Source organism: Priestia koreensis, from assembly GCF_001274935.1.
In the GTDB taxonomy this organism is placed as follows: Bacteria; Bacillota; Bacilli; order Bacillales; family Bacillaceae_H; genus Bacillus_AG; species Bacillus_AG koreensis.
Window position 1 is genome coordinate 1 of sequence record NZ_LILC01000002.1, and the last position, 115,343, is coordinate 115,343.

General features: G+C 40.5%; 103 protein-coding genes and 2 riboswitches (1 of these 105 running past the window's edge). Of the genes, 73 read left to right on the forward strand and 30 right to left on the reverse strand.

Annotated elements, in window-relative coordinates; all coding sequences use genetic code 11:
* Positions 1 to 317: 317 nt before the first annotated feature.
* Positions 318 to 662, forward strand: a complete 345-nt coding sequence (locus tag AMD01_RS00095) for a DUF1878 family protein (RefSeq protein WP_053399356.1) — start codon at positions 318 to 320, stop codon at positions 660 to 662.
* On the opposite strand, the gene AMD01_RS00100 is transcribed toward AMD01_RS00095, so the two are convergent.
* Positions 652 to 1,254, reverse strand: coding sequence for an HTH-type transcriptional regulator Hpr (locus AMD01_RS00100; protein WP_053399357.1), 603 nt, complete (start codon positions 1,252 to 1,254; stop codon positions 652 to 654). The genes AMD01_RS00095 and AMD01_RS00100 overlap by 11 nt on opposite strands.
* Before the next feature lie 142 nt (positions 1,255 to 1,396).
* Positions 1,397 to 1,768, reverse strand: a complete 372-nt coding sequence (locus AMD01_RS00105) for a YtxH domain-containing protein (RefSeq protein WP_053399358.1) — start codon at positions 1,766 to 1,768, stop codon at positions 1,397 to 1,399.
* Between the two features lie 223 nt (positions 1,769 to 1,991).
* Here AMD01_RS00105 and yhzF point away from each other — a divergent pair, with 223 nt between their 5' ends.
* Positions 1,992 to 2,186 carry a membrane protein YhzF gene (yhzF, locus tag AMD01_RS00110; RefSeq protein WP_053399359.1) on the forward strand — a complete coding sequence of 65 codons (195 nt, stop codon included), beginning with the start codon at positions 1,992 to 1,994 and terminating at the stop codon, positions 2,184 to 2,186.
* A gap of 40 nt (positions 2,187 to 2,226) precedes the next feature.
* Here yhzF and AMD01_RS00115 read toward each other — a convergent pair whose 3' ends face one another.
* The 4 genes from AMD01_RS00115 to AMD01_RS00130 form a co-directional block, all read right to left on the reverse strand.
* Positions 2,227 to 2,748 (reverse strand): tryptophan transporter, encoded by a 522-nt coding sequence (locus AMD01_RS00115; RefSeq protein WP_053399360.1) that lies wholly within the window; start codon positions 2,746 to 2,748, stop codon positions 2,227 to 2,229.
* Positions 2,749 to 2,876: 128 nt separating this feature from the next.
* Positions 2,877 to 3,965 carry a 3-phosphoserine/phosphohydroxythreonine transaminase gene (serC, locus tag AMD01_RS00120; RefSeq protein ID WP_053399361.1) on the reverse strand — a complete coding sequence of 363 codons (1,089 nt, stop codon included), beginning with the start codon at positions 3,963 to 3,965 and terminating at the stop codon, positions 2,877 to 2,879.
* 140 nt (positions 3,966 to 4,105) lie between these two features.
* Positions 4,106 to 4,756 (reverse strand): pentapeptide repeat-containing protein, encoded by a 651-nt coding sequence (locus AMD01_RS00125; RefSeq protein ID WP_245638853.1) that lies wholly within the window; start codon positions 4,754 to 4,756, stop codon positions 4,106 to 4,108.
* A 148-nt stretch (positions 4,757 to 4,904) separates the two neighbouring features.
* Positions 4,905 to 5,336 (reverse strand): HIT family protein, encoded by a 432-nt coding sequence (locus AMD01_RS00130; protein WP_245638854.1) that lies wholly within the window; start codon positions 5,334 to 5,336, stop codon positions 4,905 to 4,907.
* Between the two features lie 675 nt (positions 5,337 to 6,011).
* Between AMD01_RS00130 and AMD01_RS00135 the strand changes: the two genes are divergently transcribed.
* From AMD01_RS00135 to AMD01_RS00145, 3 genes are read left to right on the forward strand one after another with little or no spacing between them, the layout of a single operon-like run.
* A complete protein-coding gene (locus AMD01_RS00135; protein WP_053399364.1) occupies positions 6,012 to 6,755 on the forward strand; it encodes an ABC transporter ATP-binding protein in 744 nt (247 codons plus the stop codon).
* Positions 6,748 to 7,959, forward strand: a complete 1,212-nt coding sequence (locus AMD01_RS00140; RefSeq protein WP_053399365.1) for an ABC transporter permease — start codon at positions 6,748 to 6,750, stop codon at positions 7,957 to 7,959. Before AMD01_RS00135 ends, AMD01_RS00140 begins: the two co-directional genes overlap by 8 nt.
* Before the next feature lie 21 nt (positions 7,960 to 7,980).
* The gene (locus AMD01_RS00145) at positions 7,981 to 8,691 is read left to right on the forward strand and encodes an EcsC family protein (protein WP_053399366.1); all 711 of its coding nucleotides are present in this window, start codon (positions 7,981 to 7,983) and stop codon (positions 8,689 to 8,691) included.
* A gap of 159 nt (positions 8,692 to 8,850) precedes the next feature.
* Here AMD01_RS00145 and AMD01_RS00150 read toward each other — a convergent pair whose 3' ends face one another.
* On the reverse strand, positions 8,851 to 10,056 hold the full coding sequence (locus AMD01_RS00150; RefSeq protein WP_053399367.1) for a M20 family metallopeptidase: 1,206 nt from the start codon (positions 10,054 to 10,056) through the stop codon (positions 8,851 to 8,853).
* 244 nt (positions 10,057 to 10,300) lie between these two features.
* Positions 10,301 to 10,385: riboswitch (cyclic di-GMP riboswitch) on the forward strand.
* Between the two features lie 184 nt (positions 10,386 to 10,569).
* Between AMD01_RS00150 and AMD01_RS00155 the strand changes: the two genes are divergently transcribed.
* Entirely contained in the window at positions 10,570 to 11,712 is a 1,143-nt protein-coding gene (locus tag AMD01_RS00155) for an ATP-grasp domain-containing protein (protein ID WP_245638855.1), read from the forward strand.
* Complete coding sequence (locus AMD01_RS00160) at positions 11,709 to 13,415, forward strand: methyl-accepting chemotaxis protein (protein ID WP_053399369.1); 1,707 nt, start codon at positions 11,709 to 11,711, stop codon at positions 13,413 to 13,415. The genes AMD01_RS00155 and AMD01_RS00160 overlap by 4 nt, the downstream gene beginning before the upstream one ends.
* Positions 13,416 to 13,447: 32 nt before the next feature.
* On the opposite strand, the gene AMD01_RS00165 is transcribed toward AMD01_RS00160, so the two are convergent.
* The gene (locus AMD01_RS00165; RefSeq protein ID WP_053399370.1) at positions 13,448 to 14,833 is read right to left on the reverse strand and encodes a hypothetical protein; all 1,386 of its coding nucleotides are present in this window, start codon (positions 14,831 to 14,833) and stop codon (positions 13,448 to 13,450) included.
* A 91-nt stretch (positions 14,834 to 14,924) separates the two neighbouring features.
* Positions 14,925 to 15,431 carry an antibiotic biosynthesis monooxygenase family protein gene (locus AMD01_RS00170; RefSeq protein WP_053399371.1) on the reverse strand — a complete coding sequence of 169 codons (507 nt, stop codon included), beginning with the start codon at positions 15,429 to 15,431 and terminating at the stop codon, positions 14,925 to 14,927.
* 186 nt (positions 15,432 to 15,617) lie between these two features.
* On the opposite strand from AMD01_RS00170, the gene AMD01_RS00175 reads away from it, so the two are divergent.
* The 10 genes from AMD01_RS00175 (at position 15,618) to AMD01_RS00220 (ending at position 31,478) form a co-directional block, all read left to right on the forward strand.
* Positions 15,618 to 17,747, forward strand: a complete 2,130-nt coding sequence (locus AMD01_RS00175) for a transglycosylase domain-containing protein (RefSeq protein ID WP_053399372.1) — start codon at positions 15,618 to 15,620, stop codon at positions 17,745 to 17,747.
* 243 nt (positions 17,748 to 17,990) lie between these two features.
* On the forward strand, positions 17,991 to 19,034 hold the full coding sequence (gene hemE, locus AMD01_RS00180) for a uroporphyrinogen decarboxylase (protein ID WP_053399373.1): 1,044 nt from the start codon (positions 17,991 to 17,993) through the stop codon (positions 19,032 to 19,034).
* Positions 19,035 to 19,145: 111 nt separating this feature from the next.
* Positions 19,146 to 20,084 carry a ferrochelatase gene (gene hemH / locus AMD01_RS00185; RefSeq protein WP_053400072.1) on the forward strand — a complete coding sequence of 313 codons (939 nt, stop codon included), beginning with the start codon at positions 19,146 to 19,148 and terminating at the stop codon, positions 20,082 to 20,084.
* A 176-nt stretch (positions 20,085 to 20,260) separates the two neighbouring features.
* Positions 20,261 to 20,833: a TetR/AcrR family transcriptional regulator gene (locus AMD01_RS00190; protein WP_053399374.1), complete on the forward strand. Its 573-nt coding sequence runs from the start codon at positions 20,261 to 20,263 to the stop codon at positions 20,831 to 20,833.
* Positions 20,834 to 20,917: 84 nt separating this feature from the next.
* Complete coding sequence (locus tag AMD01_RS00195) at positions 20,918 to 23,944, forward strand: YhgE/Pip family protein (protein WP_053399375.1); 3,027 nt, start codon at positions 20,918 to 20,920, stop codon at positions 23,942 to 23,944.
* Positions 23,945 to 24,112: 168 nt separating this feature from the next.
* Positions 24,113 to 24,994, forward strand: coding sequence for a carbohydrate ABC transporter permease (locus tag AMD01_RS00200; protein ID WP_053399376.1), 882 nt, complete (start codon positions 24,113 to 24,115; stop codon positions 24,992 to 24,994).
* Positions 24,994 to 25,821, forward strand: coding sequence for a carbohydrate ABC transporter permease (locus AMD01_RS00205; RefSeq protein ID WP_053399377.1), 828 nt, complete (start codon positions 24,994 to 24,996; stop codon positions 25,819 to 25,821). Before AMD01_RS00200 ends, AMD01_RS00205 begins: the two co-directional genes overlap by 1 nt.
* Positions 25,822 to 26,024: 203 nt before the next feature.
* A complete protein-coding gene (locus tag AMD01_RS00210; protein WP_053399378.1) occupies positions 26,025 to 27,317 on the forward strand; it encodes an ABC transporter substrate-binding protein in 1,293 nt (430 codons plus the stop codon).
* Positions 27,318 to 28,074: 757 nt separating this feature from the next.
* Positions 28,075 to 29,883: a sensor histidine kinase gene (locus AMD01_RS00215; RefSeq protein ID WP_053399379.1), complete on the forward strand. Its 1,809-nt coding sequence runs from the start codon at positions 28,075 to 28,077 to the stop codon at positions 29,881 to 29,883.
* Positions 29,880 to 31,478, forward strand: a complete 1,599-nt coding sequence (locus tag AMD01_RS00220; protein ID WP_053399380.1) for a response regulator — start codon at positions 29,880 to 29,882, stop codon at positions 31,476 to 31,478. The genes AMD01_RS00215 and AMD01_RS00220 overlap by 4 nt, the downstream gene beginning before the upstream one ends.
* A 28-nt stretch (positions 31,479 to 31,506) precedes the next feature.
* On the opposite strand, the gene AMD01_RS23245 is transcribed toward AMD01_RS00220, so the two are convergent.
* Both AMD01_RS23245 and AMD01_RS00225 read right to left on the reverse strand, forming a co-directional pair.
* Positions 31,507 to 31,659: a YpzG family protein gene (locus AMD01_RS23245; protein ID WP_083446350.1), complete on the reverse strand. Its 153-nt coding sequence runs from the start codon at positions 31,657 to 31,659 to the stop codon at positions 31,507 to 31,509.
* 119 nt (positions 31,660 to 31,778) lie between these two features.
* Positions 31,779 to 32,015 carry a hypothetical protein gene (locus AMD01_RS00225; protein ID WP_053399381.1) on the reverse strand — a complete coding sequence of 79 codons (237 nt, stop codon included), beginning with the start codon at positions 32,013 to 32,015 and terminating at the stop codon, positions 31,779 to 31,781.
* Positions 32,016 to 32,173: 158 nt separating this feature from the next.
* Between AMD01_RS00225 and AMD01_RS00230 the strand changes: the two genes are divergently transcribed.
* Both AMD01_RS00230 and AMD01_RS00235 read left to right on the forward strand, forming a co-directional pair.
* Entirely contained in the window at positions 32,174 to 32,800 is a 627-nt protein-coding gene (locus AMD01_RS00230) for a LysE family translocator (RefSeq protein WP_053400073.1), read from the forward strand.
* A 62-nt stretch (positions 32,801 to 32,862) separates the two neighbouring features.
* Positions 32,863 to 34,206 carry an amino acid permease gene (locus tag AMD01_RS00235; protein ID WP_053399382.1) on the forward strand — a complete coding sequence of 448 codons (1,344 nt, stop codon included), beginning with the start codon at positions 32,863 to 32,865 and terminating at the stop codon, positions 34,204 to 34,206.
* Positions 34,207 to 34,410: 204 nt separating this feature from the next.
* Here the strand turns inward: AMD01_RS00235 and yhfH are convergent, their stop codons facing one another.
* Entirely contained in the window at positions 34,411 to 34,539 is a 129-nt protein-coding gene (yhfH, locus tag AMD01_RS23250; protein WP_083446351.1) for a protein YhfH, read from the reverse strand.
* A gap of 180 nt (positions 34,540 to 34,719) precedes the next feature.
* On the opposite strand from yhfH, the gene AMD01_RS00240 reads away from it, so the two are divergent.
* The 7 genes from AMD01_RS00240 to aceA all read left to right on the forward strand — a co-directional run bounded on the left by AMD01_RS00240 (position 34,720) and on the right by aceA (position 43,472).
* On the forward strand, positions 34,720 to 35,454 hold the full coding sequence (locus AMD01_RS00240) for an MBL fold metallo-hydrolase (protein ID WP_053399383.1): 735 nt from the start codon (positions 34,720 to 34,722) through the stop codon (positions 35,452 to 35,454).
* A 19-nt stretch (positions 35,455 to 35,473) separates the two neighbouring features.
* Positions 35,474 to 36,463 carry a lipoate--protein ligase gene (gene lplA / locus AMD01_RS00245; RefSeq protein WP_053399384.1) on the forward strand — a complete coding sequence of 330 codons (990 nt, stop codon included), beginning with the start codon at positions 35,474 to 35,476 and terminating at the stop codon, positions 36,461 to 36,463.
* Between the two features lie 193 nt (positions 36,464 to 36,656).
* Positions 36,657 to 38,192 carry a fatty acid--CoA ligase family protein gene (locus tag AMD01_RS00250; protein ID WP_053399385.1) on the forward strand — a complete coding sequence of 512 codons (1,536 nt, stop codon included), beginning with the start codon at positions 36,657 to 36,659 and terminating at the stop codon, positions 38,190 to 38,192.
* A gap of 30 nt (positions 38,193 to 38,222) precedes the next feature.
* Complete coding sequence (locus AMD01_RS00255; RefSeq protein ID WP_053399386.1) at positions 38,223 to 38,999, forward strand: enoyl-CoA hydratase-related protein; 777 nt, start codon at positions 38,223 to 38,225, stop codon at positions 38,997 to 38,999.
* Positions 39,000 to 39,150: 151 nt separating this feature from the next.
* A complete protein-coding gene (locus tag AMD01_RS00260) occupies positions 39,151 to 40,398 on the forward strand; it encodes a M48 family metallopeptidase (RefSeq protein WP_053399387.1) in 1,248 nt (415 codons plus the stop codon).
* A gap of 122 nt (positions 40,399 to 40,520) precedes the next feature.
* Positions 40,521 to 42,113, forward strand: coding sequence for a malate synthase A (aceB, locus tag AMD01_RS00265; protein ID WP_053399388.1), 1,593 nt, complete (start codon positions 40,521 to 40,523; stop codon positions 42,111 to 42,113).
* A 78-nt stretch (positions 42,114 to 42,191) separates the two neighbouring features.
* Positions 42,192 to 43,472 carry an isocitrate lyase gene (aceA, locus tag AMD01_RS00270; RefSeq protein ID WP_053399389.1) on the forward strand — a complete coding sequence of 427 codons (1,281 nt, stop codon included), beginning with the start codon at positions 42,192 to 42,194 and terminating at the stop codon, positions 43,470 to 43,472.
* A gap of 49 nt (positions 43,473 to 43,521) precedes the next feature.
* On the opposite strand, the gene AMD01_RS00275 is transcribed toward aceA, so the two are convergent.
* On the reverse strand, positions 43,522 to 43,758 hold the full coding sequence (locus tag AMD01_RS00275; protein WP_053399390.1) for an IDEAL domain-containing protein: 237 nt from the start codon (positions 43,756 to 43,758) through the stop codon (positions 43,522 to 43,524).
* An 867-nt stretch (positions 43,759 to 44,625) separates the two neighbouring features.
* Between AMD01_RS00275 and AMD01_RS00280 the strand changes: the two genes are divergently transcribed.
* The 9 genes from AMD01_RS00280 (at position 44,626) to AMD01_RS24370 (ending at position 61,714) form a co-directional block, all read left to right on the forward strand.
* Complete coding sequence (locus tag AMD01_RS00280) at positions 44,626 to 46,617, forward strand: S9 family peptidase (RefSeq protein ID WP_053399391.1); 1,992 nt, start codon at positions 44,626 to 44,628, stop codon at positions 46,615 to 46,617.
* Positions 46,618 to 46,693: 76 nt separating this feature from the next.
* Positions 46,694 to 47,314, forward strand: a complete 621-nt coding sequence (locus tag AMD01_RS00285) for a TVP38/TMEM64 family protein (RefSeq protein WP_053399392.1) — start codon at positions 46,694 to 46,696, stop codon at positions 47,312 to 47,314.
* 290 nt (positions 47,315 to 47,604) lie between these two features.
* Entirely contained in the window at positions 47,605 to 48,528 is a 924-nt protein-coding gene (gene phaZ, locus AMD01_RS00290; protein ID WP_053399393.1) for an intracellular short-chain-length polyhydroxyalkanoate depolymerase, read from the forward strand.
* The gene (gene fabG, locus AMD01_RS00295) at positions 48,512 to 49,252 is read left to right on the forward strand and encodes a 3-oxoacyl-ACP reductase FabG (RefSeq protein ID WP_053399394.1); all 741 of its coding nucleotides are present in this window, start codon (positions 48,512 to 48,514) and stop codon (positions 49,250 to 49,252) included. Before phaZ ends, fabG begins: the two co-directional genes overlap by 17 nt.
* Positions 49,253 to 49,516: 264 nt before the next feature.
* Positions 49,517 to 53,020: a helicase-exonuclease AddAB subunit AddB gene (gene addB / locus AMD01_RS00300; RefSeq protein WP_053399395.1), complete on the forward strand. Its 3,504-nt coding sequence runs from the start codon at positions 49,517 to 49,519 to the stop codon at positions 53,018 to 53,020.
* On the forward strand, positions 53,013 to 56,762 hold the full coding sequence (addA, locus tag AMD01_RS00305; RefSeq protein WP_053399396.1) for a helicase-exonuclease AddAB subunit AddA: 3,750 nt from the start codon (positions 53,013 to 53,015) through the stop codon (positions 56,760 to 56,762). The genes addB and addA overlap by 8 nt, the downstream gene beginning before the upstream one ends.
* Before the next feature lie 65 nt (positions 56,763 to 56,827).
* A complete protein-coding gene (locus AMD01_RS00310) occupies positions 56,828 to 58,006 on the forward strand; it encodes an exonuclease SbcCD subunit D (RefSeq protein ID WP_053399397.1) in 1,179 nt (392 codons plus the stop codon).
* Positions 58,003 to 61,386, forward strand: coding sequence for an SbcC/MukB-like Walker B domain-containing protein (locus tag AMD01_RS00315; RefSeq protein ID WP_053399398.1), 3,384 nt, complete (start codon positions 58,003 to 58,005; stop codon positions 61,384 to 61,386). Before AMD01_RS00310 ends, AMD01_RS00315 begins: the two co-directional genes overlap by 4 nt.
* Before the next feature lie 22 nt (positions 61,387 to 61,408).
* Positions 61,409 to 61,714: an HNH endonuclease gene (locus AMD01_RS24370; RefSeq protein WP_083446352.1), complete on the forward strand. Its 306-nt coding sequence runs from the start codon at positions 61,409 to 61,411 to the stop codon at positions 61,712 to 61,714.
* A gap of 472 nt (positions 61,715 to 62,186) precedes the next feature.
* On the opposite strand, the gene AMD01_RS00320 is transcribed toward AMD01_RS24370, so the two are convergent.
* From AMD01_RS00320 to AMD01_RS00345, 6 genes are read right to left on the reverse strand one after another with little or no spacing between them, the layout of a single operon-like run.
* Positions 62,187 to 62,405 carry a spore germination protein gene (locus AMD01_RS00320; RefSeq protein ID WP_053399399.1) on the reverse strand — a complete coding sequence of 73 codons (219 nt, stop codon included), beginning with the start codon at positions 62,403 to 62,405 and terminating at the stop codon, positions 62,187 to 62,189.
* A 42-nt stretch (positions 62,406 to 62,447) separates the two neighbouring features.
* Positions 62,448 to 62,987, reverse strand: a complete 540-nt coding sequence (locus AMD01_RS00325; protein ID WP_083446353.1) for a spore germination protein GerPE — start codon at positions 62,985 to 62,987, stop codon at positions 62,448 to 62,450.
* Positions 62,988 to 63,000: 13 nt separating this feature from the next.
* The gene (locus AMD01_RS00330) at positions 63,001 to 63,177 is read right to left on the reverse strand and encodes a spore gernimation protein GerPD (protein ID WP_053399400.1); all 177 of its coding nucleotides are present in this window, start codon (positions 63,175 to 63,177) and stop codon (positions 63,001 to 63,003) included.
* Positions 63,174 to 63,845, reverse strand: a complete 672-nt coding sequence (gene gerPC, locus AMD01_RS00335) for a spore germination protein GerPC (protein WP_053399401.1) — start codon at positions 63,843 to 63,845, stop codon at positions 63,174 to 63,176. Before gerPC ends, AMD01_RS00330 begins: the two co-directional genes overlap by 4 nt.
* Before the next feature lie 35 nt (positions 63,846 to 63,880).
* Positions 63,881 to 64,141 (reverse strand): spore germination protein GerPB, encoded by a 261-nt coding sequence (locus AMD01_RS00340; protein WP_053399402.1) that lies wholly within the window; start codon positions 64,139 to 64,141, stop codon positions 63,881 to 63,883.
* A gap of 27 nt (positions 64,142 to 64,168) precedes the next feature.
* On the reverse strand, positions 64,169 to 64,390 hold the full coding sequence (locus AMD01_RS00345; protein WP_053399403.1) for a spore germination protein: 222 nt from the start codon (positions 64,388 to 64,390) through the stop codon (positions 64,169 to 64,171).
* Positions 64,391 to 64,641: 251 nt separating this feature from the next.
* Between AMD01_RS00345 and AMD01_RS00350 the strand changes: the two genes are divergently transcribed.
* Both AMD01_RS00350 and AMD01_RS00355 read left to right on the forward strand, forming a co-directional pair.
* Positions 64,642 to 65,796 carry a DUF418 domain-containing protein gene (locus tag AMD01_RS00350; protein ID WP_157052564.1) on the forward strand — a complete coding sequence of 385 codons (1,155 nt, stop codon included), beginning with the start codon at positions 64,642 to 64,644 and terminating at the stop codon, positions 65,794 to 65,796.
* Between the two features lie 130 nt (positions 65,797 to 65,926).
* A riboswitch (cyclic di-GMP riboswitch) is annotated at positions 65,927 to 66,016 on the forward strand.
* A gap of 397 nt (positions 66,017 to 66,413) precedes the next feature.
* Entirely contained in the window at positions 66,414 to 66,770 is a 357-nt protein-coding gene (locus AMD01_RS00355; RefSeq protein ID WP_053399405.1) for a DUF1516 family protein, read from the forward strand.
* Positions 66,771 to 66,792: 22 nt separating this feature from the next.
* Here AMD01_RS00355 and AMD01_RS00360 read toward each other — a convergent pair whose 3' ends face one another.
* The gene (locus AMD01_RS00360; RefSeq protein WP_053399406.1) at positions 66,793 to 67,350 is read right to left on the reverse strand and encodes a DUF2777 family protein; all 558 of its coding nucleotides are present in this window, start codon (positions 67,348 to 67,350) and stop codon (positions 66,793 to 66,795) included.
* 169 nt (positions 67,351 to 67,519) lie between these two features.
* Between AMD01_RS00360 and asnB the strand changes: the two genes are divergently transcribed.
* The 5 genes from asnB to AMD01_RS00385 all read left to right on the forward strand — a co-directional run bounded on the left by asnB (position 67,520) and on the right by AMD01_RS00385 (position 75,425).
* Complete coding sequence (gene asnB, locus AMD01_RS00365) at positions 67,520 to 69,367, forward strand: asparagine synthase (glutamine-hydrolyzing) (protein ID WP_053399407.1); 1,848 nt, start codon at positions 67,520 to 67,522, stop codon at positions 69,365 to 69,367.
* A 321-nt stretch (positions 69,368 to 69,688) separates the two neighbouring features.
* Entirely contained in the window at positions 69,689 to 71,212 is a 1,524-nt protein-coding gene (locus tag AMD01_RS00370; RefSeq protein WP_053399408.1) for a phytoene desaturase family protein, read from the forward strand.
* Positions 71,209 to 72,699, forward strand: coding sequence for a phytoene desaturase family protein (locus AMD01_RS00375; RefSeq protein ID WP_053399409.1), 1,491 nt, complete (start codon positions 71,209 to 71,211; stop codon positions 72,697 to 72,699). The genes AMD01_RS00370 and AMD01_RS00375 overlap by 4 nt, the downstream gene beginning before the upstream one ends.
* Positions 72,665 to 73,495: a phytoene/squalene synthase family protein gene (locus tag AMD01_RS00380; RefSeq protein ID WP_053399410.1), complete on the forward strand. Its 831-nt coding sequence runs from the start codon at positions 72,665 to 72,667 to the stop codon at positions 73,493 to 73,495. Before AMD01_RS00375 ends, AMD01_RS00380 begins: the two co-directional genes overlap by 35 nt.
* A 259-nt stretch (positions 73,496 to 73,754) precedes the next feature.
* Entirely contained in the window at positions 73,755 to 75,425 is a 1,671-nt protein-coding gene (locus AMD01_RS00385) for an outer membrane protein assembly factor BamB family protein (protein ID WP_053399411.1), read from the forward strand.
* Between the two features lie 93 nt (positions 75,426 to 75,518).
* On the opposite strand, the gene AMD01_RS00390 is transcribed toward AMD01_RS00385, so the two are convergent.
* A complete protein-coding gene (locus AMD01_RS00390) occupies positions 75,519 to 75,815 on the reverse strand; it encodes a DUF6199 family natural product biosynthesis protein (protein WP_053399412.1) in 297 nt (98 codons plus the stop codon).
* Positions 75,816 to 75,957: 142 nt separating this feature from the next.
* Positions 75,958 to 77,307: an MATE family efflux transporter gene (locus AMD01_RS00395; RefSeq protein ID WP_053399413.1), complete on the reverse strand. Its 1,350-nt coding sequence runs from the start codon at positions 77,305 to 77,307 to the stop codon at positions 75,958 to 75,960.
* A 118-nt stretch (positions 77,308 to 77,425) separates the two neighbouring features.
* Here AMD01_RS00395 and AMD01_RS00400 point away from each other — a divergent pair, with 118 nt between their 5' ends.
* The 3 genes from AMD01_RS00400 (at position 77,426) to AMD01_RS00410 (ending at position 81,168) form a co-directional block, all read left to right on the forward strand.
* Positions 77,426 to 78,298, forward strand: a complete 873-nt coding sequence (locus AMD01_RS00400) for a helix-turn-helix domain-containing protein (protein ID WP_053399414.1) — start codon at positions 77,426 to 77,428, stop codon at positions 78,296 to 78,298.
* Between the two features lie 291 nt (positions 78,299 to 78,589).
* Positions 78,590 to 80,068 (forward strand): alpha-amylase family glycosyl hydrolase, encoded by a 1,479-nt coding sequence (locus AMD01_RS00405; protein ID WP_053400074.1) that lies wholly within the window; start codon positions 78,590 to 78,592, stop codon positions 80,066 to 80,068.
* A gap of 71 nt (positions 80,069 to 80,139) precedes the next feature.
* On the forward strand, positions 80,140 to 81,168 hold the full coding sequence (locus tag AMD01_RS00410) for a LacI family DNA-binding transcriptional regulator (RefSeq protein ID WP_053399415.1): 1,029 nt from the start codon (positions 80,140 to 80,142) through the stop codon (positions 81,166 to 81,168).
* A gap of 59 nt (positions 81,169 to 81,227) precedes the next feature.
* Here the strand turns inward: AMD01_RS00410 and AMD01_RS00415 are convergent, their stop codons facing one another.
* Together AMD01_RS00415 and AMD01_RS00420 are read right to left on the reverse strand one after the other, a co-directional pair.
* Positions 81,228 to 82,094, reverse strand: coding sequence for an SDR family oxidoreductase (locus tag AMD01_RS00415; RefSeq protein ID WP_053399416.1), 867 nt, complete (start codon positions 82,092 to 82,094; stop codon positions 81,228 to 81,230).
* Between the two features lie 130 nt (positions 82,095 to 82,224).
* Positions 82,225 to 82,716 carry a YajQ family cyclic di-GMP-binding protein gene (locus AMD01_RS00420; RefSeq protein ID WP_053400075.1) on the reverse strand — a complete coding sequence of 164 codons (492 nt, stop codon included), beginning with the start codon at positions 82,714 to 82,716 and terminating at the stop codon, positions 82,225 to 82,227.
* 241 nt (positions 82,717 to 82,957) lie between these two features.
* Between AMD01_RS00420 and AMD01_RS00425 the strand changes: the two genes are divergently transcribed.
* The gene (locus AMD01_RS00425; protein WP_053400076.1) at positions 82,958 to 83,821 is read left to right on the forward strand and encodes a CvfB family protein; all 864 of its coding nucleotides are present in this window, start codon (positions 82,958 to 82,960) and stop codon (positions 83,819 to 83,821) included.
* A gap of 39 nt (positions 83,822 to 83,860) precedes the next feature.
* Here AMD01_RS00425 and AMD01_RS23260 read toward each other — a convergent pair whose 3' ends face one another.
* Both AMD01_RS23260 and AMD01_RS00430 read right to left on the reverse strand, forming a co-directional pair.
* On the reverse strand, positions 83,861 to 83,998 hold the full coding sequence (locus AMD01_RS23260) for a DUF3941 domain-containing protein (protein WP_083446355.1): 138 nt from the start codon (positions 83,996 to 83,998) through the stop codon (positions 83,861 to 83,863).
* A 63-nt stretch (positions 83,999 to 84,061) separates the two neighbouring features.
* Positions 84,062 to 84,919, reverse strand: coding sequence for a DegV family protein (locus AMD01_RS00430; RefSeq protein WP_053399417.1), 858 nt, complete (start codon positions 84,917 to 84,919; stop codon positions 84,062 to 84,064).
* A gap of 136 nt (positions 84,920 to 85,055) precedes the next feature.
* Between AMD01_RS00430 and AMD01_RS00435 the strand changes: the two genes are divergently transcribed.
* Positions 85,056 to 85,898 carry a YitT family protein gene (locus AMD01_RS00435; protein ID WP_053399418.1) on the forward strand — a complete coding sequence of 281 codons (843 nt, stop codon included), beginning with the start codon at positions 85,056 to 85,058 and terminating at the stop codon, positions 85,896 to 85,898.
* A gap of 42 nt (positions 85,899 to 85,940) precedes the next feature.
* Here AMD01_RS00435 and AMD01_RS00440 read toward each other — a convergent pair whose 3' ends face one another.
* The 3 genes from AMD01_RS00440 to AMD01_RS00445 form a co-directional block, all read right to left on the reverse strand.
* Positions 85,941 to 86,459: a hypothetical protein gene (locus tag AMD01_RS00440; RefSeq protein WP_053399419.1), complete on the reverse strand. Its 519-nt coding sequence runs from the start codon at positions 86,457 to 86,459 to the stop codon at positions 85,941 to 85,943.
* Positions 86,459 to 86,614 carry a hypothetical protein gene (locus tag AMD01_RS24375; RefSeq protein ID WP_169775912.1) on the reverse strand — a complete coding sequence of 52 codons (156 nt, stop codon included), beginning with the start codon at positions 86,612 to 86,614 and terminating at the stop codon, positions 86,459 to 86,461. The genes AMD01_RS00440 and AMD01_RS24375 overlap by 1 nt, the downstream gene beginning before the upstream one ends.
* A gap of 110 nt (positions 86,615 to 86,724) precedes the next feature.
* Positions 86,725 to 87,534, reverse strand: coding sequence for a Cof-type HAD-IIB family hydrolase (locus tag AMD01_RS00445; protein WP_053399420.1), 810 nt, complete (start codon positions 87,532 to 87,534; stop codon positions 86,725 to 86,727).
* A gap of 165 nt (positions 87,535 to 87,699) precedes the next feature.
* Here AMD01_RS00445 and AMD01_RS00450 point away from each other — a divergent pair, with 165 nt between their 5' ends.
* The 15 genes from AMD01_RS00450 to clpB all read left to right on the forward strand — a co-directional run bounded on the left by AMD01_RS00450 (position 87,700) and on the right by clpB (position 104,033).
* Positions 87,700 to 88,008, forward strand: a complete 309-nt coding sequence (locus tag AMD01_RS00450) for a metal-sulfur cluster assembly factor (protein ID WP_053399421.1) — start codon at positions 87,700 to 87,702, stop codon at positions 88,006 to 88,008.
* A 119-nt stretch (positions 88,009 to 88,127) separates the two neighbouring features.
* Positions 88,128 to 89,384, forward strand: a complete 1,257-nt coding sequence (locus tag AMD01_RS00455; RefSeq protein ID WP_053400077.1) for a molybdopterin molybdotransferase MoeA — start codon at positions 88,128 to 88,130, stop codon at positions 89,382 to 89,384.
* A 1-nt stretch (position 89,385) separates the two neighbouring features.
* A complete protein-coding gene (gene mobB, locus AMD01_RS00460) occupies positions 89,386 to 89,877 on the forward strand; it encodes a molybdopterin-guanine dinucleotide biosynthesis protein B (protein ID WP_053399422.1) in 492 nt (163 codons plus the stop codon).
* Entirely contained in the window at positions 89,867 to 90,340 is a 474-nt protein-coding gene (locus AMD01_RS00465; protein WP_053399423.1) for a molybdenum cofactor biosynthesis protein MoaE, read from the forward strand. The genes mobB and AMD01_RS00465 overlap by 11 nt, the downstream gene beginning before the upstream one ends.
* Positions 90,333 to 90,566 carry a molybdopterin converting factor subunit 1 gene (gene moaD / locus AMD01_RS00470; protein ID WP_053399424.1) on the forward strand — a complete coding sequence of 78 codons (234 nt, stop codon included), beginning with the start codon at positions 90,333 to 90,335 and terminating at the stop codon, positions 90,564 to 90,566. The genes AMD01_RS00465 and moaD overlap by 8 nt, the downstream gene beginning before the upstream one ends.
* A 200-nt stretch (positions 90,567 to 90,766) precedes the next feature.
* Complete coding sequence (argC, locus tag AMD01_RS00475; RefSeq protein WP_053400078.1) at positions 90,767 to 91,801, forward strand: N-acetyl-gamma-glutamyl-phosphate reductase; 1,035 nt, start codon at positions 90,767 to 90,769, stop codon at positions 91,799 to 91,801.
* Positions 91,802 to 91,826: 25 nt separating this feature from the next.
* The gene (gene argJ, locus AMD01_RS00480; protein WP_053399425.1) at positions 91,827 to 93,053 is read left to right on the forward strand and encodes a bifunctional ornithine acetyltransferase/N-acetylglutamate synthase; all 1,227 of its coding nucleotides are present in this window, start codon (positions 91,827 to 91,829) and stop codon (positions 93,051 to 93,053) included.
* A 30-nt stretch (positions 93,054 to 93,083) separates the two neighbouring features.
* Positions 93,084 to 93,860, forward strand: coding sequence for an acetylglutamate kinase (gene argB / locus AMD01_RS00485; protein ID WP_053400079.1), 777 nt, complete (start codon positions 93,084 to 93,086; stop codon positions 93,858 to 93,860).
* Positions 93,857 to 95,011, forward strand: a complete 1,155-nt coding sequence (locus AMD01_RS00490) for an acetylornithine transaminase (protein ID WP_053399426.1) — start codon at positions 93,857 to 93,859, stop codon at positions 95,009 to 95,011. The genes argB and AMD01_RS00490 overlap by 4 nt, the downstream gene beginning before the upstream one ends.
* Before the next feature lie 72 nt (positions 95,012 to 95,083).
* On the forward strand, positions 95,084 to 96,163 hold the full coding sequence (locus AMD01_RS00495) for a carbamoyl phosphate synthase small subunit (protein ID WP_053399427.1): 1,080 nt from the start codon (positions 95,084 to 95,086) through the stop codon (positions 96,161 to 96,163).
* The gene (locus AMD01_RS00500) at positions 96,156 to 99,281 is read left to right on the forward strand and encodes a carbamoyl-phosphate synthase (glutamine-hydrolyzing) large subunit (protein WP_053399428.1); all 3,126 of its coding nucleotides are present in this window, start codon (positions 96,156 to 96,158) and stop codon (positions 99,279 to 99,281) included. Before AMD01_RS00495 ends, AMD01_RS00500 begins: the two co-directional genes overlap by 8 nt.
* Positions 99,278 to 100,237, forward strand: a complete 960-nt coding sequence (argF, locus tag AMD01_RS00505; RefSeq protein ID WP_053400080.1) for an ornithine carbamoyltransferase — start codon at positions 99,278 to 99,280, stop codon at positions 100,235 to 100,237. The genes AMD01_RS00500 and argF overlap by 4 nt, the downstream gene beginning before the upstream one ends.
* A gap of 159 nt (positions 100,238 to 100,396) precedes the next feature.
* Positions 100,397 to 101,041 carry an SDR family oxidoreductase gene (locus AMD01_RS00510; RefSeq protein ID WP_053399429.1) on the forward strand — a complete coding sequence of 215 codons (645 nt, stop codon included), beginning with the start codon at positions 100,397 to 100,399 and terminating at the stop codon, positions 101,039 to 101,041.
* Between the two features lie 85 nt (positions 101,042 to 101,126).
* Positions 101,127 to 101,306 carry a YjzC family protein gene (locus tag AMD01_RS00515; protein ID WP_053399430.1) on the forward strand — a complete coding sequence of 60 codons (180 nt, stop codon included), beginning with the start codon at positions 101,127 to 101,129 and terminating at the stop codon, positions 101,304 to 101,306.
* 126 nt (positions 101,307 to 101,432) lie between these two features.
* Positions 101,433 to 104,033: an ATP-dependent chaperone ClpB gene (clpB, locus tag AMD01_RS00520; RefSeq protein ID WP_053399431.1), complete on the forward strand. Its 2,601-nt coding sequence runs from the start codon at positions 101,433 to 101,435 to the stop codon at positions 104,031 to 104,033.
* 37 nt (positions 104,034 to 104,070) lie between these two features.
* Here the strand turns inward: clpB and AMD01_RS00525 are convergent, their stop codons facing one another.
* Positions 104,071 to 104,304 (reverse strand): YjzD family protein, encoded by a 234-nt coding sequence (locus tag AMD01_RS00525; RefSeq protein WP_285846669.1) that lies wholly within the window; start codon positions 104,302 to 104,304, stop codon positions 104,071 to 104,073.
* Between the two features lie 241 nt (positions 104,305 to 104,545).
* Here AMD01_RS00525 and AMD01_RS00530 point away from each other — a divergent pair, with 241 nt between their 5' ends.
* The 11 genes from AMD01_RS00530 to AMD01_RS00580 form a co-directional block, all read left to right on the forward strand.
* On the forward strand, positions 104,546 to 105,283 hold the full coding sequence (locus AMD01_RS00530) for an alpha/beta hydrolase family protein (RefSeq protein ID WP_053399432.1): 738 nt from the start codon (positions 104,546 to 104,548) through the stop codon (positions 105,281 to 105,283).
* A 73-nt stretch (positions 105,284 to 105,356) separates the two neighbouring features.
* On the forward strand, positions 105,357 to 106,250 hold the full coding sequence (locus AMD01_RS00535) for an NAD-dependent epimerase/dehydratase family protein (RefSeq protein WP_053399433.1): 894 nt from the start codon (positions 105,357 to 105,359) through the stop codon (positions 106,248 to 106,250).
* A gap of 111 nt (positions 106,251 to 106,361) precedes the next feature.
* Positions 106,362 to 107,324: a BMP family ABC transporter substrate-binding protein gene (locus AMD01_RS00540; RefSeq protein ID WP_053399434.1), complete on the forward strand. Its 963-nt coding sequence runs from the start codon at positions 106,362 to 106,364 to the stop codon at positions 107,322 to 107,324.
* Between the two features lie 10 nt (positions 107,325 to 107,334).
* Complete coding sequence (locus AMD01_RS00545) at positions 107,335 to 107,529, forward strand: ComZ family protein (RefSeq protein ID WP_053399435.1); 195 nt, start codon at positions 107,335 to 107,337, stop codon at positions 107,527 to 107,529.
* 227 nt (positions 107,530 to 107,756) lie between these two features.
* Complete coding sequence (locus AMD01_RS00550; RefSeq protein ID WP_053399436.1) at positions 107,757 to 108,689, forward strand: beta-ketoacyl-ACP synthase III; 933 nt, start codon at positions 107,757 to 107,759, stop codon at positions 108,687 to 108,689.
* Positions 108,690 to 108,732: 43 nt separating this feature from the next.
* Positions 108,733 to 109,971 (forward strand): beta-ketoacyl-ACP synthase II, encoded by a 1,239-nt coding sequence (gene fabF / locus AMD01_RS00555; RefSeq protein WP_053399437.1) that lies wholly within the window; start codon positions 108,733 to 108,735, stop codon positions 109,969 to 109,971.
* A 122-nt stretch (positions 109,972 to 110,093) separates the two neighbouring features.
* Positions 110,094 to 110,882: a DUF2268 domain-containing putative Zn-dependent protease gene (locus tag AMD01_RS00560; protein ID WP_053399438.1), complete on the forward strand. Its 789-nt coding sequence runs from the start codon at positions 110,094 to 110,096 to the stop codon at positions 110,880 to 110,882.
* Between the two features lie 145 nt (positions 110,883 to 111,027).
* Positions 111,028 to 112,053: an ABC transporter ATP-binding protein gene (locus tag AMD01_RS00565; RefSeq protein WP_157052565.1), complete on the forward strand. Its 1,026-nt coding sequence runs from the start codon at positions 111,028 to 111,030 to the stop codon at positions 112,051 to 112,053.
* Entirely contained in the window at positions 112,053 to 113,027 is a 975-nt protein-coding gene (locus tag AMD01_RS00570) for an ABC transporter ATP-binding protein (protein ID WP_053399439.1), read from the forward strand. Before AMD01_RS00565 ends, AMD01_RS00570 begins: the two co-directional genes overlap by 1 nt.
* Before the next feature lie 84 nt (positions 113,028 to 113,111).
* Positions 113,112 to 114,833: an oligopeptide ABC transporter substrate-binding protein gene (gene opp4A / locus AMD01_RS00575; protein ID WP_053399440.1), complete on the forward strand. Its 1,722-nt coding sequence runs from the start codon at positions 113,112 to 113,114 to the stop codon at positions 114,831 to 114,833.
* 110 nt (positions 114,834 to 114,943) lie between these two features.
* Positions 114,944 to 115,343: the 5' portion of a YjbA family protein gene (locus AMD01_RS00580; protein WP_053399441.1), read on the forward strand. It continues 350 nt past the right edge of the window; only the first 400 of its 750 coding nucleotides appear in the window; its start codon is at positions 114,944 to 114,946; the stop codon falls past the right edge of the window.

Consider the following 115,343-nt stretch of genomic DNA (forward strand, 5'->3'; position numbering starts at 1 on the left):
CCCCCTAATGAAAAGGGATGTTTGGGGTGATACGAGAAGTATGAGGGTCGGTCGCCTGTCTTTGCAGGCTTCCTTCCCCCGCGTATGAATCCCTATTTTTAGATCCACTTTTCATAGTTCCCCCAACGGAAGGGCTGTTAGGGGAATTATGAGAAGCATAAGCGTCGGCGTACATGTGAAGAAGTTTTATCCACTCCTTGCATATTACCCTTAATGGCTTAATGGAAAGCTTTAATTTAGGAGTGTTATAAGTTGGAAGAAACGTAGGATATACGCTAGAATAGAGGGTAGACATATTGAAGGAGTAGGGAAAGTGGATGGAACCATTAGAAGCTCGCGTTAGGCGTTTAGAATATTATATTGAATTGGCATTGGATGCAAATGGCGTACATAAGAAGCCTTTTTTTGAGATGGTGATTCAGCACGAGTTGGAAAAGGAAGAGGTAGCAGCTATTTATAAGTTGTGTGAAGAGGTTTATGAGCGATATGTACAGCAAAAAAAAGAAGGGCTTGTGAATTATATGCCGCTTCTTACACATTTTGTTGGAATGTTGAACATAAAGTTACCCCCGCATCAAACCATTCAAGCTCTTTGGGAGCAAGGAATGTATACTGATTTGATGAAGGAGTTATTTATGCTGTCATCTCAGGTTAGAGGTTAGGTGTAATTTCTTCTGTTTCAGTTTCTTGTTTGTCTTTTTTGATCAGTGTTCCATCTCGCTCTTCAAATTCATTTTCAATGTTGGTGAATGACGTTTCAAAAATATTCATGAAATCGTCACCGTATATTTTTCTGATAATTGACATTAATTCAATAAATTCTGGAAATTTTCCGTATAAAGATTTCAATGGAAGGGCGCCGCTGAAGATAGCGTTCTCTTTTGGATCATAGCTTTCCATTAAGGCGAGCAAAATTTCTTCGCCAGGCGGTGTTAGTTCAATGTAGGTGTTTCGTTTGTCGCTTTCTTTCTTTGAAAATTTGAGAAGGCCGCGTTCTTCAAGTTTCTTTGAAAAATTGAATGCTGTTGAAACGTGCATCACGCCAAATTTGGCAATTTCAGAAATTGACGCACCTCTTAAGTGATAGGCAATCCACAGAATATGATGCTCATTAATGTTCAAGTCATATGGTTTGATCCAATTTTGCCAATCCTTTTCTACCGTTTTCCATAAGGCTTTACTTAATTGCGTAATCTTTTGGCTGAAAATTAGTGCTTCTCTTAAACTAAATTCTTGATCGTTTTTCCTCATCATTTCACCTGCTTTATTGTACTCTCATTTTTTTATATTGTTATCTTCTATTATGCCAATAAAATAAAAATTTATAAAGATATAAATTTACAAAATTTTTAAATTAAAAAGAAAGAAGACAAAATATCTTCTTTCTTTACGGTTTTTATTCACTTTTTTGTGGTGAAGGAAGTTCATTTTCAAGGGATGTAAGCGATTTTTCAATTTCCGTTATATGTTCCTGGATCGATTCCTGATGAGGCTGAATTTCTTTCTGCCAATTTTGTACGGATTTTGAAACATCTTTTGCAACATTTTTCACTATAGTATTTCCTTCCTTCACAGCTGTTGCAACGGAATTTTTGACATCCACCGCTTGATTTTTAATGTCTTTTGCTACGGTTGCAGCCGCATTTTTTTGCGTTTGAATGTTAAGTCTCGCTTCTTTTCCTGAGCGAGGAGCTGACAAGAGAGCACTTACTGCTCCAGCAACTCCACCAGCGACCATTCCAATTGTAAATAACTTTACTCTACTCATCTCATCACAGCTCCTAATTATAGTTTGAATATGCGCTAGCTATGTATACTCTTGTACATATCTATGTAACTTACGCATAAAGTTTATAAAGTAGTATTTCAGTGGCCAAGCGGCCTGTTCATAGTTATTTTAATGAAAAAAGCACGTTCCTTCTATATATATATGTAACCATTCATGACTTTGAATAAACAGTTTTACTGAAAAGAAGGTAGGGGAGAGTATTATGAATACATTTACGTTATTTTTATTTGTACTCGGCGTTGGTCTCGTTTTAGGTTCATTTCAGTCGTTTGTTTTAATGAAAAAGAGTGCTTCTTTTCCTCCAAAGCACGTGTTAAAGAAGAGAGTGTCTACCTTTGGTGTAAGCGGTGTGTCTGTTCTTCTTGTTGCCATCATTATTCACTATACCGTTGGGTAAAAAAGAAAGGCAAACACGTGGGTGTTTGCCTTAGTTTGTTTTACATTGCTGTTGTAACCATTTTTGTGCGTTTTACAATTGATGTAACGATTGGATAAATTACGATCATGACAATGACATTTACAACCGCAGTAGGTAATACCACTGCAAGAATTAATGCCATAAATCCTCCAGGTAGTCCTGCGAATGCAAGAGCCGTTCCTAGGAAAAGTCCACCAGAAATGATGGTACCAATGGCCGTTAGAATGCTAGCCTTTACAACAGAGTTGCGCATTTTGCGTACAGCTACTACCATTGCTAAAAAGACAAAAGCTGTAATTGGTTTTTCAATTACGTTTGCTACTTGGCCCCCAGGGAAGCTTGTTGTTAAAGCAGAAATAATACCTGTCGTAATTCCAACTAGTAAAACGCTTTTTGCGTTAGGAAATAGCAAAATACCTACAAACATCATTGTTAATAACAAGTCTGGCTTCATTCCTAACAGTAGTGGTGGCATAATTGAATGCAGCACCGCACCAATCCCTACTAACAATGATAATGTAACTAATTCTTTTGCTCTCATAACTCATCTCTCCTCTTCTAAGCTACTCTCTTTTATTCACCAATGGTGCTCCTATGCCCATTGCGTAAATAGTTAATTTGTATTATAGCATATCCTCTTTTAAAGTAAAGAAGGGGATATTTGTAACATTATAAAAATCGTTTTCGGAACGTTTCCATAAAATGAGCAAGCGCCTGACACGCTTCTAATGGGACAGCGTTATACGCTGATGCACGGCATCCTCCAATTGAGCGGTGTCCATTTAACCCGACAAAGCCAGCTTCTTTTGCTTGTGATAAAAACTCCTGTGTCAGTTCTTCAGACGGAAGAGTGAACGTAATGTTCATAAGGGAACGGCTCTCTTTTTCTGCATGAGGTCGATAAAAATCAGGATAAGCGTCCATTTGGTTATAAATTAACGCTGCTTTTTCATGGTTTTTTTGCTCGATGCCCTCAAGACCACCTTGTGTTTTTACCCATTCTAGTACGAGTGAGAGCATATAAATGCCGAACGTTGGTGGCGTATTGTACAGGGAGTTGCTTTTCACGTGGGTACGGTAATCAAGCATTGTTGGAAGCTGATCAGGAATACGGTCTAGCAGTTCTTTCTTTAAAATAACAAGCGTGACGCCAGAAGGACCTAAGTTTTTCTGTGCACCGGCGTAAATCATGGAAAATTTACTCACATCAATCTTTTTACTTAAAATATCACTCGACATATCAGCGATTAAATCAATACCGTCAAGTTCTGGATATTGATGCCACTGTGTGCCAAAGATCGTATTGTTTGATGTGATATGTAGATAGGAAAGGGTGTCTTTAGGTAAAATGATTTCATTTTGTTTCGGAATGGAACGATACTTATTTTCATCTGTAGTAGCAATAACCGCTGTTTTTCCCATTTTCTTCGCTTCTTTTAGTGCTTTTTCAGACCAGCTGCCTGTTAAAACGTAGCCAGCTGTCTGATCGGCTGCTAAAAAGTTCATCGGAATCATAGAAAATTGCAGGCTCGCTCCGCCCTGAAGAAAGAGGATTTCGTAATTTTCAGGAATATCAAGAAGTTCACGAAGATTTTGTTGTGCATTTAACAGAATTCCTTCAAATTCGTTGCTTCGGTGAGACAGTTCCATCACAGACATACCTGTCTCGTTGTAATTAATAAATTCTTTCTGAGCTTTCTCAAGTACTTCTAGGGGAAGGGCGGATGGACCGGCATTAAAATTGTACGTTCGTTGCATGCAAAATGAACCTCCTAAAGTAAAAAAAGAATATCTCTATACTACCACGTAAAAAAAAAATTCCAAGTATGTTTTTGGAATTTTCGAAATAACTAGAATTTATTTTCGGTCCATAAAAATATCGGGTATATGGCCGGGGTTCATTCGATTATTTGCAGTCCAAGAAGCCGTGCAAAGCCAATGGCCTGATGAGGTGAAACTTGGCATCCCTTTAAGTTCTCAATAGAGACGTGAAGCTGTTCAAACGTACAAGTGCTAATGTCAATTCCATTTAGCTTCGTTTCAGAAAAATCGGCATCGTCTAGATCACTTTGATAGAACGTTACTTTTTTTAAGAGACAGTCAAAGAAATTTGCGCTTCTGAGCATAGACGTCATAAAATTTACCTGCTTCACACTAGCATCAGTGAACGTACTTAGCTTTAAATCGCAGTTTTCAAATACAACGTTACCTAAACTCCCTTTAGAGAAATCAACGCCCAAAAGCTTGCAGTCCTTGAATGCAACTCGGTGAATAATTCCTTCCGTTAGCGTAGAGTTGGATAAGTTGCAGTTTTCAAAAATCACGTCTGTTAAATCAATTTTGTGAAAATCACAATTTAAAAACGAAACGTTTTTGAAGATAATTTTTGAAAAAATAGCACGTTCGAACACCTCGTTGTTAAGTTCAACATCTGATATAAGGCCGTTAATGAGCTGATAGTCCTCTTCATAATACATATCGTGGAAATTGAGTTTTTCAAGATTTGCTGAAATTTTAGGGGACTCTACCTTTTGAATCGTTTTCATCATATATGACTCCTTTTTAAAGCGATCTTACTTATACTGTATCGAAAATAAAGTTCTCTTATAAGACTTTATTTCTAAAAAAAAGTATGTACAAGCAATGTCACGAAGGCATAAAAAAAGAAGCGCAGGTGCTGCGCTTCTTTTGTATACATTATAGGTTTGCGGCAATACCATCTGCAATTTCTTTTAATTGCTCAGGTGTATACTCGCTTGTATTGGTTTTCCATACAGCACCAAAACCGTCTCCTTCACCGTAGCGAGGAATGAGGTGCATATGATAATGGAAGACAGATTGTCCCGCTTTTTCACCGTTGTTATTAAGGGTGTTCAGACCAATTGGATTATACGTCTTTTTAATGGCTTTAGCAATGGAGGGAACGACTTCAAATACGTTACGCGCCATTTCTGGAGTAAGCTCGTATACGTCTTGTTTATGTATTTTAGGAATAACAAGGGTGTGTCCCTTTGTTACTTGGCTAATATCTAAAAAGGCAATTACGTGTTCATTTTCAAACACTTTAGAAGCAGGAATGTCTCCGTTAATAATTTTGCAGAAAATGCAATTTTCATCATGAGTACTCATTATATTCATCCTTTCTACGATTCAAATTATGTTTATTTTACCATAATGTCGTAGAGATAAGAAAATAGAAAAGCGGAGTGCGATCGTAGGACGCACCCCGCTTTGGAAAAGAAGAAGGGAAGAAAAAGTTAGTTGTCAACACTCAACGTTGCTTTTAGGAACACCTCATTTGCAATTTAACATGCTTTCATAAATGTTATGTGTTATCAACAAATTGTCTTTAACAAGCACCTCATTTAACAGCAATATTTAAATGCCGTAATACTGAAACAATAGGACCTCGATATTTGCATATACTGGTCTTTAACAAACACCTCATTTAATTATAAAATGATTTACAGTTTGTATACGCTACAGTTCAATGACTACGTTCATGATTACCATCCCCTTAATACAATCGTGGGCAAACTTTTTATTAAAGGTATCTGCATCAAAGGATGCAAACGTGTTTAACAAAAGTGACTGCTCGTTAACACTGTTTTGTCATCCCCTCTTCACTATATAGAATGTCCGCTTTAGTCAAAGATTATATATGGTAAAATAATGAAATTTTAGTACACTAAGATAAACATGGATTGTTCACGATATGTGACGCGATGTCGATGTATGAAATGAACTTTGCATCGAAGACATGATAAAATACGTATAACATGTTGTGTGGAAAAGGAGACAGATATGAATAAGTTATTACAAGTAACGAACTTAACCGGGGGATATACGAAAAACCCTGTACTAAAAGATGTATCGTTTGAAGTAAACGGCGGAGAGCTTGTTGGATTAATTGGACTCAACGGAGCTGGAAAAAGTACGTCCATCAAGCACATTATTGGGCTAATGGAACCGAAAAAGGGCCAAATCGCCATTAACGGAAAAACATTTCAACAAGATCCAACGGCTTACCGATCACAATTTACATACATTCCAGAAACGCCGATTTTATATGATGAACTAACTCTTCAGGAGCATTTGGATTTAACGGCTATGGCGTACAACGTCGATCGTAGCGTCATGAAAGAGCGCTTGCCGAAGCTATTGAAAGAATTTCGAATGGATAAAAAGCTAAAATGGTTTCCGGCTCATTTTTCCAAAGGAATGAAACAAAAGGTAATGATTATGTGTGCTTTTTTAGTGGAGCCTTCTCTTTACATTATTGACGAGCCGTTTCTAGGACTTGATCCACTAGGGATTCAATCACTGTTAGACTTGATGACGGATATGAAGCGTCAGGGAGCCGGCATTTTAATGTCGACGCATATTTTGGCAACGGCCGAGCGTTATTGTGATAAATTTATTATTTTGCATAACGGAGAAGTGCGTGCCAAAGGAACGTTAGGTGATTTGCAGCGAGAATTTAATCTTCCCAACGCCACGTTAGATGAAATTTACATCGAGTTGACAAAGGAAGAAGCGTATGAATAATGTAAACGAACTTTGGAGCAAACGATTTAAAGAATATAACAACGAAACGAAGCGCTATTTAAAATATATGCTTAATGATCACTTAAAGTTTGTGCTTATTTTCGCTATTGGTGGAGGAGCGTATTATTACCAGCAGTGGCTCGCTACGCTTTCAAGCAGCTTCCGCGGAGAGTGGATTATTGCTTTGTTGCTTGGTTTGATTGTGACTAGAAGCCCAATCGCAACATTTTTTAAACAACCAGACCTGGTATTTTTATTGCCAATGGAAGAAAAATTACAGCCGTATTTTCGTAAATCGGCTGCAACGAGCTTTGTTTTGCAGCTATATAGCATTATTATCGGCGTAGCGGTCCTTTCGCCTCTTTATATGAAAATGACGGGCAATTCCTTTAGCGCAATTCTTTTATTATGTGTGCTGCTGTTGGTCATAAAAGCATTAAATATGTCCATGCAGTGGAGCAGTAATTATTTTCAAGAGCCTTCAAGTAGATGGGTAGATCTCATTGTCCGCTTTTTGCTAAACATGGCGTTCGTGTATTTATTTGTATTAAACGCATATCCGCTGTTTATTGTGGCGGTTGGGGTATTGCTTGTAGCGTTAACTGCTTATTACCGAGCGCTAACAAAGAAAAAGCCACTGCCGTGGGAACAGCTGATTGAGCTTGAAGAACGCCGCGTGCGCTTTTTCTATCGAATGGCAAATATGTTCACTGATGTACCTCACGTAAAAGAACGAGTAAAAAGACGGCAATATCTTGATATGTTTTTATCAAATATTCCGTTTGCTGCATCGGCTTCATATCGTTATTTGTATACGCGCTCTTTTCTTCGTGCCGGAGACTATTTAGGCTTGTTTCTTCGTCTGAGCGTCATTGGCATTGCGCTTGGTTGGTTCATTCCGTTTCTATATGGAAAGATTATCGTGACGATTTTATTTGTTTATCTCACAGGCTTTCAGCTTATGACCATGTGGAAACAGTATGATTTAAAGCTGTGGACAAGATTGTATCCAGTGAGTAGTGACGTTCGTCTTCGATCGTTTCTACAATTATTAAAGGGAATCTTACTTCTTCAAACGATTGTTTTATCACTGGTTCTTTTATTTACGAACGTAATAGCTGCAATCATTACCTTAGTGATTGGCGTTTTATTTAGCATCGTATTCGTCAATACTTACGTAAAAAGAAGAGTTCAGTTTAAGTGATCTCATAAAGGAGTGGGAAAGATGCTTTCATATGAACAGCGCGCACTAAAGGATGCTGAGAATTGGCAGGATCAATGGCTGAAGCGAGCCTCTATCACGCAGCGCATGGCTAAAAAAGTACAAGATCAAATTAATAACCGAATTCCGGTTAAAGTTCATCAAGTCGTCACCGAAAGCATTAAAAAGATGGTCGAAGCCACTGTTATGGGTTCAAACTTCACGACTAAGCAAAAAGATGTTCATGACTTAAGCTTCGAGGCAAAGGAAGAGCTGGTCGTGAAGGTGATGGATAAGTATAAAAAAATAGCGGCCGTTGAAGGGGCAGGCACAGGTGCTGGTGGCATCGTATGGGGGCTTGCAGATTTTCCACTGCTATTATCCATTAAAATGAAATGTTTGTTTGAAATCGCGAACCTTTACGGGATGGATATTAAGCGCACAGAAGAGCGGGTATTTTTACTTTATATTTTTCATCTCGCTTTTTGCAGTCACGATGAGCGTGAAAAAATTATGAACACACTCGAAACCTTTGAACATCATAAAAAAGAAATGGCAACAATTGATTGGCGAACGTTTCAGCAGGAATATCGTGACTATATTGATCTTGTCAAACTTCTTCAGCTCGTGCCAGGGATTGGTGCGGCTGTCGGTGCCTATGCGAATTATAATCTTCTTGATCATCTAGGTGAAGTGGCGATGAACGTTTATCGATTACGATTATTGAAAAAGTAGTGATGTTAGTTAAGGGTTAGCTCCTAGTAGCTAGCTCTTTTTGTATGTCCAAGGAAGAAGAGAGGATGGATGCCGTTCATAAATATACCAATTGATAGAGAAGCATATGTTAGAATTCAAAAAAATCCCGACCATGAGAGGCCGGGATTTTTGTTTTGGTTACTTTGTTACTTTTTCACTCACCGTCTTTTCGTTTTTTAAATATTCACATGTTGCTTTTCCTAAAACCTTTGCCGCAATGAGCATCGCATTTTCATCAAAATCAAATTTTGGGTGATGATGTGGATAAGCATATTCAGTTTCAGGTGCTTTTGCTCCCGTGAAGAAGAATGCTCCTTTTACATTTTCAAGGTAGTATGCAAAGTCTTCAGCACCCATTTCAGGGTCAATTTCTTCCACAGTTGTTACCTCGGCTACGCTTTTCGCTGTGTCAACGACAAACTGCATTTCCTGCTCGTGATTAACGACCGGAGGGTACCCGCGGTGGAACGTATAATCGTAGTCGACGTCAGAAGCGAGCGTTACCCCTTTAATAATACGTTCAATATCTTCGGCGATCGTTTGACGAACGCTTTCTTTGAAGGTGCGAACGGTTCCTTTTAGAGCAGCTTGGTCAGCGATTACATTGAAGGCATTATCTGAAACGAAAGAACCAATGGATAAAACCGCCGCATCAATTGGATTTACGTGGCGACTTACAATTTGCTGAAGGTTCGTCACGAGCTGAGAAGCAACTAAAATTGAATCTTTACATTTATGAGGCTGTGCACCGTGACCGCCTGCTCCTTTGATCGTTAGTTCAAAACGATCCGCTGCAGCCATAAATGGACCAACACGATACTGAATAGTTCCCGTTGGTGCCGTTGCCCACAGGTGAGTACCGAAAATAACGTCCACGCCATCTAGACAACCGTCTTCGATCATCGGTTTTGCACCACCGGGTGTGAGCTCTTCAGCATGTTGATGAATTAGTACAACGTTTCCATGAAGCGAATCACGCATCTCATGTAACACCTTTCCAAGTACCAATAAAGTAGCCGTATGTCCATCATGACCACAGGCATGCATAACGCCAGGGACCGTTGATTTGTAAGGAAGATCGTTGTCTTCATGAATTTGCAGGGCATCAAAATCGGCTCGTAGCGCCACAGTTTCACCAGGGTGCGCGCCTTTAATGGTAGCGACAATACCATTTCCACCCACATTTGTACGAATATCTACGCCTAACTCTTCGTAAAAAGCGGCAATATAAGCAGTTGTTTTATGTTCATGAAAGGATAATTCGGGATGTTGATGAAGGTAGCGGCGAATGTCCACCATCTCAGGATAAGCAGACTCTAACTTAGCAAATAGTTGTTCAATCATTTTTATAACTCCCTTTCTTCGTATGTATAAAATTATTTGATATTTCTAACTATTATAACATTTAAATGTGATGATCGTTAACACCTTGATTTTAGGAATTTAGTAGGTCTTAATAACTATACTGAAAATTCTTTTAATGAAAAAAACCTAGAAAATATCCAAGTTCTGTCGATAAAGTGTTTGTGAACCAAAAATGGAAAGACAAAAGGTGGAAACACCTCGTATAAATATTGTAGAAAAATCAAATCGAAAAAGGCAAACTTATTGAAAAATAGGGACGCAAAGCTACGGGCCTAATGTTTAAAAACGATGGTAGCCGAGTTACCGAAAGGACTTTCTGAAAAGTTGGATCGTGTGCGCAGATGACAGCACTTTTTAATGAACAACAGCCGTTTATTAAAAAGCGTATGGTTTTCTGCTGGCTTTGAGTCCCGTTGTCTTTTACCTCGTTACTTTCTACAAAAGTAGCTTCGTAAATGAGTGTTAAAAGAAAGGGAGTATCTCATGATTATTATGAATGAAAAAATTGTTTCTCCATTATTAACAGAAACAATTAATGATTTAAATCTAACCGTTGTCAAAGAAGGAAAGGATGCACAATCGTTCTTCTCAGCGGAGATGAACGAAACCAAAATGCTGACCAATTCCGAAAGCTGTTTAGCCGTTTTAAAGAAATATCAGCCATCTAGTAAAGCATACGAGTGGTCTAAACTATTGAAGGATAAAGGGCAACTCCGTACGATTTTATCGAAAATGTATCCAGACTATTTTTATCGCGTTGTGAAAATGGATGATTTGTTTGAAGTTTCACCTGTTGACCTGTCATTTCCTTTGGTACTAAAGCCTACAATGGGTTATTCAAGCGTAGGGGTATATAAAGTGAAATCAGCCGATCAGTGGGAGGAATCCGTTGAGAAACTGAACGTGGAATTGATGTTGTCAAAAAACGTGCACGATTCAACGGTGATTAATGGTGAACAAATACTTATTGAAGAGTGGATTCAAGGCGAGGAATATGCGATTGACGGATATTACGATGAGCACGGGAATCCCGTAATTTTAAATATGTTTAAACGCATGTTTAAGGATGAGTATGATACATCTGATCGGATATATTTTACGTCGAAAGAAGTGATTGAAGAAATCTATGACGATACCATTGCGTTTATGGAAAAGCTTCAAAGCGTTGTTCCTCTTCACAATTATCCCGTTCATTTCGAAGTGAAAAAGCAGGGGAATAAAGTGATTCCGATTGAAATTAACCCACTTCGTTTTGCAGGCGCAGGTACTACTGATTTAGGGATGTATGCCTATGGAAGTAATGTGTACAAGCATTACTTTATGGGAACGAGCCCGAATTGGAACGAAATTCGTGAAGGTATGGATGATTCTATTTATAGTTTTAGCTGTGCCGAAATTCCAATGGAAATCGTACGCCAAAACATCGAGTATATTGATCACCAGAAGTTCAAACAGCAGTTCCAAACGATTTTAGAGTATCGAGAACTAAATGTTGTAGATGATCGCACCTTTGCGATTGTGTTTTTTAAGAGTGCGAATCTTGAAGAAAATAAAGCCATTTTAAATTTAGATCTAGCATTGTTTATTCATCAAAGACAAGCGAATGTATTAATAGATAAAGAGGGAATTTCATGAGCAGATTAAAAAAAACAAAATCCTTGAAGTCACAGCTTATTTTTAGTTTTTTAATCCCCTTTTTAATTTTTTCGATTGTGGTAGGGGTCTTTTTAGTTGGAGTTATGAACAGTATTTTAAACAACCAGGTGCTTTCACAGTTTGATAATCGTCTTAATGAAAACGGATCAGCGCTTGCAGAGGGTATTGATAATGACTTAATTCAGAATACAATCGACTCACCTGATGAGTATGGAAAAGAGTTAGAGCAGTATTTAAATGATTTTCTAAAGGGACGAAAAGGGATTCAGTACATATATGTATTAGCCCGGAAAGATAATCAAGATGTTATTGTTGCGCTAAACGGAAGCAACGATTATATGACGACATCTCCTTTTACACCCGAACAACGAAAGGCGTATGAAGAGAATAAGAGTGTACTAAGCTCGATTTACAAAGATAAGTGGGGCGTGCATAAATCTTTCTTCATGCCTGTAAAAGGTACGGATAGCATTGTTGGAATTGATATGGATGCGAGTTTCGTTGATACGTTGCAAAAGCGAATTATCATTTATCCGCTTATTTTCTTAATGTCAGCAGCGATTTTAGGAACGATTGTAGCAATTGTAATTGGAACGAAAATTTCTACTCCGATTCGAAGCTTAGTGACCTTTACGAAAACCATTGCTTCTGGGAATTTACGCAAGACTGTGAAGGTCAAACGAAATGATGAAATTGGTGAACTGGCAGCAAGCTTTGAGGATATGCGCCTAAGCCTATCTGATATTATTAACGATGTCCGTGTAAATACAAAAACGATTAACGAAACGAGCGAGCATCTAGTTGGCTCATTTGAGGAGCTCACACAGGCTTCAGAGCAAATCGTGGTAGGGACGAGCGGGGAAGCTACGGGAGCAGAAGAAAGAGCCAAGCATACGGAAACGATCGCACATATGATCGGGGAGATGTCAAAAGCCATCGAGAATATGGACAATCAAACAAAGCAAATTAAAGAATTTGCAAATGACACAAGTAAGCTCTCCGAAACAGGATCTGAGCAAGTAGTAGTCATTGCAGATCAGATTAATAAGATCAAACATAATGGAATGACGACGAAAGATAATTTGTTTAATTTGAATGAAAAGCTCGAACATATTAACGTCATTATTGATTTAATCCGAGACATCGCGGCACAAACGAATCTATTATCACTGAATGCGTCTATTGAAGCGGCACGTGCAGGAGAAGCAGGGAAAGGATTCTCTGTTGTCGCACAGGAAATTCAGAAACTAGCTAACCAAACGGCTTCGTCGATTGCGGATATTTCAACGACAGTCACGGACATCCATACACAAACGAACAAAGTACTAGAGTTAAATCATCAAGACTTAGAAGATATTATAAAAGGCGTGGAAATTATTGAAGAGAATGGCAAGCTATTTAAAGCCATTTTTACGTCAGTTGAAAAATTAAAAGATCGTTCTGAAAATATCTTTGCAAGCGCACAAGACATTTCAAAGTCATCTGACAAAACGCTTGCTTCGATTCAAGAAATTGCTGCGATCTCAGAGCAAAGTGTCGCAATCACACAAGAAATTGCCGCCGCAGCAACAGAACAAAACAGCACGGTTGAAGCACTACAAAGACAAAACGAACGACTACGAGAAGTAGCTGAACTACTAGAGCAAAAAGTGAGTCGCTTTGAAACGAATATGGATGAATAAAAACAAGCACAGCGCTCGCTGTGCTTGTTTGTTTAGATTAGAAACATCGCGACAACCGTGGTCACGGCCAATCCGACTACGACAGGAACTAAATTTCGTCGTGCTAGCTCAAACGGATCGACGCCGCAGATCGCAGCGGCTGGGATGAGTGCCCAAGGGATGAGGGTCCCGCCACCGACCCATATTGCTGCAATTTGCCCAAGAGCGGTAAGTGTAGCGGCTCCTGACCCGATCGCTGTCGCAAACAGATGAGCAATTGAGCCAGCGAGGGAAATACCAGAAAACCCTGATCCGTCTAGCCCTGTGATCGCGCCGACCGTTGTTAAGGTGATTGCGCTAACGGGCTGATTCAAGGGAACGATGGTTGAGAGCGCCACGCCAAGGTCATTGACAATCCCGTGTGAGCCTTTTGGTAAATAGTTTCCGATAATCGCTTGGAAGCCGGAATCACCCAAATAGAAAAAGGCGGCAATAGGGATCACAGGACCAAATACTTTAAAGCCAAACTGAAAACCTTCTATTAAATAATTTGTTATTTCTTCAAGTCCACGATTTTTATGTGTGAGTAGTGAGAGTACGATGAGGATGAAGATAGATGTACCACCAATAAGTGCGGTTGCGTCTCCGCCTTGAAGGTGGAAAAGAGACATTGCCACGATATCAAGTGCAAAGCAGATCGGAATGACGACGGCCATCGTGCGTTTTAGAGCAGGTGATAATAAGCTTTCTTTTTCAGATGAGGATTGAATTGTGACGGTTGAGGAGGCGAGCTTTCCATTTTTTAAATCTCGCATGAGAAGCACAAATGCGGTAACGGTTGTGACAACCCCCATAACAATGACGAGTGGGATACTTGCATGAATAACATCACCAACAGGTAGCCCAGCTGCATCAGCCGTTAGCTTTGGTGCGGCCTGTATAACGAAGTCACCTGACAGCGCAATACCGTGTCCGAATAAGTTCATCGCCATTGCTACACCTAAAGCAGGAAGTCCGGCACGAATCGCGACAGGCAGTAAGACAGCTCCAAGTAGTGCGACAGCAGGAGAAGGCCAGAAAAACCAAGAAATCACCATCATCAGAATTCCGATGATCCAATACGCAAGGGCAGGTGACTTGATTAACCGTGCAAACGGGGCAATCATCACATCGTTAATACCGGTTTTTGTAATGACATTACTCATCGCAACGATAATGGAAATAACAAGAATGGTCGGAAGCAGTTCTCGAATGGCATAAATGAAGCTGTTAAAAATTCCGCTCACGCTTCCTGTGAACGAATGAGTGGCGACAATTCCAAGTAAAAAAATGCCGACGATACAAAGAATCGTTGTATCGCGTCTTTTGATCATAAAACCGATGATGAGAACAATGAACGCAACATATATCCAGTGAAGAGCGGTAAGCTCGATCAACATAAAAAATTCCTCCTAAACAGGGCATCTGTACCGTATAGCATATGAACAATAGCTATCGGTTGGAACCTGTTTCAATAGGAGGAATTTTTCGTTAGTTAACGGCGTGGTACGACGTTACGTACGATGGGCGCGGGAAGATATTTTCTTGTTGATCAATGCCTTCTGACGTGCCGCGCTTTTTGTGTGCTTGCCCGTAAGCATTTGAGCTTTGCCAGTTGGAAAAGTCTTTTTCACTGTTCCAAAGTGTTAAAATAACGTATGTATCCGTATCAAGAGGTCTCAAAACGCGAATAGCACCGAATCCTGGCTCGCTTTCAATAAGTCCAGCACGCTTGCTAAACCGATGTTCGAACAATGAGCGACCTTCATCTGATACCGGAATGTTGTTGAGGACCGCGAACGTGCCGTTTTGTAGTGAGCCAACGCTATCAAGCACTTGGTATTCGTGCCCTTCGTGGAAAAAGCGTTCCCCGTCTGTCTCGTGCAGAAGAATGGCTTTATCGGAGTCCTCTTCTAAAAGGCGTAGCTCTTGTCCACTGTGTTCATCTACTATCTTTTTCAAATAGTCAGTTGTGCCAAACGTTAAGTAAAGATTCATTAATCATCCCTCTTTTCGTATTTATCGCTATATGATAGTTTACCACTGCATACATTTTCCAAAACTATTTCATACTAAAATTATAATAAGTAAACCAAAAAAATACAAAAAAACCATGTTCTCCTTTACTATAAGGGAAGGGGGATAAACGTATTCATTAAGAACATTTAGAAAAGAGGTGGCTGCATGTACAAAAAAGTAATTCTCATTATTGCTGCCTTACTTTGTGTCATTGTGTTAGGAATTGTAGGGTATATCTCCATTTTGTTACTTGGAGATTATGTTATTGATGATAAGAAGTTTGTCATGAATTCAGCAACAACGCTAGTAGATGAAAACGGAGCGGAGATTACAAAACTGTATGTAGAGAACCGTGAGATTGTGCCGATTAAAAAAATTCCAAAGCACGTCCAAGAGGCGTTTGTAGCGGTTGAGGACCGACGCTTTTATGACCATCACGGGATTGACGTGAAATCAATTTCTCGAGCGCTGTACCGAGACGTTTTATCAGGAGGAAAGGCAGAGGGTGGGAGTACACTTACTCAGCAACTTGCAAAAAACGTCTTTTTGACCAATGATAAAACGATTATGCGGAAGGTAAAGGAAGTTGTTATTGCGATTAATTTAGAGAAGCGATACACGAAGAAACAAATTTTGGAGATGTACTTAAATCAAATTTATTTTGGACACGGTGCCTACGGAATTCAAGCCGCGTCAAAGCTTTATTTTAATAAAGACGTATCAGAACTATCAACAGAGCAGGGAGCCTTACTTGCGGCACTGCCAAAAGCACCTTCTCAATACTCACCGATTCTTCATCCAGAGAAAAGTCTAGAACGAAGAAACGTCGTGCTTGATTTGATGGGGAAAATCCATGACTTAACTCCGGAACAAGTGGTCCGTATGCAAGGGAAAACGCTGAGCTTAGACGTGCAGCAGGAAGCAAAGAAAAAGGACTATCTTACATATATTGATATGGTAATGGAAGAAGCAAGAACGAAGTATCACCTCTCAAGCGAAGAGCTGTTAAGAGGGGGCTATACCATTACAGTGCCAATGAATAAAGACATCCAATCTGCTGCATATGAGCTATTTCAAGACCCAGCATACTTTTCGGGAACCGATGATGGTGTACAAGGTGCGTTTGTAATGATGGACGAAAAAACGGGTGGCATTCGATCGGTGATGGGTGGACGTGATTACGTTCAAAAAGGACTGAACCGAGTGAAAATAAAACGCCAGCCAGGTTCTACGATTAAACCGCTAGCTGTATATGGTCCTGCTTTACAGGAGAAAAAATATCGTCCTTACTCCTTATTATTAGACAAGTATACGTCTATTAATGGGTATTCTCCTCATAATGTCGATGGACAGTACGATGGTAAAGTAAGCATGTATGATGCCATTCGTGAGTCCAAGAACATACCAGCTGTATGGACGCTTAATAAAATTGGTATTTCAACTGGAAAAGAGTACTTAAATAAGCTAGATATGCCAATTGATGATAACGGTCTGTCTATCGCTCTAGGTGGACTATCAGACGGGTTTACGCCGTTGCAAATGGTTGCTGCTTATCGTACCCTTGCTCACAATGGTGAGCGCATTGAGCCGCATTTTATCGATGAGATTAAGGATCGTAGCGGTGAAGTAATTGCGAAACCTTCATTAAAAGAGACGAAGGTATTCTCAAAACAAACCGCTTGGAACATGACTCGTATGCTCGAAGGTGTCGTCCGAGATGGAACGGCATCTGGAGGAACTTTCGACGGTGCACTCGCAGGAAAGACGGGTTCAACGTCTTATACGAATGTGAAGGGCGCGACAAAAGACGCGTGGTTCGTCGGCTACACCCCTGACTTAGTAGGAGCAATGTGGATGGGGTATGATAAAACGGATCAAGATCATTATTTAACAAAGGGAAGTTCCTATCCAACGCGCTTGTTTAAGAAAATTTTAACGAACTCAAAAGTAGAGACAGCAGCTAAATTTAAAAAGCCTAAGGGAGTAAAAGATTTAGCTGAACCAATCCGTGTAAAAGAAATTGATGATCTTTCTTCCGAAGTGACCTTCTCGGCTTTTGGATTGTTCACGAATGAATTGACGTGGACACCCGCAGAGGATAAGAGAGTTACCTATTACATCTATGAGAAAAAGGACGGAAAAAAAGCAAAGCGTATAGGAGAGGTAACTGGAAAAGGGCGCTATGAAGTGAAGAATGTTCATGTTCTTAATCCACCGTCTTATTATGTTGTTCCATATAATAAGCAAACAAAGCAAAAGGCTAAGAAGTCAAATGTGGTACAAACGTCTATATGATAAAGAATTATTGTGTAGATGATACGAGAAACCATGTAAACGAATAAAAAAAGTGGTTTCTCACGTCTTTACACAGGTCATTTTATCGTTTGAAATGGTTCGAAAAGAAAAATCCTTCGTCAATTTTTTGACAGTTTGACTCATGCTCTATACAACAACTTTCAGAAAGGGTATAGTTTCATTAGAAAACAATTCCTTTTTAATAACGAGTATAAAGTAAGTGGATGGAGAAAGGTGGACGTCATGAATCAGAGAAATTTCAATGAAACGTTTTTACAGGCATGTAGAGGGGAAAAAGCGAATCATGTTCCTGTTTGGTACATGAGACAAGCTGGAAGATCACAGCCTGAATATCGTGCATTAAAAGAAAAGTATTCACTATTTGAAATTACGCATCAGCCAGAGTTATGTGCATACGTTACGCGATTACCAGTAGAGCACTATAATGTGGATGCTGCCGTTTTATATAAAGACATTATGTCGCCTCTTCCCGCAATCGGAGTGGACGTCGAGATCAAGTCAGGAATCGGTCCTGTTATTTCAAATCCAATTCGATCTGCGAGCGACGTCGAAAAGTTAGGCGAAATTACGCCAGAAGAAGATGTTCCGTACGTATTAGAAACAATTAAGTTATTAACGCAGGAACAGCTCAACGTGCCGCTCATCGGTTTTGCCGGAGCTCCTTTTACCGTTGCGAGCTACATGATTGAAGGAGGTCCTTCAAAAAATTACACGAAGACAAAAGGTCTAATGTACTCCGATCCAAAAGCATGGTTTGCACTTATGGATAAGCTTGCAGATATGACGATTCGCTATGTAGGGGCACAAGTAGATGCAGGGGCGAAAGTTATTCAAATTTTTGACTCATGGGTAGGAGCACTAAATGTCGCTGATTACCGTCATTTCATTAAGCCAGTGATGAATCGTATTTTTACAGAGCTTAAGAAAAAGAATGTGCCACTCATCATGTTTGGTGTAGGTGCAAGTCATTTGGCGATGGAATGGCACGACCTGCCGATTGATGTTGTCGGGTTAGACTGGCGCTTACCAATTCTAGAAGCACGAGAAAAAGGAATTACAAAAACGGTTCAAGGGAATCTAGATCCTGCCCTTCTGCTTGCTCCTTGGGATGTGTTAGAAGCAAAAGCAAAAGAAGTGCTTGATCAAGGAATGCAAAACCCTGGATACATATTCAACTTAGGTCACGGTGTCTTCCCACAGGTTAATCCGGAAACATTAAAGCGCTTGACGGCGTTTGTACACGAATATTCTGCAAATAGACACTAAATTGTCAGAAGTTGTGAGAAGTTTATTTTTTGAATTTGATCCTTCCTTGATGCAAAATAAGAGTATCTGAACTGAAAGAATGGAAATCGAGGTGTTTGAATAGTTATGGTTATGCGCAAAAAGAAAATGGGTTTGCTTGTAATGGCGTACGGTACGCCGTATAAAGAAGAAGATATTGAACGGTACTACACGCACATTCGTCGCGGCCGTAAGCCATCAGACGAGGCATTAGAAGATTTACGAAGCCGATACGAGGCGATTGGTGGAATTTCACCTCTGGCGAAAATCACGCTTGAGCAAGCCACCAAATTAGAGAAAAGCTTAAACGAAGCGCAAGATGACATTGAGTTTACAATGTATTTAGGCTTAAAGCATATTGAACCGTTTGTCGAAGATGCGGTTCAGCAAATGGTGGATGATGGCATTACAGAAGCAGTTAGCTTAGTACTAGCGCCTCATTATTCAACCTTTAGCATTAAATCATATAATGGACGAGCTCAAGAAATGGCTGATAAGCTTGGTGGTCCGGTCATTCATTCAATTGATAGCTGGTATCAAGAGCCTGCGTTCATCAACTATTGGTCAACGCGTGTACGCGATGTTTTTGAGGCAATGAGTGAGGAAGAACGTCAAAAAGCAGTGCTGATTGTCTCTGCTCACAGTCTACCAGAAAAAATCATTGCTCAAGGTGATCCATATCCGCAGCAACTTGAAGAAACAGCAGATATGATTGCAGAAGCGGCAGGGATAAAGCATTACGCAGTCGGATGGCAAAGTGCTGGAAATACGCCTGATCCGTGGATCGGACCAGACGTACAAGATCTAACGAGAGATTTGCACGAAGAGCATGGCTACACATCATTCGTTTACACGCCGGTTGGCTTTGTAGCAGAGCATTTGGAAGTACTGTATGACAATGACTACGAATGCAAAGTCGTAACAGATGAGATTGGTGCTAACTATTATCGTCCTGAAATGCCAAACGCACAGGATGAATTTATTGATTGCCTAACAACGGTCGTCATTCGTAAAATTCGTTCTATTGATTGATTAGAGCGTGTCTTGCGCAGCTTGCTGTGCATGGCACGTTTTTTTATTTGAAATAATTTTGATATCTTTTAAAAAATAGAGGGAAAATAATTGTGTAACCGGAACAATGTATGGTATATTTGTTTCTGTACTAATTGACCGAATTGTTATTTCGGTCAGAAAGCAGAGGGATCGGTGTGGCAATTGACCGTAAAAAAGCGATTATCGATGCAGCAACGAAATCATTTTCTCTATTTGGATACAAAGCAACAACCATGGACCAAGTAGCCAAACTTGCTTTGGTTGGTAAAGGGACGATCTATACGTTTTTTAAGAATAAGGAAGAATTGTTCGATGAAATTGTTTCAACGATGATTGCAGAAATGAAAATTTCCGCTGAAGACGCCATTGTAAAAGAGCGTTCGTTCTTTGAAAATGCTCACGATGCCCTTCACAATATTCTAGAGTTTCGTAAACAGCATCAGTTAATGATTAAATTAACGCAAGAAAATCAAGAAATGGGTACACCAGCTGTTCAAGAAGTTTTAGAAAGAGTCGAAAGCGAAATTCTTTGTTACATAAAAGAAAAAATTGAGCTTGCCATCGAGAAACAGGAAATTCGCGAATGTAATTCTGAGTTAACCGCTTTTTTACTTATTAAAATGTATATTTCGCTTGTGTTTGGTTGGGAAAAAAATCATCCACCACTATCAAAGGAAGAAATTGCTCAAATTATTGAGCAATATTTCTTAAAAGGGTTGTCAAACTAGATAATCCTTTATTTTATACCGACAAGTGACCAAATGATGAAAATAGTCACTTGTCCAATTTAAACATACAAGAAGGAGGATAACATGCGCAAATCGTCATTACTTGGAGAATTTGCCGCTATCGTAAAAAATAAAAAATTATTAATTGCGATTACTGCTATTTTATTTATTCCACTTTTATATAGCGGCGTGTATTTATGGGCGTTTTTAGATCCATATTCTCGTGTGGACGATCTACCCGTAGCTGTTGTCAACAATGACGTAGGAACAGTCTACAATGATAAGAAAACCCACATCGGACAGGATTTAGTTGATGACCTGAAGAAGAATGACAGCTTTAACTGGAAGTTTGTTGATGAGGCAACAGCAAAAAGAGGATTGGAAAATCAGGATTATTATATGATGATTGAAATTCCAAAAGACTTTTCGAAAAATGCCACAACGCTTCAACAGGACGATCCAAAACACCTTCAGATCGTTTACACAGCTAATGAAGGATCAAACTACGTATCCTCTCAAATCGGTGCAAAAGGCGTAGAGAAAATAAAAAATGAAGTATCGAAAAAGGTAACTGAAAACTATGCCGAAGAAATGTTTGATAATGTCAAGGAAGTTTCCAAAGGCTTAGCTGATGCTGGAGACGGGGCTACAAAACTTCGTGACGGGATCAATGATGCGAAAGATGGAACAGGAAAGTTAGAAGATGGTATCACGTCAGCAAACAAAGGTGCGAACGACTTAAATGATGGGGCTAAAAAGCTTCAAAAAGGAACAAGTGACCTTAATGACGGTGCCGGGCAACTCGAAAAAGGAGCAGGCGATGTCCATAACGGTGCTGTGAAGCTTGAAAAAGGATCAAAGGATCTAAATAACGGTGTGGCATCCGCAAAAGGCGGCGCAGATAAGCTAGCGAAGGGTGCGAATGACTTAAATAACGGTGTGACATCCGCAAAAGGCGGCGCAGATAAGCTAGCAAAAGGCGCGAACGACTTAAACGATGGTGTGACATCAGCAAAAGGTGGCGCAGATAAACTAGCAAAAGGCGCGAACGACTTAAACGATGGTGTGACATCAGCAAAAGGTGGCGCAGATAAGCTAGCAAAAGGTGCGAACGACTTAAACGATGGTGTAACATCAGCAAAAGGCGGTGCTGATAAGCTAGCGAAAGGTGCTGGCGATCTAAGCAGTGGGCTAGGGCAGCTACAGAGTGCGAACACAGCTATTCTAGAAGGCGCTAAAAAGTCTCAAACAGGTGCTCAAAGCTTAGCAACAGCAATTGATCAAGGCGTTGGGGAACTTAAAGGAGCCGCTGCACAAATTTCGCAGTTTAAGGAAAATGCCAAAAAAGTAGTTGATGGCGTGACTTCGTTATCTCAGCTATCTTCAGGGCTTCAAAAGAACATTACAGATGCGACAGCATCATCTTCTGAAGTGAGCACAGGCATTCAGAATACAATTGACGATTTAGATAAGCAAATTGCAGCAGCTGCTGATCCAGCGCAAAAAGAAGCGTTGCAAAAAACACGTGATCAGCTTGCACCGCTTGTTGAGAAAAGTAAAGCGGTGAGCCAAAACGTAACGGGCATGAGTGAATCTTCTACTAAAATGAATGCTGTGGCAGGAGAGCTAGCAAAAGGACTTGGAGACAACTCTTCAGACTCTAGTTCATCTGCTGACTTAGAGACAAAGCTAACCGAGCTCTCTAAAGGTGCTAATGAGCTAGCAGCAGGTCAAACCAAGCTCGTAGAGGGCCTAACAACGTTTGGCGAAAAGCTTGGTGAGGCGAAAGCCGGATCTGATCAGCTTGCGACTGGAGGAACGAGCTTATCTGAAGGTCTTGGTAAGTTGTCAGAAGGATCTACTCAGCTAGCAGCAGGTACAAATGATTTATCAAGTGGTTTAGGAAAACTATCTGATGGATCTACTCAGCTAGCAACTGGTACAGGCGATTTATCAAGTGGTTTAGGAAAACTATCTGACGGATCTAGCCAGCTAGCAGCAGGAAACGGTGATTTATCAAATGGTTTAGGAAAACTATCTGATGGATCTACTCAGCTAGCAACTGGTACAGGCGATTTATCAAGTGGTTTAGGAAAACTATCTGACGGTTCTAGTCAGCTAGCAGCAGGAAACGGTGATTTATCAAACGGTTTAGGAAAACTATCTGATGGTTCAGGTCAGCTTACGGCAGGAATTTCAAGCCTTGCCGATGGTTCTGGAAAAGTAGCCAACGGTATGACTGGACTAAAAGATGGATCGACGAAACTATTAACAGGTACAACTCAGTTAATTGAAGGAACAGGTCAGTTATCAAATGGAATGGGTAAATTAGACAAAGGTGCTGTAGACTTAAACGGAGGTCTAGGAAAACTATCTGATGGATCTAGTGAACTGGCAACAAAATTACAAGATGGTGCAAAAGATGCTGGAGATGTTAAGGCAAATCAAGCAGTTTATGACATGTTTGCAGATCCAGTTCAAGTAAAAGATAATTCAATTAACAACGTTCCAAACTACGGAACAGGATTAACACCATACTTCTTATCAGTTGCATTATTCGTCGGAGCGCTTGTAACATCTGTTATCTTCCCGCTTCGCAAACCAGCGATTACACCGAAAAACGGATTCCGCTGGTTCCTTGGTAAGTTTGGGGTGCTAGTATTTGTCGGCATTATGCAATCACTTCTTGCAGATGCGATTTTACTAGGTGCACTAGATATTAAAGTGGAAAGTGTACCGTTATTTATTACATTAAGTATCGCGACAAGCTTAACGTTTATGTCCATTATCCAGTTCTTTGTAACAGCACTTGATAATCCAGGACGCTTCGTTGCAATCTTAATCATGGTATTCCAACTTGCAACAAGTGCAGGAACGTTCCCAGTTGAGTTAATTCCAAAAGTATTACAGGACGTTAACCATTGGTTACCAATGACTTACTCAGTAAGAGGATTCCGCGCGGTTGTTTCAACAGGCGATTTCAGCTATATGTGGCACAACGTGTCCATTCTAGCAATCTACTTTGTAATCATGGTTCTTGCATCGATTTCATTCTTTATGTTCAAGTTTGCAAAAGACTTCAAAAGTCCAAAGCAAGCAGTAGAAAATTGATGAAAAGCTCCTTACCTTATAAAACGGGTGAGGAGCTTTTTTGTGCAATTGCAAGCAAAAAACGAATAGAGTTCAATATTTTCCACCCTAGTGGTCAATGCAGTCCGTTCTCACTTTTTTCGTTGTTTTCTACAATATAAGTAGAGAAACTCAGAGAGGGGGCAAAACATGAATAAGAAGAAGTGGAAAAAAGTCGGGTTGTTTTCATTATTCGTAGGTCCAGCATTTTTAGCATTTGCTCTAATTGTTTTGTATCCATTCTTTACAGGAGTGTACTATGCCTTTACAGACTGGAACGGCGTTACGGGACAGATTAAATTTGTAGGATTTGATAATTTTAAGTATATCTTTACAGAGGACGCGCAGTTTAAGCAATCCTTTTGGATCACCGCAAAGTATACGGTCATTTCCATCGTTTTAACCAATGCTGTTGGCTTTGGACTAGCGATGCTTGTGACACAAATGTTGAAAACACGAAACATTTTACGAACGGTATTTTTCCTTCCGAACCTTATTGGAGGACTTTTACTTGGGTTCATTTGGCAGTTTATTTTTGTTAAAGGTTTTCAATCAATTGGTATGATTACCGGATGGTCCTTTTTCGAATTACCTTGGCTAGGAGATGAGAAAACGGCTTTTTGGGGAATTGTGATCGTCAGCGTATGGCAAGGTGCGGGGTATATCATGTTAATCTACATCGCAGCTCTACAAAACGTTCCACAAGAACTCATCGAAGCAGCAAAAATTGATGGTGCAAATCCATGGCAAGTGCTTCGCAATATTACGCTTCCAATGGTAGCGCCTGCTGTAACAATTAGCTTATTCTTAACAATCTCATGGTCCTTTAAAATCTTTGACGTTAACTTATCATTAACGGGCGGTGGACCAGCAAAGACGACCGAAATGTTAGCGCTTAACATCTATACAGAAGCCTTTGTAAACAACCGATACGGTATAGGTGAAGCAAAAGCACTCGTATTCTTTATCGTTGTTGCAACAATTACAACGCTTCAAGTTATGTATACCAAGAAGAAGGAGGTTGAATCCTAATGGGAAACAAGTACACAGGAAAAACGTTTATATTAGAGATTCTTACTCTTGTTCTAGGTATTTTGTTTTTAATTCCGTTTTACTACGTGATTGCAAACTCGTTTAAAACTTTCGCTGATATTTTAACCAAAACGTCGGAGTTTCCGAAGGTGTTTGAATGGTCGAACTACACCGATGCGTTCGAACGTATGCAATATTGGAAAGTGTTTGGTAACTCTTTACTTATTACGATTATTAGTAACGTTATTATCATCATCTTCTGTTCAATGGCTGCATACATGCTTGTTCGAACAAAACGCAAGATTAGTAACATCATATTCTTCATGTTTGTTGCAGCAATGGTTATTCCGTTTCAATCCATTATGATTCCACTTGTAAAAGCAGCTGGACAGTTTCATCTGTTGAACAGCATTTGGGGAATCGTAATCATGTACTTAGGCTTTGGCTCTGGTATTTCCATTTTCCTTTATCACGGTTTTATTAAAGGAATTCCCGTTGAGCTTGAAGAAGCTGCTATTATTGACGGATGCTCAACATTTGGCGTCTTTTGGCGCATTGTATTTCCGCTTCTAAAACCAATTACTGTTACGATTATGATTTTAAACAGTCTTTGGATTTGGAACGATTTCTTACTACCATCACTTGTTTTACAAGATACAAATTTACGTACAATTCCGCTTGCGATGTACTTCTTCTTTGGTCAGTACACGAAGCAGTGGAACTTGGCACTTGCCGCTCTTGTCATTAGCATCATTCCGCTTCTCATTTTCTTCTTTGCAATGCAAAAGCATATTATTAAAGGAATTACGAGCGGATCGATTAAGTAATGTTCAACGATTTTTGTAGGCGCTTTTATAGTGAAATTAGGTGAGAAAGGTTTGAACGAAAAAGTGGAATTAGTCAAGGTGGAAAAAAGGTCATCAATATTTTCCACTCTTTTGTTCAATATCATCGCCTGTGCAGAAGAAGAACCTATCGGTACAATAAGGGTACAAATAACTAGTTTCATAAATCAGAGGGGGTATATGAAATGAAATTTAAAAAGGCGTCCATGCTTTCAATGATGCTAGCAGGAGCTCTCGCGCTTTCAGCTTGTTCTAACTCAGACGATGCGTCAGGTGGAGCAAAAAAAGGCGGAGATGCGAAGGGGAAAGAAGTAACGGTCGATATTTTTCAATTTAAGGTTGAAATCGCCGATCAATTGAAAGCGCTAACAGACGAGTACACAAAAGAGCATCCAAACGTAAAGTTTAATGTACAAACGGTTGGGGGCGGTGCAGACTATGGTGCAGCGTTAAAAGCTCAGTTTGCTTCTGGAAATGAGCCGGATATTTTCAATAACGGAGGATTCCAAGAAGCGCAAACGTGGAAAGAGAAGCTTGAAGATTTATCTGATCAGCCATGGGTAAAGGATGCATATGAAAATGCATTAGTACCAATGACGATGGACGGAAAAGTATACGGACAGCCGTTAAACCTTGAAGGGTACGGTTTTATCTATAACAAAGAACTTTTTGATAAAGCAGGCATTAAAGAGCTTCCAAAAACGTTAACAGAGTTAAAAGACGTAGCAAAACAGCTTAAAGACAAAAAAATCACGCCGTTCTCTGTTGGATATGGTGAGTGGTGGGTACTTGGGATTCACTTGTTGAACATCCCATTTGCACAGCAAGACGATCCAGATGCATTCATTAAATCACTAAATGACGGTTCTGGTAAAATTGCTGGAAATCCAAAATTCGAAGACTTTATGAACCTATTTGATACGACGATCAAGTACGGAAATAAAAATCCATTAACAACGGATTATAACACGCAAGTAACGCAATTTGCTTCTGGCGAAACAGCTATGATGCAACAAGGGAACTGGACACAAGGAATGATTACGAAAATCAATCCAAACATCAAAATGGGCTTCTTACCGATTCCAATTAATGATGACAAAGAATCAAATGATAAGCTAGCTGTAGGCGTACCAAATAACTGGGTAGTCAATAAAAAAGCGCCAGACGCAGACAAAAAAGCAGCAAAAGATTTCTTAAACTGGATGGTTACGTCTGACACTGGAAAACAATACGTGACAGAAAAATTCCAATTCATCCCAGCATTCAAAAACATTGAAGCAAAAGGTCTAGGCGACCTAGCAGATGACATTATCAAATATTCAAACGAAGACAAAACGCTTTCTTGGAACTGGTTTAAATATCCAGATGGAGCGACCAACGAATTCGGTGCAGCAATGCAAGCATACATTGGCGGCCAAAAATCCAAAAATGAATTCCTAAAATCTCTAGATGCAACATGGGCTAAACTGAAAAAATAACCCCATAACCAGCTTTGACACAACACGTGTCGAAGCTGGTTTCTTTATGTAAAAATAAAAACAAAGTAAAAAAGGCAGAGAGTTCGAATTTAGACAGAACTACTGTTAGAAATGATCTGAAACGCAATGATTGTTAAAAACTACATACTAAGTTGAAGTGACGCATAGTACGCCCACCATTTAAATGAAGTAAGGATCGAAGAGAAAGATCCGAAGACTCCTATGGGATTAGTGAGCCAGCTGAGATCCCGCAGGAGAGAAACGACGAGGAAGCTCAGCGCTTGCCCTGCGGAAAGCGAAGCAATCTGAAACGGAGATCCTAACTGAACTGAAACGGAATGACTGTTAAAAAGTAAATACTCATTTGAAGTTATGCATAGTACGCCTACTCTTCAAATGAATTAAGGATCGAAGAGGAAGATGCGAAGACTCCTGCAGGACTAGCGAGCCAGCTGAGATCCCGCAGGAGAGAAACGACGAGGAAGCTCAGCGCTCACCCCGAGGAAAGCGAAGCAATCTGAAAGGGAGATCCGAACTGATCTGAAACGAAATGATTGTTAAAAAATAAATACCAAGTTGAAGTGACGCATAGTACGCCCACCATTTAAATGAAGTAGGGATGGAAGCGAAAATATGAGCTAGTTTCTTTGCCATACTGTCATTACGGAGAATATTTTAATAATTCATTCGAAATCAAACTTTCTACCCCCATATATTGCTATATAATAATGATATACAAGATGAGAGCGGGGATCATATGATATGGAGCATTCGTAAAAAACTAATCATTTTTCTCTTATTGGCAACAGTGATACCGTTTACAATATCCAATATTTTAACCTATCATTATACGAAAGAATCTGTTCGAGAACGTTTCATTACAACCAACGCTGACGTCATGAAGAACGGCAGCAACGATTTGACCAACTACCTGACCGATATTGCGCAAACGTCTTCACGTTTATACGGCTATCATCCCTTTATTAAAGTGTTACAAGAAGGCGTCATTAGTGATATTGGAAACAACCAGCAAGAAATCAACCGGACGCTACTATACTTATATAATATGAAACCGGAAATTGAACAAATTCACCTATACATTCAAAAAGGCCATGATTCCTTTACCATTTATAACGCAAAAGTAAGCAGCCGTGGAAAGTACGAAGAAGTCTACAAACACCCGTACTATTCAAGGTTAAAGGAGGGAACATCCTATTTTAATATTGAGCCAACGCACCCTATATACAGCTACAACCACCTATCGACCATTTCAGAAAAGAACCATGAAAATGTACTGAGCTTTCATGAACTCATTAATGAAATTCCGACCGATCGGGTGCTAGGATTTTTATCAATAGACGTCAACCTCTCACATTTATCGTCGATCTCGAACCGATTATTTGAGCAATCATCTCAGGATTTTTACTTGATGAATGATGACGGAACGATTGTTTATTCATCTGATCCCGCCCAAATGGGGGAGAAAAATAAAGCAGGATGGTTTCAGCAGGTTAAGAGAGCAAAGTCAGGTACACACAGCATGGACTGGAAGGATAAGGATTTTTCAGGCGTGATGATGTACAACCACCTATCAGGAAAGTTTAAAGATTGGTATGTCGTGAAGCAGGTTCCATATGAATCACTTTACGCGGATGCTAGAAAAACAGCGCTCATAAACATTCTGATCGGAATGATCTCCCTCGTATTTGTTATTTTAGCGACGATGCTCGTATCAATTAAATTTACATCACCAATTAAAGTGTTAATTAAAAACATGAAAAGAGTCGAACAAGGAAAGTTTGAGGTGGATTTTAAATCCCTCGGAAACGATGAATTTGGAACGCTTGGGAAGCATTTCACTTCTATGGTCGAAACGATTAATGATTTGATAGAACGCGAATATAAACTGGAAATTGAAAATAAATCTACACAGCTAAGGGTTTTACAGTCACAAGTAAATCCACATTTTCTCTATAATACGCTACAGTCCATTGGAACGCTAGCTCTCCGGCATAAAGTCATTTCAATTTATACGCTGTTAACGTCACTCTCAAACATTATGAGATATAGCATGAACATGAGGGAAGATACGGTGTTGCTATCACAGGAAGTACAGCACGTAAAATCGTATTTACAGCTACAAAAACAGCGGTTCGATAAGCGTTTTGAATATGATCTTTTAATTGATGATGAGGCTCTTGGTGTACGAATGCCGAAAATGATTTTACAGCCATTAGTTGAAAATTCATTTAAGCACGGGCTTGAACAAACGACGAAACCGATGAAAATTGAAGTGAAAGCGTATCTTTACTCTGAGAAACGAATTCGAATCGTCATTCAAGACACAGGAAAAGGAATGACTCAAAAAGAGCAGAATGAACTTCAAAAAGCGTTACAAATGGAAGCGAAGGCTGGACAACAAATTGGATTAAAAAATACGTATGACCGCTTGAAGCTGTACTACGGGGACGAAGCGGTGATGGAAGTAAAAGGCGAACCGAACGAAGGATTTATCGTACTCATTGACATACCGTTGAAAATAGACAAAGAGGTGAATTCTGTATGAGAGCTTTAATCGTAGATGATGAACAGCACGTTAGAGAAGGTATTCGCTTATTAGGAGAATGGGAACAGCATCAAATTACACAGCTTCTTGAAGCAGAAAATGGCGAAGAGGCAATTCACCTTATTGAGCTGTATAAGCCAGAAATCATTTTTACCGATATGAAGATGCCTCAGATGGACGGCATTAGCTTATTGGAATGGATTAAAAGCAATCACCCGAGCAGCAAAACGATTGTTGTGACAGGTTACGATGATTATCACTATATGCGAAAAGCGATTCATTTTGGCAGTGCTGATTATATTTTAAAACCAGTTGATCCTGAAATCCTCAATCATACCATTTCCAATGCCGTAGCAGAATGGAAGAAAGAGCAGGCAGAACGCCAGCGAGATAACAGTAGTTATCAGCTGATTAACGAAATGAAGCCGCTATACAGAGACCGTAAGCTAACACAGCTTATGAACAATCAAAAGGTCAATCAATCAACCGTTGAGGAGTTTGGCTTTCATTTATCACAGCGTTATCAGGTAGCGATTATTCGAGTTGATTTGCATATTATTCAGGTGTTCCAAGGTGACCGAGATCTGGCGTATTTTTCTATTTTAAACGTAATGAACGAAATTTTGCAGAAGAAGCAGTGTGGAGTTGCCTTTCGCTACTTGTCCAATAAGGGAGAAATCGTGCTGATTATGTGGGATCATCTCTCTGAATTTATTCATATTCTGCAGACAATTCATCATACCATCAAGCGTACAATGGAAGTGACTTGTTTAATGGCGGTCGGTACAGTAGTCGATTCGCCAGATAAGCTAATGAATTCGTACGAGCATGCAAAACAGGTTATGCTCTCAACGAATGTGTTTGATAGGAAGGCAGAAAAAATTTATGAAGAAAACGAGAAGCTCGCCGTAGGTCATGTTCTTCATCTTGTTGATTATTCTACGCAAATAGAGGATGCCATTCAATTTGGGGACATTCAATTGTTTTCGACGATTATTGAACAAATTATGATGACGTTCAGAGAAGTAAATTATTTAGCGCTTGGTCAGCTTTTGCACGTAGAAAAAGAATATCAGCTCATGAGCTTTCATGCATATAAAAATTATCGTACACCTTTTAAATTACGAGAACAAAATGAAAAAGTGATCGAGCTGTTCTACGACGATTTAGGTCAATTTCAGATTGATCGTTATATTGAGCAGAAAAAACGAGAAATTGCGCTGTTTTTAAAAATTACGAAACGAGAAACAAAAAAGAAAAATCGCGATGTCATTTATGAAATCGAGCAATTTCTTCAGCAAAACTTTGTGCGGGATGTGAAGCTTCAAGAGATCTCTGATCGCTTTTATTTAAGTAGAGAATACATTTCAAGGCGATTTAAGCAGCAATTTAATGAAAATATTTCCGATTACCTTGTGAAAATTCGTATGCAAAAAGCGAAGCATCTGCTTCAAAATGAACAGCTGAAGGTGTATGAGGTAGCGAATATGACGGGTTATCAAGATGATAAATATTTTCGAAAAGTATTTAAAAAGATCGAAGGTATTACACCAAATGAATATCGCTCTTCTTATTTAAAAAGCCGCTCCCATTGAGCGGCTTTTTTGTTCAAACCATCACTACTTACCAGCGATGGGCTTTCGCATCACTGCGTAAAATGATGTTCTTTTGAGATATCCTTGTGTGACCGTTCACTTGAGACTTCGCGTGCTTTGGTCTCGTCCAATTATGGTAAAAAAGCTCTGAGTGCGGATCTAACTGATCTTTATAACTCATACAAATCACCTCATGGCTAGGATATGTTCATAGTGAGACAAAAACTATCTCCTTTATAGGATGAGATAAATGCTTCAAAACTAACCTGGTATATTTATCTTTTCTGAGCGAGGAATATCTCAACTGTTTTGTTGAACGGCTTCTTGCGTTTCTCTCAAGTGTCTAAGCTGCTCGCCAAAAAGCTTTACTTTTTTTGTAGGCCCTTCAACAATTTTTAGCGCATGAAGCTCTTGTTCGACTAGGCTCAAGTGAATATGTGACTGCTGAAGGTCACTAACACTCCCCGTCATCTGTGCAGCATATAATGACTGTTCAGCTTCGTGAAGTTTTGTTTTTATGTGTTCATACTGATCCATCCTTGTTTTCATCTCCTATAACCGTTTCTTTCCCCTTAACATGTGGAGGTGCGGAAAAGTTATTCAAATAAAGGTCAAAGAGAGTAAAAAAAGGTCGTACAAGCAGGTGTTCATGCATACATTGAGGAGAATTACCATCAATGTATGGAGGAGTTTCTATGGGGGTTTTACTGAGCTATATTTTATTAGGACTATCCCTTGCAGCACCAATTGGCCCAATTAATGCTGCACAATTGGATAAGGGAATTAAAAACGGGTTTTGGCATTCCTGGTTCTTAGGAATGGGCGCTACATTTGTTGATATATTATACATGCTGGCAGTATACATAGGGGCCGTAAGTTTTTTGAGCAATGAATTCATTAAACTGTTCTTATTTGCTTTCGGATGCTTCGTACTTATCTACACGGGTGTTGAAGGTCTGATAAGCGCGGGGAAAATTAATCGAGATAGCCGAGCGAAGGGTGATACAGTACTGAAATGCTTTTTTTCAGGCTTTTTTCTTTCCATAACCAACCCGTTAACTATTTTGTTTTGGATTGGAATTTATGGTTCGGTTCTAGCGAAGACAGCTTCTACTTATGGAGAAAAACAGCTGTTGCTTTATAGTGGGGCAATGTTTATTGGGATTTTTGCCTGGGACGTTACAATGGCAGCTTTGGCTAGTACGTTTCGACGCTATTTAGCAGCCAACGTCCTCATTGGTGTTTCCGTTGTTTCTGGTTTGTCTCTTGTTGGATTCGGTCTATACTTTGGGTGGCAAGCGCTTCAGTTATTGTTACATTAGGCGATAGGTATAAAATTTTCATCTTATCACACACTACATCGAAGTGTGTAAGGAGTGATAGGATGAAAAAAAATGCCGAATGTGCAAGTGGAAAAGAAGGACAACTAGCGTGGTGGCAGCTGTCACTCATTGGGGTGGGTTGTACGATCGGGACAGGTTACTTTCTTGGCTCGAGTATTGCCGTTCGATCAGCTGGTCCTGCTGTACTCATTGCGTTCATTATAGCTGCTTGCTGTACGTTTATCGTTTTTGAGGCTTTAGCGAAAATGAGTGCAGAAGATCCACAGAAAGGTTCGTTTCGCTCGTATGCGAAAAAAGCCTTTGGTCGATGGGCTGGATTTAGCAGTGGATGGGTCTATTGGAGCGCGGAAATGCTTATTATGGGAAGTCAGCTAACCGCGGTGTCGCTATTCACTCGCTTTTGGTTTCCGAACGTTCCTCTTTGGATCTTTGCTTCGATTTATGCGGTTCTTGCGATTGGTGTTGTATTAATCGGGACGAAAGGCTTTGAGCGATGTGAAAACATTTTTGCTGTGACGAAAGTATCCGCTATTTTTATGTTTATTATTTTAGCTGCGCTCGCTCTGTTAGGCTTTTTGGATGAGGGTGCAAGAGAAGAATTCCCTAGAACAGCTGAGACTATTTTTCCGCATGGATTTACAGGGTTGTGGGGAGGGCTTTTATATGCTTTTTATGCCTTCGGTGGAATTGAAGTATTAGGGATTATGACAATGAGGCTGAAGGATAAAAAAGATGCTTCAAAAGCAGGAACGGTTATGCTGCTCTTACTAGTCACGATTTATTTAGCATCTCTAGCGCTTGCGATATCAATTGTTCCTTACCATGGATTTCATGAAAATCAAAGCCCGTTTATCACGGCCCTAGAAACGTATCATTTACCGTTTTTCCCGCATGTTTTTAACGGGGCGATGATTATTGCAGGGTTTTCCACGATGTCCGCTTCTTTCTTTTCCGTAACAACGATGCTTGTTACACTTTCTGAAGAAGGAGATGCGCCAAAAGTTTTTGCTCCTAAAAAGAAGGGGAAATTTCAGTTCCCACTTTCGGCGATGCTTTTGACGACGTGTGGACTGATCGTCTCGATTGTGTTTTCACTGCTTCTACCGGGGAAAATTTACGAATATATTACGACAGCTGCAGGTCTGATGCTGTTATATAACTGGCTGTTTATTTTATTTTCCTATCCGCGTCTGATGAAATTGACCATGTGGGGAAAAATAAAACGCATCGTCGCCATGTTGCTCATCCTTTTGGCCGTCACAGGAACTCTAGCAGACGAGGCAAGCAGACCGGGTTTATTCGTCAGTATCGGTTTTTTAGCCATCATTGCGCTCGTTATTTTGAAAGTTCGTTCTCACTGGAAAACGGAAGCACCCGCTTCATAAGCGAAAAGATCATTTTTAAGGAAGTCTTAGTCAATAATGGCTGAGACTTTTTGTGTTTCAAAAGGTAATTTATGTTAAATTTGAATAAGATCATGTTGCACGAAAGGGGACGGAGGATGAAGTACAATAAAGATGAAACAACGTCTGTAAAGCTATTAAACTAAAAAAAGGAGCGCTTACAATAGCGCTTCTTTTTTTAACCCCTTATTGTTGATGCAAGCATTTATCACATTTATTTCCGTAGCACTCGTGTTGTTCTTCCATTTCTTCGTTACACTCCATGCATCGTTTCTTTGGTAAATTTCTAAAAAATTCTGACATTTTAACTAACATGTGTATCCCCTCCGTTATCTTGTTACTAGTATTGTATTATAACAGGTTGATAAATGTCAATAATGTTTTATAACAAAATGTAAAATGGGCTATATTTCACTAAAAAGGTTGAAATATTTATGTTTTAGAATCGTTTCGTTTATACTAGATGCAGGTAAACTATTGGAAAGGAATGAGGTCATGAAGGTTACTGTAGTAGGCTATTGGGGCGGATACCCGGCACGAGGAGAAGCAACGTCCGGCTACTTATTTGAACATAACGGTTTTTCACTATTAGTGGACTGTGGTAGTGGTGTACTAGAACAGCTTCAGAAGTATATTCAACCAACGGATTTAGATGCGGTTATTTTGTCTCATTATCATCACGATCACGTTGCAGATGTGGGCGTTTTGCAGTATGCTCGACAAATTCACTACTATTTAGGAAATCAAACGAAAGAACTTCCTTTTTACGGTCATACGGAAGACAAAAAAGGGTTTGAATCCCTAACACACAAGGGATTTACAAAAGGTGTTGTCTATGATCCAGAAACGTCACTGACAGTAGGTCCGTTTAGGATTTCCTTTTTAAAGACGAAGCATCCTGTTCCGTGTTATGCAATGCGCATTACGGCTGGCAACGAAACCATTGTTTATACCGCAGATTCTAGTTATCAACAAGAATTCATTGACTTTGCGAAGGATGCGGACTTGTTAATTAGCGAATGTAATTTTTACGGTCATCAAGATGGAACGAGTGCGGGACATATGACTAGTAAAGAAAATGGTCATATTGCGCACGAAGCAAACGTAAAAAAACTCATCTTAACACACCTTCCACATTACGGTGAGCACGCCCAGCTTATTGACGAAGCCAAAGAATTTTTTAACGGTGATATTGAACTAGCGAAATGCGGCGTTGTTTTTGATAAATAGAGATAAGGGAGAACTGAGCATGTTATATATTAATAATCAAAATATTACAGACCCACGAATTAACCTTGCAATTGAGGAGTATGCACTAAAGAACTTAGACATTAACGAGTCCTATTTGCTGTTTTATATTAATGAGCCCTCAATTATCATTGGTAAAAATCAAAATACAGTGGAAGAAATCAATACAAAGTATGTGGACGATAATAACATTCATGTTGTACGTCGACTGTCTGGTGGAGGGGCCGTTTACCATGACCTTGGAAACTTGAACTTTAGCTTTATTACAAAGGATGATGGGGATAGCTTCCACAATTTTAAAAAGTTCACAGAGCCTGTTATTGAAGCGTTAAAACGCCTTGGTGTAAATGCTGAACTTAGCGGACGTAACGATATTTTAGCAGAAGGTCGTAAAATTTCAGGGAATGCACAGTTCTCTACACGTGGCCGTATGTTCAGTCATGGTACATTGTTGTTCGATTCGGAGATGGATCATGTTGTTTCAGCTCTTCGTGTGAAGAAGGATAAAATTGAGTCAAAAGGTATTAAGTCCATTCGTAGCCGTGTAGCAAACATCAGTGAATTCTTAGAAGAGAAAGTGACAATCGAAGAATTTAAAAAGCTGATTCTTGCCTACATCTTTGACGGTGAAGATCAGATTCAGGAGTACAAGCTTACAGATTCTGACTGGGCGAATATTCATCAGCTATCAAAAGAGCGCTACCAAAACTGGGAATGGAATTACGGAAAGTCTCCAAAATTCAACCTGCAGCATTCTCATCGCTTCCCTGTTGGGCAAATCGATGTACGCCTTGAAGTGAACCGTGGTACGATTGAAAACTGCAAAATTTACGGAGATTTCTTCGGGGTTGGAGACGTGAATGAAATTGAAGAACGTCTCATCGGAAAGCGCTATGAGCGCGCAGCAATTGCAGAGGCAGTTGAAGACGTGGAAATTAATCATTACTTCGGTAACATTACGAAAGACGAGTTCATTGATTTAGTTTATTAATAAAATAACATGATGGCATGAAGGAATTTTCTCTTTGGAAAATTCCTTTTTTGTGTGTGCCCTTTCTCACTACGTCAGTAAAGGGATCTTAAAAGAAAATAAATGGAAAAAAGATAATTAATGTTAGAAATTTTCAATAAATTAGTATAATATTATGAATGAGTAGTCATTCATAACACAAAGGGGTGGGAATGTGGATTTATCATTACAACTTCACGTGACAGCGTTAGAAAATGTAGAGAAAACCGCATATATTTTTCAAGATCAGCCGGTAACATACGGTCAATTAGATGCTCAAATTACAAGGTTTGCAAACGGGTTAAAAAGTTTAGGGGTAGAAAAAGGGGATCATGTCGCACTATTGCTAGCAAATTCTCCACACTTCATTATTGGGTTATACGGGGCACTGCGAATAGGGGCGCGAGTGATACCGATTAATCCCATTTACACACCAGATGAGATCGGCTATATTTTACATAATGGGGATGTAAAAGTAGTGATTGCACTGGACAAGCTGTTGCCATTTTTTGATCAGCTTACAGCTAAAGTACCAAACGTTCAACACGTGATTTTATGTGGGAGTTCTTCTGAATCAGAAATTGAAGAAACGCACGAAAAAATGAAATCGTTTACAAGTGTTATGCACAGAGGAACAGATCAGTACGACTTCCCTGAAATTAGTGAGCAGGAAGTTGCGATTATTTTATATACGTCAGGTACGACAGGAAAACCAAAGGGTGCGATGCTAACGCATCATAATCTGTATCGCAATGCGAAAGATGTGGCAGATTTTCTTCACATTAATCATACAGATCGTGTTGTTGCGACGCTTCCGATGTTTCACGTTTTCGGTCTAACGGTTTCGTTGAACGCGCCGCTTATGAACGGTGGAATTGTATTGGTTGTACCAAAGTTTAGTCCTGCAGAAGTATTTCGTTTAATTAAGGAATACGAAGCGACGATTTTTGTCGGTGTTCCGACGATGTATAACTTCTTGCTGAACATTCCAAACGTATCCGCTGAGCAAACGAAAAGCTTACGACTATGTATTTCAGGTGGATCAGCTATGCCTGTCGCACTACTACAAAGCTTTGAGCAAAAGTTTCAGGTTGTGGTTTCAGAAGGATATGGATTATCAGAAGCATCGCCTGTTACATGCTTTAATCCGCTTGACCGTCCGCGAAAGGCAGGATCTATTGGGACATCGATTGCCAATGTCCAAAACAAAGTAGTGAACGAATTCGGTGAAGAAGTAGCAGCTGGTGAGGTAGGAGAGCTTATTGTACGAGGACCTAATGTGATGAAGGGATATTACAATATGCCGGAAGAAACCGCACACGCGATTCGCGATGGCTGGCTGTACACAGGCGATTTAGCAAAAATGGATGACGAAGGATACTTCTATATTGTCGATCGAAAAAAGGATTTAATTATTGTAGGAGGATTTAACGTCTATCCAAGAGAAGTAGAAGAAGTGTTGTATCGTTATCCTGATGTATCAGAGGTCGCTGTTCTTGGAATTCCACATCCTGATCAAGGTGAAGCCGTGAAATGTTTTGTTGTGGTGAAAAATCAAGAAACTACAAAAGAAGAGCTAATTCGTTATTGCAGTGAGCATTTAGCGAAATATAAAGTGCCTTACGATATCGAATTTTTAGATGAGCTTCCGAAAAATACGACAGGGAAAATTTTAAGACGATCATTAAAACAACAGCTGTTAAATAAATAAGCTCATGAACGATGAAGGTGAGGTCACAAAATGAAAACAGTTCAGTACTCAAGTCAAAATCATGTAGGAACAATAACATTAAACCGACCGGATGCTTTAAATGCGTTTAATTACCAGATGTTAAGCGAGCTTGAAGAAATTGTAGAAGGAATTCGAATTAACCCGGACGTACGTGTGGTGGTCATTCAAGCGGCGGGCGAAAAAGCTTTTAGCGTAGGAGCTGATTTAAAAGAGCGAAAAACGTTAACCATTGACCAAGTAAAAAGAAATGTTTATAAAATTGGTGAAGTGTTTGCGAAAGTAGAACAGCTACCACAGCCAACGATTGCTGTGTTAAATGGGTATGCTTTTGGTGGTGGTATGGAGCTTGCGCTAGCCTGTGATTTTCGAATTGCAGCTGATCATGCAAAGGTTGGACTTACAGAAACGAGTTTGGCAATCATTCCAGGTGCAGGGGGGACACAGCGCCTTCCACGCCTCATTGGTGAGTCGAAAGCGCTAGAGCTCATTTTGACGGCAAAGAGAGTGACGGCTGTTGAAGGTGATCAATATGGCTTGTTTACGAGAGTTGTACCTGCTGGGCAGTTGGAAGGAACGATTCAAGAGTTTGTTGGGTCCATACTCCGAAATGGTCCAGTGGCACTTCAGCAAGCAAAATTTGCGGTGAAGGAAGGAATGAAAGTTGATCTTCAAACGGGTCTTCATATTGAACGGAAAGCGTATGAGCTTACGATCCCAACGGAAGACCGACTAGAAGCACTTCAAGCATTCTCTGAAAAAAGACCACCTGTGTTCAAAGGGAAGTAGAATGAAAGCTAGCTGGCATAAAATCGTCGGCTAGCTTTTTGCGTGTATATAGGTAAGAGAATGGGGGGATTATGGACAAAGAAGTTTTAGTTCTAACTCGCTCGCTTTTTCTCTACAATAATAATAAGGTTGTACAAATAGGAGGTGCTGCATGAGGAAAATTGTAGGGTGGACAATGATTGGTTTTTTAATTTACATAGCATTAGCATGCGTCTATATCTTTTATATGAATGACAGCATTCTTCCAAAGAAATGGATAGGCACGAGTGCAGATCCTCAAACCTTCATGAATGCCAGAGAATTGATGATTACAGATGAATATTCAAAGCTTAGAGACGTGCTCTTCTTTATTTCCCTTCCATACGATTGGATTATCTTTTTACTCGTCCTAGCTTTTGGTTTGTCGAAAAGATTTAGCTACTGGGCGAAGGACATTAGCAAAAATTTATTTTTTCAAACGGTCATTTATGTCTTTTGGCTATCGGTTGTCAGTCTCGTTTTATCGTTTCCACTTAACTTTATTAAATATCAAATTTCAAAAAATTATCGCATTACAACCCAGCCATTTGAAGGGTGGATGAAAGATCAGTTCATTAACTTTTGGCTTCAATATGCGCTGATGACGTTAGTGGTTTGTGTCGTGTACTTGTTGATGAGACGCTTTAAAAAGCGCTGGTGGCTGTTCGCATGGCTATTATCCGTTCCATTTACGTTGTTTATTACCTTCATACAGCCTGTCGTCATCGATCCTCTGTATAATCAATTTTACCCCCTGAAGGATAAAGTTCTAGAGGAAAAGATTTTAACACTAGCCGATCAGGCTCATATTCCGACCGATCACGTGTATGAAGTAAACATGTCTGAGAAAACCAATGCCTTAAATGCCTATGTTACAGGAATTGGCTCTAATTCTCGAATTGTCCTTTGGGATACAACGCTTCAGCAGCTAAAGGATAAAGAAATTCTTTTTATTATGGCTCATGAAATGGGACATTACGTCATGAAGCATGTGTACATTGGGATTGCCGGGTATTTGCTGCTATCACTTATTGGGTTTTACATCATTAGCAAAATTGCTGAGAAGGTCGTACATAAATGGAAAGAACCTTTGAAAATATCGTCTTTAACCGATTTATCTTCTCTACCTGTCTTGTTGCTCGCGTTTTCACTGTTAGCATTTGCGGTAAGCCCATTAACAAATGCAGTTTCAAGATATCAAGAACATAAAGCCGATGAATATGCTATCCACTTAACGCACGACAAAAAGGCAGCCGTTTCTTCTTTTCAAAAGCTAACAAAAGCAGGGTTAAGCCAAGTAGATCCTCCTTTCTTAGTAAAAGTGTTCCGCTATAATCACCCAACCATGTTAGAACGCATTACGTATATTGAAGAACAGTAAGAGGGATTCCAAATTTGGAGTCCCTTTTTCTTTATTTTGTAAAAAAGTAATGACGTTTTGAATTTTCTGTTATATAATAAATTAAGTTTTAATAATCTGTATTATAACAATTAAAGAGAGGAATGAAATGTGTGACCATTTCCAATCAAAAAAGTCATCTCAAAACACCCTACACCACGATTTTAACTTCAGAGTCTCTTCAATTTCTAACGGATCTTCATCGTGAGTTTAATGAAAGACGAAAGCATCTCCTGCACAAGCGGATCATCCGTCAACAGCAACTTGATCAAGGAATAAAACCGACATTTTTAGATGAAACGACTCATATTCGAAATAGCGAATGGACGGTTGCACCATTGCCCAAGGATTTATTGGACCGAAGAGTAGAAATTACCGGTCCTGTTGATCGAAAAATGGTCATTAATGCCTTAAATTCAGGGGCAAAGGTTTTTATGGCAGACTTTGAGGATTCGACTTCTCCGACGTGGGACAATGTCATGCAGGGACAAATAAATCTTTGTGATGCGGTCAATCGAACGATACAGTTTGAGGGAGATAACGGAAAGAAATATGAGCTAGGAAGTACGGTAGCGACGCTAATGGTTCGCCCGCGAGGATGGCATCTAGAAGAAAAGCATTTACAGATTGATGGGGAGAACATGTCAGGAAGTTTGGTGGATTTTGGTCTTTATTTTTTTCATAATGCAAAAACGCTACTTGAAAATGGATCTGGACCTTACTTTTACTTGCCAAAGCTTGAAAATCATTCAGAAGCTCGGTTGTGGAATGATGTATTTTTATATGCCCAAGAGTATATAGGGATTCCAAGCGGAACGATTAAAGCGACGGTGTTGCTTGAGACAATTCTTGCGGCATTTGAGATGGACGAAATCTTATATGAGCTAAAAGAACATTCGGCCGGTCTTAACTGTGGCCGGTGGGATTATATTTTTAGTTACTTAAAAAAGCTTCGTAACTACGACACTAGTATTCTACCTGATCGCTCGCTCGTGACGATGACGTCTCCTTTTATGAGAGCGTATTCACTGCTTGTTATCAAAACGTGTCATCGCAGAGGGGTTCATGCAATGGGAGGGATGGCTGCGCAAATTCCGATTAAAGGAGACGAAGAAGCAAACGCAGCAGCCTTTGAGAAGGTGCGTCTTGATAAAGAGCGAGAAGCAAAAGATGGGCATGACGGAACATGGGTCGCTCACCCTGGACTAGTATCTGTAGCAATGGATGTATTTAATGAGCATATGAAAGATGACAATCAAATTGCTCGTCCACTGACAGAAATGGAAGTGTCACAAGAAGATTTACTTTTAGCACCAAAGGGACCGATTACGGAACAAGGAATTCGTATGAACATTAACGCAGCCATTCAATATATTGAATCTTGGCTTAGCGGTCGCGGTGCAGCACCTATTTTTCATTTAATGGAGGATGCGGCAACAGCAGAAATTTCGCGTGCGCAAATTTGGCAGTGGATTCATCATCCCGAGGGAAAAACGGATGAGAATCGCAAAGTAACTCTTCATTGGGTGAAGGAACTTCAAGGGGAAGAACTAGAAAAAATTAAGCAATTAGTAGGGAAAGAGCGCTTTGAAAATGGGCGTTTTGAGGAGGCTGCCAGACTGTTTGAGGAGCTTGTGGGATCTGATAAATTTGCGGAATTTTTAACGTTAAAAGCGTACGAAATTCTAGAAGCATAATTCCCAATAATAAAATAGGATTTAAAAAATATATGTGTTAAATAAATAATAATATGGTTAATAAGGGAGATGGAGAGAATGAAAGATTTACGTATTCAAGCAGTAGAAGAAAATTGGGGTACAGACAGCAGATGGCAAGGAATTGAGCGTCCATATAGCGCAGAGGACGTAATGAAGCTTCGCGGTTCCATTGACATCGAGCATACGTTAGCAAGAAGAGGTGCTCAAAAGCTTTGGAACTTGCTTCATACAGAAGATTACACGCATGCTTTAGGAGCACTCACAGGAAACCAAGCCGTGCAGCAAGTAAAAGCAGGTCTAAAAGCAATTTATTTAAGCGGTTGGCAAGTAGCGGCTGATGCTAATCTATCGGGTAATATGTATCCCGATCAAAGCCTGTACCCTGCAAACAGCGTTCCTCACGTTGTAAAGAGAATCAATCAAGCTCTTCAGAGAGCCGATCAAATTCAGCACTTAGAAGGAAAAGAAGAGTTGGATTACTTCGTTCCAATTGTTGCCGATGCTGAAGCTGGATTTGGTGGACAGTTGAATGTGTTTGAATTGATGAAAAGCATGATTGAATCAGGTGCATCAGCCGTTCATTTTGAAGATCAGCTATCATCGGAAAAGAAGTGCGGACATCTGGGCGGAAAAGTACTTCTTCCAACTCAAACAGCGGTTCGTAACTTGATTTCGGCTCGTCTTGCAGCAGACGTAATGGGGGTTCCAACGATCATTATCGCTCGTACAGATGCAGACGCAGCAGATTTAATTACAAGTGATATTGATCCAGTTGATCATCCGTTTATTACAGGGAAACGAACAGCAGAAGGGTTTTATCGAACAAACGCAGGTCTTGATCAGGCGATTGCCAGAGGTCTTGCATACGCACCTTATGCGGATTTGATTTGGTGTGAAACGTCAGAGCCTAATTTAGAACAGGCTAAACGCTTTGCAGAAGCAATTCACGAGCAGTTCCCAGGTAAGCTACTAGCTTATAACTGTTCACCGTCTTTTAACTGGAAGAAAAAATTAGATGAAGAAACGATTGCTTCTTTTCAACAGGAGTTAGGAAAAATGGGATACAAGTTCCAATTCGTGACGCTAGCAGGATTCCACGCTTTAAATCACAGCATGTTTGAATTGGCACACGGGTATAAAACGAGAGGAATGGCTGCTTATTCTGAATTACAGCAGCAGGAATTTGATAGCGAGCATAAAGGCTATACCGCTACAAGACATCAGAGAGAAGTGGGAACAGGGTATTTTGATGAAGTATCACAAGTGATCGCAAGCGGAAACTCATCCACGACAGCGCTAAAGGGGTCGACTGAGGAAGAACAGTTTATGAATAATTAAACGCACAAAAAGGATCCTTCATGCTGGTAAAGCGTGAAGGATTGCTTATTTATTCAGCTACTTTTAATAATTCTTGATATTCTCTAGAAAGGCTTAGAAAATCTTCTTTATTACGTTTGTCTAATGCCTCGTTAATTCTTTGCTCTAAAACTTCCACACGACGGACGAATAGGGACTCATCAATCACCATATCAATGTACAGCGCTAAAACGTCTACATCTTCTTTCATTTGCTTAGAGTTGGCCAGTGACTTCATCATTTCTGCATAAGATTTTTCGTTTTTCATGAGATTCACCCCTGAAGTCTTTTTTTTATTATATAGACTTCAATCAAAAAAAACAACTTATTTTCTAAATTTTTAGAAATTTTATTTTTTCCCTTTTTCCTCCAACTAAAAACCTCCATTTTCTGTCCCGCTCCTTCAAAAAACCGCCAAAATGGCTTAAGCCCAATGATGAACGCAAATGAAAAAACTTGTCCAAAAGACCATTTCCACTTTCAATGAAAGTAGCTCCTTCGTTTCAAAACCGTATGTCCCTCTCTTTACCACATAAAAAAATAAGTATCCAGTTGAAGAAAAGTACAGTGCTTCTTCTTTTTAATGAAGTAAGAATGGAAGCGTAAGATGCGAAGACTCCTACGGGATTAGCGAGCCATCTGAGATCCCACAGGAGAGAAACGACGAGGAAGCTCAGCGCTCACCCCGAGGAAAGCGAAGCGATCTGAAGCTGGAATCCGAACTGATCTGACACAAAATGATCGTTAAAAACCAATTATCAGTTGAAGAGACACACAGTACGCCAACTCGTCAAATGAAGTAAGGATGGAGGCGTAAGATGCGAAGACTCCTACGGGATTAGCGAGCCATCTGAGATCCCGCAGGAGAGAAACGACGAGGAAGCTCAGCGCTCGCCCCGAGGAAAGCGAAGCGATCTGAAGCTGGAATCCGAACTGATTGAAACGAAATGATTATTAAAAACTAACTCCCAAGTTTAAGAGACGTATAGTACACCCACTTAGCAGTTTCTTCTCAAAATTCCCCATGAAAAAACATCATTCATCAAATAAAAACAAAAAATTACAGTCTAAAAATAGAAAAAATTCTGACAAGTGTTAAAATAGACGTATAGATATGATAAGGGGTGGACAAAAGATGAATGTGACAGAAACGAAAAGAAAAGTAGAAATTAACGACTTATATAAATTATCAACAGCCTACGACGCTCAGCTATCTCCTGATGGAAAATCTGCTGTATATGTTGTCCGAAAAATCAATGAAGAAACCGCTCAATACGTATCCAACCTATACGTGGTTGATCTCGAAACGAAAGAAGAACGCCAATGGACATTCGGTGAACATCTTCACCAAACACCGACTTTTTCACCTGATGGAGCCATGCTTGCATTTGTTTCCAACCGTACGAAAACAAATCAAATCTATTTACTCCCAGTCAATGGAGGAGAAGCAAAACAGCTAACCTTCTTCCACAAAGGGGCTTCTAACCCGATCTGGTCACCAGACGGTAACATGCTTCTCTGCTCAGCAGGTGTCAAAAGTGGAGAAACCATCCATACAAAAGAAGAACAAAACGAGAAAAAAGAACTTCAACCTCTCGTTGTGGATCGTTTAATTTATAAAGCAGATGGAAGAGGATTTATCAAGGATACATACTCTCAAATTGCTTTAATACATATTGATTCAGGCGAATCCGTACAGCTAACGCAGGGGGATCATTCATACGCTGCATCGTGCTGGTCACCTGATGGCACGGCCGTTGTTTATTCCGCTAATTTATCAGATGATCCAGATGCTGTCTTTACGTCCGATTTGTACGTATATAACATTGATTCCAAAGAAACGGTAAATCTAACTACAGGTCAAGGGTCTTTCGGACGTGCATCCTGGTCACCAGACGGATCATACCTTGCATTTTTGGGATCACAAGAAGAAAACCAAACGGTGACAACGACAAAAATTTGGTTGTATGACTTTTCCGCTCAAAAAATGCATTGCATCACACAAGAATGGGATGTAGATGTAGAAGATGTTGGAGTAGGTGACCTGCATTCATGGAGACGAAATCCAGGATTAATATGGACAGCTGATAGCGAAGGTTTTTACTTCTTAATGAGCGATCAAGGAAATGTCGGAGTCTATCATGGAACGGTTGAAGGTGAGTTAACACCTGTGCTGTTTGAAAACCTCCACGTGTACGATTTGAGCGTGCATTCAAACGGGCAACAAGCCGTCGTTGGAATCAGCACACCAACATTGCCAGGAGAGTTATACACGCTGAATTTAACAAGCGGTGACAGAGAACAAATTACCCATCTTCACGACACGTTTCTTGATGACGTGGTTCTCGCTGGAGCAGAATCCTTTACGATCAAAGCCTCAGACGGCTGGGATTTGCAGTGCTGGCTTATGAAGCCTGCCGGTTATGAAGAAGGAGAGAAATATCCGCTAATCCTTGAAATTCACGGTGGCCCTCATATGATGTACGGAAATACATTTGTGCATGAATTTCAAACGCTTACTGCAAGTGGATATGGTGTTTTATACATTAATCCAAGAGGAAGCAAAGGATATGGACAAGTCTTTGCGGATGCAGTTCGAGGGGATTACGGTGGAAAAGATTATCAGGATTTAATGGATGCTGTAGACTACGTAATTCGTGAATACGATTTCGTGGACGAAATGCGTCTTGGAGTTACAGGAGGAAGCTACGGTGGATTTATGACGAACTGGATTGTTGGACAAACGGATCGCTTCAAAGCTGCAGTCACACAGCGTTCGATCTCAAATTGGATTAGCTTCTACGGGGTTAGTGATATCGGCTACTTCTTTACAGAACGAGAGATTAAGAGTGATCTATATGATAACATTGAAGCACTTTGGAAACATTCGCCTCTTCGTTTAGCTGACAAGGTGAATACGCCGCTTCTTATTTTACACGGAGAACTTGATTACAGATGTCCGATCGAACAGGGAGAGCAGCTATTTAATGCGCTAAAAAGAAAGGGAAAAGAAACGCGTTTTATTCGTTTCCCTGAAGCAACGCATGACCTGTCTCGAAGCGGTGATCCAAAACTACGATTGGATCGTTTAACATATATCCGCGATTGGTTCCACCAATACGTCTAAAGGATCTTCAATGAATTGTGTTTAATCGCCTCCCTGAAAAGGGAGACGTGCATAACAGCGCAAGGAGAATAAATGAATGAACTGGGAGACAATTCAACACGTTTTCTCAATGGATTACATGCTAAAGTTACTTAGCGATTATCGTTCACTCGGAGCAATCCCCGCCATTTTATTGTTGATGCTCGAAGCTTTTATTCCCATTTTGCCACTTGTCGCGTTTGTAATAGCAAATGCAGCAGCATTCGGCTTATGGGGTGGGTTTCTCATTTCGTGGGGAGGGGCGTGCTTAGGATCTTTACTCGTTTTCTTGTTAATTAGAAAATTTGGCAGGCAACGATTTTTTCGCTTTTTAAGTCATCATTCAGGCGTAAAGCGAATAATGAACTGGATTGAACAACATGGTTTTGGTCCTATTTTTCTATTGCTGTGTTTTCCTTTTACACCGTCTGCGGCCATTAATGTGGTTGCGGGCCTTTCAAAAGTGAGCATTATGCAGTTCATGCTAGCAGTACTAAGTGGAAAAATGGTGATGATCTTTATGATTAGTTTTATTGGAGCGGATCTTTCTTCATTTGTGAGGCAACCATTTAAAGCGGTCATTGTCGCCGTTGTGATCTTCGTTCTATGGTTTGTGGGAAAACGAGTAGAAGCGAGATTAAATAAAACAACAAATGAAAAAATAAAGGAAGTGAGCTGAGCAGGTATACTGTTCAGCTTTATCTTTGTAAAATTGAGGGAAAAGTACTACAATAAATTTATGTAAACGTTTTCTTTACACGGTTTTATTCTGAATGACCGTGAAATAAATACAGATAAGATTAAGATACGGGAACGTGTACAAAGGTCGTCTAGACAAGTGAGGATTTACATAAAATAGGGTAAATAGATAACTAAACGAATGCATTTGTTCATAGAATGAATAGAATGCTTGAATGGACAACTTCATGATTTGCACCCAGAGAACTTGAATGAAGAGGGGGAGCATGGATGAGTACAATAACGTTGAAGAAGGTAGATATAGCTAATGGTGAAACAATTTCGTACCGTGAGCGTGAAGGCGGCGAACAGGTGGTTATTCTCGTACATGGGAATATGACGTCTTCGAAACACTGGGATGTAGTGCTTGAGGCGATGCCATCACAATTTAAGCTTTACGCGATTGATTTAAGGGGATTCGGTTTATCTACGTATCACGAGCCTATTAAACGCATCAAAGATTTCTCAGATGATTTAAGGCTTTTTGTTGATGAACTTCATTTGCAGAATTTTAGTTTAGTAGGATGGTCCACAGGTGGAGCCGTATGCATGCAATTTGTAGGTGAACATCCAGGATATTGTGACAAGCTGATCTTGCTAGCTTCCGCTTCAACAAGAGGTTATCCACTTTATGCGATCGGCGAGAACGGAACATTTGATGTATCAAAACGGTTAAAAACGTATGAAGATGTACAAACATATCCTAATTCATCTACCGCCGTTCAACACGCGTTTGATACGGGAAATCGTGAATTTTTTAGAAGTGTTTGGAATACGGTTATTTACCGGACGCATCAGCCAGAGCAGCGTAGATACGAAGAATATTTAGATGATATGCTGACACAGCGCAATCTGTTAGAAGTTAATCATTCGTTAAATACGTTTAATATTAGCCATCACGATCATGAAGCAGCAAAGGGGACAGGGATTGTAAATCATATTACGATTCCAACGCTTGTATTAAGAGGAGACCAAGATTTAGTGGTCACGAAAGAGATGACGGATGAAATTTTAGAGGATCTAGGATCGAATGCCATTTTTTACTCACTAACAGGCTGTGGACATTCACCGCTTATCGATGATTTAGAACAGCTCATTCATCAAATAGCGTCATTCGTTAACCAAGGGGGAATTGTAGATGAGATTAGAAAATAAAGTAGCACTTATTACAGGAGCAGCAAATGGGCTTGGCTTAGAGGCAGCCAAAGTGTTTGTGAAGGAAGGGGCACGAGTTGCGCTCGCAGATTTTAATGAAGAGCTTGGAAAAAAAGAAGCAGAAGCATTAAAAGAACAAGGTGGAGACGTTGAGTTTTTTCAAGTGAACGTAGCGGATCGACAAAGCGTCGACGAGTTAGTGAAAAATGTTGTGGATCGCTTTACGAAAATTGACATTTTAATCAACAATGCAGGAATTACGCGTGATGCCGTGCTAACGAAGATGAAGACAGAAGAATTCCAGCAGGTCATTGATGTAAACTTAACAGGTGTATTTCACTGTACGCAAGCGGTTGTCCCTTATATGGTGGCGCAAGAAAGCGGGAAAATTATCAATACTTCCTCCGTTTCAGGGATATATGGGAACGTTGGGCAAACGAATTACGCGGCGTCAAAAGCGGGTGTTGTTGGGATGACAAAGTCTTGGGCAAAAGAGCTTGGACGAAAAGGAATTAATGTAAATGCAGTCGCACCAGGCTTTATTGAAACGAACATGGTCAAGACGGTTCCGCAAAAAGTCATCGATCAATTAACAGCAACTATTCCACTGCAAAAGCTAGGACAGCCCTCTGATATTGCATATGCGTATTTATATCTTGCATCAGCAGAATCCAACTATGTAAATGGGACGGTTCTTCACGTTGATGGCGGTATTATGATGTAAGGAAATAAGATCAAAAGACTTCTCCATGCAGAAGTCTTTTTTTGTTGGGTAAGTTTTGGAGAGGAAAATGTGTACATTGGAAATTCATCATCAACTGCAGTAAAATAGAGGTAAGAGAAGCGGCTCAAACGCTCGTTAAGATTCGAAGCGTTTGATGCCGCTTCATTTGCCGAATTGAAAAAATTGTACCAACAATAAGATTAACCATTTTTGGTGGAGCTTTTTCTTTAAAATAGAGAGAAGAATAAGTTGGGAGGGGACGAAATGGCCGTTCAGTTTTTAATTGGTCGCTCAGGAAGCGGGAAAACACACCTGTTCATGGATGACATTCGTAAGCAGTCCAAAGACGATCCGTTTGGTGATCCGTTAATTTATATAGCGCCTGAACAAATGACGCATCAGCTCGAATATGAGTTTGTTCGTGACGAAGACCTTGCGGGAATGATTCGCGCGCATGTATTTAGCTTTCGTACGTTGACGCCACGAATTTTACAGGAAGTAGGAGGTTTCAGCCGCCAGCACATCACCCAGACGGGAATGAAAATGATGCTTCGTAAAATTTTAGAGAAGCGGAAAGAAGAGCTACGCGTTTTTAGTAAAGCAGCCGAAAAGCCAGGATTTTTAACGCACTTAGAACAGATGGTGACGGAATTCAAGCGCTACTGCGTTTCAGGTGAGATGCTAAGCGATCAAATTCAGCAGCTCGCAGACGATGGTGACAAGGTACTTGCTGATAAGCTTCAAGATTTGTCCGTTATTTATGGAGATCTTGACACGCAACTTGCTGATAAGTATGTCGGAACAGAGGATCAGCTTCGTTTGTTGGCTGAAAAGATTCCTGAATCATCGTATTTACGAGAGGCCACTGTGTATATCGATGGATTCCATATGTTTACGCCACAAGAAATAGAAGTGGTGGGTCAACTAATGAAAACGTCTAAGGATGTCTTTATTTCATTAACGGGCGATCGCGTGTATGATCAGCCATTTATTAATGAGTTAGATCTATTTCATGTAACGGCGCAAACCTATCATCAGCTTCATCAAGTCGCAATGGAGCATGGTGTTGAGGTCAAAGGTGCTCATGTATTGGAAGAATCCCGACGCTACAGTGAACATGAAGGACTGTATTATTTAGAACGATTTTTCGATGATCGTGCCATTGGTTCTTTCCAACGTGAAACGGAGGATATCGAGTTGCTTCCTGCTGCTAATCGCCGAGCAGAGGTTGAGGGGATTGCGAGAAAAATACAGGCGTTTGTTCGTGAAAACAACTATCGCTACCGTGATATTGCGATCATGATACGTAACACACCTGACTATCAAGATTTATTTGATGTCGTGTTCAAAGATTACGAGATTCCTTATTTTATTGACCAGAAGAAAGCGATGTTTCATCATCCACTAGTTGAGCTTATTCGCTCCTCCTTGGAAGTAGCACGAGGGTCATGGCGCTATGAGACGATTTTTAGAGCGGTAAAGACAGACTTGTTATTTCCGGTAAAAGCGAATTATCAAAAGCTTCGTGAGGAAATGGACGTGTTTGAGAATTATGCACTTGCTTACGGAATTAACGGAAAGCGCTGGACGAACTCAGAGCGTTGGACGTATCGCCGTTATCGATCACTCGAGGATATGGATGTTCCACAGACAGAAGAGGAGCTTCGGTTTGAAGATAAAATAAACGAATTGCGTGAGCTGATTGTAACGCCTATTCATACGTTACAAAAACGTCTAAAAAAAGCAAAAACGGGACGTGAACTTACAGAAGCTCTTTTCAACTATTTAACCGAGCTGAAGATCCCGAAGAAAATGCAGCGTCTGCAGGAAGCAGCTGTTGAAAACGGCGATCTGCGCCTTGCAAAAGAACACGATCAGGCATGGGAATCTGTTCTGGAGCTGATGGATCAGTTTGTTGAAATGATGGGGGATGAAAAGATTTCCCTTACGTTATTTACTGACATTATGGAAGCAGGGCTTGAGAGCATGGAGTTTGCCCTCGTTCCACCAGCCATGGATCAAGTGCTCATTGCGAACGTGGAACGGTCTCGTTTGCCAGACGTTAAAATGACGTTTATCGTGGGCTTTAATGAAGGGGTATTCCCGGCTAAGCCACAAGGTGACGGTGTACTTTCGGATCAAGAAAGGGAGCAGCTTCTAGATTCTGGCGTCCAGCTGGCAGCAGGAACGAGAAAGCGACTGTTTGAAGAGCAGTTTCTTATTTATTTAGCTACCTCGAGTCCATCTGAACGCTTGTGCATCAGTTACCCGCTTGCAAATGAAGAAGGAAAAACGATGCTGGCATCTATGTATGTTAACCGAATCAAAGAAATGTTTCCGGTCGTGAAGGAAACATTCCTTGTACAAGATCCAGGAAATGTACCTGATGATGAGCAAATTCATTTCGTCTCGAATCCACGAACGACTCTTGCGTATCTTGCAGGGCAAATGCAGGCGTGGAAGCGACAGTATCCAATGAGCGATATTTGGTGGAGTGCATATAACCACTTGATAGAAAAAGATCAACTGTGGAAGCTCTATAGCCATCGTGTATTGAGCGCGTTGTTTTACAAAAATGAAGCAAAGCGACTTACAAAAGAGACAAGCTATCACTTGTATGGAAAGCATATTCAGGCAAGCGTATCACGCATGGAGAAATATCAAGCGTGTCCGTTCTCCCATTTTGCTTCACATGGATTGCGTTTAAAAGAACGAAAAGCGTTTAAACTTGCGGCGCCTGATATCGGTGAATTGTTCCATGCGGCGTTAAAAATGATTTCCGAACAGCTTCGTAACGATCAAAAGGACTGGCGTCAGTTGACGAAAAAAGATTGCCAAACGCTCTCGTTAAATGCTGTGAATGAGCTGGCGCCGCGTTTGCAAAATGAAATCTTGCTAAGTTCAAATCGCCATCATTATCTGAAGCATAAGCTGCAACAAATCATTGAAAGAGCATCAATGATTTTAAGTGAGCATGCAAAAGCGAGTGGGTTTGAACCAATCGGCTTAGAAATGGCCTTTGGTCCAGATGGTGATCTTCCATCCATTCAGTTTGAGCTTCCAAACGGACAAACGATGGAGCTTATTGGTCGTATTGACCGCGTTGATAAAGCAGAAAGCTCAAAAGGTCTGCTTTTACGGATTATTGACTATAAGTCCAGTGATAAGGCATTGAACCTTGTCGAAGTTTATTATGGTTTGGCGCTCCAAATGCTTGCTTATTTAGATGTGGTCGTTACGTATGCAGAAAAGCTCGTAGAAAACGGACATGGAGCGCTTCCGGCAGGAGTTTTATACTTCCACGTTCATAATCCAATGATTAATAGTTCAAAGTCGATGACCATTGATCAAATTGAAGAAGAGCTATTTAAAAAGTTTAAGATGAAAGGTCTTTTATTAGGAGATGAAGAGTCCGTTCGCCTTATGGACCAATCGCTTGAGAGCGGTCATTCGAAGATTGTTTCGGCTGGAATAAAAGGCTCGGGCGAATTTTATTCAAATTCATCTGTTGCAAGCCAAGAAGAATTTAGCTATTTGCGTGGATATATGCGTAACAAATTCCAAGAAATCGGTACAAATATTACGGATGGTGTGGTCGATATTGCACCTTACAAACTAAAAGATCGTACGCCATGTGAATTTTGTTCCTATCGATCTGTTTGTCAGTTTGATCAGGCGATGGAGGAGAATGAGCACCGTGTACTGCCTGTTGAAAAGAGTGCAACCATACTAGACAAAATTCGAGAGGAGGGCTACAAAATTGACTAACGATCTTATGACGAAACCAGCCAATAGTCAATGGACAGATGATCAGTGGAAAGCCATTGCGGCTTCAGGACAGGATATTCTTGTTGCGGCAGCAGCAGGTTCAGGGAAAACGGCAGTACTTGTTGAACGAATTATTATAAAAGTAATCTCTGAGCAGGATCCGTTAGACGTGGATCGACTTTTAATTGTTACATTTACAAATGCCTCAGCTGCTGAAATGCGTACGCGTATTGGAGAAGCGCTTGAGAAACAGTTAAAAAGCAATCCATCATCTCTGCATTTGCGTCGCCAGCTAAGCCTGCTAAACCGAGCGTCTATTTCAACTCTTCACTCGTTTTGCCTAGACGTGATTCGGAAATATTACTATGCCATCGACATTGATCCAGGTTTTCGTATTGCAGATGATGCAGAGGCGGAGCTGATTCGTGAAGAAGTACTAGAGGAACTTTTTGAGGAAGAGTATAGCATTGAGGATAACAGTGTCTTTTTTGATCTGATTGATCGCTATACAAATGATCGAAGTGATGCGGATATTCAAGTGATTGTTCGTCATCTGTATGAATTCTCACGCTCCAATCCGTTTCCTAAGCAGTGGCTGTCACAGCTAATCAATCAGTATGATGTTGAAGAAGATACGGTGATCGATTCGCTTCCATTCATTCCGTTTTTATTAAAAGAAGTGTCCTCGCAATTAAAGGGGATTCAAGCACTTTTAGAAGAAGGAATGAACCTTACGAAGCTCCCGGAAGGACCTGCGCCACGAGCGGCAAACTTTGAGGAGGATTTAGCTCAAATTGATCGCTTACGATCAGCAAGTGAACGGTCGTTTACAGAGCTTCATGAAGAAATGCAAACACTGTCTTTTTCTCGTCTAAAGGCGTGTAAAAAAGGAGAATATGACGCAGCACTTGTTGAACAGTCGGGCGATTTGCGTAAAAAAGGGAAAGAGTCTCTCGAAAAACTTCAAAGTGAATTGTTTGCAAGACCCGTTCATGCCTATATGGGTGACTTTTCAAATATGAAGCCTGTTGTCGAGAAACTCGTTGAGCTTGTAAACAGCTTTGCGGAACGCTACGATGCGGTCAAACGAGAAAAGGGCTTAGTGGATTTTTCTGATTTAGAGCACTACTGTTTGCGCATTTTACGGGAAGAAACAGAAGATGGTCAGCTACTGCCTTCTGCTATTGGAAAGAAATATCGCCAGCAGTTCAAAGAAGTGCTAGTAGATGAATACCAAGACACAAATATGGTACAAGAATCCCTCATTTCTCTTGTGACGAAAGATGACGAGCACGAAGGGAATTTATTTATGGTAGGGGACGTGAAGCAATCCATCTATCGTTTCCGTTTGGCAGAACCATTTTTATTCCTAAGCAAATACAAGCGTTTTACCCATGAAGGTCGTCAAGGCGGGTTGAAAATTGATTTAAATAAAAACTTCCGAAGCCGTTCGCAGGTTCTTGATGCAACAAACTTTATTTTTAATCAAGTGATGGACGAGGAAGTTGGGGAAATTTCTTATGATGATGATGCTGCGTTAAAGCTTGGCGCCTCTTATCCTTCTGTAGAAGGCATGGAGACAGAGCTTGCGCTTATCACAAAAGATAAAAAAGGGGCATCTGATGAGGAGTCACCTGATGAGGGTGTTTTCTCTGAAGCAGAGCTTGAAACATCTCAGCTTGAGGCTCGCTATATGGCACGTCGAATTAAAAAAATGGTTCAAGAGCGTTTTCAAATTTATGATCGTAAGCTTGAGACAACAAGAAGCGTTACGTATCGAGATTTTGTCATTCTGCTTCGCTCCATGCCATGGGCTCCGCAGATTATGGAAGAATTTAAGGAAGAGGGAGTTCCGATTTATGCGAACCTTTCAACCGGTTATTTTGATGCGACGGAAGTATCCATTATGCTGTCACTTCTTCGCGTAATTGATAATCCGTATCAAGATATTCCGCTTGCAGCCATTCTTCGCTCGCCGATTGTCGGGCTTTCAGAGGAAGAGCTTGCGACCATTCGGATTGCGAATAAAAAGGGATTGTTTTATGAGGCGATGCAAGATTTCCAGCGCCAAGTGGCTTCTGCTGAGCAGGCAGAGCTAGAAGAAAAGGTAAATCTTTTTTATCAGCAGCTTCAAACATGGCGTACACGCGCAAGACAAGATTCGTTGTCGTCACTTATTTGGCAAATCTATCGTGACACAGGGTTTTATGATTTTGTCGGAGGTCTTCCAGGCGGAAAGCAGCGCCAAGCAAATCTGCGAGCGCTCCATGATCGTGCCAGACAATACGAAGCAACCTCGTTTAGAGGATTGTTCCGCTTTTTACGTTTTATTGAGCGAATGCAAGAGCGCGGTGATGATTTAGGTGCAGCAAGGGCGCTTGGTGAACAAGAAGACCTTGTGCGTCTAATGACTATTCATGGAAGTAAAGGGCTTGAGTTTCCTGTTGTGTTCGTAGCAGGTCTATCGAAGCAATTTAATATGATGGATTTAAATAAAAATTATTTGCTCGATAAAGAATTGGGCTTTGGCTCGAAGCTGATTAATGCGAAGCTTCGAATCAGTTACCCGACGCTTCTTCAACAAACCATTAAGCGCAAAATGAAAAATGAAAGCATGGCTGAAGAGATGCGCGTTCTGTACGTTGCACTAACGCGTGCGAAGGAAAAGCTTATTCTCGTTGGAACCGTTAATGACATTGAAAAATCAGTAACTAAATGGGAAGCAGCCAGCGCATCGTCAAAATGGGTACTGCCTGCACACCTCCGATCCGGAGCTAAGTCTTATTTAGACTGGGTAGGGCCATCGCTTATCCGCCATCCGAGCATCGAGCACTTGGCAGGTGAGCGTTCATCAAACGTGACAACATCACCGATATACAACGATTCATCAAAGTGGAGCATCCAGCTACTTCATGCTCAGGAGCTAGAAGAAAATCTTCAGGAAGAGCAGCTACAGCACGAAGCACTTTTAGAGGCTGTAGAAAAAGGAGAAAAGGTTGACATCAAGTCTTCTTTTGAAACAGAAATACACGAGCGAATGAACTGGACCTATTCGCACAAAGAGGCAGCAGGTCATTATGCGAAGCAATCTGTTTCTGAGCTTAAGCATCAGCAACTACAGGATGGGACGAGCGATGAGCGCTTTGTTCGAAAGTTTCAAGGCCCTGTAGCAGATCGTCCGTCGTTTATGCAGGAAAAGACGCTGACTCCTGCTGAAAAAGGGACGATTACTCATCTGGTCCTTCAGCATATTGACTTGAAGGCAGATGTCTCAGAGGAATCGGTTCGTGAACTCGTCAGCTCCTTAATTACAAAGGAAATTCTAACAGCAGATCAAGCAGAAGGTGTAAACATCCAAAATGTCGTGCGTTTCCTCGAAAGTGAGATCGGCTCTCGGCTACGTCAAGCTCCTTATGTGAAGCGTGAACTGCCATTCCGCTTAGGGTTAAAGGCAGAAGAAATTTATTCAGATTGGCAGGGTGACACAGAAGAGACCGTGTTAATTCAAGGTGTGATTGACTGCTTGTTCCGTGATGAAAAAGGCTTTGTGTTAGTAGACTTTAAAACAGATAATATTTCAGAGCGTTTTGGCGGAGATTTCAGCGAAGCCAAGCCGGTCCTTCAAGAGCGTTATCAGTTCCAAATTGATACGTATTCGAAGGCGATTGAGCGTATTTTAAAACAAGAAAGCATTGAGCGATGCCTCTATTTCCTAGACGGTGGCTATGAGCTTTATTTATAAAAACAGTGAAGAGGTGACTTTACGTAAGGTCACCTCTTTCATACAGATTAAAGGGGGAATTCATGATGAGGCTTTTACATACAGCCGATTGGCATCTAGGTCGCACGTTAGAAGGAAGAAGCAGATTATTGGAACAAGCACAATTTCTCGATGAATTAGTAGAGATCGTCGAGCGTGAACAGGTCGATGCCATTTTAATGGCAGGGGATGCATTTGATACAGTCAATCCTCCAGCAGCGGCAGAGCAACTGTTTTACGAAGGGATTTCCCGTTTATCAAACGGTGGAAAGCGCCCAATCATTGTGATCGCTGGGAATCATGATAATCCAGAGCGTCTTTCAGCAGCAAATCCACTAGCCTTTACACAAGGAATTACGTTACTCGGACTGCCAACTCTTGATGTTCAATCTATTCACATCCCATCTACGCAAGAAGTATTAAAAGTAGCGGCACTTCCGTATCCATCGGAATCACGATTAAAAGAAGTATTATCAGAGGAAAATGACGAACTCGCGCTACGTAACTCGTATGATCAGCGCATTGCCGGTATGTTTGCAAAGATGAGCGAGCAGTTTTCAAGTGATGCTGTGAATATAGCAATGAGTCATATTCACGTAGCGGGAGGCAGTGCCAGCGATTCGGAGCGTCCGATCGAGGTTGGGGGTGCTTATACAGTTGCAGCAACTTCACTTCCTAAGGACGCGCAGTACGTGGCACTTGGTCACCTCCATCGTCCCCAGGATGTTAAGCGGGCCTTAGCTCCTTCGCGCTATTCAGGTTCGCCATTAGCGTATAGCTTTTCAGAATCAGGCTACACAAAATCGGTTACGATCATCGACGCACAGCCTAATCAGCCTGTTCAGCTATCAGAAGTGTATTTATCAAGCGGTAAGCCTCTTGTACGCTGGAAAGCGAAAAACGGGTTAGCGGAAGTTCATCAGTGGATTGATGAAGGGAAGGATTCTCAGGCTTTTATTGATCTCGAAATTCACTTAACGGACATGCTTTCTTTAGAGGAGATTTATCGTCTTCGCAAGCTTCATGAAGGATTTATTCATATTCGCCCAGTGTTTGAACAAACAGAGGAAGTAGAAGAGCGTTCCTCACAAAAGGATTTGCCAATCCCAGAGCTTTTCCGCCGCTTTTATGAACGGCAAACAGGTGGAGCACAGCCTGGTGATGAATTAACAAAGCTATTTTTATCACTAGTAGAGGACGAAGAGACTGAGGAGGTTGAAGCATGAAACCAATTTCGTTATCTATTGCGGGGCTTCATAGCTTCCGAGAAAAGCAGATTATTGATTTTGAAGATTTGTGTAACGGCGGCGTGTTCGGGATTTTTGGTACCACAGGGAGCGGGAAGTCATCAATTTTAGATGCAATGACGCTTGCGCTGTACGGGAAGGTAGAACGTGCTGCAAATAATACTCAAGGAATTTTAAATCACGCGGAAAATGAATTAAAGGTGTCGTTTACGTTTGAACTTGAAAATGCGTCGAATAAAAAGCGTTATAAAGTCGAACGAAGCTTTAAACGTTCCGATGAACTTCGCGTTAAATCTGCTACAAGTCGTATTGTTGAAGTCGGTGAGGAACAGTTTGTATTAGCTGATAAAACAAACGAGGTTAATCAGCATGTTCAAGATTTATTAGGACTTACGATTGATGATTTTACACGAGCAGTTGTGCTTCCTCAAGGGAAATTTGCTGAGTTTCTTTCGTTAAAAGGGGCGGAGCGCCGCCAAATGCTACAGCGGTTATTTAACCTTGAACAGTATGGCGATCAGCTAACAAAGAAGCTAAGAGCAAAAGTTCAAGCCGTGACGAGCGATTTGGATAAGATCATGGCTGAACAAGCAGGTCTTGGTGAAGCTTCTAAGGAACGCTTACAGGAGGCGAAGGAAGAGCTTGAGGGGAGCCAAAAGCTTTTAGCCAAGAGACAGGGTGAGCTTGCTGAGGTGGAAAAGCTGTACGAAAAAGAAAAGCAGCTTTGGCAGTGGCACCAAGAGCAAGTTTCATTAGAAGAAGAACTCCGAAAGCTTGCTGACCAGGAAATTGAAATTGAACGGAAGCAGGAGACGTTAAAGCATGCGGAAGCCGCTGATAAGTTGAAGCCATATCTAGAAGACTTGGAGCGAACTAAAAAGCAGGTAGAAACATCACAGCAGCGTATTGATGAGCTGACGATGAGTTTAGAAAAAGCGAAAGGTCAGTATGAACAGGCACAAGCACAGTATGAAAAGGTGCGTGAACACAAAAAAGAACAAGAGCCTCTCCTACTAGGGAAAAAAGAACAGCTTCAACAAGCGAAAAAACTGGAACAGGCGATTGAAGAAGCGAAGAATCAGGTAAAACAATTAGATGAGAAGCGCTTAAATCAAGAGAAAGAGATGGCTGAAACGAAAAATGGCCTCGAAAAAGCACGTTCTTTACTAGTACGTGGGACGGAAAAGCAACAAGTTCTAAAAGGGGAACTAGAAGCGGTTGTTGTGCCATTTGAATATCGTGAGCAGGTACAAAAAGCGTATAGTGAGAAGCAACGTTTATCAGGGATTCAATTATCGATTTCTGAGCTTGAGGAAGAGTTGAAGCAAAAAGACGCATCTTACATGAACTTAGTATCAAGACAGAAGAGCCAAGAAGAGCAAGTGAAAAGAAGTGAACAGCAAGGAAATGAGTTGTTTGGTTCGCTGCAGGAAGCTTACGAGGTCGTTTGTGAAAGAGAACGCGAATGTGAGGCACTTCTTCAGCAAGGAGAAGAACACGTTGAAGAGATGAAAAAGAAGCAACAGCGTGAACAAGTCAAACATCTAGCACTAACTCTTGCAAAAGGTTTAAGTGAGGGAGAAGCGTGTCCGGTATGTGGTGCTACTCATCATCCTCAGCTTGCAACAGAGGTATCAGGAGAAGAAAAGGATGGTCAAAAGCAAGCCCTTGAACAAATTCTTCGTGAATTCAGACCATCTGCAGGAGAGTTTGCTTCTTTAAAGCTACAGCTTCAGCATTATGCAGAGCAGCTTGTCGCAGAAGGTTTTTCGAAGGCACAATTAGAAAAAACGGACGTCGCCCCCATTCAGGAATTGAATGAAGAGGCCTTAATCGACTACATGACGAACATGGAATCAGAAATTAAGTCACTGCAGCAAGATCAGCTTCAGATACGAGATCGTGTCCAGCGATTTTTAAGTGATGTGCGAAAGCTTCATCAGGAGAAGCAAAGCCTGCATATTCAGCTTGAACGCGAGGAAAAGGACCAAGAAATAGGAAAGGAGAAGCTCAAAAAGCGTCAGGAGGAGCATCTTACTGCTCTTCGACAATTCGAGAAGGCCTATCCGCATATGGAGCTCGAGCAGGTGGACGAACTGCAAAAAGAAATCAGTGAACGTGATAAAAAAGAGCAGGAGTTAAAAGAAAAGCTCAATATAAGCGTTCGTTTTTTAGAAGAACAGCAGCAAAAAACGGAGCGCTTTACAAATCAAGTCTCGATTCTTGAAAAAGATCTCGCTGAAACAACGTTTTCGTATAAAACAAAAAATGAAGCAGTCGAGGAAAAAAACGGTGAGCTACGCTCTATTATCGGTCAAGGGAATGTAGACGTGCTATGGGCAGAAACGACCCAAAAGCTAGCGAAGCTTACCGAAATGGAGGAATCCTCTTACCAAATGCTTCAGCAACTTCAAAAAGTGTATCAATCCATTGAGAGAGATGCGCAGGCTGAACAGCACCTTCTGCAACAATCGACCGACCACCTTCAAGCATCTTCTCAAAGCTGGGAAGAGCGCTTAGGCAACTCTTATTTTGCTTCTGCCGAAGAAGTAAAGGCAGCTTTTTTATCAGAAGATGTGATGAAGGGGTTAAGTGAAAGAATTCAAGCGTTTTTGGAAACGATAAAGACAATTCGTCATGATCTTGATGCAGTGAATAAGAAGCTGCATGAGCAGGAGATCACAGAAGAGAAGTGGCTTCAAACGCAGCAATTAAGGGAAGAACTGCATAGTAGTGTTAATGAGGCGGTAAGAGCAACAGGAGCCGCACAAAAGGCGTTAGAAGATATTGAAAATCGTCATGAGCGATTCAATGATCTAGAAGAGAAAAGAGAAGAATATGCTCATCTGTCAGAGCAATATCAAAAGCTTCAAAGCGTCTTCAAAGGAAATAGCTTTGTGGAGTATATTGCAGAGGAACAGTTGATGAATGTTACACGTGATGCATCGAAGCGGTTAGGCATGTTAACACGTCAGCGCTATGCGATCGAAATTGATTCACAGGGTGGATTTATTATGCGAGACGATGCAAATGGCGGTGTTAAGAGACCGGTAAGCTCACTTTCAGGTGGGGAAACGTTTTTAACGTCGCTTGCACTAGCGCTTTCACTTTCCGCACAAATTCAGCTTAGGGGCGAGTATCCGCTACAGTTCTTTTTCCTTGATGAAGGGTTTGGTACGTTAGACGGTGAGCTTCTTGATAATGTGGTTACATCTCTTGAGAAAATTCAGTCACAGCAATTATCCATTGGCGTCATCAGTCACGTACAAGAGCTACGTGCTCGTCTGCCGAAGCGACTTCTTGTCGAAGCAGCAGAGCCATCTGGACGAGGAACACGTGTGAAAATCGAAACCTTATAAGCATAAAGGGGAGGGAAAGAACATCGGAAAACGAATCAAGCACATTGGAACTTGTGCCCTTTGTGGGCGTGAAGAGGTTGAAACAACGGTACATCACCTTACTCCGAAGGAAAAGGGCGGAACGTTTGAACCGACTGCGGATTTGTGTATTCCTTGTCATAAACAAATTCACGCGCTATACACAAATGAAGAGCTAGCAGTACGCCTAAATACAATTGAAGATTTGCGAAAAGACCCAAAAATTTGGGCCTTTGTAAAATGGATTCGAAAACAACCCTCCTCAAAGGTGCCGAGAATAAAAAAATCAAATGAGCGACGTCGGAAATAAAACAGCGTAGAAATGTAGCTTTCTAGAAGTTAACGTATCGAAAAAAAAGCCTATTCGCACACGAATAAGGCTTTTTTTGCTATCCATACAATTTAGAGGGCAGATCAAAATCCAAATTACTTAATGTTTTTAGTTGCTTCAATTGCTTCTAGAATGAGTCTATTTTCTCCGTTTGAAAAAAGAAGAAGCAAAATAAGAAATGATCACAATCATGATCATAAATGCCGTATCCAAGAGGGTATAACTACCCCTGATTAGGATGAAAATCCAGACAAATAAACACAATACAACGATTTTTACTATGTCAATCAAACCAATGTTCATTTCAACAGCCACCTTTTTCTGTAGAGATTAAATCTGTAAAACTAACTGTTAGTTCCTTTACCCGAATTTTACCGTTATTCATATGTAATGGCTACATAAATATGGAATTAATAAGTAAAGTCCTCCCAAATAGCGGGAGGACTTTTTGTTAGGCATTTGCCACGTTATTTTGATCATTGATATCAGGATCGAGTGTATTTGTACCCGAAATTCCTGTATTTGTGTTAATAAAGTTTCCTGTGTTGAAGGAACCAGAGCCAGCCGCTGTTTTTGAGCCGCTCTTAGGGGAAACGTAAAACGTATCGCCAAACGTTACTACGCCTCCACCGACGCTGACGATTTGAACGGGACCAATTAATGCAGGCATAATTAAACATCCTTTTCATCTTGAAGTATGGCGGGCAAGTGATCATCGAGAGGATGCATTTGCATTACCTGTTCCACCGATGTTGCCGCTTGCTCCTGTTTGGACAGGTGTATTTCCTGGCGTTACTTTTTGTTTTTTCTTTCCTTTTGAGGACGAACTAGAGTCAGCGTCATCTTTTTTAATGTTTGGATTGTTTTTAGACTCGGCGGTCTCTAGCTCACGAATATGTTTCACGCGTGCTTCCCCAAAAATATCACAAGTTGATCCAACGTGAATAAGGGACGAGAACGAAGTACCAATCACTTTTATACTGTGAACTTTAATGGCAGAACAGTCGTTGATCACGTTCATATCGACACGAGCCCCAGGTAAGAACTGTGGAATAGGCTCTGAGAACACGCTATAGTCGTCAAAGTCGCCTTCTCTTCCATAAAAGAGGGGATACTCGCGCTGATCTGCTAAAGCCTTTGTGAACATGTTAATAATCTGTGAATCTCCCACTTGTAAAAGTGAACAGGAACTGACAGATTTTATATTTATGATGTCTACATATGACGTTCTTCTTGGTCCTAAAATGTTCATTATGCACTCATCCTTATGTTAAAGATAGCGGTACATACGGGCCGATAATTAACGATTCAGCCGGTGTATCAAACGTCGCCGACAAATTGACATAATGGGCATCGCCGATGAGAAAAATAGAGGAGGACGATACACCTGTAATTTTAATATCGCCTACTAATAAGTCTCGGTTAATGACGGTGTAATTCATGTCGGTCCACCCTCGCTTTTTAATGATTCAGGTAAATAGGTTAAAAAAGCGTTAATTCCCTTTTTGATATCTTCCACAAGCTTACTCAATACGTCTTCTCTTACGGCCTCACGATTTTCAGCGATCATGCGAGCATCTAGTTGCTGAAGGTGATAGATGATGCGCGGTTCAAGCTGCTTTTTAATGTCTTCAATAATAAATTCATAATATGAATAGTCAATCTGAAACTGTCGTTCTGTTAAAATAGAAGTAATCACCGACTCCCCGTGTTCTTCAAGATCTGCTAAAATTTGTGCATGAATTTCTTCCACGAGCTCTGAAGGAATTGAGCGGTTCTCAACTGGATATAACGTCGGGTTAACGGGCGGAACATTCAAATCTTGGCCAGCTGAAGGCGTAGTGTTGGAATTAATAATAAAGTCCTCCATATTATCTGGCGTAAGTGGGTTCAATCCGATATTTAGTGTTCCATCTAATGTATCAATCTTTAACTGCTCAAATTTATATTCAATTTTATCAATTTTTGTTGCAGGTTTTTCATCGAGTTCTTTGACCTTATCCTGTAACTCTTGTACAGAGGCTTCAAGCTGCTGAATGCGTTCGGTTTGATGCTGAATGTAATTTGAGACTTGCTGGATGTATTGATAAAGGTGTTGCAAATAGTCCACCTGACCTCACTCCTTTGAAAAGATCACCTTTCAGATCATTCTGGTTTTGGGGGAGTAAGAGTAGTGGACGGGACGCCTGGTGTTGCCTGAAGGGGCTGCAAAGTTGTTGGTGACACAGAAGCTAATGTTGAGCTTTTTCCAGGTTTCGGTGCAGGCTCTGTAAATCCTCCGGTGTTAAATAAATTGGAGTTAGCGGTCAAAGCGCCCACACTGCCGATTTGTAAAATGGATGAGTTGGACACGGCATTAACCTTCAGAACCTGGATGTAGATACTTTGATTAACGTAAAAGTTCAACGAAAGCACCTCCTATGGCAAAGCATTTTATAAGTTTCCGGTAATGGTTTGATCATTGACATCTTGATCATTTGTATTTGTTGAACTTTGTTGATTCCAAACGCGTAATCCATCTCCGGTATTAAATGATCCAGCACCAGCAAATGTTTTGGCGGAAGAAACTGGCGAGATGCTGTATACGTCACCGATATGGAATACACTACCGCTACCAACGCTGTTCATGTTAATTACTCCTACAATTGCTGGCATAGTCAAACACCCTCTGAATGAATTTTCTAGTGTTATCCTATGAAGGCAAAAGACATATGGTGAATGCCTAATGTAACATAACTCTTCTCATACTCCCTATATAACTGAGTCTATGCGTAAGAGTGCTAGTGTATAGGTAAAAGAGAAAACTTTTTTTCGAAATTCTTTGTAAGACCTCTGTTTACAATAGAAGAAGCGTCGTTTAAAGATGTGGAAAATAAATGATCAATATAATGAGGTGAAATGAAAAAGTGTCCGTTCGATACAAATCCATTGATAGTATAAGAGGGTTCTCCTTGCTCGGTATTTTACTTGTGAATATGCCTGATTTTTACTCGCCTCATCTGTATATGAGTCAAGAGAAGCCATTCTCTCGTGATATTGCTTCCTTTTCCATCGACGTTTTGGCACGAGCAAGCTTTTATCCGCTATTTGCGATGTTATTTGGTTTTGGATTCATGATGATGTTTGAAAACGCTCGGAAGCAGGGGCATTCATTTTCTTCGATGTACCGAAGAAGGTTAGTAGGGCTCTTTTTACTCGGGTGCATTCATGCCTTCCTCATTTGGTACGGAGATATCTTAATTAGCTATGCGTTGTGTGGAGCTGTACTGTGGTTTTTCAAAGATGCTTCTGTAAAAAGACTTTTAACAAGTGGCCTTGTTATTTGTCTTATTCCTGTTTTTATTGTTACCTCACTGTTAGTAGTGTCTGGTGATACGACAGAAGAAACCGGTCTTTATCAACACATAATTAAAGAGTCATTCGAGACATACGCAAGTGGAACATTCGGAATGATCGTTCATCAGCGACTTCAAGATTGGTTGTATTTAAATAATATTTATTCGGTACCTTTTTTGTTTGTATCTATTTTTCCTTTCTTTTTGTTTGGAGCAGCTGCCGCTAAGGCAAGGGTCGTTCAAAAAGTCGAGAACTACGTGCTCTTTCTAAAAGGAACATTACTTCTTTCTGCCTGTTTCTTTTTGTTAGGGAAGCTGTTGCCATACATAGTGGGGGAAAACGCAGTTATGCGCTATGTTCATGATAGTATCGGAGGGCCAGCGGGATCACTGTTCTACGGTAGTTTCCTTTTATTAATCCTGCGAAAGAAGGTTGGCCAGAAACTTATGTCTCCGTTTGCTGCAATGGGAAAGCTATCGCTTACAAATTATTTGGGTCAGTCTGTGCTGTCAACACTGCTTTTTTATTCCTACGGTGCAGGCCTTTACGGAAAAATTTCAACGCTTGAAGGAATAGGGATTACGTTTTTCATTTTCTGGGTACAGATGATTGTGAGCAATTGGTGGATGAAAAACCATCTATTTGGTCCAATTGAGTGGTTGCTGCGTTCATTCATTCGTCGACAAAAACAGCCGTGGAAAAGAGCGGAAATAGAACAAAATTAGGGGAAAATGTCCTAGATCGTCGATTGTCGAAGGTGGAAAATTGATCGAATAGGTGGATAGTTAACGATAATGCTATGAGGTAAGATGTAACTATCGGAAAATTCGAACTCCTAATTGAAAACGGATGCATAAAAGAAAAAGGCAAAGCTAATGAAAGTTAGTGACGCAAAACTATAGGGGCTAAAGTGTTCAGCATACACGAAGCCAGCCAGTTACCGAAAACTCTTTTTGAGGATAAAGAATGGTTCATCGTTTTAGAGAACCGTTATATTCGGCGGCGGCTGAGCATAGCGGTTTTTTGTCTGTACACCTTCCTCTAAAAGGGAGATGAGATGAATGGAGAAACGAATATACAAACCAAAGACGCAAGCGACTCTGTCCAATTATTCACTAGTATTCATGATAATTTCAGTATCCTCTTTATTAGCATTTATTACACTGCCTCATGAGATGCTTTCTTTGGTTAAAGGTATTTTCATGATGATTATGGAAAGATAACAGTAAGCAAGGAAACAGAGGGGAATTTAGCCCTTCTGTTTTTATTTCGATTGGTTTATTGGAAGTTGGTGGCAATATCATTTTCGTGATATGATACGGTTAGAAAGGAGTGGACAAATATGGATTATAACGCGGCATTGCAATCCCACGTAGGGTTATGGTCATTATTAATCGTACTGTTTCTCGTTACATTCTTCATGCTACGTGGACCTGCAGGAAAAGGCGCAAAAATTCTACATATGATTGTTCGATTGTTCTACATTCTCGTTTTACTTTCAGGTCTATACTTGGTAGCATCTACGTACGGATGGGCAGGAAAAGCATTACTGAAAGGGTTTGTAGGAATTTTAGTGTTCGTGGGCATGGAAATGGTGCTTGTACGTACGAAAAAGCGGACAGGCGTAGTGGGTGCTTGGATTTTCTTAATCATTGTCCTTGCGATAGTATTCTATTTAGGATACGTCGTGCTTGGTTAAAAAAACAAAAACGCTTGATGATTCACACAAGAGAGGTGATCATCAAGCGTTTTCCTGTATTTAACGTAAATTCAAATCGGTCTGTTTCGACGGTTCCACGAGCAAATATATGATGAACCGAACAGATGAAGTCACCGTTATCAAAAATTAAAAAATTGACTCCTTCTCGGTTCTTGTCAGCTGGCAGGCAATAAAGTGTGTTACAGCTATATAGGCAATCATAAAGCGAAAAATCAAGTGCGTTTAGCTGTGTAGTAAACTGCATGAGAACAGCCTCATCAAGCTCCTCAATTAGAAGCTCATACGCTTTTAAGAGTTGTTTTTGAACTCGAATTTCATCTCCGTCTCCTAAAAAATATGTCTCCCCGTTTAGTTGTACGATATTTTCTTCCACCCACAACGCTTTTTCCCAATTTCCGTTCACTTCAACTTCAAAGGACTCGGAAATAACATCCTCCAATCGAAAGGCTTCATCGCTATCAAGTTCAAAAAACACCCACTGTGAATCAATGCACTCAAGCGTCCCGTATATGAACGAACGCGGTTGATTTTTCAAGATTTGAAGCTTTGGTTGTTTCATAGGGTTTCCTCCATTTCAAAACTATTCTTATTTTCTTATTGCCCAAATCGTTCTTCCTTATAACATAAAAGTTCCTTAATTTTACTTAACAGACAAGTTCATGTGTACATGATGTGGGCATAGAATGTCATTATTGCATGAAAGGCTACTAAGAAAGGATGAGGTATGTATGTGCGGAATAACAGGTTGGGTAGATTATAATCGCCCCTTACTGCATGAAAAAGAAACGGTAGCAAAAATGGCGGCAACACTAAGCAAAAGAGGGCCAGATGATACGAACGTTTGGACTTCTACTCACGCAGCATTTGGTCATAAGCGTCTCGTAGTAGTTGATCCTGAAAATGGAAAGCAGCCTATGCAACGCCAAAAGGATTCGCATACTTATACGCTTTGTTATAACGGTGAATTATACAATACGGAAGATATTCGCAAGGAGCTGTTGAAGCGGGGGTATCAGTTTCAAGGGCATTCGGACACAGAGGTTCTCCTCACTTCTTATATCGAATGGAAAGAGGAGTGTGTGGATCACTTCAACGGAATTTTTGCTTTTGGCATTTGGGATGAAAAAGAAGAGAAGCTTTTTATGGCGCGTGATCGCTTAGGTGTAAAACCATTATTTTACCGACCTTATTCAGGTGGACTTCAGTTTGGTTCAGAATTAAAGGCAATTCTTGCTCATCGTGATGTGAAAGCAGAAATTGGCTTTGATGGGCTTGCAGAAGTATTTGGATTAGGTCCGTCTCATACACCGGGTCACGGCATATTCAAAGGGATTAATGAGCTTCGTCCAGGTCATGCTTTAACGTTTACGAAGGGTGGATTAAACGTTTGGCGCTACTGGAATGTGAAAAGCGCCCCTCATACAGACAGTTTGGAAGATACGACAGAAAAGGTTCGCTCCTTATTATTAGATGCTGTTACGCGACAGCTTGTATCTGATGTGCCTGTTTGTACCTTTTTATCTGGGGGCGTTGATTCGAGTGCGATCACGGCCATTGCCGCAGAAGCGTTCAAACGTGAAGGAAAAGGCTCGCTTCATACGTATTCCATCGATTATGAGGATAATGATAAGTATTTTAAAGCGAATGAGTTTCAGCCGAATTCAGATGGAATCTATATTAAAATGATGTCCGATCAGTTCGGGACAGAGCATCATCGTGAGGTCATTAATAATGAGGAACTTGCTCAGTATTTAACAGAAGCTGTACTTGTTCGTGACGTGCCAGGTATGGCGGACGTTGATTCTTCTCTTTTATGGTTTTGCCGAAAAATTAAGCAGGACTTTGTTGTAGGTCTGTCAGGTGAATGTGCGGATGAAATATTTGGTGGATATCCATGGTTTCATCGAAAGCACGACCTTGCCTCCGATACGTTTCCTTGGATGAGATCTGTAGAAGCAAGGGTTGATCTTCTACAGGATGAATGGCGTAAAAAGCTTCAATTAGAAGAATATGTTCGAGCTAGCTATGAAAAGACCGTAAAAGAAACGCCGCTTTTAGATGGCGAAACAGAAGAAGAAGCGCAGCGAAGAAAGTTGTTTTATTTAAACCAGCTTTGGTTTATGACAACGCTTCTTGAACGAAAAGATCGCATGAGCATGGGAGCGAGCCTAGAGGTACGTGTACCTTTTGCGGATCACCGTCTTGTGGAATACATGTGGAACGTGCCGTGGGAAATGAAGATGGTTGGGAATAAAGAAAAAGGAATTTTACGAAAAGCACTTGAAGGCATTCTTCCTCACGACGTTTTATATCGCAAGAAAAGTCCATATCCAAAAACGCACAATCCTCACTATACGAACGCAGTTAAGAGCTGGCTAAAAGACTTAACAAGCGATGGTTCGTCACCTTTGTATGAGTTTTTCAATCGACAAAAACTCACAAATATTATTGAATCAGGCGGTGAGGACTTTAAAGTGCCATGGTTTGGTCAGCTTATGACGGGACCGCAGCTAGTAGCACACCTCGGGCAAATCCACGTATGGTTTAAGGAATACAATATTAACGTTGTGGAATAAAATTTTATTGTTTAACGATGGGAAATAAAGGGTAAATGACAAAGTCGAGGGCTTGAAAAGAAATGTTTCCATTCCTTTTCAAGCCATTCTTATTTTTTATACATAAAGAGTTATCCAACAAGTGAATTTTTATCGTTTCTCAGATGGACAAGGTAGGGTGAAGAAGAAGAGATCTAAAAAGAGAAATACAAGCTTTTACAGGAACATACGATAGAGTAATAACCCGCTAAAAACAAAAAAACATTTTAAAATTGAGTTTCATATTAAAAGTTTGTATAATGTTTGTATAACTATTGTTTAACTATTTTAGGAGGAACATTCATGTCAAAAAAGATTGCTGTAATTGGTTCAGGTCCTGGTGGTCTTGCGGCAGCCATGATGCTAGCAAGTAAAGGCTATGAAGTGGATGTGTTCGAGAAGCAAAGCTACGTTGGTGGACGCAATTCTGCAATACATTTGGATGGTTATACATTTGATATGGGGCCGACCTTTTTGAGCATGCCACAGATCATGGAGGAAATTTTCCAGGCAGCAGGTCGGAACGTGAATGACTACTTGGATCTAAGACGCCTTTCACATATGTATGACCTAGTATTTAACGAACGGACCGTTTCAATGAGTGATGATGAAAAGACAATGAAGGAGGAAATCGAGCGTCATTTTCCTGGAGATGGTGAAGGCTATAAGCGCTTTATGGAGGATACGGCAGTCAAAATGGATGCTCTTACCCCTCTTCTTCAAAGTAAAATGGATCGATTCTCTCATTATTTGAGACCAGATGTGATCAAAGCACTGCCACAATTATCACTAGGAAAGAGCTTATATGACGTACTCGCTAGTTACTTTTCAGCTGATCAGCTGCGTTTGGCGTTTACGTTTCAAGCAAAGTATTTAGGCATGTCGCCTTGGGAGTGCCCTGGAGCATTCTCCATTTTATCTTACATGGAGCACGCATACGGAATCTTTCATCCGATAGGCGGTGTTAACCAACTTTCACAAGCGATGGCGAGAGTTGTAGAAGAACATGGTGGCCGTATTCACCTTAATGCTGGAGTAAAAAGATTACTGCTCGATGGGAAAACGGTGAAGGGAGTCGTGTTAGAAAACGGCGAAACCGTTCAGGCGGACGACGTTGTTGTCAACGGAGACTTTAGTTATGTAATGAGTCATCTAGTTGATGAAGGCGTATTAAAGAAATATGCGAAAAAGAAACTGGCGAAAAAGCGCTACTCTTGCTCGACGTTCATGATTTATTTAGGTGTGGATAAGAAATACGATATGCCACATCATACCATTATTTTTCCTGAAGACTATAAATTGAACGTTCGTGAAATTACCAAGGATCTGGTCATTTCCGATGAACCATCGATTTATGTTCAAAACGCAAGCGTAACAGACCCAACGCTTGCACCAGAAGGGAAGTCAGCCCTTTATATTTTAGCTCCTGTACCAAACAATATGAGCGAAATTGATTGGGATCGATACAAGAAGCAATTCCGAGATAAAGTACTACAAATTGTCCAAGAAAAAACAGGATTCAAAGATTTAGAAAAACATATTGAGGTAGAAAAAATCATCTCTCCTAAAAATTGGGAAGAAGATATCTACGTCTACAAAGGTGCTACGTTCAATTTAGGGCATCAGCTCACGCAGATGATGGTTCTACGTCCACATAATGAATTTGATGAGCTTAAAAACTGCTGGTTAGTTGGCGGAGGAACTCACCCAGGAAGCGGTCTTCCTACTATTTTAGAATCTGCTCGTATTTCCGTAAATGCGATTGCAGAGCGCGATGGACGTGTTGCTCATCTTCCACATAACAAAGAATGGGAGGAAGCGCTATGAAGACAGCGATCGTTGGAGGAGGAGTAGGTGGACTTATTACAGCCCTTCTTTTAACCAAACAAGGAATAAAGGTGGAGATCTTTGAGAAAGAATCGCGTCTAGGAGGTAGACTAGCGTTTGTTGAGCGGAACGGCTATCGCATCGATGAAGGACCAACGATTGTACTGCTCCCAGAAATGCTGACGAGTATTTTAGAAGAAGCAGGAATTTCATCTGATCAGTACGAACTTATTCAATGTGATCCTTTGTATAGTCTCAACTATCCTGATGGCACTGTTTACACGAAGTATGCAAGTCTGTCACGACAGTTAGAAGAAATAAAACGAGTGTTTCCAGGTGAAGAAGAACACTTCATACAGTTTATGGAGGATATGAAAACAAGATTCTCTATTGGCAAGCGTGCCTTTTTAGAAAAGGACTTCGTTCACAAGCGAGATTTTTGGACGCTTGAAAACCTCAAGAATCTATGGAAGCTAAAAGCTTATCAAACCGTTCATAGTATGACCGCAAGTCATTTCAATGACTCAAGGTTGCAAGAGGCATATTCACTTCAGACCCTTTATGTAGGAGGAAATCCGTATTCTTCACCTGCCATGTATTCATTAATTCCTTACAGTGAGCATGCGCACGGCATTTACTATCTCAAGGGAGGATATGCAAGCTTAGTAGAGGTGCTAGAACGAGAGCTTAAAAGACACAATGTTCCGATTCACCTCAATCATAAAGTAGACAAATTAGTGCTACACGGAAATCGAGCGCAAGGCATTATAGCAAATGGTAAAAAGCGTTTGTTTCATTCAGTTATATTAAACGGGGATTTTCCTAAAACGGCGAGCGTTATCGACAAGCAGGAAAAACCATATATTCCGTCTTCTGGATGTGTATTATTTTACTTTGGTTTAAATAGACGGTACGATCAAGGTAATATTCACCAGTTTTTTATGAGCCCTGACTTCCATCACCATATGAAACAAGTGTTTAAGTCAAAGGAAATACCAGACGCGCCGTCCTTCTATGCATTCAATCCTTCTAAGATTGATCCAACCCTAGCACCTGAAGGGAAAAGTGTTCTATATGTACTGGTACCTGTTCCATCTGGGACTCATATTGATTGGAGCAAGCAAGAAGCGTTTAAGGAAAAGATGCTTCAAGAGATTGAGGAGCGAGCGTTTCCTGGTATAAAAGAAGCGACCGAATGGATGGAGATTCGAACTCCTAACGAAGCGGAACGTTTTGGTTTGTATCAGGGCGGAAGTTTTGGAATCGCACCTGAGCTACGTCAATCGGGTGTGTTCAGACCTCAAGTAAAGCCCTATTCATATGACAATGTGTTTGCGGTAGGAGCCTCTGTACATCCTGGAGGAGGTATACCTATTGTCATGCAGGGGGCAAAGCTTTTAGCAGATTATATAGCGCGAGAAAAGCATGCAATTATGAAGGGAGGCACCATTCATGAAGTCCATAGAGAAAGCATACCAACAGTGTGAAAAAGTTATCTCACACCACTCGAAAACGTTTTATAAAGCTTTTTCTCTGTTACCGAAAAAGCAGCGAAATGCGGTCTGGGCGGTTTATGCTTTTTGCCGTCGAGTAGATGATATTGTTGATGAAGGGAATGCGCCTTTACAAGAGTTACAAGCTTTTGAAGAGGAATTTTCTCTTTTTAAACAAGGGAAACTACTCCATGATGACATGTGGGTAGCCTTAGAGGATGTGTTCGAGCGCTTTGATATGGATGTGCAACCGTTTGACGAAATGATTGTGGGCCAAAAAATGGATTTAATTAAAACGAGTTATGAAACGGTTGAAGAAGTCAAACATTATTCTTATCACGTGGCGAGTACAGTAGGGCTAATGCTGCTTCCGATTTTAGCTCCTAAAAATCATCGCCTATTACGAGAGGATGGAATCGCGCTCGGAATTGCAATGCAAATTACAAACATTTTGCGTGATATCGGGGAAGATTTAGAACGAAGTCGCATTTACATTCCGAGTGAAGTGATGAGTCGCTTTGGCTACACTGAAGAGATGCTTCGTAATCATGAAGTGAATACGGCATTTATTAGCGTATGGGAGTTCTTGGCCGCAGAGGCAGAGATTTTATATGAACAAGGATTAAGTTCTTTGCATCTATATCCGATGTCTTCTCGAATTCCTTTAAAGGGAGCTACGTTCTTGTACCGTGCGATTTTAAAAGCTGTTCGAGAACAACAGTATCAAGTATTCGGTCAAAAGAATTTTGTGACCAAAGAAGAAAAGCAAAAGATCCTCGCGTTGTTATAAGCGTATTTTTTATACAGCGAGCTTATCAAGCAATAAGCTATTTAAAAAGGCGTATTTTTTGCGCCTTTTTCTTATACAAAAAATGCTATAATGATAGCCATACATGATATGATAGTATGTACATCGAGACAATGTCATTATTTTTACGATGACAATTACCCACTTAGAAATATCTGCTACTTTTCTTCCTTTTTGGAGCGCGTTATAATTTTAGAATTGGTATGAAAATCACCAAATAAGTGATGAGAGGGATATGCTGATGAAAAGGCTAAAATACTTTTTTCCTCTGTTATTGCTCGCTGCTTTAGTTGTTATTGGTTGTTATAAGGTGTTAAATATGACACCGCGTCAGGTTGCGACGGAGGTTATAAATCCCAAGCCCGAAATAAAGACGACCAACCATACAGGAATACGTGTTCAGCTACAAAATAAAGTCATTACTTCTCAATTCGTTCAGCGCCGAACGGACTCTTCCATCATTTCAATTGATCACAAAGCAATTCCTCACTTAGCGTATAAATGGCAAGGGAACGTGTTACATAACGGCCAGCAAACCTTCCCTGAACAATATGCTGAGGTTCCAGGTATCTTTACGTTTCGAGGAAATCATCTTCGTGATGAGCCGTCCTACGGCTCTGTACCAATGGGGGCTACTCACCTGAAAACAATTTGGGAGTCTTCTACTAGCAACAAATGGGGAGGCGGCATTGGTTGGACAGGCCAGCCAGCCATTGTGAAATGGGATTCAAAAGTGCTTCAAACGATGAATGTAAAATCGACCTTTAAGAACGATGCTAATTTCGTGGAAGTGATCTACGCATCGCTTGACGGACACATTTACTTTTTTGATTTGAAGTCTGGACGTTCATCGCGGCCAAGTATTCAGTTAGACAATCCCATTCGAGGTTCGGTTTCAATTGATCCGCGAGGTTATCCACTTTTATACGTGGGGGACGGTCTTGAAAAGTCTGGAAAAGGAAGCATGGGTCTTCATGTGTTTAGTTTAATTGATGGAAAGCAGCTGTCCTTTATTAAAGGACTCGATCGTTTAGCTGCGCGACAATGGGGAGCATTTGATGGATCACCGTTAATTAACCGTCAAACAGATACAATGTTTGTTGGGGGAGAAAATGGCTTGTTTTACGAGGTGAAGCTTAATACGTTATTTTCACCAACGAACAAAACGGTATCGATTCGACCTCAAATGGTGAAGTACTATTATAAAGTAAAAGGCAACTGGTATTTCGGTATTGGAAATTCTGTAGCGTCCTATAAAAACCTTGCGTTTTTCGCTGATAATGGCGGTAGCATCCAAGCTCTTAATCTACTTAACCATCAGCCAGTTTGGGCGACACCAAGAACAGATGCGACGAATTCTACACTTGTTGTAGACGTGGAGGGAAATCAACCGTTTCTTTATACGGGAAATGAAGTTGATAAGCAAGGTAAAAAAGGGACGAGCACGGTTAAAAAGATCAATGCTGTAACAGGTCAGACCGTATGGGCAACAAAGTATCCAGCAATGTCGATTAAAGGAAAACGAACGGTAAACGGTGGCGTATTAGCTACACCGATTAACGGTAAAGAAAAAATCAAGCACCTCGTGATTTACACGGTTGCTCGGACGAACAACATCCAGTCAGGTGCAATGGTTGCGCTCGATAAAAAAACAGGAAAAGAAGTCTGGCGCTGGAATATGCCTGCTTATTCATGGTCATCACCTGCCGCTGTTTACGATAAAGAAGGAAATGCCTTTATCGTTCAAGGTGACTCTAAAGGCAATGTCTACTTGCTGTCAGCGGCAACAGGCAAAATTTTATCAAAAGTAGCGTTAGGCGCAAATATTGAAGGCTCACCCGCAATCTATAACCAGACGCTTGTCGTCGGTACGCGCGGTGGAAAGATAGCAGCCGTTCAAATTCAGCCATAACGAAAAAGCCCGTCATCTCAAGCAGATGACGGGGCTTTTTAATTTTAAAAGTAAAAAGATTGATTTATAAAATGATAAGTAGCAAAAGGTTCATTAATCATCCGTAAAAATCTTCATTGTCCCGAGGACATATATGAAAATAAGCGCAATGACCGCCACCAGCAGAAAATAGAGCTCAAACAAAAACATAATTAAAAACAGTGGAATGCCAATTAACGAGAGAAGTGAAACAAACTTCGTATAGCGAACGGCCACTTCTGACGGTTCAAGATCACCCTTATATCGCCACTTCTCACCAAATAAGATACTTTCCTCGGGATAAAAATAAGTCCAAAGAAGCATTAGATACACAGGAATTAATAAGACGATAAAAAGAATGATTTCAGCCATAGCCGTATCCTCCTTCAAATACGTTCTTCTTATACATACGTAAAAAAATGGAAAAAGTTTCGTTTTTACACGCAGTGCTTGTGATTTTTTCCATTTTAAAGAAAAAAAGGGTGCTGATCATTTACTAATCAGCACCCTTCTATTATCCTACGGGATGAATAACAAACGCCTTTTGCTCCCAAATGCGGGAGCGCCAGCGAAACAGCATAAAAATACCCCTAAACCATTCATCAAGAGCAAAGGCAATCCAGATGCCAGGAAGACCAAATCCTAACACAATGCCGAAGAAGTAAGCAGCCGTGACGCTAATTCCCCACATGGACATAATGCCCATATAGACAGGGAATTTTACATCTCCTGCAGAGCGAAGCGCTCCAATAATGACAAGGTTAAACGCACGACCAGGCTCTAGCACAACGGTAAGCAAGATTAAAATCTTGCCTGTTTCAATTACGTCAGGATTTGTTGTGAAGATGCGTAATAACGGCTCTGCAAAGAAAGAAAAGGCAATTGCCATACAAGTCGAGGCTGTGATGGCAATTTTAAAAGTCCGCATACATCGTTCATAAGCCTCGGTGTATTTTCTGGCTCCGATTAGGTGGCCAATAAGAATTTGAGTCCCCTCGCTGATTGCAACGCTAAACAAATAGATAAACATCATGATATTTTGTGTGTAAACCTTTGTTGTAAGCGCCTCTGTTCCAATCATCGTGACGAAATAGGTAATCACGATTTGTGAAGCGTTGTAAGATAAATTCTCTCCCGCTGATGGAATCCCAATTCGTAGAAGGTTTTTTAGGTGAACCTTTGGGATTTTATAAAATGTTTTGAATGGTAGCGTTTCTTTAATACGCTTTTTGAGTAGATAAAACAGTACAATTAATCCAATTAGACGACTAATAGTCGTGGAGAAAGCGACACCTTCTACACCTAAAACCGGAAAGCCGAACGGTCCGAAAATGACAAAATAGTTACCGATCGCGTGAAAAATATTTGTTCCAACCGTAACGAGCATTGTATCTTTTGTAAAACCGTAGCTTCGAAGAATGGCTCCGAGTGTCATGATGACGGATTGAATAAATGAAAATCCGCCAACGATAATGAGATAGCTTTTTCCCTCTGACAACAAATGTGGAGGTAAATCCATTAGGTTAAGTAAAGGTTTGCTCGCAAAAACGAAGATAGCGCTTAGCATCAAGCCGAATATAAAGTTTGCTACGATCGAAATGACCGCGACTTCTGCAGCAGTTCGGTCTTTTTTCGCCCCTAGCTGCTGCGCAACTAAAATGGAGCAACCTGTTGCAACAAAACCGAACATTACAATAATAATGTTCAACATTTGATTGGCAACGCCAACGGCAGCAACAGAATCATCTGAGTATTGACTCAGCATTAGCGTATCAAGATTACCCATCAGCATGTATAAAAATATTTCAATGAAAATAGGCCATGTGAGTGTAAAGAGAGTAAGTTTTTTAGCTTTTTCCTTCATCGTGTGTCCATCCCCTTTTGCAAAAAACGACTTAAAAACTAGTATTATATTAAAAGGTTTTCGTTATAATAAAAAGAGATAAAAACGATTAGGGTTGGAATATTCCGACCTAAAGAGGGTGACTAGCATAGATACAATTAGCGTTCGTGTCCCACCGTTCCCGATCTTTATTACGGGTGGTCAGTATACGTTTTTAAAAGGAAGCAAGCATTTTACGCGTACCTTTGAGGTGTTTGACTGCATTTATGTGCGAAAAGGCTGTCTGTTTTTGAAAGAAGAGCAGGAGGAGTATGAGGTAACGGCAGGGCAATATCTCATATTAGTACCAGGAAGAGAGCACGGTGGCTACAAAAACTGTACAGAGGATACGGATATGGTTTGGTTTCATTTTTTAATGCATCAGCCCCATCAGTATCTCCCATCTAAACGCATTCAGTGGAGTGATCTATTATATCAAGAGGGCACTCATACAGAGCCGTCTCAGTTTCATCTTCAGCTTCCTCAATACGGAAAAATTGAACATCGTCAGCGCATAGAAGGAGCCTTAGACGAGCTGATCCATTTAAATGAGCATGACGTTTTAGAGAGTCGCCTAAAGCAACAAGTTGTCTTTGAAGAGATTTTAATTATGCTACAAAAAGAGGCGTTTGCGATTCCATCAGCTGCGGCAAAAGTAACGGAACAAGTGATTACGTATATTCAGCATCACTATCAGCACACAGTCACGATGACCACCATGTCTAAACAGCTACATTATCATGCGGACTATATTACGAGAAGTATGAAAAAAACAATTGGAATCACGCCCGTCGAATATATACAGCAATATCGAATTGCGCAGGCCAAAACCCTTTTGGTCACCACAAACATGAAGCTTAAGGATATTGCAGTAAGCGTTGGTATTCAAGATTATACGTATTTTCCTAGACTCTTTAAGAAGCAGGAAGGCATGTCTCCGAATATTTACCGGCGCTTGTTTAATCGGGGCTAATTGTTCCTTTGCTGTGCGAGCGCTTTTATTGATTGAAGAAGTGTATTTTATGGGATGTTGGAGAACGCCGATAAAAAGTTTTCTCTCTAAAAATTCTATGATGCAACTCGGTTGGATTTATCTATATTGTCCAAGAAGATTCTGCTAAAATAGTAAATGGAAGCATTTACATAACGAGCGTATGTAAGGTAAGGATGGATGATCGTGTCTAAAACGGCATAAAGGGGAGAACATACAGAAGTGCAAAAGCAAAAATGGGGTATTGTTGTCATTATATTATTATTACTAGGAATGAGTATTCCTGCCAAGGCAAACGCTGCCACTGATCGAAAATGGCAGGACGAAATGATGTATTTTATTATGGTCGATCGCTTTAATAACGGAGATGTAAAAAATGATGGTGATGCAAATCCGGATGACCCAAAGGCTTATCATGGCGGCGATATCCAAGGAATCATAGAGAAGCTTGATTATATTAAAGATATGGGGTTTACATCGATTTGGCTGACGCCTATTTTCTATAATGAACAGAAGGGATACCACGGCTACTGGATCCAAGATTTTTATAAGGTGGACGAGCACTTTGGTACGATACAAGACTTTAAAAAGTTAGTTAAGGAAGCTCATAAGCGCGATATGAAGGTTATTTTAGATTTTGTAGCTAATCATACCGGTTATCAGCATCCATGGCTAAAAGACCCGGCGAAGAAAGATTGGTTTCATGAAAAGAAAGACATTGTGAACTGGAACAGTCAGGATGAGATTGAAAACGGATGGCTATACGGTCTTCCGGATTTGAATCAAGAAAATCCAGACGTAAAGAAGTATTTGATCGATGCGGGCAAATGGTGGATTAAAGAAACGGATATTGATGGTTATCGTTTGGATACGGTTCGTCACGTACCGAAAGAATTTTGGACTGAATTCTCAGAGGAAATGAAGAAAACAAAAAAAGATTTTTTCTTATTAGGAGAAGTTTGGAACAGCGATCCTCGTTATCTGGCAGAATATCAAAAAATAGGAATTGATGCGATGGTTGATTTTCCTCTATACGATCAGCTTACAAACATCTTTTCAAACGTAGATGAATCACAGGAAAACTTAATTGCATCGTGGAAGCGAAACAAAGTCGCGTATCCTCACCCGTATTTACTCGGAACGTTTCTTGATAATCATGATACAGAGCGCTTTACGAGACAAGCACTGCGGCATAAGCAGTATCCTGTGACACGTACGAAATTGGGATTAACATACTTATACGGGGCACCTGGTATTCCGATTGTCTACTACGGAACTGAAATTACGTTAGATGGTGGAAAAGATCCTGATAATCGACGATTAATGAATTTTCAATCGGACAAGGAATTAGGAGAGTATGTGGGGAAACTCGCAGAGCTTCGTCGAAAGCATCCGTCTTTAAGAAGAGGAACGTTTGATTCCATTTACGAAGAGAATGGAATGGCTATTTACAAACGAACGTATAAAAACGAAACGACGCTTGTAGCCATTAACAATACATCAAAAAATCAGGTGGTTGATTTAAAAGAAGACTTTGGTCGAAAGAAAGAACTACGAGGCCTTTTAGAATCGGATTTTGTTCGACCAGATGGTGATGTATACAAATTGTCTGTAAATCGGGAAACGGCAAATATTTATGTAGTAGCAGACAAATCAGGATTAAATATTCCGTATATCGCTGCGATTGTAGCAATATATGTTGCGTTCATTGCTTTCTTATATTTTGCACGTAAACGTAGAAGAAAGGCATAATGAACAAATGAACTAGAAAAATAAATTCATTCTATTTTCATTTAATGAAAAGGAGAGAGGGGGAATTCTTTTTGGCTGTAACAATTAAAGATGTAGCACTTCGCGCAAACGTGGCGCCTTCTACCGTTTCACGAGTAATCGCGAACAGCTCACGTATTAGTGAAAAAACAAAAAAACGTGTCCGAGCAGCAATGGAGGATCTCGGTTATCACCCAAATATTATCGCAAGAAGCTTAGCCAATAAATCCGCTCAGGCGATCGGTCTTGTCATGCCGAGCTCGGGAAATAAAGTGCTTCAAAATCCATTTTTCCCAGAGGTATTACGTGGGATCAGCATGGGAGCACATGAAGCAAAGCAGGCTCTTTACATGTCTACTGGTGAAACCGAAAGCGAGATTTTTCAAGAAGTCGTTCAAATGGTGCAAGGTCGACGAGTTGACGGGATTATTTTGTTGTATTCGAAAGTAGAAGACAACATTTTAAGCTATTTAAAAGCGCAAAGCTTCCCGTTCGTTGTAATCGGAAAGCCGTTTAAAGACAATGATTCAATCACGTATGTTGATAACGATAATTTTCGTGCAGGACGTGAGGTGACCGAGTACCTAATAGGAAAAGGGCATCAAAATATTGCGTTTATTGGCGGTGACTTAGAGCTGGTCGTAACAATTGATCGCTTAACAGGATATGATAAAGCAATCCGTGGTGCAGGACTTCAATACCGAGATGATTATATTATTCACGAGGAATTTCTACAACAGGGTGGTAAAGAAGCGGTTCATGAGTTAATGTCGCTTGAAGAGCCACCGACGGCTTTAGTCGTTGCGGATGACTTAATGGCGCTCGGCGTATTAAATACGCTAGACGAAATGGGAATATCTGTTCCAAATGATATTTCGATTGTCAGCTTTAATAACGTGTTGCTTGCCGAAATGTCGAGACCGTCTTTAACATCCGTCGACATTAATATTTATGATCTTGGCTATCAAGCCATTCGCTGCCTCATTGAACAAATTGAAAGTCCTTATGATATGGTGAAAAACATTAAAGTTCCTTATCAAATCATTGAGCGGAACTCATGTAAAAACCTTGTGAATTCGTAATAAGTCGGGTTATATCCGCAAAAAAACGCGTCTAGCGAAGAGACGCGTTTTTTATCTGGTTAGCCGTTCACAATTTTTCCGCCGTTGACGTGAATAACTTGTCCAGCAATATAAGAAGAGTCATCACTTGCTAAAAAGACATAGCTTGGGGCCAATTCATGAGGCTGTCCGGCACGTTTCATCGGTGTATCAGCGCCGAATGTAGCGACTTGATCACTAGAGAACGTAGAAGGGATGAGCGGTGTCCAAATAGGACCAGGAGCTACTGCGTTCACGCGAATTCCTTTATCAATAACGTCTTTTGACTGTGAAAGCGAACGCGTAAAGGTAGTAATTGCGCCTTTTGTAGATGAATAGTCAATTAATGTTGCATGACCTTGATAAGCGGTAATCGAGGAGGAGTTAATAATCGACCCTCCGGATGGTAGATGTGGAAGAACGGCTTTCGTTAAGTGAAACATGGAAAAAATGTTCGTGCGAAACGTTTTTTCCAATTGTTCAGCGGTAATGTCTAAAATACTGTCCTGCGGGTGCTGTTCACCAGCGTTATTTACTAAAATATCAATTTTTCCGAATGCTTCAAGCGTTTGCTTCACCACGTCTTGACAAAATTGTTCGTCACCAATGTCCCCAGCAAGTAGCAGGCATTTCTGTCCATTTTGCTCCACGAACTGCTTTGTTTCTTCAGCATCACTGCTTTCATTTAAGTAAACGATTGCGACGTCGGCGCCTTCTTTTGCATAATGGTAGGCAACGGCGCGACCAATTCCGCTGTCTCCACCCGTGACGATGGCTGTTTTGCCCGCTAGCTTATTTCCGCTCTTGTAAGCCTCGCTAATGGCAATTGGTTTCGGATTCATATCAGATTCTAGACCTGGTTGGCGGTCCTGATGTTGTGCAGGGAATGTTTGTTTTTGTTCACTCATGAAAAAATTCCTCCTTCAATAATTGGTAATCTGTAGAATTTATTCCCTAGTTAGTATTGAATAATCATCTTTTTTTATCCGTGCGCACATCTCAATAAAAAAAGAGGGCGCAATAGGCGCCCTCTTTTTGTTAGCGGTAATTAATGAATTGCACGTCAACAGATAAATCAGCCTGTCTAACAGTGTTAATGACCTGCTGTAGATCATCACGGCTTTTTCCTGTGACACGTACTTGATCGTCTTGTACTTGCGTTTTCACCTTAAGACCTGAATTTTTGATAAGCGTATTAATCTTTTTAGCGTTTTCTTTGTCAATACCTTGCACAAGCTTCCCGCGCTGTCTTACCGTGCCACCAGATGCGTTTTCAACTTTTCCGTAAGAAATGTTCTTTGTTGGAACATTTCGTTTGATGAGCTTGGAAACGAGAACATCTTTCAGTTGTTCAAGCTTAAATTCATCATCTGAAATGAGTACAAGCTCTTCCTTATCAAGGGAAACATCACTTTTACTTCCTTTAAAATCATAGCGGTTTTTAACTTCCTTTAACGCGATTTGAATGGCGTTTGTGACTTCAGATAAGTCAACCTGAGATACAATATCAAATGAGCTGTCCTTTGCCATTAATTCTCCTCCGATTCCGTAATGGTTTTTATTTTCTTCAAATAAGAGAGGAATAAAAAAATTTGTAATGGTCATTATGTAAAAAAAGTGAGTCCTCTCTAAGTATCAAATGAATTTGATACCACTATTATAGACAAAAACTCTATGGAAGAACACCTTCATGCCTATTGAAGGGAAGTCAGCGAATTGATACAATAAAACATATGACTGTTCAAAAAAGGAAGGAATTAAAAAATACATGATGAATGAATTAAGACCTGGAGAGATTGTGACACTGTCGGTATACCGCACAACTCCACTTGGATATATATTAACGAACGAAGCAGCAGAAGAAGTGTTTCTTCACCGTAACGAAGCAACACGTGAGCTAGCAGAAGATGAAGAAGTAGATGTATTTCTTTATATAGATCAAAAAAGCCGCTTAACAGCTACGATGGCGATGCCAAAAATTCAAGAAGGTACGTACGAATGGTTAGAAGTAGTTGACGTAAAACGTCGTATGGGAGCATTCGTAAACATCGGAACGAACAAAGACTTGTTGATTGCGGCAAGTGACCTACCGCTTTACGAAGACTCATGGCCACAAGTAGGAGACCGCTTATATTGCTCAATGCGTATCACGCATAGAGGTATGATGTACGGACGTTTGGCGACTGACGATATTATGAAAGACCGTATGACGCCAGCACCTCGCGAGTTGTTTAACCGTGATCTAGAAGGAATCGTGTATCGCTTATTAAAAGTCGGCACATACATCGTAACAGACGAGGGATACGTTGGCTTCGTTCATGAGACGGAACGTAAAGAAGAGCCTCGCTTAGGTGAACGTGTGAAAGCTCGTGTTATTAACGTAAAAGACGATGGGACGCTCAACTTATCGTTACTCGGACGTAAACAAGAAAGCATGGGTGGAGATGCAGAACAACTTTACGAATATATGGAGAGCCGCGGTGGTGCAATGCCATTTTGGGATAAAAGCTATCCGGAAGATATCCGTGAGCGTTTTAATATGAGTAAAGCAGCGTTCAAACGTGCTCTTGGTCAATTGATGAAAGAGGACAAGGTATATCAAGAAGAAGGTTGGACATATTTTAAAGGGAAATAAAGAAAAGAGGTCTTCGCGATGAGCGAAGGCCTCTTTTTCTTATAGATGATCCGTCTTTTTGGAAAATTGATTTTTTCCTTTTTGACGATTTTCTTCAGCAAGCTGGTTTTTTAACTCATGCTCCGCGTTGTTGTCGTGAGCTTTTTTATCATTATCACTCGTACGGAATTTACCCATGTTGTGACACTCCTTTATAAGTTCGGTCACTAATAGGTTTTCCAAATGTGTAATGGTTATGTGTTACAGCTTTTTGTTTAAGAAAAATAGCGCGATGGTTCCGGGCCCTGAATGTGATCCAACGGCAGAGCCGATCATGCTAATTAAAAATGATTCGCATCCAAACTCTTCTTTAATCATGTCTCTTAATGCAAAAGCTGTTGCCTCATCATCACCATGACTAATCGCAATTGTTTGATGTGCCAAATCCTCTCCGCGCTCTTTCATCAAATCAACCATGCGGCGTAATACCTTTTTACGACCGCGTAACTTTTCTAGTGGAATCAGCTTGCCGTCCTCAACGTGTAGAAGTGGCTTGATGTTTAATAACCCTCCTACAAAAGCAGAGGCTTTGCTGACACGTCCACCTTGAGCAAGGAAATCAAGATCGTCAACGGTAAAAATGTGCTCCATATGAATGCAGTATTCTTTTACCTTCGCCACAAAGTCGGTAAACGAAGGGTTTGTCTTTAGGAACTCAACAGCATGATGAACAGCTAGACCTTGACCGAGGGAAGCACATTTTGAATCGATAATTTCAAATTCAAAATCAGGATACTTCTCTAGAATTTCTTCACGTACCATCATCGCTGTTTGATACGTTCCTGAGAGCTGAGATGAAAAGGCAATATATAAGCACGGCTCGTTTTTTTGTGCCATCTGTTCAAATAACTCCATTAAAGCAGCAGGAGAGGCTTGAGACGTTTTTGGCATAGCACCTTTACGAATTTCAGCATATACATCTTTGGATGAAATGGTTTCTTGATCTAAATATTCTTTATCGTTGAGATGAACACGAAGGGGCAACAACGTAACGTTGTTTTCTTTATAATAGTTAACTGGTAAGTCACTCGCGCTATCCGTAATAATAGTAATGGACATAAATAGACACCTTCCTAAAAATCATAACGTTTTGTAATTGGTAAAAAAGGAAACCATATGAATAACAATTGTTCCTTTCAAGCGTATGCATTATACCATATTGTGCACATGAGTTGTTTAACAGGAGGAGATCTTCATGGTGATGGTGGAACTGAAAAAGTTAGTTGTCGTGCTGATAGGGGCTTTGTTTAATGCGCTCTCATTAAACCTGTTCTTAATTCCAGCCAACGTCTACGCGAGTGGATTTACAGGGGTCTCGCAGCTTGTCTCAAGCATTTTAAATGATTATACCCCCTTACATCTTTCGACGGGTTTTCTTCTATTCCTTCTTAATATCCCCGTTACCATTCTCGGATGGAAAAAGGTTGGGAAATCATTCACATTATATAGTTTTTTGAGCGTTATCGCTACTTCGTTGTTTTTATCTCTTATACCCGTTATTGAGCTTTCTCATGACATTTTATTAAACGCCGTATTTGGTGGAGTGATCGCAGCAGTAGGTGTAGGGATTACGCTAAAGTGGGGGGCATCTACAGGCGGTTTAGACATTGTAGCTATGGTGCTGTCCCGAATGAAAGATAAACCGGTAGGAACGTATTTCTTTCTTTTAAATGCCATTATCATCGTCAGCGCCGGCCTTCTTTACGGATGGGAAAAGGCACTGTACACGCTCGTTACGCTCTATGTATGTACACGAGTGATTGATACGATTCATACGCGTCACGTGAAATTAACCGTAATGATTGTAACTAAAAAAGGCGAAGATTTAAAAAAAGCGATTCATGCTAAGCTTGTACGAGGCATCACGACTGTACCCGCTAAAGGCGGATTTACGAATGAAGAAAAAGAAATGATGATTATTGTGATTACGCGATACGAGCTCTATGATATTGAGCGTATTATAAAAGAGGTAGATCCAAACGCCTTCACAAATATCGTGCAAACAACAGGTGTCTTTGGAATGTTTCGAAAAGATTAAGAAAAAAGCCGCGTGTCTTAGAAGACACGTGGCTTTTAGGTGTTACTTTTTCGAATCCATTTTGCTTGCTAGCTGCTGAAGCTGCTGACGTTCTTCAGGTGACGCCTGCTTAGAAGCAAATGACATGATTTCTTCTGCAATCTCAACATCATTAGAAGGTGCTGCCTGGTGGCTTGTTGCACCAACGTGTCCTGGTGTATGAGAAGAAAAATCTTCAGACAAGTCTACACGACCAGCTGCTTGTGGAGCAGATGTCGCTGCTGTTACTTGCTGAGTAGGTGCAGAAGCGGTTGGCTGAGCGTTTAGTGAATTTTGTAGCTTCGCCATACCTTCTTTATCGAATCCATCTGCTTGTGAAATAGCAGCAGATAAAATTTCGTTTGAAATATCTAACTGTCCATTTTGTCCTCTTGAACCTGATGCTGCAGCTTGTTGAGGCTGAGCTTCGACAGACTGTTGTGCGGGAGGAGCTTGGTGCTCTTGTTTTGGTTGTTCATTAGAACCTTTTAAAGCTTGTTGAACAGCGTTTTTCGCTAAACCAAATAGAGATGAATTATTCATTACATAGTACCTCCATCAAGTGAGGAATGCGACACAGGAGTTTTGAGTGCTTCAGCCTCAGCCATTGTTAAATGGTAAGGAATGCGTTCATCATGTAAAGCCACTGCATTTTTCCCTTGCTGAATAAAACGTTTCGACTTATTACTTCTGCCCATCGTTCATTCCCCCTACATAATAAGAATCGACACCGTAATGGTATCGATTCTAGTATCTGTACTTATGGAAGAAATATCGCGTTTAAAATTTACCTGTTGTTGAAAAATAATTAAAGGTTTAGCACCTTCTGTAAATAAACGGCCACACCATCTTCTTCATTTGAAAGGGTAACATGATTTGCCATCTCTTTTAGTTCATTAATGGCATTGCCCATCGCAATTCCATGACCCGCATATCGAATCATTTCAAAGTCGTTGTCTTCGTCGCCAAACGCAATGATACGCTCTGTAGGAATGTTATAGTGCTGTGCAACTCTGTCGATTCCAACCGCTTTGCTTAAGCCTTTTTTAACGACTTCAATAACATGCCAAGGTGCACCCCAGCGACGGTGTTCAATGACTTCTGCGTGTACCTCTGACAGATGAGCACGAATATCAGCTACGTGATCCTCGTCAGCGTGAATAAGCATAGACGTTGGATTTTGTGCCAAAACATTTCGTAAATCACCTGTTTCAAGCTTAGGACTTCCTAGGCTAATAACATCTAGGAGGTTTCGGTCTTCATAATGAAGATAAATATCGTCCATGACCTCAGCTAAAATATTGTTAACAGTAAAATCATCCATTGCTTCTACAATCGCATGAACGGTTGTTAAATCAAGCGGTGTATGATAAACACCCCATTCAGGATCATGCGGGTGCTGCACAAGAGCTCCGTTAAAGTTCACAATCGGTGTGTTTAACTTTAGCTCCTTATAGTACATAGAACTAGCACGATATGGACGTCCAGTTGCAATCATAACTAAATGACCCTGCTCCATTGCTTTGTTGAGAACGGTTTTTGTGTAAGGAGAAATGTGTTTATCATCGGTTAATAGTGTTCCATCTAAATCAAGGACAATTAAATGTTGGTTGCTCATAAAGACTCCTTTTCAACGAGATATCTAATTCAACATATACTTACATTAAATGTAACATACTTTTTACAAGCTGTCTGTTAAGTCCCTTTGTTTTTAATCTGAGGGGAATGTCTGTATAATAAGAAGCAAGAACATAGAAACTAATGTCGAGGAGGAGGAACACTCGTGGATCAACAATTTGAAGATAAAATTATGGAAGCCTTAGAACAAGTCATTGACCCAGAGCTTGGGGTTGACATTGTCAATTTAGGCCTTGTATATAATGTAGAAATGAACGATGCAGGAAAGGTATTCGTTACGATGACATTAACATCGATCGGCTGTCCGCTTGCAGGAGTACTAACTGAAGAGGTGCGTAAGGCACTTTGGGATTTAAATGGTGTAGATGATGTAGAAGTAATCGTTACATTTAATCCACCGTGGAGTAAAGACCGCATGTCTCGTTATGCGAAGATTGCACTCGGCGTTCAATAAAATTTAGCACAATTGTACATGTAATGAACCCCCACTATTTGCGAAAGCTAGGTGGGGGACTTATGTGTGAAGAAAAGACGAAATGGGAACAACATGATCATAAGAGGGGAGAGAAAACAATGGTTGAAAGAAGAAAGCCAATTCCAGTAGAAGAAGCGATTGAACGCGTAATGAAATTTGCTAAAAAGGGCGAGGTCGAAAAGATGCCCCTAGCAAAGGCTTACGGAAGACATTTAGGAGAAGCTGTACTTGCGACTCACGACGTACCGCCTTTTAACAAGTCGCCTTACGACGGATTTGCCATTCGTGCGCAAGATAGCCGTGAAGCAAATTTGCAGAATCCTGTTGAATTTCATGTCGTTGAAGAAATTGGGGCAGGAACCGTCGCTAAACGAGATCTGGGCCCGTTTGAAGCGATTCGTATTATGACAGGAGCACAAATGCCTGTCGGCGGTGATGCGGTCGTCATGTTAGAGTTAACAAAAGAATTTGAAAAGAACGGCGAAAAATACATAAGCATTAAGCGATCTTTTCAGGAAGGAGACAACATCTCTTTTCAAGGAGAGGATGCAGCGAAGGGAACCACTCTTGTTGAGAAAGGAACCAAAATCACTCCGGGTGTAACGGCACTGCTAGCAACCTTTGGCTATGCGGAGGTTGCAGTGGCGAAAAAGCCGAATGTTGGTGTTTATTCGACAGGAACAGAGCTGTTGGATGTATCACAAAAGCTGGAACCTGGAAAAATTAGAAATAGTAATGGACCGATGATTTGTGCACAAATTGAGCGTAGCGGAGGGGTTCCTCTATACTTTGGTTCGTTAGTAGATGATTTTGATCAATGCTACCAAGCGGTCAAAGAAGCTTTAGAAAAGGTAGATGTGCTGATCACAACGGGTGGAGTATCGGTTGGAGATTATGACTATTTGCCAGCTATTTATGAAAAATTAGGTGCTGAAGTGTTGTTTAATAAAGTAGCGATGCGTCCTGGGAGCGTAACAACAGTCGCACAGCTAGACGGAAAACTGTTATTCGGTTTATCAGGAAATCCATCTGCCTGCTACGTTGGTTTTGAACTGTTCGTTCATCCGATTTTAAAAACGTTTTTAGGGTCAGAGAAACCTCATAAAGAGATCGTACACGCAACGCTTATGGCCGATTTTCCAAAGCCAAATCCTTTTACGCGTTTTGTTCGGACACGAATCACACAAAAAGAAGGCAGATTTGTCGTCGAGCCAAGCGGTCTAGACAAGTCAAACGTCGTTTCCTCTCTTGCTTTTGCAAATGGTCTGATGAAGCTTCCAGGAGGAACGCGCGGATTTGCGAGTGGCGATCAAGTGGATGTCATTTTGCTAGAAGATTATCACGGGGTTTATTAAGTTGAATATTCTTCAAGTCGTCGGCTATAAAAACACGGGAAAAACGACCGTAGTGGAAAAAATCGTTCGATATTTATCGCTACGTTACCAAGTAAGCAGCTTAAAACACCATGGGCACGGTGGAGCACCGGATTTACATCAAACAGATAGCTCTCGACATTTTGAGGCGGGAGCAATTGCTTCAGGCGTTGAAGGTGACGGAGTGTTCTACATGCAGACAAATGATATTAAGGTTGAAAAAATGCTTCAGATCTATGAATTGTTAGGGGCAGAGGTCTGTGTAATAGAAGGATATAAGCACGTCCCATACCCGAAGATTGTAATTGTACGAAATCCTCAAGATTATGAACTTTTAAAAAAACTAGAAAATATTCATCTTGTGTTAACATGGAATGAAGAAGATCTTTTCAAGGACAAGTTCCTGCATGTTAACGACGAGGAACGGTTGCGGGAATGGATCGATGATTTTATGGGAGGAACCTATGAGCACTAAACTGTTTGAAATTACGGATGGGGTTATTTCAATTGAAGAAGTAACTCGTAAAGTAATGAATCGAAATGCTGGAGCAGTCACAACATTTACGGGAACGGTTCGTGAGTTTACAAAGGGAAAGCGAACGCTCCATTTAGAATATGCCGCCTATGCATCGATGGCAGAAAATAAATTAAGACAAATTGGTCAAGAAATTCAAGAAAAGTGGCAAGACGCTGAAGTAGCGATTACGCATCGTGTTGGTCATTTAGAGATTTTGGATATTGCGGTTGTGATCGCGGTAGCAACTCCTCATCGAAATGATGCCTATGAGGCCAACCGCTATGCAATTGAACGCATCAAAGAAATTGTACCAATTTGGAAAAAAGAGCATTGGGAAGACGGAGAGAAGTGGATTGGTGATCAGCTAGAGAAAAAAGCCTATCCATCTGGCCATCCTGAGAAAGGAGATTTAGATGTATAACGTATTGTTTTTCGCGCATCTCCAAGAAGAGGCAGGAGTAGAGTCAATTCAGCTCGATAATGCACCGCTAACGATTGGGGAGTTAAAAAAGCAACTGTTAGAGCAGTATCAATTCACCTTGTCTAAACAAGTGATGTTTGCCATTAATGAAGAATTTGCTGTTGATGAAGACACCATTAAAGACGGTGATGTGGTCGCGTTAATCCCTCCTGTTAGTGGAGGATAAGATATAGAAAAAAGAGTGGTTAGCTAAGCTAATCGCTCTTTTTTTGTTTTTATTATTACCTTGCTATGAAGCATGTCAGAAAAAATTACATAAAAATCTTTAAATATTCATTTGATTTTATTTTTATACAGTATTATAATGAGTAATAATTTCAAAGAGAAAAACAAAGGAGCAGGGTAATGAATAGCATGGAGAAAAAAATCAACGTCGGAATTATTGGTGCAACTGGATACGGTGGAGTTGAATTGATTCGCCTGTTGGAAAATCATCCCGCTTTTCACGTGAAAGAAGTGTACTCCTCTTCCCAAGAAGGAGAAGAATTATCGAATAGTTATCCACATTTGGTGCATAAAAATTTAGTTTTAAAATCAATTGACCCGATCGAAATAAAAAAAGAGGTCGATCTTGTTTTTGCTTCTACGCCGTCTGGAGTATCTAGTAAACTCATTCCAAGCCTAATTGACGCTGGAATAAAAGTAGTGGATTTGTCCGGTGATTTTCGTTTAAAAGATAAATCGCTATATGAAAAGTGGTACAAAAAAGAAGGAGCAGACGCAGATTATTTGTCCAAAGCAACGTACGGATTAAGCGAATGGTTTCAAGAAGATATTCAAAACAGCGACTTTGTCTCAAATCCTGGCTGCTATTCTACTGCTACTCTATTAGGTCTCGCACCGCTCATGGTAGAAGGAATCATCGATGAGTCGTCCATTATTGTTGACGGCAAGTCTGGGGTGTCAGGGGCAGGACGTTCACATTCACCGCTTACCCATTTTTCAGAGATGAATGAGAACTTAAAAATCTACAAGGTGAACGAGCATCAGCACATTCCTGAAATTGAGCAAACGTTAAGCTGTTGGAGTGGTCAGGTTAAGCCGATTACGTTCAGCACTCACTTGGTGCCAATGACGAGAGGGATTATGACAACGATCTATGCGACGATAAAAGAAGATTGCGAGACGGAACATATACATAAAAAATTTACGAAACATTATGAAGATTGCAAGTTTGTAAGAGTAAGAGAAAAAGGAACATTCCCATTTACAAAAGATGTAGTAGGTTCCAATTACTGCGATATTGGGATTTCTTATGACGAGAGAACAAGGCGAATTACCGTTGTCTCTGTTATTGATAATTTAGTGAAGGGGGCTTCCGGTCAGGCTATCCAAAACGCAAACTTAATGATGGGACTTGAAGAAGACGCGGGGTTAAAAATTGTACCCATTTATCCATAAACGCGATAGGAGAGGAGAACGAACGATGTTACAAACGAAACAGCCTGTAACGGTTGAAAAAGTACTTGAAGGAGGTATTACAAGCCCAAAAGGATTTTTAGCAGGAGGAACACATGCAGGTCTTCGCTATGCGAAAAAAGATGTCGGAATGATTGTCAGCGAAGTTCCTGCTGCTTGTGCAGCGGTATACACACAAAGCCTTTTTCAAGCGGCCCCCTTAACGGTAACGAAAGAGAGCGTCTCAGTTGAACAAAAAATCCAGGCTGTGATTGTAAACAGCGCATGTGCGAATGCATGCACGGGTGAACAGGGGTTAAAGGACGCCTATGAGATGAGAGCGAAAACAGCAGAAAAGCTCTCGATTGAGGAGAACCTTGTCGCAGTTGCTTCTACAGGAGTTATTGGTGAGCTACTTCCGATGGATAAAATTCGATTAGGGATTGCTGCTTTAGAACCAAGCGAGTTAGGTGCTGAAGACTTTCAAACCGCGATTTTAACAACGGATATCGTAATGAAAAAAGCATGCTACGAAACGACAGTGGACGGTCAGAAAATTACGATTGGTGGAGCGTCCAAAGGATCAGGAATGATTCATCCAAATATGGCAACGATGCTTGGTTTTGTCACAACAGATGCAAATATCGACTCTAATTTGTTACAGGAAGCGTTAAAATCCATTACAAATCAAACATTCAATCAAATTACGGTAGATGGTGATACGTCAACAAATGATATGGTGCTCGTAATGGCGAACGGTTTAGCTGGCAACGTCCCTCTAACACCAGATCATCCGGAATGGGATAATTTTTACGAAGCCTTAAAGCGTACGTGTGAAGATTTAGCGAAAGAGATTGCAAGAGATGGTGAAGGGGCGACAAAGCTCATTGAGGTTCAGGTGAAAGGCGCTTCCTCAAAGGAAGAGGCAAACATTATTGCTAAACAAATTGTTGGTTCAAACCTTGTGAAAACGGCTGTCTACGGAAACGATGCGAACTGGGGGCGTATTATTGGGGCGATTGGCTATAGCGGTGTAGAAGTGGACGTCAGCAATGTGGACGTGAGCATCGGATCCATTCACATGCTTATAGGAAGCCAGCCAAAAACATTTAGCGAAGAAGAAGCAACGGCTTATTTAAAACAAGACGAAGTAGTCATTTACGTTGATCTTCATCAAGGAGACGGAGTTGGAACAGCATGGGGCTGTGACTTAACCTATGATTACGTGAAGATTAATGCGAGCTACCGCACGTAAGGAGAGGATGACGTGAAAGCAAAAGAAGTGATGGTCGTTAAATGTGGCGGAAGTATTATAAATCAGCTAACACCAAATTTTTTTAAAAGTTTACAAGAGTTAAAGAACAACGGTTACGATGTTGTTCTTGTCCACGGCGGCGGGCCAGATATTCAGCATGTGCTGTCAGCGTTAAATATCCAAAGTGAGTTTGTGAATGGGATGCGGAAAACCTCCAAGGAAGTGCTCCAAGTAGTACAGATGGTTCTATCGGGAAAGGTTAACAAAAATCTTGTCATGATGCTCCAAAAAGAACAAATTTCTTCAGTTGGCTTATCAGGATGTGACGGGAACTTGTTAGAAGCAAAAGCCATTGATGTCGCCTCCTTTGGGTATGTAGGGGAAGTAACAAAAGTAAATCAGTCACTATTAAAATCGTTGTTAGACGGCGGGTATATGCCGGTCATTTCTTCGCTTGGAATCGATCCTAACGGAGACTGTTTAAATATTAACGCGGATTTAGCAGCAGGCGCTGTAGCAAAAGCGCTTCATGCAAAGCAGCTCTTGTTCGTAACAGACGTGCCAGGAATTCTGAATAACGATACGTTGATTCAAAACACAACACCAGATGAAATAAATGATTTAATTGATGAAGGAATTATTTCAGGAGGAATGATTCCAAAGGTAAAAGCTGCACTGTCTGCTTTATCAGAGACGCTCCATCAAGTGCATATTATCAGTGGAACAGAATCATTTGTGACAGACGATGGTGACGTAAAAGGAACTAGTATTACGAATAATCAAATGAACGGAGTGATGAACCTATGACGCATTTATTTCCGACGTATCAGCGTTTTGATATTGAAATAAAAGAAGCATCGGGAACGGTTGTAACAGATAGTCAAGGGAACACATATTTAGATTTTATTTCCGGTATTGCCGTATGTAACCTCGGTCATCGTCACCCTGCCGTGCAAAAATCAATTGAGGAACAGCTTCAAAAAGTATGGCACTTATCAAATTTATTTCCGCTATCTCTTCAAGAGGAAGTTGCCTCGCAGTTAGTAAAGCATTCAAGTGGTGATGCCGTATTTTTCTGCAACAGCGGCGCTGAGGCAAATGAAGCGGCGATCAAAATGGCGAGAAAATACACGAACAAGCAAAAAATTATTACCTTTAAGCAGTCTTTCCATGGGAGAACGTTTGCGACAATGTCAGCTACTGGGCAAGAAAAGATTCAAGCTGGATTTGGTCCATTATTACCTGAGTTTATCTACCTTCCTTATAATGATATGAAAGCTCTTCAAGAAGCGATGGATGATTCTGTGGCAGCAATTATGGTAGAAGTTATTCAAGGAGAAGGTGGCGTCGTTCCAGCTGAGGCAGCGTTTTTACAGGAGATTCAAAATTTGTGCAAACAGTCTGATACACTTTTTATCGTAGATGAGGTACAAACAGGAATTGGACGTACCGGAAAAGCCTTTGCTTATCAGCATCATAATCTTTCCCCAGATATTATCACTGCAGCAAAGGGACTTGGAAGCGGGCTACCCGTAGGAGCGATGATCGGAAAGGCAAAATTAATTGATACCTTTGGTCCAGGATCACACGGAACAACGTTTGGTGGAAATCCTATTTCACTTGCAAGTGCAAAAGCTACGCTAGCCATTATTTTTGATGATGTATTTTTGCAGGACGTTGAGAAAAAAGGTAGCTACTTTATTCATAAACTCGAAAAGGTTGTAGAAGGGTATGCGTTTGTTACTGCTATTCGTGGAAATGGTTTAATGATTGGAATGGAATGCGGGGAGCAGCAGGCACTTATTATCGAAAAGCTTCGAGAAAAAGGATTGTTAACACTTCCAGCAGGGCCAACGGTCGTTCGTTTACTACCGCCATTAACGGTTACATACGAAGAGATTGATGACGCGCTATCAATTATGAAGGAAGTACTAGAAGAAGTTGCACTGCCTGTCTAACCAGGTTATTTTTTAAAACAAAAATGAATAAAAATACTTTAATATAAATAAAAATTCAAAGAGGGATGCATAATGAACGGATATTTGAAGTTGGAAAACGGTGAAACATTCGAAGGGATTTTAGAAGAAACGTCAACGTTGAAGGACATAACAGGCGAGGTTGTATTTTTTACAGGAATGACCGGCTATCAAGAAGTGTTAACAGATCCTTCATACAAAAATCAGTTTATTGTTTTTACGTATCCGCTAATCGGAAACTACGGCATTAATGAACATGACTATGAAAGTAAACAGCCTCATGTAGCAGGTGTCATCGTATATGAATGCTCAGAAGCAGGTCATCATTATGAAGCAACTTATAGCCTTCAGCAATACTTGAAAAAATGGAACATTCCACTAATTACGCATGTTGATACACGAGCACTTGTGAAAAAAATTCGGAATGAAGGAACGATGCAGGCGATCTTATCATCTGAAAAAGAAACGTCACATTTTAACACACAGCCACAAGATAAGCTGGTCGTTCAAGAAGTATCAACAGCGGTGCCGACTACTTACGGAGAAGGAAACAAACATATCGTTTTATTCGATTTCGGCTACAAGCGCTCCATTTTAGAAGAGCTGCTAAAGCAAAATTGCAAAGTAACGGTCGTGCCATACGGAACAACAACAGAAGAAATCAAACAGCTTTCCCCAGACGGAATTGTTCTTTCAAATGGACCAGGGGATCCGATGCAAATGCAGTTTCATATGAGCACAATAAAAAAGGTGATTGAAACATATCCAACGCTTGGAATTTGCTTAGGTCATCAGCTCATTGGGCTAGCGTTTGGAGCACAAACGAAAAAGCTTTCCTTTGGCCATCGCGGTGCGAATCAGCCGGTTATAGATTTAGATACGAAAAAAGTATGCATGACCTCACAAAATCATAGCTATGTCGTCGATGAAACAAGCTTAGCGAAAACGAAGCTGAAGGTAAGATTTAAAAACGTAAATGATCAGTCTATTGAAGGACTGAAACATGAGAGTCTGCCTGTCGTATCTGTTCAATTTCATCCAGAAGCTCATCCAGGACCAAGTGATAGCAACTACATTTTTGAAGAGTTTTTAACAACAGTGAACGAAGTAGGGAGAGAGAAACTATATGCCTAAAGATACATCCATTCAAAAAATATTAGTCGTAGGATCTGGCCCCATTATTATCGGTCAGGCAGCAGAGTTTGATTATTCAGGAACACAAGCTTGTTTGTCATTAAAGGAAGAGGGTTATGAGGTCGTTTTAGTGAACAACAACCCAGCGACGATTATGACAGATGATCATATTGCAGATGAAATTTACTTCGAGCCGTTAACCGTTGATAGCTTAGAAAAAATTATGATAAAAGAAAAACCAGACGGAATGCTTGCAACGCTTGGAGGGCAAACAGGTCTAAATTTAGCATTGGATCTGCATGAGCAAGGAATTTTAAAGAAGCACGGCGTGAGACTTCTCGGTACACCCATTGAATCCATTAAAAAAGGAGAAAGCAGAAACGAGTTTCGCTCACTAATGAAGGAACTGAATGAACCTGTACCGGAGAGTGAAGTTGTGACACAAATTGACGAAGCGCTTGCTTTTGCAGAGCAAGTTGGTTTCCCTGTTATTGTTCGTCCAGCCTATACGCTTGGAGGAACAGGCGGTGGGATTGCTTCAAACGTAGAAGAGCTTCAAACACTTGCAGCATCAGGTCTAAGAGAAAGTGCAATTCATGAATGTTTAATTGAAAAAAGCATTGCGGGTTTTAAAGAGGTTGAATATGAGGTGATGCGCGATCAAAATGACACGTGCATTACGATTTGTAACATGGAAAACATCGATCCTGTTGGTATTCATACAGGGGATTCAATCGTCGTAGCACCGTCTCAAACGCTAACAGACGTCGAGTACCAGATGCTCCGCTCCGCTTCCATTAAAATTATTTCTGAATTAGGAATCATCGGTGGTTGCAATATTCAATTTGCATTAGATCCCGCAAGTAAACAGTATTATCTCATTGAGGTCAACCCTCGTGTCAGTCGTTCGTCTGCTCTTGCATCAAAAGCAACCGGCTACCCTATTGCTAAAATTGCTGCAAAGCTTTCAGTAGGCTATACGCTAGATGAGCTGCTGAATCCAGTAACGGGCGATACATATGCAAGCTTTGAGCCGTCACTTGATTACGTAGTCGTTAAAATTCCAAAATGGCCGTTTGATAAATTTGCATCCGCCAATCGTATGCTCGGTACACAAATGAAGGCAACAGGAGAAGTTATGGCGATTGATCGTACGTTTGAACGCAGTCTGCAAAAAGCGGTCTCTTCACTAGAAGTGGATGCGCAAGGTTTAGAGCTAGCGTCGTTAAAATCGTTTTCGAATGAAGCGCTAATTGAAAAAATGCTCAAGCAAGATGATGAACGATTGTTTGTCGTACTAGAACTCATTCGCCGTGGTTACACGACTTCGTTTATTCATGAACAAACGAAGATTGATTTATTTTACTTAACGTATTTTGAAAAGCTTGTTGCACTTGAAAGTGGATTAAAAGCTTCTTCTCTACAAGAGATGGAGCATACCAAGCTTCAACGCATAAAAGAAAAAGGCTTTACCGATTCATATTTAGCCTCCATTTGGGATGTGAATGAGTTAGACGTACGTGCAAAGCGAAAGGAAATGGGCGTTGTACCTAGCTATAAGATGGTAGACACATGTGCAGCAGAATTTGCTTCATCTACAGCTTATTTTTACTCTAGCTATTTCGGTGAAAGCGAGCTGATCTCGTCGTCGAAAAAGAAAATTGCGGTTATTGGTTCTGGCCCAATTCGTATTGGTCAAGGAGTCGAATTTGATTATAGCTCCGTACACGGTGTATTAGAGCTTCAAAAACAGGGGTACGAAACCATTTTAATTAACAATAATCCTGAAACGGTAAGTACCGATTTCGAGATCGCGGATCGTCTATATTTCGAGCCGCTAACGCTGGAAGATGTATTAAACGTATTAGAAGCAGAGTCTGTAACGGACGTCATCGTTCAATACGGTGGTCAGACGGCAATTTCACTTGTCGACGGGCTAACAGAGGCTGGTATTCACATTTTAGGGGTTTCAAAAGAGATGATTGATGCACTTGAAGATCGCGCTCTTTTCTATCAGCTATTAGATGAACTACATGTTCCACATATTCCAGGAGAAATGGCTCTAAGTGAAGAGGATCTGCTGCAGAAAGCAGAAAAGATTGGCTACCCGTTGTTAATTCGTCCGTCTTACGTAATCGGAGGGAGAGGAATGGTGGCACTTCACAACGAGGATGAGCTGCTTTCACACGTCAAGCAAATTCAGGCCAAGCACTATCCCATTTTAATTGACGCGTACCTTCCTGTAAAAGAAGTGGAGATCGATCTTGTCGCAGACGGAGAGAATGTTCTCATTCCAACGATTGTCGAGCATGTCGAAAAAGCAGGTGTTCACTCTGGTGATAGCTATGCCTACTTACCGGCGCATTCGCTTTCAGAAAATGTGAAAGAAACGATTTGTGAGTATGCACAAAAAATAGTGAAAAAGCTTGCCTACAAAGGAGTTATGAACATTCAGTACGTAGTAGATGGTGAACAAGTGTATGTGCTTGAAGTAAATCCACGTGCTAGTCGTACGGTTCCAGTAGTAAGTAAAGTAACCGGAATTCCGCTTGTTTCCTTTGCGACTCAATTATTACTCGGGAAATTATTGCCGGATTTGCATGAAAAAACAGGCTTACTGTCGGAAATTCCTTATCAAGTCGTGAAATTCCCTGTATTCTCGACGTCAAAATTAGCTGGAGTAGATCCGGTTGTAGGACCAGAAATGAAATCAACCGGCGAAGGAATTGCGATTGCTTCTACGATTGAAGAAGCCGCGAAAAAAGCGTTTCATGCTTATGTGAGTAAGAATGCTGAGGCAAACGAAGTGTTTATTGATGGTGCCGAAGATGAAGGTTGGGAAAGCTTTTTATCCGAACATGGGTTAAAAGTGATCAGAGATGAAGATGTAGAAGAGTGGGCGAAAAAGAAAGAATCCTTGCTGTTTGTAAGCTTGGCACAAGGTGAACAAGCGAAGGGGAATCGATTCGCAGCGTTAAAACACGGTGTGTTAGTGATGACAGAAAAAGAAACGGTCGAGCTTTTTGCGAAAGGTAAAAAGCAGGATGCATATGATGTTCAATCGTTACAGCAATGGATGAAAGTAAATTCAAAGGAAAAGGAAGTGCAGCCTTCATGAACGCATTATCAGTTGCTTCAAGTACGTTTAATCTAAAGGGAAAAGACTTTTTAACGCTTTTGGACTTTTCAAGTGATGAAATTTTCTATTTATTAAATCAAGCAGTGAAATTAAAAGAAGCACATTTGAGTGGGAAAAATCCTAAAAGTCTTGAGGGTAAAACGCTAGGGATGATTTTTGAAAAGTCGTCGACACGTACCCGCGTCTCGTTTGAAGCAGGGATGCTTCAGCTTGGCGGTCATCCTCTGTTCTTAAGCAGCAAAGACTTGCAGCTTGGTCGCGGGGAAACAATTGCAGATACAGCAAAGGTATTATCTCAATTCATTGACTGCATCATGATTCGTACGTTTGAACATGAAAAAGTAGAAGAATTAGCAAAGCACGCCTCAATTCCCGTTATTAATGGGTTAACGGACGACTTCCATCCGTGCCAGGCGCTAGCAGATCTTCTCACCATTTATGAACATAAACAGAGCTTTTCAAATCTAAAGGTTGCCTACATTGGAGATGGAAATAATGTTGCTCATTCGTTAATGATCGGCTGTGCAAAAATGGGGGTTGATTTTGCGCTTGCCTGTCCAGATGGCTATAAGCCAAAGTCGTGGATTGTTGAAAAGGCACAGGAAATTGCGAAGGAAATGCAGTCCTCTATCGTCATTACCGATAACCCAATTCAAGCAGCAAAGGATGCGGATGCGCTCTATGGGGACGTGTGGACGAGTATGGGTCAAGAAGAAGAATCAAAAGCTCGATTAGAAACGTTTGCTTCTTATCAAATCAATAAAGAGCTCGTATCGTATGCGAAGGATGATTATCTTTTCTTACACTGTTTGCCAGCTCATCGCGGCGAGGAAGTGACAGCAGAAATCATTGATGGACCAAACTCTGTCGTATTTCAACAAGCCGGAAATCGTATGCATGTGCAAAAAGCATTGCTACAGGCAATTCTTGGCTAAAAAGGCGAATACTTTCGCCTTTTTTTTTGTGTCATATTAAATAAACTCGGGAGAAAATCACCTTTTATGTGAGCATATTCTTTTGTTTAAATCCACTTGAATGGGGAATACGAAGAACAGACACAGAACAGATACTCTAAAAAAGAAAGGTGATTTTTCATGAAAGTATTAGTTGTAGGAGCAAATGGAACAACAGGGAAGCAAGTAGTGGAACTTTTAAGTAAGTCAAACGAGCATCAGCCGGTGGCAATGCTTCGCGACAAAAAGCAGGCGCCTGATTTTGAACGTTTAGGATCTCACACTGTAATTGCCGATCTTGAAGGTGATGTATCGAAAGCTGTAGAAGGCGTAGATGCGATTATTTTTGCCGCAGGCTCAGGCGGAAATACAGGCGATGACAAAACCATTGCCGTTGACCAAAATGGTGCGATTAACGTTATTAACGAAGCGCAAAAACAAAACGTTAAACGTTTTGTTATGCTGAGTTCTGTTGGAACTGATAACCCAGCAGCGGGACCAGACGGGCTACAAGTGTACCTTCAGGCAAAAGCTGTAGCAGATCAACATTTAGAAAACTCCAATCTTCACTACACAATTGTCCGCCCAGGCTCGTTAACGAACGATGCTCCAAGCGGCAAAATTGAATTAGCAACAATGATTGCTGATAAAGAGGGAAGAACGATCGCACGTGCAGACGTGGCAAATGTGCTTGTTAGTGCATTAACGATCGAAGATACGGTTGGAAAGAAATTTGAAATTTTAACGGGTGATACGGATATCGAGCGTGCTCTGCAATTTGCCTGATTGAATTCCAGTATCCTCCTTTACTAAGAACGGGTAGAGGAGAAGATACTAATGGTGAAGCTTACTTTTAAAAGGAGGCGTCACAATGGGACAAAATCGACACTTTACTCCAGGCCAAAAAGCACCCAATAATGGGATGTATATTGAAATTGGAGAAACAGGCAGCAACGTCAATAACCCGAAGAAAATGAAGCTAAAAGCGGGAGATCGTTTTCCAGAGACATCAAATGATGATCGTCACTGGACATACGCGCGCAAACCATAAAAGAAAGCCATCCAATTAGGGTGGCTTTCCCTATGTCTGTAGGGCTTTCAGGTGCATTAGCATCGTGTAGTCAGCTATAATAAAAACAAATAAATGTATGTTGAAAGGAACAAGGAGGTTTGTGAAATGGATGTTAATAAAATGACGCAAAATCTACAAAAGGCAATGATGGATGCTCAATCAGTTGCAACCAATCATAATCACCAGGAAATTGATGTTATTCATTTGCTGATCGCACTACTTGAACAAAGTGAAGGGCTTATGCCTCGGGTTCTTCAAAAGCTAGAGATTTCTGTTGACTCGTTTACAAAAGACTTACATAATGTGCTCTCTAAAAAACCTGTTGTCACAGGTTCAGGTACAGAGGTAGGGAAGATTTACGTTACGAACAAGCTACAAAAGGTATTGGTTGGAGCGGAACAAGAAGCAAAAGATATGAAGGATGAATATGTTTCGGTTGAACATGTTTTACTTGCTGTAGTTAAAGCTCCTTTTGCTGATTTAGAACCGGTGTTTAAAAAGCATCACCTTACAGAAGCTACTTTAAAAGGAGTGATTCAGTCTATACGTGGAAATCAGCGTATTACTAATCAAAATCCAGAAGGTACGTATGAGGCGTTAGAAAAGTATGGACGCGATCTTGTAGCAGAAGTAAGAGCAGGAAAACTAGATCCTGTGATTGGACGAGATGGTGAAATTCGCCGTGTAATTCGTATTTTATCTCGTAAAACGAAAAATAATCCTGTCCTGATTGGGGAGCCAGGTGTTGGAAAAACGGCCATCGTTGAGGGTTTAGCACATCGTATTGTACGTAAAGACGTACCGGAGGGATTGAAGGATAAAACAATCTTTTCACTCGATATGGGATCACTAGTAGCCGGTGCTAAATTTCGTGGTGAATTTGAAGAGCGTCTAAAAGCTGTTTTGCAAGAAGTCAAAAAAAGTGAAGGGCGTATTCTGCTTTTTATTGATGAACTACACACTATTGTAGGTGCGGGACGAACAGACGGAGCCATGGACGCCGGAAACTTGCTGAAACCAATGCTTGCAAGAGGAGAGTTGCATTGTATAGGTGCTACAACTCTTGATGAGTACCGTCAGTACATTGAAAAAGACCCAGCGCTTGAACGTCGTTTTCAGCAGGTACTCGTGAATGAACCAACAGTCGAAGATACCATTTCCATTCTTCGCGGACTAAAAGAGCGTTTTGAAATTCATCATGGGGTGAATATTCATGACCGAGCGTTAGTTGCTGCTGCTACGATGTCTGATCGCTATATCTCGGATCGATTTTTACCAGACAAAGCCATTGATTTAATTGATGAAGCTTGTGCGACCATTCGAACAGAGATTGATTCCATGCCATCTGAGCTTGATGAGGTAACGCGCCGAATGATGCAACTTCAAATTGAAGAGGCGGCTCTTGACAAAGAAACAGATGCTGCGAGTAAGGATCGCTTAGAAGCGGTTAGGAAAGAAATTTCTAATTTACAAGAAGATCTAGACGTAATGAAACTTCAGTGGGAACAAGAGAAAGGCGCGATTCAATCCCTGCAAGAAGTGCGAGAGCGTTTAGAAAAGGCCAAGAGAGAATTATCGGAGGCAGAGGATCGCTATGATCTCAATAAAGCAGCCGAGTTGCGTCATGGTACGATTCCTATGCTTGAGAAAGAACTAACAGAGTTTGAACAAAAGATGAATCAAAATCAATCAGAAAGTCGACTTCTCCGTGAGGATGTGACAGAAGAGGAAATTGCTGATATCGTGTCACGATGGACGAATATCCCTCTTACAAAACTCGTTGAAGGAGAGCGTGAAAAGCTGTTAAAGCTAGAATCTATTTTACAAGAGAGAGTGATTGGACAGCCAGAAGCTATTTCATTGGTGACAGATGCGGTTCTTCGTGCTCGTGCGGGGATTAAAGATCCGAATCGACCAATCGGCTCGTTTATCTTTCTTGGACCTACAGGAGTCGGAAAAACGGAGCTTGCCAAAACGCTCGCTCATTCGTTATTTGACAGTGAAGATCAAATGATTCGAATTGATATGTCTGAGTATATGGAGAAGCATGCTGTTTCTAGACTCATTGGTGCTCCTCCTGGATATGTCGGGTATGAAGAAGGTGGACAGCTAACAGAAGCTGTTCGGAGAAAACCATACTCTGTTATCTTGCTAGATGAAATTGAGAAAGCTCACCCGGAAGTATTTAACGTACTGCTTCAAGTGTTAGATGACGGGCGCGTCACTGATTCAAAAGGAAAGCTCGTTGATTTTAAAAATACGGTCATTATTATGACGTCAAATATTGGGTCTCAATATTTACTCGGAGGCGTAGATGATCAAGGGGAAATTAAAGAGGAAGCGAAGGATCAAGTACTTTCCCAGCTTCGCCAGCATTTTCGCCCTGAGTTTTTAAATCGTGTGGATGATGTCATTTTATTTAAGCCGTTGAGTCTAAATGAAATGACAGGAATTATTGATAAGCTTCTTGTTTCCTTAGAGAAACGCTTATCAGATCGTCATATTACGCTTACGTTAACGGACGAAGCGAAAGCGTTTATCGCAAAGTCAGGGTTTGATCCTGTATACGGTGCGCGTCCGCTAAAACGGTTTATGCAAAAGTATCTTGAAACGAAAATTGCTCGCGCGTTAATTGCAGGAGAAGTGGTTGAACACGATCACGTTACGTTTGAGGTCGAAAACGACGAGCTAGTTCTCAAAAAATAATCAAAATAAAAACGAGCTCATCCGTGAGCTCGTTTTATTAATGCTTTTCAGCAGGTTCGTTTGGAATCCCAGCTTCTCCTAGGATAACGATAAACACAGTGAACACTACCGCAAAAATGGAAGCGGTTGTAAAAGTTTCCGAAGTATAACTTGCACCAGACATCGCTCCGATTACGTAAGCAGCCATATGTGTTAGTAGAAACGACCAAACTAACGTCCAAATGATACGCACAAAAATCACCTCGTTATGTAGAAGTTTTTCTAGATCCATCTTAGCATATACGCTACTAATAATAAATGTTATTTCCTGAAAATTGAATGCTTGTTCATAGATTGTCAAAAAATAGACTTATTTTTGGAAGAAAGACATTTATCGCAGACAGAAATCTGTTGGCGAAAGGAAAAGGAAAGAGAATTTTTTTATATTGAAATAGGCATTCATCTCGCGCCTTTTTTATGCTCGTTCATATGATGATGAGTAACTAAGATTGTTTTTAGCACGGAGGCCCGTTATGATTACTCAACGTTTCTTTAATCTCGATAATCAATGGTGTGTTGTTCATATACCTAACAAGCCAAATGGTTTTGGGGTATTAGTGTTAGGGGATCGCGATCATTTTGTTGAAGGATCGACTAGCTTATGGATTCAGCACAGAGGCAGATGGAACTTACTTCAACTGCTTTTAGATCACGGCTATACGATCTTTTACGCTCATTTATATGGGAGAAATTGGGGTAGTTCGAAAGCTTATCGGTTGGCGAAGCAGCTTTATCATCTAGTTATGAAGCAAGAAACGTTAAATAAGCGCGTTCATATTTTAGCGGAAGGAATGGGGGCGCTGTTGGCCCTTCAGCTCATGGAAAGAGAACCTCATCTATTTCGATCAACCGCCTTTTTAAATCCATGCATTGACTTTCAAGCGCATATCGAACACGAAAAGAATTATAAATTCTTCTATAAGCAACTCATGAAAGAAATTAGAAGTGCGTATGAAATAAATGAAAAACAAGTTGATGAGGTTATTGCCAGCTCGTTGAAGGTTCAAGATCTTACAGCAACCGTTCCTGCTAGCATATGGGCTACAACGAACGACGCTCATCATTTCCCCCTATTTCACAGTAAACTCTATGAGGAACAGCGAAAAAAAATGAACTCGCCGATACGACTATCCCTTCATATTGCTGAAAAGAAGTATTTGTTTCACCACTCCTTGCTTCATTTTTACCGAAAGAATGAATTAGTGCTATAAATTCGCCCCTTTGATTATACATATCATAGGGGCATTATTTTGGCCGAATTAGATAGGGAGGAAGGGACAAAACATGGAGAATGTCGTAATTTACGGAGTGAATCGTTTTGTTGGATTTCAACTGTGCTGTTATTACCTTGAACAAGGAGTTAATGTTGTTGGATATACGCATCCGGCCCACGAAGAGGAAGATACGCTTCAAGAAGAGATGCTTTTATATCTAGGAAGGAACGCTAACTTTTCTTGTGAAGAGATGAGTGGAAATTTAGACGTAACCCATATTCATGAACAAACGTTAGCGGTGTTCTTTTGTTTTTTCGATGGCGGCGATTTTTATCATCGAAGCTTGGTTAAAACTAGAATAAGAGATGTTCATCAATGGCTAATGAGGGCGTTGAATCATTGTGTTGAAAAAGGAACAAAAACGATTTTCGTTTCGTCACTCGCTGTATTTAATAAGCAACAGCAGAAAATTACAGAGGAAACAAAGCCAAATCCAGTCACGGCAGAAGGAAAGGTATATTATCATTTAGAGAAAGTATTTCAAGAACATACAAGCGAGTTATCCTCCGCCGTTGTCTTTCGCTTTCCTTCATTGTATGGTCCGTGGCAGCCAGTTTCAGCAGCTTATCAAAACGCCATTGTGCATAAAAAAAAGGAAGTGAATTCAATAAAAGAGGATACTCGTAACCTTCTTTACATTGAAGATGCAGTTGAAGCGATTCGTTTATGTGTGGAAAAGAACGAGATAAGTGGGATCTTACATGTCGTATCAAATGAAGAGAACGCATGGCGAGTAGGGGCTGAAGCTTTGCAATTGAAAAATGAGGTGCAAAAAACGAATAATCCGTTTGTGTCTACAAAGGTAAAAAACGAACTAGGATTTCGTCCTAAGGTACAGGTGACAAAGGGAGTTCAAAATCAGTTAAATCATTCCCGTCAGCTGTTTGCACACGAAATTTTCTAAAAGAAAAAAATTCATGTACAACATGAAAATGGCACGGTAAAATGGATGATGAAGAAAATGAGAGCTTTTGATCATAAATAGAAGCGCTTGTGTAAAAAAAGGTGTGGCGGTATGAAAAGACCACTAAGTATAGGATGCATAATCGTGCTTGTCCTCTTTTTAGCTAGCTGTGGACAACCTAAGGATGGGCAGCTAAAAAGTGTTGGCTTATTAGTTCCAGAGACAATCAATGATCAAGTATGGGGAACAAATGGCTATAAAGGAATGTTAAAAATACAGTCCACGTATAATCGCGACGTTTTTTATAAAGAACATACAGATTCTGAAAGAGCCGTAAAGCAGGCGGTAAAGGAATTTTCAAAGCAAGGTGTTAACCTGATCTTTGGTCATGGAGAAGAGTATGCATCTTATTTCAATAAGCTTGGCAAACAATACCCAGATATTCATTTTGTGTCATTTAACGGCAAGGCCAAAGGTGACAACGTAACAACGGTGAACTTCAAAGGAAAAGCGATGGGCTTTTTCGGAGGCATGGTTGCAGGGAAAATGACAAAGTCAAAGAAGGTAGGAGTCATTGCTGCTTACGATTGGCAGCCTGAGGTGAAAGGCTTTTTGGATGGAGTAAAGTTTCAACAGCCAAACGCTAAGGTTGAGATGAAGGTCGTCAAAAGCTGGGATGACAAAAAAACGGCGCGACAGTATGCAGATGAAATGATTAAATCAGGAGTAGATGTTGTCTATCCTGCTGGAGATGGATTTAATGTTTCCATCATTGAGAAGCTAAGAGAAAAGGGCATATATGCCATTGGCTATGTAGCAGATCAATCCGACTTAGGACAGAATACGGTTCTGACGAGTACGGTTCAGCATGTGGATACGCTGTATGAACTCGTAGCGAAAGACTATGATAAGGGGACGCTAAAGACCGGAAATTTGATGTATGATTTTGATAATAAGGTCATTTCCCTAGGTAAATTTAGCCCGCTCGTGGACAAAGCCTATCAAGAGGAAATTCGGCATTATATAAACGAGTATAAAAAAACAGGAAAATTACCTGATCAACAACAGAAATAAAGGAGTTTACATGATGGAACAAAACATTCAATTTTTACAAATCGCAATGAAGTACTTACCAGAAGCAAAGCAATTACTAGATGAATCAGGGATTGAGCTGAGCATGGACAAGCTTCAACCGATTATGGAGTTGTTTAATAAAGTAATGGCTGACGCTTACGAATTAGGAAAGCAAGACGCTTTACAAGAGGGCAACAACAAGTGATGACGGAGCAGCTAGCTAACCTAGCTGCTTTTTTATTACGAATTCAACGATCTTTTCGTGATTCTTTCCTAGACAAAGCAAGAGAAATTTCGTAAAATTAGTACCAAGTACTAATAATTGATTATAACTCTGTGACTCCTTTTTAAGGGTTTATCTTTAACGATTACATGAACGAATAGAGTTTTTATGAAAAATTTCACCGCTAAGCGGGTAAGGGAGTGTTCAATATGAATGCTGGAATTAAAGGGATCGGACGCTATTTACCAGAGAAAGTTTTAACAAATGCAGATTTGGAAAAAATGGTGGATACGTCTGATGAGTGGATTCGTACTCGTACAGGAATAGAAGAGAGACGTGTCGCAGACGACAATACAGATACGTCTGATATGGCGTACGAAGCATCGTTAAAAGCGATTGCAGATGCGGGCATCGCTCCAGAAGATATTGATTTAATCATGGTTGCAACCGTAACACCAGATCAACCATTTCCTTCTGTTGCATGTATGATCCAAGAGCGTTTAGGAGCTAAAAAAGCCGCAGCATTCGATTTGAGTGCGGCTTGTGCAGGATTTATGTACGGATTAGTGATGGCAAAACAATTTATTGAAAGTGATACGTATCAAAATGTCCTTGTAGTAGGGGTAGAAAAGCTTTCTAAAATTACGGACTGGGATGATCGTAACACAGCTGTTTTATTCGGTGACGGAGCAGGCGCAGCCGTCCTAAGTAAAGTATCCGAAGGACACGGTATTTTATCCTTTGAACTAGGTGCGGATGGAACAGGTGCAAAGCATCTTTATCAAGATGAGCATATTATCATGAATGGCCGTGAAGTATTTAAATTTGCCGTTCGTCAAATGGGTGAATCGGCAGTTAACGTCATCGAAAAAGCAAACTTAACAAAAGAAGACGTTGATTTCTTGATCCCTCACCAAGCAAACATTCGTATCATGGAGGCTGCACGTCAACGTCTAGACCTTCCAGATGATAAAATGTCTAAAACAGTGAAAAAATACGGAAATACATCAGCAGCTTCAATTCCAATTTCTATCGTTGAGGAATTAGAAAATGGTAAGATAAAAGACGGTGATTTAATCGTGATGGTCGGCTTTGGCGGTGGCTTAACGTGGGGAGCTATTGCTTTACGCTGGGGAAAATAATGTCATAATAAAAACGTTGTTGCATATTAAAGGAGATGAAAGCATGGAGAAAAGACGTGTAGTAGTAACAGGTTTGGGCGCAGTCACGCCAATTGGAAATGATGTAGAAACAAGCTGGAAGAATGCAATCGAAGGTGTTTCAGGAGTTCGTACCATGACACGCCTTGATCCTGATAACTATACAGCAAAAGTATCAGCTGAGTTAAAGGACTTTAACGTAGAAGATTATATAGATAAACGTGAAGCAAGAAAAATGGATCGTTTTACACAGTATGCGGTAGTAGCTTCTAAAATGGCAGTTCAAGACGCTAAATTAGAGATTACGGATGAAATTGCACCTCGTGTTGGTGTTTGGATCGGATCTGGTATTGGTGGTATGGAAACGTTTGAAAACCAATACGAAACGTTTTTAGAAAAAGGCGCTCGTCGTGTGAGTCCATTCTTCGTACCAATGATGATTCCTGATATGGCTGCTGGTCAAGTATCGATTATGCTTGGTGCAAAAGGAATTAACTCTTGTACCGTAACAGCTTGTGCAACAGGGACAAACTCAATCGGAGACGCATTTAAAGTAATTCAGCGTGGAGATGCGGATGTAATGGTAACAGGTGGAACAGAAGCACCGATCACGAAATTATCTGTGGCTGGTTTCTGTGCAAACAAAGCTCTTTCAACAAATCCAGACCCAGAAACAGCGTGTCGTCCATTCGATCAAAACCGTGACGGCTTTATTATCGGAGAAGGTGCAGGAATTGTGATCCTTGAGGATTTAGAGCATGCATTAGCGCGCGGAGCGAAAATTTATGCTGAAATCGTTGGATATGGTGCAACAGGTGATGCTCATCACGTAACAGCTCCAGCTCCGGGCGGTGAAGGCGGCGTTCGTGCAATGCGTCAAGCGATTAACGATGCTGGTCTTCAACCAGAAGACATTGATTACATTAATGCCCATGGTACAAGCACCGATTATAACGATAAGTTTGAAACGATGGCAATCAAAGAAGTGTTTGGGGAGTACGCACAAAAGGTAGCGATCAGCTCAACAAAATCAATGACTGGTCACTTACTAGGTGCAGCGGGTGGTGTGGAAGCGATCTTCAGTGTCAAAGCTATTGAAGATAGCATGATTCCACCGACAATTAACTACGTAACGCCAGACCCTGAATGTGATCTTGATTATGTTCCAAACAAAGCCCGTAAGCAAGAAGTGAAAGCCGTATTAAGTAACTCTTTAGGCTTTGGTGGCCACAACGCTACGATTGTCTTTAAAAAATACGAATAATAAATGTTCAAAAGAGGTGAACTCCTTAAGAGGAGTTCACCTCTTTTTTGTGTGAACGGTGACAAAATAGCGTCTCTCTCTCATAAGATAATAAAAATGTTTGGAGAGGTGGTTGATCGAAAATGGCAGTCATGCAAACCGATCATTGGATGGAGGAAGGAATCGAGAACGCTTCTGTTGTTTTTAAAAACTTGAAGCCGTATTTTTCAGGGCTTTCAATAAAAGAGATTCAAGGTCTCTTAAGTAGTCATGGAATGTACCAACCTGGAAAAGAACTTGCTCAGACGATTAAAGACCTTACGGAGAAAAAGCGTCTGTGGAAAGCGGTACAAAGACAATACGAAGAATTAAAAAAAGAATGGAGAGGCCCTGATATACCTATTTTTCTCTTTTTAAGCAACTCGCATAATCGTCGTCTTCAGCATGAGTATAATGGTCGTTCGGGTATTGCGTTTGATGATAAATTGTTTCTGTTTTTATCGCCAGATACGATGCTGAAAGAAGTGCTAGCTGTTTTAACACACGAGTATCATCACGTATGTCGAATACAGCAACTCAAAATAAAAGAAGAGAATACCACGTTGTTAGATAGCATTATGATGGAGGGGCTTGCTGAATATGCGGTAAAGGAATACTGCGGCGATGAATATTTGGCACCTTGGACTAAATATTATTCAAAAGAGAAAGCAAAATCTCATTGGGATTCACTTCTCAAGCCACATGAAACGCTACGAAGAACGGAACGAAAACATGATGATTTATTATTAGGAAGAAAATGGTACCCGAACATGCTAGGGTATAATACCGGGTTTCATATTGCGGTGAATTGCGGTACTCAACCAGCCATGACGACTAAAAAAATGCTGACTATGACGGCTGAGGAAATTTTATCATGTTCCTCATTTTCTTAAACGGAAGCCTTTTTCGCCCTATGATTTATTTTTTGAATAATGGTATAATTTAGAATAAGAGGATATAATATGGGAGAAAATTAAGCGTATCTTCTTTAGTATGCCTTTTTTTTCTGTGTTAAAGGTAGATTCGTAGAGGTGGAGAATGAAAGAAACATTACCATATATGAACGACAAATCGTTGCTAGAAGTGAAAAATTTAGAGAGTAGTTTTGAAATTAACGGTCGCTATTACAATGCCGTTGATAACGTAACCTTTGAAGTAAAGCAGAAGCAAGTGGTAGGAATTGTTGGGGAATCTGGATGTGGAAAAAGCGCGCTTTCTTTGTCCATTATGGGTCTGCTACCAAAAGGAAAAAGCAAAATAAAAAAGGAGTATATTTTGTTTCAAGGATCGGACCTTCATATCGAAAACGATCAAGAAATGCAAAAGATACGCGGAAACAAAATATCAATGATTTTTCAGGAACCAATGACTTCCCTTAACCCTACACTTACAATCGGTTATCAACTTCAAGAAATTTTATTGCATCATGAGCGTTTTTCTAAAGTAGAAGCCATGAGAGAAAGCATATCTCTTCTTAAAAAAGTAGGCATTTCTCACGCTGAGCGGATTGTTTTAGAATATCCTCATCAATTATCTGGAGGAATGCGCCAGCGCGTTATGATCGCGATGGCAATTGCCTGTAAGCCGAATTTGCTCATAGCTGATGAACCAACTACCGCTTTAGATGTAACTGTTCAGGCTCAAGTATTACAGCTATTAAAAGAGTTACAAAATGAGCATGATATGTCCATTATTATGATTACACATGATTTAGGAGTTGTAGCTGAAATGTGTGATGAGGTTATCGTGATGTATGCAGGGAAAATTATTGAGCGAGCAGACGTGGACACGCTCTTTTATCACGCCAAGCATCCTTACACAAAAGCATTGATCAACTCCATTCCAAAAATAGACGAAGAACTTGAACGACTGAACACAATCGATGGTATTGTTCCATCCCTTAGTCAAATTAAACGAATAGGTTGTCCATTTGCAGATCGATGCCCGCAGGCGTTTGAAAAATGCAAAGAGGTAACACCGCGATTAGTGAAGGGTGAGACTGATCACGAGGTAGCATGTTTCCTATACGAAAGAAGTTATGAAGGGGTGAAGGTACAATTGTGATGAAAGAAGAACCAATGTTATTAGAGGTTCGTAATTTAAAAACCTACTATTCAACAAAAAAGGGTCTTTTTAAAAAAGAACAGAGAGCGGTAAAAGCGGTAGACGGGATAAGCTTTTTTATCCGAAAAGGGGAAACGTTAGGTCTTGTTGGCGAATCTGGATGCGGAAAGTCAACAACAGGTCGCACGATTTTACGCTTAGTTGATTCAACATCAGGATCAATTATATTCAATGGAAAAGATATTACCCATTTAAATGGTGCGTCTCTTCGGAAATATCGCCGCGATTTGCAATTAATTTTTCAGGACCCTTATGCATCGTTAAACCCTGTACATATGGTGGGGGATATTATTGCAGCACCTTTGCGTAATTATCAACGTCTTCCAAGTAAGGAAATTAGGAAGGAAGTCATGATGCTACTTAAAAAGGTTGGATTACCTGAAGATGCGTATCATAAGTACCCCCATGAGTTTTCCGGTGGTCAACGGCAACGAATTGGCATTGCGAGAGCACTTGCTCTTCGTCCGAAATTAATTGTTGCAGATGAACCGGTCTCTGCCCTTGACGTATCTGTACAATCACAAGTCTTAAATTTATTAAAAGAGTTGCAAGAGGAGTTTGACCTCACTTATCTCTTCATTGCTCATGATTTGAGTGTTGTAAAACACATGAGTGATCGAATTGGCGTCATGTATGTAGGGAATTTAGTGGAAATGGCAAGTAAGAATGATCTTTATGAACAACCTCTTCATCCATATACACAGGCACTAATGTCAGCAATTCCAGATCCAGACCCTCGAAAGAAAAAGGAGAGAATTATTTTACAAGGAGATGTCCCAAATCCGGTTAATCCTCCAAAGGGATGTGCGTTTCATCCTCGCTGTATTCATGCGATGCCACAGTGTCTAGAGGAGAAGCCATTACTTCAAGAAGTAAAAAAAGAGCACTACGTGGCATGTCATCTATACAAATAATCAGCCTCTATTTCCTAGAGATGTAATCAATTATTTAAAGACAGAAAAAAAGGAAAATAACAGATAAAATACGGGGGAATTTTGATGAAAAAGGCTTTGCTTACTCTTCTTACCCTCATGCTTTTGTGTATTAGCTCTTTAGCGGCATGTAGTGAGAAGGAAGAGAAGTCTGATAGAAAACTAGAGAATACGCAATTAAGTCTTCCAAAAAAAGCACCTCAAACAGGTGGAAGTATAACAGTGGCGCTGTCACGAGAGCCTGAAGGAATATTTGAGCCAGCATTCTCAACAAGTATTGAGGATGACGATGTTCAATCCTTTACAACTGAATCTATGTATCAAATTACCAATGATTTAAAATACGTTCCTAACTTAGCTACATGGGATATTAGCAACGATAAAAAAACATATACGTTTCACCTCCATAAAGGAGTGAAATGGCATAATGGTACGGAGCTTACGATGGAGGACTGGAAATATTCACTTGAAGTTCTTGCAAACGCCCAGTATACAGGTCCTTACTTTGAGCATGTAAGTCTCATTAAAGGTGCAAAAGAATACCATGACGGGAAAAGCAATCACATAGAAGGTCTTCGAATTATTGATCCATACACAATGAAAATTACGTTTAATGATGTACATACGACGAACTTGGAGAAATTATGGCCAGTTCCGATGCCGAAGAAGGTGTATCAATCTATTCCAATTCATAAGTTATTTAATTCAGATCCTGTGCGTCGTCATCCAATTGGATTAGGTCCTTTTCAAGTGACCAATATGTCACAGGACGGAGAGATAGAGCTTGAATTTTTCCCTAACTATTGGAAAGGCAGGGCACTGCTCGACAAAGTCACATTAAAAGTAGTGAATACGCCTTCTATGGAGAGGGATTTTAAAAAGGGATCACTTGATTTAGCAAGTATTGATGCAGCTTCTATGAATCAATTAGAACGCTTACAAAATATTCGTATTAGTAAAATACGCGGAAGCATTTATTCGTATATCGGACTGCGGTTTGGACATAGAGACAATCAGCGAGATAAAAATGTCGATGACTTAGAAAAGTTCAAAAATAAAAAGCTTCGCGAGGCGCTCATGTATGCCTTAAATCGCTCAAAAATGATTGATGACTTTTTGGATGGACAAGCTAGGGTAACCAATAGCGTACTTCCTTCCACATCATGGCTTTCTTTAGCACCAAAAGAGTTTATTCCGTACGAGTATAATCCAAAAAAAGCGAAAAAATTATTGGCTGAAGCTGGTTACATTGACCGTAACGATGACGGATTTGTCGAGGATCCGAGCGGTCAGGAATTTCAAATTTCCTTTGGGCATTATGCAGGTTCTGCTTTGTTTGAAAGTCGCGCAAAAGCAATCATTCAAGCATGGAAGGACATTGGAATTCGGACTCAGCTCTCAACAGGCTCATTAATTGAATTTAATTTATACAATGACATGAAGGAAAAAGATGATCCTACTCTTGAAGCCTTTATTGGTTCATGGTATATCGGAGCGGACCTAGATCCACTTCCGCTGTGGGGCTCAAATGCGGCTTGGAATTATGGACGCTATAAAAATGAAAAATCCGATCAGCTGTTAGAAGAGGGGATAGGTGAAAAAGCATTCGATGATGCCTATCGAAAAAATGTGTATCGAGAGTGGCAAAAATTATTTAATGAAGAGCTGCCTATTTTACCACTGTGGGAAAAAACAGATTTATTCGCCATTAGCAATCGATTGCAGCATGTAGAGATTAATAGCCTGACTCCTTTTAATCACGTTGAAAAGTGGAGCGTGACAAAATAAAGGGCATTTTATAAAACATGTGGAGAAGTAAATAGAATTATTTGGAATAAAAAGCGCATCCTATGCCTATACTGATTGTTAATTAAAACGTTAGTAAGTGAGGGATGACGATGCTTTATCTACATGATGTATGGGTTAACTGGTTCGAAGGTGAAGAGAATGGTTATAATATCTGCCATTTTCATGAATGGCGCAAGGATGACTCAGTCGAATTACTAGATCAAGTTCCATTACTAAAAGTTCCGTCTACGCTATTTCACTACATCGAAAATGATTTATCAGAACTTCCACAGCAGCTGTTGCACGATGTTTATCAGAAGGCTTACATCCGTAAAAATCATGAGCGTATTCAACTCGAATATTGCTTTGTTGTGACAGATGGAAATGGAATTTTAGCTATAGACACGATGGGATATCATATTCCAATCCGTAAAAGCCGCATTATTCCAAGACAAGAGCAGCTTGTGTATGAAATGATTGAAAATCAAGAAGCCACTACATATGAATTTA

Coding starts and splice junctions, on each gene's coding strand:
- AMD01_RS00430 (WP_053399417.1), bottom strand. CDS start 84,919: ATGTCCATTACTATTATTACGGATAGCGCGAGTGACTTACCAGTTAAC.
- AMD01_RS00530 (WP_053399432.1), top strand. CDS start 104,546: ATGATTACTCAACGTTTCTTTAATCTCGATAATCAATGGTGTGTTGTT.
- AMD01_RS00375 (WP_053399409.1), top strand. CDS start 71,209: ATGAAGACAGCGATCGTTGGAGGAGGAGTAGGTGGACTTATTACAGCC.
- AMD01_RS00205 (WP_053399377.1), top strand. CDS start 24,994: ATGGGAAACAAGTACACAGGAAAAACGTTTATATTAGAGATTCTTACT.
- AMD01_RS00395 (WP_053399413.1), bottom strand. CDS start 77,307: ATGAAGGAAAAAGCTAAAAAACTTACTCTCTTTACACTCACATGGCCT.
- AMD01_RS00150 (WP_053399367.1), bottom strand. CDS start 10,056: ATGATTGAACAACTATTTGCTAAGTTAGAGTCTGCTTATCCTGAGATG.
- AMD01_RS00195 (WP_053399375.1), top strand. CDS start 20,918: ATGCGCAAATCGTCATTACTTGGAGAATTTGCCGCTATCGTAAAAAAT.
- AMD01_RS00280 (WP_053399391.1), top strand. CDS start 44,626: ATGAATGTGACAGAAACGAAAAGAAAAGTAGAAATTAACGACTTATAT.
- AMD01_RS00445 (WP_053399420.1), bottom strand. CDS start 87,534: ATGAGCAACCAACATTTAATTGTCCTTGATTTAGATGGAACACTATTA.
- AMD01_RS00405 (WP_053400074.1), top strand. CDS start 78,590: ATGAGTATTCCTGCCAAGGCAAACGCTGCCACTGATCGAAAATGGCAG.
- AMD01_RS00260 (WP_053399387.1), top strand. CDS start 39,151: ATGAGGAAAATTGTAGGGTGGACAATGATTGGTTTTTTAATTTACATA.
- AMD01_RS00275 (WP_053399390.1), bottom strand. CDS start 43,758: ATGAAAAACGAAAAATCTTATGCAGAAATGATGAAGTCACTGGCCAAC.
- AMD01_RS00535 (WP_053399433.1), top strand. CDS start 105,357: ATGGAGAATGTCGTAATTTACGGAGTGAATCGTTTTGTTGGATTTCAA.
- AMD01_RS00330 (WP_053399400.1), bottom strand. CDS start 63,177: ATGAATTACACCGTCATTAACCGAGACTTATTAGTAGGCGATATTAAA.
- hemE (WP_053399373.1), top strand. CDS start 17,991: ATGAATCAGAGAAATTTCAATGAAACGTTTTTACAGGCATGTAGAGGG.
- opp4A (WP_053399440.1), top strand. CDS start 113,112: ATGAAAAAGGCTTTGCTTACTCTTCTTACCCTCATGCTTTTGTGTATT.
- AMD01_RS00225 (WP_053399381.1), bottom strand. CDS start 32,015: ATGGATCAGTATGAACACATAAAAACAAAACTTCACGAAGCTGAACAG.
- AMD01_RS23245 (WP_083446350.1), bottom strand. CDS start 31,659: ATGAGTTATAAAGATCAGTTAGATCCGCACTCAGAGCTTTTTTACCAT.
- AMD01_RS00210 (WP_053399378.1), top strand. CDS start 26,025: ATGAAATTTAAAAAGGCGTCCATGCTTTCAATGATGCTAGCAGGAGCT.
- AMD01_RS00200 (WP_053399376.1), top strand. CDS start 24,113: ATGAATAAGAAGAAGTGGAAAAAAGTCGGGTTGTTTTCATTATTCGTA.
- AMD01_RS00380 (WP_053399410.1), top strand. CDS start 72,665: ATGAAGTCCATAGAGAAAGCATACCAACAGTGTGAAAAAGTTATCTCA.
- addB (WP_053399395.1), top strand. CDS start 49,517: ATGGCCGTTCAGTTTTTAATTGGTCGCTCAGGAAGCGGGAAAACACAC.
- AMD01_RS00355 (WP_053399405.1), top strand. CDS start 66,414: ATGGATTATAACGCGGCATTGCAATCCCACGTAGGGTTATGGTCATTA.
- yhfH (WP_083446351.1), bottom strand. CDS start 34,539: ATGTTAGTTAAAATGTCAGAATTTTTTAGAAATTTACCAAAGAAACGA.
- AMD01_RS00135 (WP_053399364.1), top strand. CDS start 6,012: ATGAATAAGTTATTACAAGTAACGAACTTAACCGGGGGATATACGAAA.
- AMD01_RS00325 (WP_083446353.1), bottom strand. CDS start 62,987: ATGAACATTTTAGGACCAAGAAGAACGTCATATGTAGACATCATAAAT.
- AMD01_RS00425 (WP_053400076.1), top strand. CDS start 82,958: ATGAATGAATTAAGACCTGGAGAGATTGTGACACTGTCGGTATACCGC.
- AMD01_RS00510 (WP_053399429.1), top strand. CDS start 100,397: ATGAAAGTATTAGTTGTAGGAGCAAATGGAACAACAGGGAAGCAAGTA.
- AMD01_RS00525 (WP_285846669.1), bottom strand. CDS start 104,304: ATGGATCTAGAAAAACTTCTACATAACGAGGTGATTTTTGTGCGTATC.
- AMD01_RS00550 (WP_053399436.1), top strand. CDS start 107,757: ATGAATGCTGGAATTAAAGGGATCGGACGCTATTTACCAGAGAAAGTT.
- fabG (WP_053399394.1), top strand. CDS start 48,512: ATGAGATTAGAAAATAAAGTAGCACTTATTACAGGAGCAGCAAATGGG.
- AMD01_RS00310 (WP_053399397.1), top strand. CDS start 56,828: ATGAGGCTTTTACATACAGCCGATTGGCATCTAGGTCGCACGTTAGAA.
- AMD01_RS00100 (WP_053399357.1), bottom strand. CDS start 1,254: ATGATGAGGAAAAACGATCAAGAATTTAGTTTAAGAGAAGCACTAATT.
- lplA (WP_053399384.1), top strand. CDS start 35,474: ATGTTATATATTAATAATCAAAATATTACAGACCCACGAATTAACCTT.
- AMD01_RS00215 (WP_053399379.1), top strand. CDS start 28,075: ATGATATGGAGCATTCGTAAAAAACTAATCATTTTTCTCTTATTGGCA.
- AMD01_RS00240 (WP_053399383.1), top strand. CDS start 34,720: ATGAAGGTTACTGTAGTAGGCTATTGGGGCGGATACCCGGCACGAGGA.
- argF (WP_053400080.1), top strand. CDS start 99,278: ATGAACGCATTATCAGTTGCTTCAAGTACGTTTAATCTAAAGGGAAAA.
- AMD01_RS00435 (WP_053399418.1), top strand. CDS start 85,056: ATGGTGATGGTGGAACTGAAAAAGTTAGTTGTCGTGCTGATAGGGGCT.
- AMD01_RS00095 (WP_053399356.1), top strand. CDS start 318: ATGGAACCATTAGAAGCTCGCGTTAGGCGTTTAGAATATTATATTGAA.
- AMD01_RS00465 (WP_053399423.1), top strand. CDS start 89,867: ATGAGCACTAAACTGTTTGAAATTACGGATGGGGTTATTTCAATTGAA.
- AMD01_RS00140 (WP_053399365.1), top strand. CDS start 6,748: ATGAATAATGTAAACGAACTTTGGAGCAAACGATTTAAAGAATATAAC.
- yhzF (WP_053399359.1), top strand. CDS start 1,992: ATGAATACATTTACGTTATTTTTATTTGTACTCGGCGTTGGTCTCGTT.
- AMD01_RS00165 (WP_053399370.1), bottom strand. CDS start 14,833: ATGTTGATCGAGCTTACCGCTCTTCACTGGATATATGTTGCGTTCATT.
- AMD01_RS00500 (WP_053399428.1), top strand. CDS start 96,156: ATGCCTAAAGATACATCCATTCAAAAAATATTAGTCGTAGGATCTGGC.
- AMD01_RS00490 (WP_053399426.1), top strand. CDS start 93,857: ATGACGCATTTATTTCCGACGTATCAGCGTTTTGATATTGAAATAAAA.
- AMD01_RS24375 (WP_169775912.1), bottom strand. CDS start 86,614: ATGGGCAGAAGTAATAAGTCGAAACGTTTTATTCAGCAAGGGAAAAAT.
- AMD01_RS00155 (WP_245638855.1), top strand. CDS start 10,570: ATGAATGAAAAAATTGTTTCTCCATTATTAACAGAAACAATTAATGAT.
- AMD01_RS00220 (WP_053399380.1), top strand. CDS start 29,880: ATGAGAGCTTTAATCGTAGATGATGAACAGCACGTTAGAGAAGGTATT.
- AMD01_RS00235 (WP_053399382.1), top strand. CDS start 32,863: ATGAAAAAAAATGCCGAATGTGCAAGTGGAAAAGAAGGACAACTAGCG.
- AMD01_RS00105 (WP_053399358.1), bottom strand. CDS start 1,768: ATGAGTAGAGTAAAGTTATTTACAATTGGAATGGTCGCTGGTGGAGTT.
- AMD01_RS00360 (WP_053399406.1), bottom strand. CDS start 67,350: ATGAAACAACCAAAGCTTCAAATCTTGAAAAATCAACCGCGTTCGTTC.
- argB (WP_053400079.1), top strand. CDS start 93,084: ATGGTCGTTAAATGTGGCGGAAGTATTATAAATCAGCTAACACCAAAT.
- asnB (WP_053399407.1), top strand. CDS start 67,520: ATGTGCGGAATAACAGGTTGGGTAGATTATAATCGCCCCTTACTGCAT.
- AMD01_RS00515 (WP_053399430.1), top strand. CDS start 101,127: ATGGGACAAAATCGACACTTTACTCCAGGCCAAAAAGCACCCAATAAT.
- AMD01_RS00170 (WP_053399371.1), bottom strand. CDS start 15,431: ATGAATCTTTACTTAACGTTTGGCACAACTGACTATTTGAAAAAGATA.
- AMD01_RS00385 (WP_053399411.1), top strand. CDS start 73,755: ATGAAAAGGCTAAAATACTTTTTTCCTCTGTTATTGCTCGCTGCTTTA.
- aceA (WP_053399389.1), top strand. CDS start 42,192: ATGAAAGATTTACGTATTCAAGCAGTAGAAGAAAATTGGGGTACAGAC.
- AMD01_RS00315 (WP_053399398.1), top strand. CDS start 58,003: ATGAAACCAATTTCGTTATCTATTGCGGGGCTTCATAGCTTCCGAGAA.
- AMD01_RS00570 (WP_053399439.1), top strand. CDS start 112,053: ATGAAAGAAGAACCAATGTTATTAGAGGTTCGTAATTTAAAAACCTAC.
- AMD01_RS00420 (WP_053400075.1), bottom strand. CDS start 82,716: ATGGCAAAGGACAGCTCATTTGATATTGTATCTCAGGTTGACTTATCT.
- serC (WP_053399361.1), bottom strand. CDS start 3,965: ATGCAACGAACGTACAATTTTAATGCCGGTCCATCCGCCCTTCCCCTA.
- AMD01_RS00560 (WP_053399438.1), top strand. CDS start 110,094: ATGGCAGTCATGCAAACCGATCATTGGATGGAGGAAGGAATCGAGAAC.
- AMD01_RS00390 (WP_053399412.1), bottom strand. CDS start 75,815: ATGGCTGAAATCATTCTTTTTATCGTCTTATTAATTCCTGTGTATCTA.
- AMD01_RS00255 (WP_053399386.1), top strand. CDS start 38,223: ATGAAAACAGTTCAGTACTCAAGTCAAAATCATGTAGGAACAATAACA.
- argJ (WP_053399425.1), top strand. CDS start 91,827: ATGTTACAAACGAAACAGCCTGTAACGGTTGAAAAAGTACTTGAAGGA.
- AMD01_RS00495 (WP_053399427.1), top strand. CDS start 95,084: ATGAACGGATATTTGAAGTTGGAAAACGGTGAAACATTCGAAGGGATT.
- AMD01_RS00285 (WP_053399392.1), top strand. CDS start 46,694: ATGAACTGGGAGACAATTCAACACGTTTTCTCAATGGATTACATGCTA.
- AMD01_RS00320 (WP_053399399.1), bottom strand. CDS start 62,405: ATGCCTGCATTAATTGGTCCCGTTCAAATCGTCAGCGTCGGTGGAGGC.
- AMD01_RS00115 (WP_053399360.1), bottom strand. CDS start 2,748: ATGAGAGCAAAAGAATTAGTTACATTATCATTGTTAGTAGGGATTGGT.
- AMD01_RS00160 (WP_053399369.1), top strand. CDS start 11,709: ATGAGCAGATTAAAAAAAACAAAATCCTTGAAGTCACAGCTTATTTTT.
- AMD01_RS00175 (WP_053399372.1), top strand. CDS start 15,618: ATGTACAAAAAAGTAATTCTCATTATTGCTGCCTTACTTTGTGTCATT.
- AMD01_RS00540 (WP_053399434.1), top strand. CDS start 106,362: ATGAAAAGACCACTAAGTATAGGATGCATAATCGTGCTTGTCCTCTTT.
- moaD (WP_053399424.1), top strand. CDS start 90,333: ATGTATAACGTATTGTTTTTCGCGCATCTCCAAGAAGAGGCAGGAGTA.
- AMD01_RS00345 (WP_053399403.1), bottom strand. CDS start 64,390: ATGCCAGCAATTGTAGGAGTAATTAACATGAACAGCGTTGGTAGCGGT.
- AMD01_RS00230 (WP_053400073.1), top strand. CDS start 32,174: ATGGGGGTTTTACTGAGCTATATTTTATTAGGACTATCCCTTGCAGCA.
- AMD01_RS00130 (WP_245638854.1), bottom strand. CDS start 5,336: ATGAGTACTCATGATGAAAATTGCATTTTCTGCAAAATTATTAACGGA.
- AMD01_RS00455 (WP_053400077.1), top strand. CDS start 88,128: ATGGTTGAAAGAAGAAAGCCAATTCCAGTAGAAGAAGCGATTGAACGC.
- AMD01_RS00145 (WP_053399366.1), top strand. CDS start 7,981: ATGCTTTCATATGAACAGCGCGCACTAAAGGATGCTGAGAATTGGCAG.
- clpB (WP_053399431.1), top strand. CDS start 101,433: ATGGATGTTAATAAAATGACGCAAAATCTACAAAAGGCAATGATGGAT.
- phaZ (WP_053399393.1), top strand. CDS start 47,605: ATGAGTACAATAACGTTGAAGAAGGTAGATATAGCTAATGGTGAAACA.
- AMD01_RS00545 (WP_053399435.1), top strand. CDS start 107,335: ATGATGGAACAAAACATTCAATTTTTACAAATCGCAATGAAGTACTTA.
- AMD01_RS00565 (WP_157052565.1), top strand. CDS start 111,028: ATGAAAGAAACATTACCATATATGAACGACAAATCGTTGCTAGAAGTG.
- AMD01_RS00415 (WP_053399416.1), bottom strand. CDS start 82,094: ATGAGTGAACAAAAACAAACATTCCCTGCACAACATCAGGACCGCCAA.
- AMD01_RS23260 (WP_083446355.1), bottom strand. CDS start 83,998: ATGGGTAAATTCCGTACGAGTGATAATGATAAAAAAGCTCACGACAAC.
- AMD01_RS00125 (WP_245638853.1), bottom strand. CDS start 4,756: ATGATGAAAACGATTCAAAAGGTAGAGTCCCCTAAAATTTCAGCAAAT.
- aceB (WP_053399388.1), top strand. CDS start 40,521: ATGAAATGTGTGACCATTTCCAATCAAAAAAGTCATCTCAAAACACCC.
- hemH (WP_053400072.1), top strand. CDS start 19,146: ATGCGCAAAAAGAAAATGGGTTTGCTTGTAATGGCGTACGGTACGCCG.
- AMD01_RS00370 (WP_053399408.1), top strand. CDS start 69,689: ATGTCAAAAAAGATTGCTGTAATTGGTTCAGGTCCTGGTGGTCTTGCG.
- AMD01_RS00440 (WP_053399419.1), bottom strand. CDS start 86,459: ATGAATAATTCATCTCTATTTGGTTTAGCGAAAAACGCTGTTCAACAA.
- fabF (WP_053399437.1), top strand. CDS start 108,733: ATGGAGAAAAGACGTGTAGTAGTAACAGGTTTGGGCGCAGTCACGCCA.